Origin of the sequence: Kitasatospora sp. NPDC088861 (genome assembly GCF_044750105.1) — a bacterium.
In the GTDB taxonomy this organism is placed as follows: domain Bacteria; phylum Actinomycetota; class Actinomycetes; order Streptomycetales; family Streptomycetaceae; genus Kitasatospora.
This window is the reverse complement of sequence record NZ_JBIVJF010000011.1, coordinates 115343-229564: the sequence shown is the minus strand read 5'-3', so window position 1 is coordinate 229564 and position 114222 is coordinate 115343. Positions and strand designations below refer to the sequence as shown.

Sequence of the window (114222 nt, the reverse complement as noted above, 5' to 3'; positions counted from 1 at the left end):
CGGTCGGCAGGGCGGCGGAGCCCAGCGCACGGGCGGCCAGAGCCTGTTCGAGTGCGGTCGTCAGGCAGGCTGCGAGCCTGCTGCTGACGCCGGCGTGGGCGGCGGGGCCGCGCGGGGAGCGGCCGCCTCCGGCTTCACTCGTTCGGCTGGCCGGGCGGTCCAGGAGGTTTCCGCCAGCGGCCCGCCGGCGGGTTCCTGGGCATTCATAGCACGACCTTGTCATGTTCACATGTTGGCGCTGATCTCACCGCCGGTGCTGAGCACCATGTACACGCCGTTGGCGACGGCTCCGGCGTCCTGCTGGTTCGCCTCCAGCGTGCCGTTCACCGCGCCGTCGTTGCCGAGGATCTGCGCGCGGTAGTGGAGTTCGCCGATCTTCGTGACCTTGGCCGTCCAGCCGCCCGCGAGCTTGAACGTGCCCGGCCCCTGGTGTCCGCCGCCCATCCAGGAGTGGGCCGTGCCGTCCATCGAGAGCACGATGAACATGTCGTTGAAGTCGACCCCGGCGTCGGAGTCGTGCGTCTCCAGCGTGCCGTATTCCGTACCGTTGTTGACGATCTTGGCGACGTAGTTCTGGTTGCCGGTCGCGCGGATCTCGGCCGTGCTGCCGTCCACCAGCTTCTGGGTGCGGACCGGGGACGTCCCCTTGGGCGGGGCGGCCGGCGGCGTGGTGGTGTGGCGCGCGGTGGGCGTGGCAGCCGGTGGGGCGGTGCCGGGCGCGGGGGGCGCGGCCGGCGTGCTGGCCGGCGCGGTGGCGTCGGGAGGGGTGGGAGCGCTGGGCGCAGCGGCCGGCGGGGTGGTGCCCTGCGCGCTGGGCGTGGTGGGCGTGGCGGCCGGCGCGGCGGTCTGGTTCGCGGGGGACGGGCTGGAGCAAGCTGTCGCGGTGGACACCAGCAGGGCGGCCGCCAGGGCGGAACCTGCCAGCGTGCGGACGGCGGACGAGCGGCGGTTCGTTAAGGTCGACATGCGGTGCTCCTGAGCGAAGTACGGGTGAGGAACAGCGAGTTGCCTGTGGCCCCTCCTGCGGGGACAGGAGCAACGTGGCTGCGTACAGGAACGAAGTTAGTGTGAGCAGTCGACGAAACAGACCCTGCTATGTCACCAGACTGCTACGCCCTCCCCGCACCCTCATCTGCACCGCAGGCCCTCACCTGCACTGCAGGTCGGCGCGCCGCCGAACCGAAGCGGAAGGGTCCGGTTTCGGCCAGTTGTGCTGTTCATGTATACACGCATTCACATCTTCGGAATGCTGACCGCACATGCTGTCGGATCTACGGCAAGGAGAAGGTCATGCGTCGAATCGCAGCCATCGGCACCGGGGCGGCACTGCTCATGGGAGCGGGGCTGATCGCCGCGCCGTCAGCCTCGGCGATCTCCTACTGCGTCACCAACCAGGGCCAGAACTGGGGCTCCGTCAACTGCCAGACCAGCGCCCCGAAGAACCACTGGCAACTCGTCCTGATCTGTGAAAGCGACAGCGTCAAGGGCATCCGGCAGACGGTCAACGGCCGCTGGCACACCGGCGACGGCTCTGACATCCTGTACTGTCCCACGGGCTACAGTGCCGCCCTCGCCAACGTCAACAGCGACAACTGACTGGTGGGGGTGTGTACATGAGTGGCTTCCCGGGCGATCAGCGATCGCGGGCCGGGGCGTCACGCAATCCCTCCTCGAAGGCCGAGTGCGGGTACTGGTCGGTGCCGAATCCGGGCATTTCGAGCTTCTTGAGCTGCCCGCCGACGACGTGGGACACCAGCGGCACGGGCAGGGCGTCCGGCCAGAGGCCGGTCCGCTTGCCCTCGGAGAGGACGCGGCGGAACGCGCCGGTGGATCCCCGCAGGCTGCGGCCGTTCGCCTTGAGCTCCTCTGCGGCACACTCGCCTTCGCCTTCGACGACCTGAAGCAGGATCTGCTGCGCCCGGGGCGGCAGGCGGTCGTAGTACGAGCGGGCCCGCTCCGGTGTCCAGCGGTCATCGGGCAGCGCCGTCACGACGGCGTCCGGCATGGTGGCGAAGGCGAGCAGCTTCTCCAGCGCCTCGGGGGTCGGATTCTCCACGGTGATCGTGATCCTCATGGTTCGACACCCTTGCAGCCCCGGATCCTGAACACAAATAACCGCCGTAGATGTGTTGCAGACAAGAAGGCCCCTCCGAAGGCCCCTCCGAAGGCCCCTTCGAGTTGTCGAAGGGGCCTTCAGCGCGGTTGTGGGGCTGCTCCGCGACGTTTCACGCGCGTCGAGCAGGGCCGGTGACCTCCCAGGCCGCCTCGATCATCCGGAAGATCTCGTCCACCGCGGCCTCCGGATCGGCCGCCTCGCGGGCCAGCGTGTAGGCGTCGATCGCGAACCTCGCGATCGCCCGGCAGGCCGTCGTGGTCTGCGGCAGGCCGAGGTCGGTGGCGATGGCCGTGGCCAGCGAGTCCGCGTGGCGCAGCCTCATCGACTCCTCGTACTCCCGCAGGGCGGGTGATTCCTCGATCATGCGCCAGATCGGGGCGGCGGCGTCCGCCGTGCAATGGCGCACCAGGGCGTGGATCTCGTGGCGCAGCGCGGGGACGAGCGGCTCGTGCGGCGCCCGGGTGGTGGCCGCCCGGGTGAGGCGTTGCTCGAAGTCGTCGTCCCGCTCGAACACCAGGGCCTCTTTCGAGGCGAAGTGGGAGAAGAGCGTGGTGACGGCCACGTCGGCTTCGGCGGCCACGTCCCGGATTCCCACCGCGTCGTACCCGCGTTCCAGGAAGAGCCGCAGGGCGGCGTCGGCGATCTTCTCGCGGGTCGCGGCCTTCTTGCGTTCGCGGCGTCCGGGCGGCACGGTCATGCCCTCACGCTAGCAGATACGAAGGTGGAACAGTTACTAAACACTAACTGTTAGTGCTACGGTCGGCCGCATGAAGAACATGAAGAAGGTGAGCTTCGCCGAGTTCGGCGGGCCGGACGTTCTGCAGCTCGTCGACGCCGAGCGGCCCCACCCGGGCCCCGGTCAGATCCGCATCGCCGTACGGGCGGCGGGCGTCAACCCCGTCGACTGGAGGATCCGCGAAGGCCAGTTCCTCCAGGCCCATCCGATCGAGTTGCCCTCCGGCGTCGGGCAGGACGCCTCGGGGGTGGCGGACGAGGTCGGCGAGGGCGTCGAAGGGATCGAGGCCGGCGACCACGTGTTCGGCGAGGGCTTGAGCACCTACGCCGAGTTCGCCGTGCTGTCGGCCTGGGCCCGGATGCCCGAAGGGCTGACGTTCGAAGAGGCGGCCGGGTACCCCTCCGTGGTGGAGACCGCGCTGCGCATCATCCGTCAGGTCGGCGTGCGGCCCGGGCAGACGCTGCTGGCCAGTGGCGCTTCCGGCGGAGTCGGCTCGGCGGTGCTGCAGATCGCCCGCGACCGCGGCATCACGGTGATCGGCACGGCCGGGGCCGCGAACCAGGACTACCTGCGCAGCCTGGGTGCCGCCGCCACGACGTACGGCGAGGGCTGGGTCGAGCGGGTGCGGCAACTCGGCCAGGTCGACGCGGCGCTCGACCTGGCCGGTTCGGGCGTGATCCGCGAACTCGTCGAGCTGACGGGGGATCCGCAGAAGGTGATCTCCATCGCCGATCTCTCGGCGCCGCAGTTCGGCGTCCGGTTCTCCGGCGTGGCCGGGAGCATGCCGGAGGCGCTCGCCGAGGCCGTCGACCTCATCGCGCGGGGCAGGCTCCACATCCCGGTCGAGAAGTCGTACACGCTCGCCGAGGCCGCGGCGGCGCACATCGACAGCCACGCCGGCCACACGCGGGGGCGCCGGGTCGTGCTCGTCTGAGCCGATTTCCGCGCAGTCGTACGACCCGGTTCCCCCAGAGGCGTTCGTCAGCGGCCCGGGGCGTTCCCCGCCCACACGGAGGGCGTGCGGTGCGACCACGGGCTCGCTTGTTCGAGTTGTCCGGCGAGGCGGAAGAGGCGGCCTTCGCGGCCGTACCCGGCGGCGAACTGCATGCCGATCGGCAGTCCCGTCTCGGTGTCGGCCGTCAGCGGTACGGACATGGCGGGCGTGCCCGCCACGTTGAACGCCGCGGTGAACGGCGAGCGGTCGAGGAGGCGGTCGATCCAGCCGACCATGGCGGTGAGATTCGCCGCCATCAGACGGGCGTTGGCCAGGACGAACTCCTCCCAGCCGCCCCCGAGGTCGACCTCGGCCTCCTCCACCTGGTGTCCGAGGGATTCGAGCAGGCGCACGGTTCGGGAGAGGGCGTCGGCCACCGGTGCGGTGGTCCGGCGTCCTCCCCACGCCTGGGTGAGGACGCCGATCCGCAGCGAGCATCAAGTCCGTCGCCGAACTGCCCGACCGCTCCGACCCGGCACGGCAGGTGATCGAGGAGCACAAGGCCCGCCAGCTGCGCAGGCTGGTCGCCATGTGCGCCGAGGCCCGGCTGCCCGACCCGGCGCAGACCGCGGCCGAGATCACCTTCGTGCTCGAAGGGGCGCAGGTCTGCGCGCAGAACGGAAGCGTCGACCAGGCGGGGGAGCGCCTGATGAGGATCGTCGAGGGGATCGTGTCTAGAGGCTGAGCAGGCCGATGACGCGGCCGTCGTGGTCCACCACCGGCCACGCGTCCAGGCCGCGGGAGCGCATGGCGGCGGCCGCCGCGGTGGCGGGCATGTCGGTGGTGGCGAAGGGGGCGCGGTCGAGGACGATGTCGCGCACCGGGGTGCGCTCGGTGTACCAGGACCGGGCCTGGAACGGCGCGAGGTGCAGGCGGGTCAGCAGCCCGGCGCAGCGGCCGTCGTCGTCGCGGACGAGCAGGTGGTCGGTGCCGGAGCTCTGCAGGATGTCCATCGCGGTGTCGACCATGACATCGTCGCTGATCTGCAGTTCCGGGCCTTTCATGAGGTCGCCGACCGTGGTGGTGCTTGCGGGGTGGTCGAGGGCGATGGTCATGGGCGGACTCCTTCGTGTCGCTTCCGCCGGGGTCGGCGGTGATCGGGGCACTGGCGGAGGGGCGAGTGGGGGCTGGCGGCGTGCGTCGGAGCGGACCGTAGGGTCGGTTCCGGCTTCCGGGGTCGGCGGTCGCGGGAACCGGCGTGCCTCGGAGGGCCTGGGAGGGCCGCGCGGGCCCGGTGCGCACCGGGCGTCGGGCCCGCGTCGGGGTGCTACGCGGCGAGGGCGACGCGCCTGGGCGCCCGGCGGCGGCCGGAGGAGCCCTGGTTGTCGCGGCCGGAGGCCGCGCGGGTGTCGCCGCCGGTGGAGGCGGGGCGTCCGCGGCGGCCGCGGTTCGCGGCTGCGCTGCGGCGCGGACGCTCGACGACGGGGTCGGCGATGACGACGGGCACGCCGGTGGGGACGCGGGCGCCGGTGATGAGGGTCAGGTCCTCGTCGCCGGCGAGGACCCTGGTGGTGACGGGGGTGATGCCGGCGGTGGTCATCATGCGGGCCATCTGGCGGCGCTGGCTGGGCAGGACGAGGGTGACGACGGTGCCGGACTCGCCGGCCCGGGCGGTGCGGCCGCCCCGGTGGAGGTAGTCCTTGTGGTCGCTCGGCGGGTCCAGGTTGACGACCAGGTCGAGGCCGTCGACGTGGATGCCCCGGGCGGCGACGTTGGTGGCGATCAGCGCGGTGACCTGGCCGGTGCGGAACTGCTCCAGGGTGCGGTTGCGCTGGGGCTGGGACTTGCCGCCGTGCAGGGCCGCGGCCTTGACCCCGTTGGCGAGCAGGTCCTCGACCAGCGCGTCGGCACGGTCCCGGGTGTCGGTGAACATGATCACCCCGCCGTCGCGGGAGGCGATGTGGGCGATCGTGGTGTTCTTGTCGTGGTTCTGCACGTGCAGCACGTGGTGCTCCATGGTGCTGACCGCCGCCGCGGACGGGTCCACCGAGTGGGTGACCGGGTCGTTCAGGAACTGCCGCACGAGGCGGTCGACGTTGCGGTCCAGGGTGGCGGAGAACAGCATGGTCTGGCCGCCTTCGGCGACCTGTTCGAGGAGCTCGGTGACCTGGGGCAGGAAGCCCATGTCGGCCATCTGGTCGGCCTCGTCGAGGACGGTGACGCCGACCCCGTCCAGCTGGCAGTCGCCGCGCTGGATCAGGTCCTTGAGCCGGCCGGGGGTGGCCACCACGACCTCCGCCCCGCGGTTCAGCACCTGCGCCTGGCGGCCGATCGACATCCCGCCGACCACGGTCGCCATCCGCAGCCGCACCGAGTGCGCGTAGGGGGTGAGCGCCTCGGTGACCTGCTGCGCGAGCTCGCGGGTCGGGACCAGCACCAGGGCCAGCGGGCGGCGGGGTTCGGCCCGCTGCCCGGCGGTGCGGGCCAGGACGGCGAGACCGAAGGCGATGGTCTTGCCGGAGCCGGTGCGGCCCCGGCCGAGGACGTCGCGGCCGGCCAGCGAGTTCGGCAGCGTCGCGGCCTGGATGGGGAACGGCGAGGTGACGCCCTGGCGGGTCAGCGTCTTCAACAGGGCCGCGGGCATGTCCAGTTCGTCGAAGGACTCGACGGCCGGCAGCGCCGGGGTGGTGCTCACCGGCATCGCGAACTCGCCCTGCGGGGAGGAGTCCTGGCGGCGGCCCCGATCGGAGGGGCGCCGGCCGCCGGCCGGACGGGAGCCGTAGAAGGAGCTGCCGCCGGAGCGGGAGCCGGAACCGGAGCCGCCGCCGGAGCGGGAGCCGGAGGCGGAGCGGGAGTTGGCGTTCTGGTACGAGGAGCGACTGGAGCGGTTCACGTGGAAACCTTCCTCAGGGCGGCGCGTCACGAGGAAGGCCCCGTGGCGCGGGGCGCCGACGGAGACCGCAAGGGAACGGGCCGGAAGTGTGACGGGCGGGGCGTGGACGGTAGAACCGTGCGGCACGTCACCTACGGTCGGCGCTCACCGAGAGGGGTGGGAGCGAACGACCTCGAACCGTGAGCTGTCACGGCAGGGCGCCGATCCGGACGCGGCGCTGTGCGTCTCGCGTGGGGATGGCTGCCGGTGGCGGAGCCAGGGGGCCTGAACGGCCGGGAATGCGTCGTGACGCAAATGCCGAGGGGCCCGCACCGGGCAACATGTACGCGGTGCGGGCCCCTCGCTGCTAGGCGGGTGCCGTGGCAGAAAAACTACAGCGGACGAATGTTCTCGGCCTGCGGGCCCTTCTGACCCTGCGTGACGTCGAACTCGACCTTCTGGCCCTCGAGCAGCTCACGGAAGCCGTTGGCGTTGATGTTCGAGTAGTGGGCGAAGACGTCCGGGCCGCCACCCTCCTGCTCGATGAAGCCGAAGCCCTTTTCCGCGTTGAACCACTTCACAGTGCCATTAGCCATAAAAAAATCTCCTTCAAGGGGCTGTCCGAAGCCCGCACCATGCAGGCTCCGAGTCGCCGCGATGAGCACCCACCCGGGGAAGAGCCGGGAAACAAAAATGCGCCTGCGAAACATCAGCAGGCGCACACAAAGTTCATGGGAACCACTACTGCAACTAAAACGACTCTAGCAGGCTCCGGCCCGCCATGGGCGAATATTTCACCCCGGGTTTCGCGGGAGCCTCCCCCCGGGGGCCGCCGGCTTCGGAAAGACCGCCCTTGCGCTCTCGGGCGCATACGGCAGGAAGTGTCAATTCTGCCGTCTGAATGACGGGCTACGGGGAGTTCGCTCAAGCCGCACGGGGTGTTCCGAGACTTCGCACCTCCGGGTCCAGGTGATCAAGGCGCGGCCGGGTCTGCCGGCGGCGCCGGGAGCACGGGGGCGGTGGCGCGGCAGGTTGTCACGCGGCTGTGACACGGCGGGGCCCACGTCCCAAGGAGTTCCTCATGACGCGCCCGTAGGGTCGCGCACGACATGGCGGAGAAGCGGGAGGCGATGGAGATGCGGAAACTGGGGCACGGAACGCGGCTGATCGGGGTGAGCGTGATCGCCGGGATCGTGGCGGCGGGCATAGCCCTGCCCGCGGTGGCGGCCGTCGGGCTCGGCGCCCAGTCGGCGGCCGACGACTTCCAGAGCCTGCCCGACGACTTCAAGACCCCGGCGCTCTCACAGGCCTCGACGATCCTCGACGCGCAGGGCGGCACGATCGCCACCGTGTACGACCGCGACCGCACCGTCGTCCCGGCGGACCAGATGTCCCCGCTGGTGAAGACCGCACTCGTCGACATCGAGGACAACCGCTTCTACGAGCACGGCGCGATCGACCTCAAGGGCGTGCTGCGCGCCCTGGACAAGAACGCCACCTCCGGCGGCACCGCGCAGGGCGCGTCCACCCTGACCCAGCAGTACGTGAAGAACGTCTTCGTCGACGAGGCGGGCGACGACCCGCAGAAGGTGGCCGAGGCACAGCGCCAGACGATCGGCCGCAAGATCCAGGAACTGAAGTACGCGATCAAGGTCGAGGAGACCCTGAGCAAGGACCAGATCCTCACCAACTACCTGAACATCACCTTCTTCGGGGAGAAGGCCTACGGCATCGAGTCGGCAGCGCGGCGCTACTTCGGCGTGCACGCCAAGGACCTCACCTTGCCGCAGGCCGCGCTGCTCGCCGGCCTGGTGCAGTCGCCCACCGGCTACGACCCGACGGTCAACCCGACCGCGGCGAAGGACCGGCGCGACACCGTGCTGCGCAAGATGGCCGAGTACGGGCACATCACCAAGGAGCAGGCCCAGCAGGCCATCGCGACCCCGCTCGGGCTCAACGTCCAGGCGCCGCAGCAGGGCTGCATCCTGGCCAAGCAGGGCGAGGGCTTCTTCTGCGACTACGTGCGCCAGACGGTGCTCACCGATCCGGCCTTCGGCAAGTCGGCGGCCGAACGGCAGGCGGTGTGGAAGCGCGGCGGCCTCCAGATCCACACCACGCTCGACCCCAAGGCCCAGGCCTCGCTCTACGCCTCCGTCACCGCCCACGTGAACGCCGGCGACCAGGCCGCGACCGCGATGAGCATCGTCGAGCCGGGCACCGGCAAGATCCTCGCGATGGGCCAGAGCCGCCCGTACGGCGTCGACGGCAAGCAGCACCAGACCCAGATCAACTACAACGTCGGCAAGGCCATGGGCGGCGGGCTCGGCTTCCCGACCGGCTCGACGTTCAAACCGATCGTCGCCGCGGCGGCCCTGGAGAACGGCATCTCGCCGAGCCAGAGCTACACCACCGACTACAGCATCCCGTGGCCGGCGATGACGGACTGCTCCGGCGGCCGGTTCCCCTCGGCCGGGCAGGTGCACAACGACAGCCAGAGCCTCACCGGCCAGTTCGACATGAAGACGGCCATGGCACAGTCGGTCAACACCTACTTCGCCAAGCTGGAGGGCGACGCCGGGCTCTGCAACGTCGCCCGGATGACCAACGAGCTCGGCATCACCCAGCAGGCGGGCGGTGAGAAGCTCCAGGTCGTCCCGTCGATGACGCTCGGCAGCAACGACCTGACCCCGCTGGAGATGGCCGGCGTCTACGCGGCCTTCGCCGCCCACGGCACCTACTGCGCGCCGACCGCCATCGCCTCGGTGACCGGCCCCGACGGCAAGCAGCTCGCGGTGCCGCAGGCGAACTGCTCCGCCGTGATGTCGAACACGACCGCCGACACCGTCACCGCCATGCTCAAGGGCGTCGTCGAGGACGGCACCGGCCAGACCGCCGGCCTCAGCAGCCGCGACAGCGCCGGCAAGACCGGGACCACCGACGCGAGCCGCCAGGTCTGGTTCGTCGGCTACACCCCCGAGATGGCCGGCGCCACCGTCGTCAGCGACACCGACAACCCCAAGCCCCTGGACGGCCAGCGCATCGGCGGCACCGTCGTGGGCCAGGCCTTCGGCGGCACCCTGGCCAGCCCGATCTGGCGCGACGCCATGAACGGCGCCCTCGCCGACACCCCGGCCGGCACCTTCACCCCGGTGCAGCTGCCGTAGCGTGCTCGTTCTGAGCGGGGCCGCGCCGCCGGAATCCGGCGCGGCCCCGGCACCCGGCGGCGACCCCCACGGCCGCCTCCCGGCGGGTGGCCGCGCGCCCGCGTGGCGGCGTCGCCCGCCCGCAGGGGCCGAACGGGTCGTAGCGGCACCGGTCCAGCTTCCGGATGCCGTTCTGTCGCCCGTGCCCCGTCGATGGCGCCGGAATCCGTGAGCTCAGGCCCGGGGCTCGCCGGAATCCGTGAGCTCAGGCCCGGGGCTCGCCGGAATCCGTGAGCTCAGGCCCGGAGCGGCAGCCTCTGGGCGATCCGGGCCAGGTGGTCGAGGTGCTCGCCGCCGTGGTACCCGGCGTGCATGGGGTCGACGACCAGGTGTGTGGCGCCCGCCTCCGCCCACCTCCGGGCCCGCTCCTCGATCCCTTCGAGGCCGTACCGGAGTTCGACCGCGCCCTCCACTCCGATGTCGTCGGCCCGGCGACCGGCTCGCTCGGCGGCGGTGGCGATCGCCTCGATCTTCTGGGGGACGTCCGGCTTGAACTCGCCTCCGTGGTACCAGCCGTCGGCCATCCGTCCGATGCGGTCCAACACGATGTCGCTCCACCCGCCCATCCAGATCGGGATCGGTTGCTGGAGCGGCCGCGGTTCGAGGCCCACACCGACGACGCGGTCGAAGTCGCCTTCGAAGTCGACGATCTGACGGGTCCACAGGGCCCGGAGAAGCGACACCTGTTCCTCGATCCGCCGTCCGCGCGTCCGGAAGTCGGCGCCCATCGCCTCGTACTCGACCGGGTTCCAGCCCACGCCGATCCCGAGCCGCAGCCGGCCGCCGCTGAGGATGTCGGCCTGTGCGGCCTGCTTGGCGACGAGCGCCGTCTGCCGCTGTGGGCAGACCAGGACGCCGGTGGAGAAGCCGAGGTCCGGGCAGAGGGCCGAGAGATGGGCGATGGTGGTGAGCGGCTCGTGGAACGCGGTGTTGATCGAGTAGGCCGCCGCCGTCCGTTGCGCGCCGCCCGGGAACCGGGCGCCGTAGTCGGGCCGCGAGTCCGGGTCCACCCCCACCACGTGGTCGTTCACCACGAGGTAGGAGAAGCCGGTCCCGGCCGCTTGTAGGGCCCAATCGCGGATGACCGCACGATCCGAACCGATCTCCTGCGAGGGGAACCTGATGCCAGTCAGCATGGTCACTCCTGAGCGCTTCGTCTCGAAGACGTGCACGCTGCCGCGGAAGCGCGAACAGCGCCGTGACACGGTGAACAGGGCCGGTGGCCGTCGGGGGAGGGCCTCCGACACCCGCAGGCAGCCTGCGTAATCCAGGATACGACGATGTCAACGGCGCCTCTCCTCGGCGGTGCCGACTCAGAGGCCGCGCCCCTCCAGCGGCTCGCCGGACAGGCGCTGCGCCAGGTAGACCGGCACGACCGCCAGGACGATCAGCACCGAGGCCACGACGTCCACCACCGGGCCCTGGTTGGGCCGGGCCAGATTCTCGAAGATCCACAGCGGCAGCGTCCGGGTGCCGGGGCCCGCGGTGAAGGTGGTCACCACGATCTCGTCGAAGGAGAGCGCGAAGGCCAGCAGCGCCCCGGCGAGCAGCGCGCTGCGCACGGCCGGCAGCGTGACGTACCAGAAGGTCTGGAAGGTGTCCGCCCCGAGGTCCGCCGACGCCTCCTCGACCGACGGCGCGATGCGCCGCAGCCGCGCCGACACGTTGTTGAACACCACCACGATGCAGAAGGTGGCGTGCCCGACGACCACGGTGAACAGGCCGAAGCCCACCCCGAGCGGGGTCAGCACGGTGCGGAACGCGGCGTTGAGCGCGATGCCGGTGACGATGCCGGGCAGGGCGATCGGCAGGATCAGCAGGAAGGAGACCGACTGCCGGCCGAAGAACCGGTACCGGGTCGCGGCGAAGGCCGCCATGGTGCCCAGGACCAGCGCCACCGCGGTCGCGCCGAGCCCGGCCTTCAGCGACGTGGCCAGCGCCTCGCGCAGCCCGGTCTCCTGCCAGGCGGCCGTCCACCAGCGGGTGCTGAAGCCGGACGGCGGCCAGGCGAAGGAGCGCGAGGCGTTGAAGGAGTTCACCAGGACCAGCAGCAGCGGGGCGTAGATGACGGCGAACCCCAGGGCCGTCGCCGTCCGGAGCAGGATCCGGGCACCGCGGGAGAGTTGCATCAGGGCCTCGGCCTCACAGACTGTCCAGCGCGCCGGTGCGGCGCACGGCGAGCAGGTAGCCCACGATCAGCAGCACCGGGACGCAGGACACCGCGGCCGCCAGGGGCAGGTTCAGCGTCACGTTGGACGCGATGACGTTGCCGAGCATGGACGTGGTGCCGCCGACGATCTGCACCGTCAGGTAGTCGCCCAGGCTCAGCGAGAAGGTGAAGACCGACCCGGCGATGAGCGCCGGCCTGGCCAGCGGCAGTACCACCGTGCGCAGGGTCCGCCAGGGGCCGGCGCCGAGGTCCGCCGCCGCGGCGAGCAGGCTGTCGGGCAGCTGCCCGAACGCGGTGCACAGCGGCAGCACCATGTAGGGCAGCCACAGGTACGCGAGCACCATGACCACCGCCGGAACGCCGAAACCGGGGGAGTGCCCGCCGAAGGGGGCGGCGACCCAGTCCAGGGCACCGCCGTGGCTGAGCATCACCCACCAGGCGTAGGCCTTGACCAGGTAGCCGGCCCACAGCGGCGTCAGCACCGCCACCAGCAGCAGGCGCCGGCTCCCTGGCCGGGCCACCCGGGCGATGAAGAAGGCCATCGGGAGGGCGGCCACCGCGTCGATCACCGTCACCGACACCGCGATGCCCAGCGTGCGCACGGCGACCGTCCGGTACTGCGGATCGGTCAGCAGCGACCGGAAGTTGTCGACGGTCCAGCGCTGTTCGACGGCGGAGGTGAACGCGTTGGTGCTCCAGAACGCGGACAGCAGGAGGACCGCCAGCGAGCCGAGGTACGCCAGCACCAGCCAGGTCATCGGCGCCGCCAGCAGCGCCGCGAGCCGCAGACCGGGGCGCCGGTCCAGCAGCCCGGCCAACCGGCGCATCGGGGTGCGCGTCGGAGTGCGCGCGTCGGTGTGCGCCGGGGTGCGTGCCGCGGCGGGGGCGCTCACGAGCTCTTGATCCCGTTCCAGGCGGTGACCCACTGGGCGTACGCGGTGCAGTCGTCGCGGCCGCTGCCGTCGGCGCACTGCGCGGTGGGCGTCGTCCAGTAGTAGACGTCCTTCCACCAGTTCTCGTCGGTGGCGTGGTAGTCGGCGCAGAAGCCCGGGTTGTCGGTGATCTGCGCGCAGGCCTTCGAGTTGGCCGGGGCCTCGCCGAAGTACTCGGCGACCTGCGCGTTGGCCGACGGCGAGACGATGTAGTCCATCCACGCGTAGGCGCAGTTGGGGTGCTGGGCGTGCGACGAGACCATCCAGGTGTCGGACCAGCCGGTGGAACCCTCGACGGGCAGGATCGCCTGCGTCCTCACCCTGCCCTCGGCGGCGACCGCCCGCTGGATCACCTCCCAGGTGGTGCCGATCAGGGCGTCGCCGGAGTCGAACGCCGCCTGCTCCTTGGTGTAGTCGCTCCAGTAGGAACCGACCTGCTTCTTCTGGACCTTGAGCAGCGCCACCGCGGCGTCCAGTTGGGAGGAGGTGAGGGCGTAGGGGTTCCTGATGCCGAGCTCGGGCTTGGTCCTCATCAGGTACAGCGCGGCATCGGCGATGTAGATCGGGCTGTCGTACGCGGTGAGGTGCCCGGCGTAGGGCGAGTCCGGGGTGAAGACCGCACCCCAGGAGGTCGGCGCGGGGGTGACCTTGTCGGTGTTGTACATCAGCAGGTTGGCGCCGCGCCCGTGCGGGATTCCGTACGGCACGTCCTTGACCGAGTTCCACGGGCGGTTCTTCAACCCGGGATAGACATCGGCGTAGTTGGGGACGAGCGCGGTATTGACCGGCGCGACGTCGCCACCCGCGATCAGGCGCAGCGTCGCGTCGCCGGAAGCCGAGACGGTGTCGTACTGGCCGGTCTTCATCAGCGCGACCATCTCGTCCGAGGTGCCCGCCACCTTCAGGTTCACCTTGCAGCCGGTCTGCCGGGTGAACGGGGTGACCCAGTCGACGGCCTTGTTGTCCTGCCCGTACTCGACGTAGCCGGCCCAGGCGACGATGTTGACGGTGCCCTCGCCCGGGCCGAGGGACTTCTGCGCGGGGATGTCCGGTGCGGTGAACCCGCTGCCCGTGCCGCCGCCGCCGGAGTTCGACGCGCACGCCACGGGAAGCAGCAGGGCGGCCGCGGCCGCCAGGGCGCTCAGGGGGCGGCGGCGGACGGGGCGGCGGCGGACGGGGCGGCGAAGCAGGGTCCGGCGGCGTAGGGGGCGTGTGGTGCTCATGAACTCGATCGCTTTCGTCAAGGGTTGTTCGTCAAGGGTTGAGGGTCAGGAGTTGACGCGGGTCAAGGGTTGATACGGACGGTGTGCTGTCGCCGCCAGGCCAGGAGGACGCTCGCCCCCCGGCGGCGGGAGACATCGGCACCGGAGGCGTCGGTACCGGAGGCGTCGAGACCGGAGCCGTCGAGGTTCTGCCGGACGGCCACCAGCCGCCCGCCCGCCGCCAGGTCGACCAGGAAGCGGGTCTGCGCGCCGGCGTAGACGACCTCGCCGATCGTCCCGGTGACGCCGTACTCGTCGGGCCCCGTCAGGTCGTCCGGACGGGCGATGCGGATCTTCTCGGGGCGCACCGAGTACGTCCCGGGCCGGCCGAAGACCTGCTCGGCGCAGGCGCCCCGGAGCAGGTTCGAGGTGCCGACGAAGCCCGCCACGAACGCGGTGGCCGGTCGCTCGTACACCTCGGCGGGAGTGCCGACCTGCTCGATCCGGCCGGCGTTGAGGACCGCGATCCGGTCGCTCATCGTGAGCGCCTCGTCCTGGTCGTGGGTGACGAGGACGAAGGTGATCCCGGCCTCGCGTTGGATCTGCTGGAGTTCGAGCTGCATCTCCAGCCGGAGCTTCAGGTCGAGGGCGCCGAGCGGCTCGTCGAGCAGCAGTACGGACGGGCGGTTGACCAGCGCCCGGGCCAGCGCGACCCGCTGGCGCTGCCCGCCGGACAGTTCGGCGGGGCGCCGGTCACCGAAGGAGGGCAACTGCACGCTCGCCAGCGCCTCGGCCACCCGTGCGGCCCGCTCCGCCCGCGGCACCCGCTTGACCTTCAGCCCGTACTCGACGTTCTGCCACACCGACAGATGCGGAAAGAGGGCGTAATCCTGGAACACCGTGTTGACGTCGCGGTCGAACGCGGGCAATCCGGTGACGTCGACCCCGCCCACCAGCACCCGGCCGGCGCTCGGCGCCTCGAAGCCCGCGATCATGCGCAGTACCGTGGTCTTGCCCGACCCGGACGGCCCGAGCATCGAGAAGAACTCGCCCGGCCTGATCTCCAGATCGATCCCGTCCACAGCGCTGACCACGCCGAACGCCTTGCTGACCCCGGACAACGCGACCGCACCGGGCGCGGGCGGACGGCCGGCCGAACGGCCCGACGAACGGCCCGACGTACGCTCCGGCGGGCTCGGGAAGGAACCGGCGGACGGACTGGGAACTGGGCTGGACGTCATCCGCACCTCGGTCTCGCGGTCTCTGCTGTCGGATCCGCGACTGCTGAATCCTCTGAACCTTCGACTGAAGCAGAAAAGCCACCGGTCCGGGTGGCGGCGGCCCACCGGCCTCGGGGGCCGTCAGCGCGATGACGGTGGCGTGCCGGTGATTGTCAGCCCGATGACGGCGAGGTCCGACACCTTCGAGAGGTCCGGCCTTGCCCCTCCTCACCCGAATTCACGTTCACATCAGCCGAATTCACGTCCACGTCCACGTCCAAGGAGCGCACATGACGATCACCATCCGACCGGGAAGCACCGTGATGTTCACCGGCGACTCGATCACCGACTGCCAGCGGCTGCAGAGCGAAGACGGCCTCGGCTACGGCTACCCGCTGCGCGTCGCGGGAGAGTGGGGACTTCGGCACCCGGACCGCACCGTGACCTGGCTGAACACCGGGAACGCGGGAGACAAGGTGATGAACCTCGAAGCCCGCTGGCAGACCGACGTGCTCGACGCCCGACCGGACGTGGTGTCGATCCTCGTCGGAGTCAACGACATGGGCTGGCACACGCTGGACCCGGAGGGGCGCGTGATCCCCGCGGAGGAGTTCGAAGCGGGCTACGACCGCCTGCTCGCGCCCCTCGCCGAGGCGGGCGCACAGCTGATCCTCATCGAGCCGTTCCTCCTGCCGATCCACGACGTCATCGAGGCCGGCGCCGCCCTCATCGGAGCGGAAGAACGACGGCAATGGCGCACCGACCTGGACCCCAAGATCCAGGCCGTGCGCCAACTCGCCCGCACCTACGGCGCGCACCTGCTCGCCGCCGACGGCATGTTCGCCGAGCTCGCCGCCGCGGCCGGCCCGGAGCACTGGTCCGAGGACGGCGTCCACCCGACGCCCGCCGGCCACGCCGCACTCGCGGCAGCCTGGCTGCGCCTGGTCACCTGACCGCGCCCCGCGACCACCCGCGACAGCGGCGGTCGCGGGGAGATCCAAGGGCCCCAGGCCAGCCTCACCAGAGCCAGGGAGGAACGCCGTTGCTCGCCCAGACCTGAATGCCCGTGCGGGACAGCTTCGTCAGGGAAGCTCGCGGCGCACCAGCACACGGGCAGCAGGCTCCCCGGTGAGCCGGGCGTGTGCCATCCGTTCGCGCACCTCGCCGAGCGTGCGTGGCCGGTAGCCGGGGCCACCGCAGCAGCCCTTGTGGAATCGGACCCCCGCGTGCAGCAGCACGGAGAGCGTCCGCCAACCGGCGGCGTCCCGTCGACGCGGTGCCGCGAAGGCGGACCCGACGTGGATCAGAGCCTCGGTGCAACGCGGGCAGCGCCGTTCGTGCGTCCCGGGGTAGGGCTGCTTGTACGAGGCCCGGCAGGGCAGACAGACGTACGAGGTCCTTGCATGGGCCATGAGGCCAGACTATGCGTCGGCGGCCGTCGAGCCGACCGGATTTCCTCCCGTCCGGCCTCAGGGAAGCCATGTCTCGGGCGGTTCCTGGCGGCTCCCGGCGGTTCCCGGCGGTCCCCGCGGTCCCCGGCTGTCGCTGGCGGCGCTCAGCCGCCGAAGGCCTCCGCCACGGGTCGCCGCAGGTCGTAGGCGGCCCAACCCGGGTCCCCGGTGCCGGCGAACGCGACCCAGGCACCGTGGACCCGGGCTGCGAGCCCCGCCGGGGCGGGGTCGGGGCCGAGCAGCCCGGTGTCCCCGTGCAGCCACGGTTCGTCGGCGACGTCGAACACGAAGGGCAGTTCGACCGTGTGGGCGGCGCCGAGCCGCCCGCCCAGAGCCGTCGAGCGGTACCCGAACGAGTAGCGGTGCGTACGGCCGCCCGAGATCCGGGCGTGGGCCTGTGCCAGACGCGCCGTACCGGCCTCGAACAGGGCCCGCCCGAGCACGGCGGAGCGCAGCTCGCCCGGTGTCGCGCCCGGCCGGGCCGCGCGGTGCGCGGCGAGGGCGGCCTCCGGGTCCGCGTGCACCCAGGCGGCGACGGCTAGCACGTCGGCGTCCGTGGTGGACTCCAGACCGCCCTGCGGGACGACGTAGAGGTGCCCCTCCTCGGTGTTGGTGCCGATGAGCAGATCGACGTCGGCGGCCGGGCCGTCGGCGAGGGCGTCGGCGGGCTGCGCCGGCAGAACCAGGCTGAACGGGCTGAGCCCGGCCAGCGGGTCCGAAGCGGCGTCGGTCCGCAGATCCAGGCCGGCCAGCGCGGGCAGGACCGCCACGAAACGCTCGTCCGGGACCAGGGCGAACGCCTCCACGGTCGGCTCGACGCCCAGCGCGGCCGCCACCGCGGCGGTGACCCGCTGTGCCTGCTCCGGGGTGAACGCGCCGCAGCCGTTGCCGCTCTGGACGATCGCCCGCCGGAACAGACCGGCGGCCGCCGGAGTCGCGAGCAGCGCGCCGACGAGCGTGGCGCCCGCGGACTGGCCGAAGACCGTGACGTTCCCCGGGTCGCCACCGAAGGCCGCCACCGAGCCCCGCACCCACCTGAGCGCGGCGAGCACGTCGAGCAGCCCGCGGTTGGCCGGAGCGCCCGCCAGCTCCAGGAACCCCGGCACGCCGAGACGGTAGTTCACCGTCACCAGGACGACACCGTCGCGGGCGAACGCGCCGCCGCCGTAGAGCGCCGCGCGGTTCGAGCCGGTGACGAACCCGCCGCCGTGCACGAAGACCATGACGGGGCGCCCGCCCCCGTCGGCGGCCGGCGTGTGGACGTCGACGGTCAGGTACTCCTCGCCGGGCACCCAGCCCGGCCCGAAGTAGGGGCTCATGTCGAGCCGGCCGAAGTCCCGGGCCGGCTGGGGGGCGGTCGGCGAGGGCCTGCCGCCGTCACGGACACCCGGCCAGCCCGGGTGCGGTACGGGCGCGGCGAACCGGCCGGCACCGACCGGCGCCGCCGCGTACGGGAGGGCGCGGAAGCGCTCACCGGACTCGTCACGGACGCCGCGCACGGCGCCCGCCGGGGTTTCGACGACCGGATCTGCCTGTCGGGGCACGGGATGACTTCCTCTCTGGAAGGGAGCGAAGGGGACATCGATCGGGGGAGCTCCGGACGGGACGTCGGGACGTCGGGAGGTCGGGAGGTCGGGAGGTCGGGAGGTCGGGAGGTCGGGAGGTCGGGAGGTCGGGACGTCGGGAGATCAGGAGATCCGGGAGAAACCCGCCCACTCCTTGACCGCGAACTTCGACCCGCTGCGCGCGACCTCCATCGCCCCCCGGCCGCCGAAGTGCGCCGGGAGGACGAGCGCGTTGTTCTCGGCGGCGCGGCCGAGCAGCTTGCGCCGGGTCGCGCGGGACTCCGCCGGGTCCTCGCAGAAACAGGAATTGGTCTCCGGCTCCGCGATCTGCAACGCGGTGTGCACCAGATCCCCGACGAACAAGGCCTGGTCGCCGCCGGACTCCAGGGTGAGCACGGACGAGCCGGGAGTGTGCCCGGGAGCGAGATCGAGCCGCAGGTTCCCGTCGATCCGGTACGTCCCCTCCCACAGGTGCGTCAGCCCCGCCGCGTGGACCGGCGCGACGCTGTCCTCGAACACGTTCTGGTTCCCCCGGCCGAACACGCTCCTGTGCCCGTTGGCCGGGTCCCAGAACTCGAAGTCCCGCCGGGGCATCAGATACGTGGCGTTCGGGAAGGTCGGCACCCAGTCCCGGCCGTCGAGACGGGTGTTCCAGCCCACGTGATCGACGTGCAGATGGGTGTTGACCACGACGTCGACGTCCTCGGGCCGCACCCCGGCAGCGGCGAGGTTGTCGAGGTAGCCGGTGTCCAGGCGGCTCCACACCGGCGCGTAAGGGCGGTCCTTGTGGTTGCCCACGCCGGTGTCCACGAGGATCGTGCGCCCCTCGCTGCGCAGCAGCCAGGACTGGATCGCCGTACGGCACTCGTCCGTCTCCGGGTCCCAGAAGTCGGGCGCCAGCCAGTCGCGGTGCTCGTCCCACGAGCCGTCGGGGCTGTCCGGGAAGAACTGGCCCGGCGTCAGCCCGGCCGAGCCGTAGAACTCCTTGACGCGGGTGACGGTGACGTCGCCCAAGGTGATCTGTTCGGGGTCCTGGCCCATGTGCTGATCCATGTCGTGATCGATGTTCTGGTTCATGTCCTGATCCATGAGGTCCGTCCTCGGGTCCGGGATACGCGGCCGAATCGGCGGCCGACTGAGATCGATCCTGGACACCCGGACGGGCACCAGCCACTCCCGGCTTGTCCTACCCCTCGCAGGGTGTGGCAGGGACCGGGCCGCCCGTCGAATACTGGGGCGATGAACGGACCAGGCCCACTCGGCGCCTTCCTCCAAGCCCGGCGGGCGCAGCTGCGGCCCGAGGACGTCGGCCTGCGCGACCTCGGGCCCCGCAGACGGGTGGCCGGGCTCCGGCGCGAAGAACTGGCCCAACTCGCGGGCGTCAGCGTCTCCTACTACACCCGGCTGGAACAGGGCCTGTCCCGCGGGGCCTCCGCCGAGGTGCTCGACGCCATCGCCGGCGCCCTCCTGCTCGACACCCACGAACGCGCCCACCTCGACCGGCTCGCCGACACCGCCCGCCACACGCCCCGGCCACGCCGCCCACGGCCCGAGAAGCTCGCCGACGAAACCCGTGACCTCCTCCGCGCCGTCGACGGCGTCCCCGCGATCGTGCTCGGCCGCCGCACCGACGTCCTGGCCTGGAACACCCTCGGACACGCCCTGCTGGCCGGCCACCTCGACCTCCTCAGCCCGGACGACCCGGCCCGACGGCCGAACATGAGCCGGATGCTCTTCCTCGACCTGCACTGCCGGGAGCTGTACGCGGACTGGGAACGCAAGGCGCGCGCGGTGGTCGGCAACCTGCGCATCGCCGTCGGCAGACATCCGGAGGACGCGCTGCTCGCGGAGTTGATCGGCGAACTGACCATGAAAAGCCCGGAGTTCGTCGCCCTGTGGGCAGACCACCGCGTAGTGCCGTGCGACGCCTCGTCCTACGAGCTGCACCACCCCGTCGTCGGCACGGTCACGGTGACCCAGCAGACCCTGTCCATCGCCCGCTCGCCAGACCAGGCGCTCATCGTGTGCACCACCCCCGCCAACTCCCCCTCCGAGCAGGCCCTCACCCTCCTCCGCCACGCGGCCGTCAGCCGGGCACCGCACGCGTGCGGCGCGGGCGCGCGCCGGGCGTAGGCCGGGCAAGCGCCGCGGCCCCGGGCCCGCGGTAACGGCGCCGCCCCGGCCTCTGCTGTGCGGGGCACGGCAGGGCTCGCGGTCTTCCCCGAACCACCCGCGATCCCCCAAGCCGCCAGCACCGACACGGGCAGGCAGACGCAGGCCCACAAGCGCTCGCGCAAGGTCAAGGGCACCAAGCGGTCCTCGAAGGCGCGCAACGACCGGAAGCCCTCCCACGGCCGGTGGCAGGGGCTCACCGGCCGCCACCCTCGGGACAGCAAAGGGACATCACCGGGAGTCCGACGCCCCCACACGGACGCCGACCGTGAACAAAGTGGAACAACCCCCGCGAGCACGAGGCCGATTCCCATCCGGCCGGTGTCTGCAGGTCGACGCGGGAGCAACCCCCGCGAGCGCGGGGCCGATGGCGAGGGTGCCGGTGTGGAAGGCGGTGAGTGCGAGCAATCCCCGCGAGCGCGGGGCCGACACCAGCCGGGCCGCCCGGAGCGCCGCTAGGTCAGAGCAACCCCCGCGAGCGCGGGGCCGATGCGTGGTCGAGGGCGCGGTTCCAGGCGGCGGGGGAGCAACCCCCGCGAGCGCGGGGCCGATCGGGACGTGGGCGGGGTGGTTGCGGATGATCACGAGCAACCCCCACGAGCGCGGGGCCGATCTCGGGTACGGCCATGACGTGGTCGAGCAGGCGGAGCAACCCCCCGCGAGCGCAGGGCCGATGGGGTGAGCCGGACCCCGAGGCGGCCGGTGAGGGAGCAATCCCCGCGAGCGCGGGGCCGATGCGTCGGCGATGGACCGGCCGTGCTCGCGGCCGGAGCAATCCCCGCGAGCGCGGGGCCGATCCACTGCCCGAGGCTGACAACCATCGGTCCGTGGAGCAATCCCCGCGAGCGCGGGGCCGATTCGATCGGCACCCCCACCCACTCCGCCTTCGTGGAGCAATCCCCGCGAGCGCGGGGCCGATAACGCGGTGGTCATCGGGATGCCGAGGTAGGCCGAGCAATCCCCGCGAGCGCGGGGCCGATTTGCGGGGCGATTTGCCTCGCGACCAGCAGTGAGAGCAATCCCCGCGAGCGCGGGGCCGATGCCTGGCCGGTCCACTGCTTCACGGTCTCCCAGGAGCAATCCCCGCGAGCGCGGGGCCGATGCCGCCGCCGTGATGACGGTCAGCTCGTCGGTGGAGCAATCCCCGCGAGCGCGGGGCCGATAGAAGCAGGCCCTTGCCGAGGAAACGTCGACCGGAGCAATCCCCGCGAGCGCGGGGCCGATCGGGGCTGTGATCCCCGTGCCTGGCCCGCTGTGGAGCAATCCCCGCGAGCGCGGGGCCGATGAGACCCAGTCGGCCGGCGCCGCGGCCGTCGCGGAGCAATCCCCGCGAGCGCGGGGCCGATGTGCTCGGTCACTGCCGGTCTCCGGTGGGCTGGGAGCAATCCCCGCGAGCGCGGGGCCGATACTTCCTGACCTGCGGTGATTAGCGGGCGAGGGGCCTGATTGATTCAGTTCGATTGGTAGAGGGCTCGTCGAACAGCCGATGCGTTGTTGCCATCTCTCCTTGTCCCAGTGCTGGTTGTCGGTGTCGTGGCCTACGCTCTCGAAGCGTACTCGTACGTGGAGGTTGAGACGATGCTTGAGGACCGTTGGCAGGGGTACCCGCCCGAGGTCGGGAGCTGGCTGGCGCGCTGTGGGGTAAGTCCGCTGGGCAGATTGGGGGCGGCGGTTGATGCCGGGTACCGTCACGGTATGACGACCGGTGACTTCGTTGTGGTGACGACGACCCATGACGACGAGACGAAGGCCCGTGAGCTCGCCTCGGCGGTCATCCGTGACCGCCTGGCCGCGTGTGCGCAGGTCTACCGCGTCCAGTCCGTCTACTGGTGGGACGGCGGGGTGCAGGACTCCGCCGAGTGGCGGATCGACTTCAAGTCCCGGGCGAGCCTGGCTGATCGGCTGTCCGCGCGCATCGTTGAGCTGCACTCCTACGACACGCCGGAGGTCGTCGGGGTGCCGGTGATCACTGGATCCGCCGCCTACCTGGACTGGGTGGCCGCAGAGACGCGAAGCTGATCGGCAGTTGCTCCAAGGAGGCCCGGATCTCGTCTCGAAAGGCCTGGGCCGCCGGCGATGCCGGGAGTTGGTCGGCCAGTGCGGACAGCCGTACTCGACCCATGGTCGTCTGGGCTTCGAGCGTGGCGGCGAGGGCGCGGCGGCCGATCTCGACGGCCTGGTCGACGGCGCCCGCCGTGAGGTAGCCGGCCGCGACGTCTCCGAGCACTGCGACCCTGATCTTCCGGTCGTCTTCGCCCAGGTCGGCCAGGGTCTGGTCTGCGGCCGCGCCGAGGTCTCGGTGTCGCAGCTTGGCGTAGGTCGCCACCGTCATTGAGCTGAGGCGTGCTTCGCCGAAGAAGGAAAACCAGGCCGGAGCGGTGTCGGGCTCCGCGTAGTCGAAGGCAGTCCGGGCGCGGTCCAGTGCACGCAGTGCCGACTCCCTGTCGCCGTCCGCCGCGGCCTCCTCGGCTTCCCTTGCGGCGAGCCAGGCCCGGGCCGCTTCCAGGCCTCGGCCCCGGACATTCTCCTGTGCAGCGGCGAGCATCTGCCGAGCCGTCGCTGCATCCACCCCGTACGAGGCGTAGCCCAGGGCGAGGGCATGCAGCGGGCCGTGTCCGGCGCGGTCGGCCGCGAGTCGAGCCGTCCGGTAGTAGTGACCGGCGTGCGAGTAGTCGCCGAGGTCCCAGTGGGTCCATCCGGCCAGAGCCGCGGTCTCTCCAGCGGCGATGGTGAGCGCGCCCCGGTGGGTGCCTGCGTTCGGCAGGACCGCAGTGATGTGGTCGATATGCGTGGACAGGTGCGCGGCGAGCAGTCGAGCCGGGATGTGTTCCTCGTCCCCGAACTGTCGAACGCTGGGAGAAGGTCGGTAGCCCGGGACAGGACGCGTTCGGCCTCATGGTGAGCGGCGAGGACCAGCGGGTCTGGATCGGGGATCCGAGCGGCCCGAGCTGGCTCCTCCCCTGCTGACTGCCGGTACTCTGGGCTGCCCCGTCGCGGAGGAGGACCAGATGGACGAGGACGAACCCCTGGGGCAGTGGGCAGCGCGGCGGGACGCGCGGCGTCGGCCGGTCGGCGAACTCAAGGCCGCGACCATCGGCCACGAGACCGCACCGGCCCACCTGTACCAGGGCGCACCTCGACTCATCTCCTGCTGGGACGGCTACCAGTGGGTACCGGAGACGATCGCGCCGAACTACGCTGCCGCACAGCGCCTCCTGCACGGCATCGACGGCGACGAGGTGATTCCGATGTCTTCGGCTCAACCTCCGAAGAAGCCGGCGGGGAAGCATCGCAAGCCCTGACCGGCCGTACCACGGTGCGGCCGGTCAGCGTCATCCATCACGGAGCAGTCGCCGGAGCGGCACCCCGATTGCACGGGCGATCGCGCTGAACTTGTCGAGCGTGGGCGGCACGGGCCCGTTCTCGAACCGGCCGACGGTCCGCCTGTCCAGTCCGGCCTGCTGCGTCTCTATGGGCACACACGGGGGAGCCCCCGCGAGTGCGGGGCCGACAGCATGATCGCCACCCTGGTCCTCGGCGCGGTCGGGCAACCCCCGCGAGCGCGGGGCCGACGGCGAACCGACCCACTACCCGCACGGCCTGGAGGGGCAACCCCCGCGAGCGCGGGGCCGACCTCCTCGGCGGCAGGGCTTGCCCCTGGCGCGGGGGGCAACCCCCGCGAGCGCGGGGCCGACTGCTGAACCTCGTACCCGCACTCCAGGCGAAGGGGGCAACCCCCGCGAGCGCGGGGCCGACTCGACGGGGCGGCCGAGGACCCTCGACGCCAGGGGGCAACCCCCGCGAGCGCGGGGCCGACACCTCCAGGAGGACCGGGTGCGGGCCCGCCTCGGGGCAACCCCCGCGAGCGCGGGGCCGACACCTCCAGGAGGACCGGGTGCGGGCCCGCCTCGGGGCAACCCCCGCGAGCGCGGGGCCGACCGGCTCCGGCTCCGGCTCCGGCCAGTAGTCCTCGGGCAACCCCCGCGAGCGCGGGGCCGACAATCGTAGGGGCGACGGCCGACACCGGGCGGCGGGGCAACCCCCGCGAGCGCGGGGCCGACAGTCCGACCGGCCTCAGGGATCAGACCTCATCAGGGCAACCCCCGCGAGCGCGGGGCCGACCAGGTGCCGGCGGACGATGCCCGGGATGAGGTGGGGCAACCCCCGCGAGCGCGGGGCCGACTCGTCCCGGGCGATCCGCAGGACGTGACGCAGGGGGCAACCCCCGCGAGCGCGGGGCCGACCAGCTGATCGTTGCGCCGAGGTTGAACGCCCAGGGGCAACCCCCGCGAGCGCGGGGCCGACCGCCGCAGGACTGCCGACCGTGGACCGACGGGGGGCAACCCCCGCGAGCGCGGGGCCGACACACCGGAGATCCGCTCGGCGGCGATGATCGTGGGGCAACCCCCGCGAGCGCGGGGCCGACACTTTCTGACCTGCGGTGATTAGCGGCCGAGGGGCCTGATTGATTCAGTTCGATCGGATGGCGGCCCGAAGGGGAGCTGATGTATGACCGTCATATTTCTTTGCTCCGAGGTGAGTTGTCAGTGGGGTGTCCTAGGCTCTCGAAGCGTACCTGCGTGTGGAGGTTGAGGCGATGGTTGAGGACCGTTGGCAGTGGTACCCGCCCGAGGTCAGGGGCTGGCTGGGTGCGCTGTGGGGTAAGTCGGCCGGGCGGGCCGGGGGAACGGCCAATCTCCTGCTGTCGCACATGCTGGACACTGCGGCGGTGGCAGAGATCCTCTGGGACCGCTACCTGCCGCCGGTGACGCGGTGGCGTCTGGACGCTCTCGCGGGGGGCACGGGTAAGGGGCGGCGTCTGTTCGCCTGGTTGTGCGGGATTCATGACTGTGGCAAGGCCACCCCGGTGTTTCAGCATCTCGACGCCGCCGGCGAGGCAGCGGTCCGTCAAGCGGGGCTCACCTGGGACAAGTACGCGGTGAAGGGGGCGTCTTGGCGGCATGACAAAGCCGGTGCCCGGGTGCTGAGGGCGGTGCTTACTGACGCGAAGTGGCATGAGGAACAGGTCGGTTGGGTCTGGCCGTTGGTCGCCGGCCACCATGGTTTGATCCCGACGCTGGGGCAGCTGAGGCCACCGAAGAAGAACGAAAAGCTGCAAGGCAGCAGCCAGCCCTGGAAGCTCGCGCAGTCGGCGCTGGTGGAGGTGTTCTCGCGGGAGCTCGGCTATGAGGGGAAGTCGCCGCTGGCTGCGGTGGAGCCGGCGCTGGTGCCGAGCCGTGCGGCGCAGCTCCAGCTGTCCGGCTTCGTGGTGATGGCGGACTGGATCGCCAGCGACGAGCGGCACTTCACGGGTGTGTCCGACCTGGCGAAGGTGACGTTGCATCAAGCGCGGCAGCGGGCTGCGGCGGCGTGGTCGAGGCTCGAACTGCGCGGTGGATGGGGAGCGTTGGCGGCGCCCGGCCCGGAGACGTTTCGGGACCGGTTCGGCCACGGGACCAGGCCCTCGCAGGAGTTGGTCCTCGACGTGGTGCGTCGGATGGGCGGGCCCGGTCTGGTGATCGTCGAGGCGCCGATGGGGGAGGGGAAGACGAAGGCGGCTCTGGCGGCGGCCGAGCTGATGGCAGCGCGTCACGGTGCGGACGGGGTGTTCCTGGGCATGCCGACCCAGGCGACGGCGGACCCGATGTTCACCCAGGTCCGGTCGTGGCTGCGCGAGGTCGGCGATGGGCTGGAGGGCCAGGTCGCGCTGCTGCATGGCAAGCGGATGTTCAACAAGGAGTGGCGCGGCCTGCTGGAGGGCGCGGGGGAGTGGGGGCAGGACGCCGACGACCCCTTCTCGTCGGTGGGAGAAGACGAGTTCGGCATGCAGACCGACTGCTTCGACGGTTGTGTGGACGGGGAGCGCAGGGCCCCCGCCGAGTGGTTCCTCGGGCGTCGCCGTGGTCTGCTGAGCCCGTTCGCGGTCGGCACCATCGACCAGCTCCTCTACGCCGCCACCCGTACCAAGCACGTGATGCTGCGGATGGCCGGGCTGGTGGGCAAGGTCGTGATCCTCGACGAGGTCCACGCCGCCGACGTCTACATGTCGCAGTTCCTGCTGGAGGGCCTGTGGTGGCTCGGGCAGGCCGGCGTGCCGGTGGTGCTGTTGTCGGCGACGCTGCCGCCGGAGCAGAGGCGTCGCCTGGTCGCCGCCTACCTGGCCGGTACGCAGTCGGCGGAGGTCTCGGCGGCCCTGGAGCTTCCCGAGCCGGAGGGCTATCCGAGCGTCACGGCGGCCTGGGCGGGGCCGGATGGGCAGCCGGAAGTGCTGGTGGAGGGCACCGCGTCCTGGCGTGAGGACCTTCAGGTGCGGGTCGAGGTGCTCGACGAGCAGCCGACGCGGACCGACGCCCAAGTCGCGCAGGATGCCGCCGTGGTCGACTATCTGAGGGAGCGGCTGGTTGACGGCGGGTGCGTCCTGGTCATTCGGAACACCGTGGCCCGCGCCCAGTCCGCGTTCGAGGCCCTCCACAAGGAGTTCGGCGCTGATGTCCGGCTCCTGCACGGGCGCCTGCACGCCGGCCACCGGGCGGACCGCACGCAGGAGGTGCTGAAGCTCCTCGGACCGCCGACCGCGGGAGCCGGGCGTCTCGGCAGGATGATCGTCGTCGCGACCCAGCTCGCGGAGCAGTCCTTCGACGTCGACGCCGATCTGTTGATCACCGACCTCGCTCCGATGGACCTGCTCCTCCAGCGCATCGGACGCCTCCACCGCCACGACGGCGTGCAGCGCCCCCGCCGGCTGTCCCGGCCCACCGTCGCCGTCACCGGCGTGCACTTCGACGACGACGGCGCGCCGCAGATCCTGCGCGACTCGGAGGGGATCTACGGCCGCTACCTCCTGCTGCGCACGGCCGCAGAGGTCGAGCGGACGGCGAAGGCCGACGGAGGCGCGTGGAGCATCCCCGGCCAGGTGCCGGAGCTGGTCGCCCGGGTCTACGGCACCGATCCCGTCGTCCCGGCGGAGTGGGGCGAAGCCGAGGCGCAGGCGCGGCAGGACTGGGAGGAACGGCAGGCCAAGCGCCGCGAGGAAGCCGCCCAGTACGTCCTGACCCGCGCCGGGGAGCACGGTTCGCAGACTCTGGCCGGTCTGCACTACGGAGCCCACGGCACGCTGACAGAGGGACAGTTCGAGGCACTCGTCCGGGACGGGGACCGGAGTGTGGAGGTCGTGCTGGTGCGCCGCACCGGGGAAGACTTCCACGCGATGACGGGCCGTAAGATCGGCCCCAACGGGACGGTCGCGGCCGAGATGGTGGACGACGTGCTCTCCGGGACGGTGCGCCTGCCCACCAAACTGACAAAGACTGCCGAGCAGGCGCTCGGTCCGCTGTCGGGCTGGCGCGACCATCCATGGCTGCGATACAGCCTGGCCCTCGAACTCGACGAGCACGGCGAAGCAGCCCTCGGTGACTTCCAGCTGTGCTACGACGACCTGCTCGGCCTCGTGGTGATCGGAGGGCCCCAGCGCGCCCCAGTACCGATAAAGGCGAGGGGGTGAGTCGAACAGGCGTCGACCCACCCCCTCAACCCCGCGCCCCCTCAACCCCGCGACCGCGGGGCCGACTTGCGGCCGACCTGGGCCGGAAAACACGGCCATGGGCCATCCCCGCGCACCGAAGCCGCGGGGCCGGGGGCAATTCAAGCATTCACCCCACAACAGGCATCCGCCGGTGCCACGATGCATCAGCAACAAGCTAAACATGGCTAGTTGGGAGATCAGCGCATGCCTGGGTACAACCTTGTCGAGGAACCGTGGCTGACGGTACGACCCGTCGGTGGCGGGCCCCCCGTGCAGGTGGGGATCGCTGAGGCCCTGGCCCGGGCCCACGAGTTCGAGGGCCTCGTCGTGGAGTTCTCCACCCAGCTGCCGGCCGTCCTGCGCCAGGTCCTGCTGCCCGTCGTCGCCGACGCCACCGGCGCGCCCCGGAACCCCGGGGAGAAGGGTGAGCGGCTCACCCGGGGCGGATTCACGAAGGGCGAGCTGGGCAGCCTGGAGACCTACCTCTCCGATCACCACGCGAAGTTCGACCTCTTCGACCCCGCCGCCCCGTTCGGGCAGGTCGCCGGGCTGCGCACCGCCAAGGACGAGACGAAGGGCTCCGCCGCCCTGGTGGCGACCGCGGCGAGCGGCAACAACGTCCCGCTGTTCGGCACCCGTACCGACGCGGATCCGCTCGACCTGACGCCGGCGCAGGCCGCCCACTGGCTCGTGCACGCCCACTGCTGGGACACCGCGGCGATCAAGACCGGCGTCGTCGGTGATGACCAGGTCAAGGCGGGCAAGACGACCGGGAACCCCACCGGCCCGCTCGGCCAGCTCGGCGTCATCATCCCCACCGGGCGTACCCTGTACGAGACCCTCCTGCTGAACCTTCCGCTCACCCCGCCCGACAACCTCGGCCTCCCGCAGTGGAAACGCGCCCCGCACGGCCCCGCCTGGCAGCCCCGCGCGGCCGAAGGCCTCCTCGACCTGTGGACCTGGCAGGCCCGGCGGATCCGCCTCATCCCGCACCAGGACGAGGCCGGGCAGCTGAAGGTGGCCCGGGTCGTCATCAGCGCGGGGGACCGGCTGACGCCCATGCCCGAGCAGGAGCCCCACACCGCCTGGACCTTCACCGCCCCCGCCAAGAAGTCCGCCTCCGCCCTGCCCGAGCGCAGGCCGCGCCGCCACACCCAGGGCAAGGCCGCCTGGCGCGGTCTGGAGGCCCTTCTCACGCCCACTCGCCAGGGCCCCGACGGCGGCTTCGAGACCAGCATCCTGCTCGACCAGATCAGCGCCCTGCAAGAGGACGACCAACTCCCCGCCGACTACCCGCTGCAGGTCGAGACCTTCGGCATGGTCTACGGCACCCAGTCCGCGATCGTCGAGGACGTCATCCACGACGCCATCCCCCTGCCGCTGCTCGCCCTCCAGCAGGACAGCGAGGCCCAACTGCTCCTCCTGGACGTCGCCGAGCAGGCGGAACGACTCGCCCAGGCCGTCAGCAACCTCTCCGCCGACCTGCGCCGGGCCGCCGGAACGGACCCCATCCCCTGGGACAAGGGCCAGCGACCGGGCGAACTCCTCCTGCACACCCTCGACCCCCTGGTGCGCCGCCTGCTCGCCGGCGTCTGCACCGCCGGCGCAGACGACGAGGCTCTGGAGCGGGGCCGGCTCGCATGGGAACAACTCGCCCACCGCCAGGCGTGGGACGCGGCGAACACGCTCCTGCTGGCCGCACCCGCCACCACCTTCGGCGGCCGCACGATCAGCCAGGGCGGCAAGGCGGGCAAGACGCAGACCTACAGGCTCGGCACCGCGGGCGCCAACTTCCGGCGCCGGCTCGACGAGATCCTTCCCCGGTACGCCGATGCCCTACGGGAAGCGGCCGCCGCGCGGGCGACCGAGACCGGCCCCGCCCTCGACCACGACCCCGGAGCGGACTTTGACGACTGAGCACACCGCCGCGGCTGCCGCTGAGCACACCGCCGCCGCTGAGCACACCGCTGCGACTGGGAACGCCGCCGCCGCCCGACGGCGCCGGTACTGGGACGAGTTCACCGGCCCCGACCACAACTGGCGGTACGACCCCCGCACCAAGCAACCACGCCGGCCGCCCGGCGAGGACCTGGCGGCCCTGCGCTCCGGCCTCGGGCGTCCCGTCATGGACAGCCCCAAGATGTGGCCGCTCTACAGCTGCGAGGTCAACGACGTCCTCGCGCTGCGCGACGAGGTCTCCGACGAGCAGAAGGCCGAGCACGCCGCGCTGGCCCTCTACGGCCTGCACCAGCAGAGCCAGTCCAAGCCGATGCACCGCCGTGGCGTCAAGCTCGGGGAGGCGCTGCGAGTGCTGCGCCGGAGCGGCAAGGTCAGCGAGGAGGCGCTCGACACCCGGGTCGCGCAACTCGCGGGCGCCACCAGCGTGTCCGCGCTGCTGGTCCACCTACGTGGGCTGATCACCCAACTGCGTTCGATCACACAGCCGTTGGACTACAGCCACCTGATGGCCGACATCCAGGCCTGGCACAGCACCGACCGGCGCCCGCAGGTCCGCCTCAAGTGGGCGATCGGCTACCAGGCGTGGAAGGACAAGACGCCCGCCGACAGCTGATCACCCCCCGCCGCACCCGTCGCCGGCACCACCACCCCCGAGGAGAAGCGCATGACCGCCCGCCTCTACATCGACGTCCACATCCTGCAGACCGTCCCGCCGGCCAACCTCAACCGGGACGACAACGGCAACCCCAAGGAGGCGTACTTCGGCGGCAAGCGCCGCTCGCGCGTCTCCTCCCAGGCCTGGAAGCGTGCCACCCGCATCCACTTCGCCGAGAGCCGCGACCGGCAGGACCTCGCCACCCGCACCAAGCGGATCGCCGCCCAGCTCGCCAAGGGCATCACCGAGCGCACCGGCATCGAGGCCGAGGACGCGCAGCGGATCGCCGACGCCCTGATCAAGTCGACCGGGATCTCCGCCGGCAAGAAGGAGGGCGACACCGCCTACCTGCTCTTCTACGGGCGCCGCCAGCTGGACGGCATCGTCGACCTGGTCGCCGACACCGCCGCCGACCTCGCCGCCCTCGACGCCAAGGCCCTCGACGAGGCCGTCAAGGCCCTGCCGGTCAAGGAGCAGCTGCAGAGCGGCCACCCGGCCGACGTCGCGCTCTTCGGCCGGATGGTCGCCGACATCCCCGGCCTGAACGTCGACGCCGCCACCCAGGTGGCGCACGCGATCTCCACCCATGCCACCGAACTCGAGTTCGACTACTACACGGCCGTCGACGACGAGAACACCGCCGACGAGACCGGCGCCGGCATGATCGGCACCATCGGCTTCAACTCCGCCACCCTCTACCGCTACGCGACCGTGGGCCTGCACCAGCTGCGCGGCAACCTCGGCGACGACAAGGCCGCCGTCGACGCCGTCGACCTGTTCGTCGACTCCTTCGCCCGGTCCATGCCCACCGGCTACGGCAACTCCTTCGCGCACCGCACCCGCCCCAGCCTGGTGGCCGTCGTCGTGCGCGCCGACCAGCCCGTGAACCTCGTGTCCGCCTACGAGAACCCCGTCCCGGCGAGCCGGGGCATCGTCGCCGAGTCCGCGCGCCGTCTCGCCGTGGAGTTCGCCACCGCCACCGAGCAGTGGGGAGACAGCCCGCTGTACGTCGGCATCTGCCACACCCTCGGTGCGGACACCGGCGTCGACGAGCCCGCGCAGCAGCTGGCGGAGGCCTTCGGCGCGAACCGCACCTTCACCGAGCTGCGCGACGGCCTGCGCACCGCCCTCACCGAGCGGGTGAACGACAACTGATGCCCGCCGACCAGACCCCCACCACCACCCCCGCACCGGCCCCGGAGCAGGCGGAGGACCAGGCGGTCCTCGTCCTGCGCCTGGCCGGGCCGCTCCAGTCCTGGGGCGACCGCAGCGCCTTCAACCGCCGCGACACCCCGCCCCAGCCGACCAAGTCCGGCGTCGTCGGCCTGCTCGCCGCCGCCGCCGGACTTCCCCGCGAAGCGGACATCACCGGCCTGGTCGGCCTGCGCCTGGGCGTGCGCATCGACCAGACCGGCACGCTGCTGCGCGACTACCACACCGTCAGCGACTACCGGGGCCGCCCGCTGCCGCAGAGCGGCGTCAACGCCAAGGGCATCCAGAAGCCGACCTCCCCGGCCAAGGACACCCACGTCACCCACCGCTACTACCTCCAGGACGCGGTGTTCGTCGCCGCCGTCCAGGGTCCGGCCGGCCTCGTCGCGACGCTCGCCGAGGCGATCCGCCGCCCCGCCTTCCCGCTCGCCCTCGGCCGCCGCTCCTGCGTCCCCACCCAGCCGATCGCCCTCGGCGCCGTGCGCACCGGAGCCCTGGAGGACGTGCTGGCGGACGAGCCCTGGCAGGCGGGCACCGCCGTCAAGGCCGCCTACCGCCGCCGGGCCGAACGCGGTCCGGATCCGTTCTCGCCGCACCGGATCGACCTGGCCGCGACCTTCGACGACCCGGCCGGCGACGACACCTCGCAGGACGTCCCGCGCTCCTTCGCGCCCCGCGAACGCGGCTTCACCACCCGGCGGATCCGCCACGCCTGGCTCAACGTCCCCACCGGCCTCGCCCCGTCCGCCCTGTCTGCCGCGTCCACCCCGCCCACCACGACCGCCCAACCGGCCACTGCGGCCGGCGGCCACGACCCGTTCGCCCTGCTGGGCTGGTGACCAGATGACCTACCTCTCCCGCGTCCGCATCAACCCCCTGCGCGCCGCCAGCCGCACCCTGCTCGCCAACCCCCGCGCCCTGCACGGCGCCGTCACAGCCGGTGTCCCCGACGTCGCCCCCGGCGACCGGATCCTGTGGCGCCTCGACACCGACCACCCGCGCCGCCCCACGCTGCTGGTCCTCACCCCCTCCAAACCCGACTGGACCCACATCGTCGAACAGGCGGGTTGGCCCGACGCCGAAGGCGAGCACTACGCGGTCCGCGACTACAGCCCGCTGCTCGCCCAGCTCGCCGTCGGCCGCGAGTTCGCCTTCCGCCTCAAGGCCAGCCCCGTCCAGAACACCTCCAAGCCCACCAAGACGAGCCCCCACCGCACCAAGACCGCCGCCGAACTCCACCACCGCTCCTACCGCATGGCCCACCGCACCGCCGCCCAGCAGCTCACCTGGTTCCTCGAACGCACCCAGCGCTGGGGCTTCACCACCCCCGAAGCGCGCACCGATAGCGCGGCACCGGGCCTCGAACCGTCAGCCTCGGACACCCCCGCAGAGGCGCAGCAGCCCGCGCGGGAGGCCCGGATCACCGACCGCAGCCGCAGCACCTTCACCAAGCCCGGCACCCGCACCCCGGTCACCCTCACCACCGCCACCTTCGAAGGCCGGCTGCGCATCACCGACCCAGGCCTCCTCCAGACCGCCCTCCTCGGCGGCATCGGCCCCTCCAAGGCCTACGGCTGCGGCCTGCTCACCCTCGCCCCGCTGTCGACCGGACACCACTGACCGATGGCCGACATCTGGTGGAAAGCCCACCCCCACGACCTGCACCGCCTCGCCGACCGCGTCTCCAGCGTCTACGTCGAGCGCAGCCACATCGACCGCGACGAGAACGCCGTCGTCGTCATCAACAAGCGCGAGACCGTCCGGGTCCCGGCCGCCATGGTCGCCGTGATGCTCCTCGGCCCGGGCACCCGCATCACCCACGGCGCCGTCAACCTGCTCGCCGACTCCGGCACCACCGTGTGCTGGGTCGGCGAGCAGGGCGTGCGGATGTACGCCGCAGGACTCGGCCCCAGCCGTGGTGCGGCCCTCCTCAACCGGCAGGCCTGGCTGGTCAGTCGCACCAAGGAACGCCTCGCCGTCGCCCGGACCATGTACCGCATGCGCTTTCCCGGCGAGGACGTCAGCGCCGCCACCATGCAGCAACTGCGCGGCCGCGAGGGCGCCCGTATCCGCAAGCTCTACCAGGCCGAGTCCCGGCGCACCGGCGTCCCCTGGAACGGCCGGGTCTACAAGGCGGGCGACGCCTACGCCGCCGGCGACGACCTCAACCGCCTCCTGTCGGCCGGCAACGCGGCCCTCTACGGGATCTGCCACGCGGTCATCACCGGCCTGGGCGCCAGCCCCGGCCTCGGCTTCGTCCACACCGGCCTGGCGACCTCGTTCGTCCTCGACATCGCGGACCTCTACAAGGCCGAATACACCATCCCCCTCGCCTTCGACCTCGCCAAGCAGGGCCACGCCGAGGAACGCGACGCCCGGCTCGGCCTGCGCGACCGCATCGCCCAGGACAAGCTGCTCGGCCGCATCGTCCACGACGTCAAGGCCCTCCTCAGCCCGGACGGCACCGACATGCCGGACGTCGAGGTCAACGAACTCTGGGACGAACGCGTCGGCACGGTCCAGGGCGGAGTCAACTGGTCCGGGACGGAAGGCACACCGACGCCCCCGGTCTCCGACCCGGGCATGGGAGACGAACACCTGGCCATCATCGGCCCGGAGTTCACCCAGGACACGGACAGCCCATGACCGTCATCATCCTCATCGCCGCCCCCGAAGGCCTGCGCGGCCACCTCACCCGCTGGATGGTCGAAGTCAACGCCGGCGTCTTCGTCGGCACCCCCAGCCGCCGCATCCGCGACCGCCTCTGGGACCTCCTCGCCACCCGCATCGGCGACGGCCAAGCCGTCCTCGTCGAAGCCGCCACCAACGAACAGGGCTGGACCGTCCGCACCGCCGGCAAGGACCGCTGGAAGCCCGTCGACTTCGACGGACTGATCCTCTCAGCCCGCTCCCGCCGATAAACCCGCAGGTCACGAAGCATCGGCCCCGCACGCGCGGGGATTGCTCTGGCGCTGTCCTGGTCCTGCGCTGCCACCGCGAATCGGCCCCGCACGCGCGGGGATTGCTCCGCCCCCAGCACCTCGTCCAGGGTCAGCAGGCGATCGGCCCCGCACGCGCGGGGATTGCTCCCCCGAGGGGTACGTGCAGGAGCAGGCCGGAGAATCGGCCCCGTACGCGCGGGGATTGTTCGGTCCGCAAGGCCACCGACCCGGAGACCGGCGAATCGGCCCCGCACGCGCGGGGATTGCTCGTTCGATACCGACACCGGCTGACCAGCGACCTTATCGGCCCCGCACGCGTGGGGACGGGCTGCTTCAGGGGCGAAGTGCCCGGTGGAGGGCCTGTTTTCAGATGTGCGGTGCTCTGGGAGCATGGTGCGATGGATCATCGGCAGATAGTCAGTTCCGGCTCGCCTCTCGAACCTCAGATCGGCTTTTCCCGGGCAGTCCGCAAGGGGTCACACGTTGCAGTCGCGGGGACTGCTCCCATCGGGGACGGTGGGACGACGGTGGGGAAGGGCGATGTGTACGCCCAGACTGTCAGGTGTCTGGACATTGCGGAGGCCGCGCTGAAGGAGGCGGGGGCGTCGTTGGGGGACGTTGTGCGGACCCGTCTCATGCTCACCGATGTGACGCGCTGGAAGGAGGCCGCGCGAGCGCACGGGGAGCGGTTCGCGTCGGTCCGTCCGGTCTGCACCGTCGTTGAGGTTTCACGTTTCATCGATCCCGAATGGCTCGTTGAAGTGGAGATCGACGCCATCCTCGACTGATTCCGAAGAGCGCTGGTCGCGGCCACACGTGGGTGGCTGCGACCAGCGCTGTGGTGTTTCGTAGCGGGGGGGGTGTGCCGCGCGATGCTAGGGGTGGTGGCGGCGGGTGTCGGCCAGGCCCTGCCAGCGTTCCGCGATGTCGGCGGTGCCTGCGGGGAGGTCGAACTGGTCGAGGATGCGCATGACGATGTGGTCGACGAGGTCGCCGATGCCGTTCGGGATGTCGTAGAAGGCCGGCATCGGGGGGACGATGCGTACGCCCATCCGGGAGAGCGCGAGCATGTTCTCCAGGTGGATCTCGTTGAGGGGTGTCTCCCGGGGCACGAGGACCAGTGGGCGCCGTTCCTTGAGCGTGACGTCGGCTGCGCGGGCGATGAGGTTGTCGGCCATGCCGTGCCGGACGGCCGCGAGCGTCTTCATGCTGCACGGGACGATGGCCATGCCCGCGACCGGGTAGGAGCCGGAGGAGATGGTGGCGCCGAGGTCGCCGAACTTGTGTGTAACGTCGGCGAGTTCGGCGAAGCGCCGGGCGCTGTAGGGCGTCTCCACCTCGATGGTGGAGCGGGCCCAGGTGCTCAGGACGAGGTGGGTCTCCACCTGCGGTACCTCGCGCAGGACCTGTAGCAGGCGGACGGCGATCGGGGCGCCGGTGGCGCCGGTGACTCCGATGACGAGGCGGGTGGCGGGGGGTGTGGTGGGGGGTGTGGCGGACACAATGTGCTCCTGGCGTAGGGGGGAAGGGCCGGAGGGGAGGGTGAGGGAGGGGGCGCGCCGCTGCTCCCTCACCGCCCCCGGCGGGCTACAGCGCCAGGACGCCCGCCCAGCGTTCGCGCAGTCGCTCGCGGGTGGCCTGGTCGACGCGGTTGGCCGCCGGGTACCGGTCCTTCCACGCGAACGGCTTGCACGCGTCGATGAGCACGATGCCCATCGACAGGTCGCCGGTGGCGAGTCTGTCGGGTGCGAGCCGGGGGTCGATGGCGGTGGTGGGCGCACGCAGGACCTGGATGGACTCGGTCGGGTGGACGCGGGTGAACATCGCCCACAGGACGTGGTTGATGTCGGTGATGTCGATGTCCTCGTCGACCACGACGAAGTACCGTTCCATGCCGCCGGTGCGCTTGCGCCCGGCCGCCGCCAGCAGCGCGTGCATGGCGTCCCCCGCGCCGGTCTGCTCGATGGAGACGACCATCAGGAGCTGCCGGGCGTAGGCCCACACGCCCTTGACGTTCTGCACGCCGGACGCTTCCAGGTGGTCCCAGGTCAGCGACGCCGAGTAGAGCGGAACGGCCTGGTCGCCGGCCGGGATGGTCGGCAGCATGGGCGGGGCGCCCAGGATGATCGGGTCGTCGCGGTGCAGGATCCGGGTGACCCGGACGACGGTCTCCTGGCCCGAGTGCGTGTAGTAGCCGGTCCACTCCCCGAAGGGGCCCTCCAGGACGGACTCCTCCTCGACCGGCGGCAGTTCGCCCTCGATCACGATCTCGGCGTGCGCCGGGATCGGAAGCTCGCTGCCCGGCGCGTACAGGACCTCGACGCCCTCCCCGCGCAGCCCGCCCGCCAGGTCGTACTCCGACATCCCGGACGGTGCGGCGATCGCGGCGGCGGTCGACAGGATCGGGTCCTGGCCCACCACCACGGCGATCGGGCAGGTCTGGCCGCGCGCCCAGTACTTCTCGGCGATCGCCTTGGCGTGCCGGTTGCCGAGCATCCACAGCGACAGCCGGTCGCGGCCCTGGACGCAGGCCCGGTAGGTGCCGACGTTGACCCAGCCGCTGTCGGGGTCGCGGGTGATCACCATGCAGGCGGTGCCGATGTAGCGGCCGCCGTCCCTGTCGTGCCAGCGCGGGGTGGGGAAGATCCCGAGGTCCACGTCCTCGCCGACCAGGACGTTCTCCAGGACCGGGCCGGTGGCGACCTCCACCGGGGGAACGGGCTCGATCCGCTTGCTGAGGTCCTTCCAGGCCCGCACGATGTCGAGCTTGGGGGTGTCGTGCGGCAGCCCGAGCGCCACCGCGGTGCGGGCGGGCGTCCCCATGAAGTTGGTGAACACCCGGTACCCCGTGGGGAATCCCGGAATGTTGTCGAACATCAGGGCGGGGCCTTCCCGCTCCGCCAGCAGTTCGGTGATGCCTCCGATGTCCAGGTCCCGGTCGGCGCCGTCGATCTGGAGGACTTCGTCCTTCCCGAGGGCCTCGGTCAGGTGGTCGATGTAATGCCGAAGATCACGGAATGTGCTCATCTGTCGTCGGGGAGCCGGGTGGTGTGCCCGGATCTCCCCTCCTCCTCTTCCTCGCGGGTGGCGGCCGAGCCTCGGCGCGGCCGTCACGGGGATCGCAGTTCCGCGCGGACAGGCGCCGCGTCGGCCTGCGCACCGATGATCCGGATCGGCCGCGAGCGGACGCAACGAGTCCGGACGTAGGTGCCGGATACCGCCCCGGGTAGGGTCTGGATCCGTGGAATCCCTCAATCTCCGGCTGATCCACGCCCTGCAGATCGACGGGCGCGCCCCCCTGCGCCGGATCGCCTCGGTGCTGGGCGTCTCCGAGCAGGTCGTCGCCCGCCGCTACGCCGCGCTGCGCGAGAGCGCCGGGCTGCGCGTCATCGGCCGGCTCAACCCCCGGCCCGTCGGGCAGACCGTGTGGGCGCTGCGACTGCAGTCCGCCCCCGGCGCGTCGCTCGGCCTGGCCCGGGCCCTGGCCGCGCGGGAGGACACGCGGTGGGTCCAGCTCGCCTCCGGCGCCACCGAGATCATCTGCCATCTCGTGGCGCACCGCGACCGCGCCCAGGACGCGCCGGTGCAACTGCTCGACCGGCTCCCGGGGGTCACCTCGATCACCGCGCAGCGCGTGCTGCGGCTGTTCAAGGGCGGCCCGACCACCTGGGGCGCCCTGACCTGCGCGCTGGACCAGGACCAGCGGGACGCGCTCGCCCCCGCGTTCCCGCCGCCTGCCTTCCCACCCCCGAGGCTCCCGCCTTCCGACGCCCGGCCGTCGTCGCCGTCCTGGGCGCCGTCGCTGGAGCCCACCGGGCTCACCGAGCTCAACGACCTCGACCACACGCTGCTCGCCGCGCTGGCCCGCGACGGCCGTACGACGTACGCGGCGCTGGCCGCCGAGGCCCGCTGCCACGAGTCGACGGTGCGCCGCCGGATCGCCCACCTGCGCGCGGCCGGAGCGCTCTTCTTCGTCGTGGACGTCGACGAGCGGCTACTGGGCAGCCCGACCACCACCGCCATCTGGATGTCGGTGCGGCCCTCGCACCTCGCCGCCGTCGGCGCAGCCCTGGCGGAACACCCCGAAGTCGCCTACGCCGCCGCCACCACGGGGCGGACCAACCTCCTCGCCGCCGTCCTCTGCCCCGACGACGAGTACCTGTACGACTACCTGACCGACCGTCTCGGCGCCCTCCCGGGCATCGACACGGTCGAGACCGCCCCGATCGTCCGGACCCTCAAACGCGTCGGCACCGTCGGCCGCCACCGCAACCGGCCGGCCGGCACCCGGCGCGGCTGAGGACCGTCGAGACGTCGGGCGGCTGACCGCCCGGCGAGCCGGCCAGCCGTTCAGAACGGCTTGGGCGGCCCCGATCGAACGGAGGCCGCCCAGGGCGTGATCTCCCGCATCTCCCGCATCTCCCGTTCGGACCGGGGCCCGGGGGAGGAAGGGGAGGAACTGCTACTACCCCACCACCTGGACCTCGTCGGCCTGGAGCCCCTTCTGGCCCTGGACCGCCACGAAGGTCACCTTCTGGCCCTCAACCAGGGACTTGAAGCCGCTTCCCTGGATCGCCCGGAAGTGAACGAACAGGTCCGCTCCGGACTCCGGGGTGATGAAGCCGTAGCCCTTCTCGTCGTTGAACCACTTCACCGTGCCGTTCTGCCGCTCTGCCACAGCCACTCCTGTTTTCCGAGGATCGAGGATCTACGAGACGCAACATGCCGATCATGACAGGGCTCGGGGTCTCGGCGGGGCTGTAACGCGAAGTTGGTCGGCCGCTGCGGCGAGTAGCCACCCGGACCGGTGACGGCACCACGGGTGCTGCACGCGCCGGAGTCCCGGCAACCGTCCACCGTCCATCTGCGCAGACGTGATCGGGTAGCCCGGCGGGCCGGCCTGAGTACCCGTACTCAGGTCGGCCCGGTCGTGCCGCCGGAGCATGGGGGCATGCACACAGCAGCAACACCGAGGATCGGCATCACCGCCGTCGGCTCCCACCTGCCGGCCCGCCGGCTCACCTCCCAGCAGCTCCAGGACGAGGTCACCGCCGGCGGCCGACTCGCCCTGCCGGAGCGGATGTTCGAGAAGGCGACCGGCATCCGCACCCGGCACTTCGCCGCCGACGGCGAGTACGCCTCCACCCTGGCGGTCGGCGCCGCCCGACGCGCCCTCGCCGCCCGTGCACTGCGCCCGCAGGACGTGGACCTGCTGCTGTTCGCCTCCGCCACCCGGGACGTGTGCGAGCCCGCCACCGCCCACATCGTGCAGGCCGAACTCGGCACCCGTGCACACGCGTTGGACGTCAGCAACGCCTGCAACAGCTTCCTCAACGGGATCGACCTGGCCCGCGCGATGATCCTGGCCGGCCGGGCCCGGCGTGCCCTGGTCGTCACCGGCGAGACACCCAGCCGGGCCATGCTCCGCACGCCGTCCTCCCCGGCGGAGTTCCGGGACGGCTTCGCCGGCTACACCTTCGGCGACGCCGGGGCGGCCGTCGTCGTCGAGGCCGTGGAGCGGGGCGGCATCCTCGACGTCGGGACGGAGACGGCCTCCGAGCACTGGCCGGCCGGCGGCATCCCCGGCGGCGGCTCCCGCCACCCGCGCGGCGACGAGTACAGCTACTTCCGGGGCGGCGGCAAGGAACTGCGCGGCATCTTCGAGGAGATCGGTCCCGCTGCCCTGGCCCGGCTCGCCGCCCGCACCGGTCTCGGTTGGGACGACTACGCCCGGGTGCTGGTGCACCAGGTGACGATCCCCTACCTGGAACGCTTCGTCGAGCTGACCGGGGTGCCGGCCGGGAAGCTGGTCCTGACCGTGCCGGAACTCGGCAACGTGGCCAGTGCCACGCTGGGCGTGCAACTCGACCGAATACGCGGCACGTTGGCGCCTGGCGAGAAGGTGCTGCTGATCGGTCTCGGCGGTGGCGTCAGCCTCATGACCATGGTCTGGGAGGCTTCGTGAGGACCGACCTGTGGGTGGTGGTCCCCGCCTACCAGGAGGAGGCCCGGATCGAGGGCGTGCTGCGCGCCCTCACCGGCCAGCGCGACCGTAACTTCACCCTGCTCGTCGCCGACAACGGCTCCACCGACGGCACCGTCGCCCTGGTGCGGGCCTTCGCCGCCCACGCGCCGTTCCCGGTCGAGGTGGTGGTCGAGCGGGAGAAGGGCGTCGGCTCCGCGGTGGACACCGCCTTCCGGTACGCCATCGCCCACGGCGCCACCCTGCTCGCCCGCACCGACGCCGACTGCCTGCCCGAACCGGGCTGGACGGCCGCGGCCCGCGCAGGGCTGGTCGCCTCCGGCGGGCTGGTCTGCGGCCGGGTCGCCGCCCGCCACGACGAGCACGGCCCGGCCGGGCGCGCGGTGTTCCTGGCACTGGTCGCGCTCGGCGCCTTCTTCGGCCGGATCCGGCCCGCGCACCGCCGCCGACACGGCTACCTGACCCCGTACCGGATGCACGCGGGCAACAACATGGCGATCACCGCCGAGCTCTACCTCGCCGTCGGCGGCATGCCCCGGCGGCCCTCACCCACCGACCGGGCGTTCCTCAACAGGGTCCGCCGGCACACCACGGCGGTGGTGCGCCGCCGCGACATGGTGGTGCAGAACTCCACCCGGCGCATCCGCGCGTACGGCGTGGTGGGCACCGCGCGCTGGTACCTGGAGCGCGGCGCGGGGCCGCGCGCCGTCGACGTGCGCTGACAGCCCGCGCACCTCGCTCCTCACCGGCCCTTTCCCGACCGGACCCGCTCCGCTCCGCAGCCCGCAGCCCGCCACTCCGCAGCCCGCCGAAGGACCCCGCCATGCTCGACCGGCTCACCCACGCCCTGCGCACCGACCACCCCGACCGGCCCGCCGTCCTGCGCCACACCCGCCTGGGCACCGTCCGCCCGGTGATCCGCCGCGGCGAACTCGCCGACCTGGCCGACGGCTACGCCGCCGCGCTGCACGCCCACGGCCTCGGCCCCGGCGACACCGTCGGCGTCGCCGTCCGGCCCGGGCCGCGCGCACTGGCCGTCATGCTCGCCGCGCACCGGCTGGGCCTGCGCATCGCCGTCCTCGACCCGACCGCCGGGCCCGACGTGCTCGCCGCCCGGCTCACCCTGGCCAGCCCCGATCTCGTCCTCGCCGACGCCGCCGCCCAGGCCGTGGCCGGCTGGGCCGGGCCGCTCGCCCGCCGCGCCGACCTCGCCCTGCCCCGTCTCACCGCACTCGGGCCGGTCGCCACCCTGGGCCGCCGCCTGCCCGGCTGCGCGCCGCACCTGCGCCCTGCCGGCGCGACCCCGCCCGCCCGACCTGACGGCGGCCCGGAAACGGACGCGGTGATCGTCTTCACCTCCGGCACCACCGCGCGCCCGCGCGCCGTCGTCCACACCCGGGACGGGCTGGCCGCCGGGCTGCGCACCGTCGCCGACCTGGTCGACCCGCGCCCCGGGACGGTCGTCCTCGGCGGGACGTTCTTCGTCCTCGTCCCGGCCCTCGCCGCGGGCGCCGCCGTGGTGCTGCCCGCCCGCCGCCCCGCCGCGCTCGGCCGTCAACTCGCCCGCCTCGACCCCGCCCACACCTACCTCACCCCACCGCAACTGCGCGCCGCCCTCGCCGCCGGGGCCCGCTTCACCGGCCGGGTCTGGACGGGCTCGGCCCCGGCCGACGCCGCCCTGTTGCGCCGGGTCAAGCAGTCCGGCGCCCACCAGGCCTGGAGCGTCTACGCGCTCACCGAACTGTTCCCGGCCGCCGCCGTCGAGGAGGCGGACAAGAGCGCCCACGACGGGGACGGCGACCTGGTCGGAGCCCCCCTGCCCGGCGTCCGCGCCCGGATCGCCACCGGCGGTGAACTGCTGCTCACCGGCCCGGGCGCCCGCCACCGCTACCTCGGCGAGGACCCCGACCCCTGGGTGCGCACCGGCGACCGCGCCGCGCTCACCCCCGACGGACGGATCGTCCTCGCCGGCCGCCTCAAGGACATGGTGCTGCGCCGCGCCGAGAACATCTACCCCGGCCTGTACGAACCGGCGCTGCACCTGCCGGGCGTCGAACTCGCCGTCCTGGTCGGCGTTCCGGCCGGGGACGGCGACGAGCGGCTGGTCGCCCTCGTCCAGCCGTCGCCGGGTACCGACCCGCGGCGCCTGCGCGAGGCCCTGCGCCGACCGCTCGACCGGATGGCAGCGGCCCGGCCGGACGCCGTCCTGTTCGGCGAGGTCCCGCTCGCGGGCCGCTCCCGCAAGCCCGACCGGGCGGCGGCCGCCGCGCACTGCGCACGGGAGCTGGACCGGTGACCGACCCCGTGACCGCACCGATGACCGCACCGACGCCCGCATCGGTGCCCCCGCCGCCGCCCCCACCCGCCGCCGCCCGCCGGGCCCGCCGCCGGGACCGCCGGGTCTACCTGCGCAGCCACCCCCTGCTCTTCGCCCTGCTCGCCGCCACCCGCCGCCGCCCGGTGGTCCGGCTCGGCCGCACCGTGCTGGTGCACGGCACCGAGGCCTACCGCGAAGCGCTCACCCAGGTCCCGCTGGACCGCACCGCACCCGGCACCACCGGCGGCGCAGCGGCCGAACTCACCGTCGGCGGACTGCTGTTCGACCAGGACGGCGCCGAACACCGAAGCGCCCGCCGCGCCCTGGCCGGCGGCCTCGACACCGCCGCACAGCAACGGATCCGCCCGCACTGGCAGGCCGTGCTCGCGACGCGGATCCCGGACCTTGCCGCCGGCGAGCTCGAAATCGTCTCACTGGCGCGCGAGTTGGCCGGTGTCACGGCCGCCGCCCTGACCGGCGCGCAGTCCTGCCCGCACCGCCTCGCCCACGCCGCGGCCGACGCCGCCGCCCACGCCGCCCGCGACCACCTCCCGGGCCTCCGCCGCCGCGGCCCGGACGCGGTCGCCGCCACGGTCGCCGCCGCGGCCCGGCTCGCCGCCCTGCTGCCCGACGCGCCCGACGCGCCCGACGCACGTGACGCCATGGTGGCCGTCGCCGCCGTGAACACCACCGTCGCCGCACTGCCCCGGGCCGTCGCCTGGTGCTCCGACGCCGGGCTCTGGCCGACTGTGAGCGAGACGACCGCACCCCGCCTCGCCGCCGAACTCCTGCGCCTGACCGCCCCGTCCCCGCTGCTGCCCCGGGTCGCCGCCGCCGACACCACCCTCGCCGGGCACCCCGTACGGGCCGGCGACCGGCTGGTCCTGGTCGCCCGGCACGCCGCCCGGGCCCACCGCCGCGGCCCGGCCGACGATCCCGCCGCCACCCAGGCCGTCTTCGGCGCCGGCCCGCACGCCTGCCCCGGAGCCGGACTGGCCCGCGCCCTGCTCGCCGACCTCCTCCTGGCGCTCGCCCCCCACCACCCGGTCGTCACCCGCGCGCGGGTCGACCGCCGCAGCGCCCTGCCCGGCTACGCCGAACTCACCGTCCGACGGGGAAGATCCTGATGCACCTCGCCATCACCGGCGCCACCGGCTTCTGCGGCGCCCACCTCGCCCGCACCGCCGCCGCCCTGGGCCTCGAAGTCTCCTGCCACGGCCGCCGCCCCGGCCCGGTCGGCCGCCACCGCCCCTGGGACGCAGACGAGGGCGAGCCCGACTTCACCGGCGCCGACCTCGTCGTCCACTGCGCCGCCGCCGTCGCCGACCTGCCCCCGGGCGATCCCGCCGAAGCCCACCAGCACGCCGTCAACGTCACCGGCACCGAACGCGTCCTGCGCGCGGCCGGCGACCGCACCCTCGTCCACGTGAGCAGCGCCAGCGTCTACGACCCGCGCACCACCGCCCGCACCGCCCCCGCCGCCCCCGCCGCCGCCGTCACCGAGGACCACCCCACCGCCGCCGGCCACCTCAACGCCTACGGCCGCACCAAGGCCGCCGCCGAACGCCTCGCCCTCGCGGTCGGCGCCGTCGTCCTGCGCCCCCGCGCCGTCTACGGCCCCGGCGACCCCCACCTCGTCCCCCAACTGCTCGCCCGCGCCCGGCACGGCCTGCTCCCGCTGCCCGGCCGCGACATCCCGCTCAGCCTCACCGCCGTCGCCAACCTCACCGACGCCTGCCTGTCCGCCCTCGGCCTCACCGGCACCCCGCCCTGGCCGCCTGGCGCCTACAACATCGCCGACGCCACCCCCTACCGCCGCGACGACGCCCTGCGCCACGTCCTCGCCGCCCACCGCGTCCCCGCCCGCATCGCCCACCTCCCCGAACCCCTCGCCCGCCTCGCCGCCCGCACCACCCGCATCCCCGGACTCACCCCCTACACCGTCGACCTCCTCACCCGCAGCGTCGTCCTTGACCTCACCCGCGCCCGCGCCCAGGGCTGGACCCCCACCCACACCCTCACCGACTACCACCCCTGACACCCGGCCGGGCCCGGTTGCCGCGACCGTGTCCATCCGACCCGCCGAGCCGTACCTCGCAGACCCTCTCCGCGCCAACGACCGGTCAGGCCAGCTCGACGAATCGGTGGACGCGGAAGCACGTGAGGTGACATCGCCGCCTCGTGCCCGTCGTGGTCGGAGGTGCGCGGTGACCAGCGTCGAGGAACTGAGCATGCGGGCGACACTCGGTTCGACCCGGGTGGTGCCGGTGGTCGGTCACGCAGCGGACCGCCCACGGAACTCGCCGCCACGTCCGGTCGCCCCGGTCGCGGATGGAGTCGGGTGGTGGTTTCTCGGTAGGCCGTCAGTTCCAGCAAGGGCGCCTCGACATCGGTGCTGTCGAAGCCGTGAGCACAACGGCTGTTCCGACAGACCGATGTCCGGACCTACCGACCTTGTTGCAGCACCTCGGCGCGTCGGCCTTCGCCGAGCTCCGGCCGGCCGGACTCACCGGGGGAGAGGGCCAGGGCGTCCTGGCGCGGAGCCGGTCAGGGGCGGGAGACACGGCCCCGTCGGGGGAGACGGTCGATGAGGAGGATCGCGCTTCGGGCCGTCAGGTAGCCGAAGGCGGACGGGATGAGGAGCTGAGGCAGCATCGCCGCGACCGACGCGTGGCCGCCGAGGAGTACGGGGGTGAGTACGGGCGGCGCCGCCAGGACGGTCGCGGCCAGGGCCGCGTTCCCGGCCGTCCGGGCGGTGAAGGCCAGGGCGGCACCGGTGGCGAGCGGGGCCCAGGTGCCGAAGCCGGAGGTGAGGATCCGCTCGGCGGACTCGCCGGTGATCGTGGCGCCGATGCCCAGGGCCGTGACCGTGGCGGCGACCAGCCAGAGCCCGGCACCGGTCCTGCGGGTCCGGTCCGGCGGGGCGACCAGCAGGACGAGGGTGTTGAGCACGATCAGCCCGAACCCCCGGGGGCCGAGGCCGAGTTCGGCCGCGGTGCGGAAGTCGAGGTCGAGCAGCCCGAAGCGGCACATGGCGTAGAACAGCGGTGCCAGTACCAGCGACACCAGGGCCAGGGCCCGTGCGGCCGACCAGCGGCCGGCCACGACCGCGCAGGCCGTCAGCACAGCGGGGACGAGCAGCGACATCGCCGCCAGGAGCGCGCCTCCCACCGGGACTCCGGCGGGGAAGCCGGGGGACTCGGGGCTGATGGCGAGCCGCAGGTTCCGCCACAGGTAGGTCGCCGCGTACGTTCCGGCCAGCATCGCGGCGAGCGGCGCCGCGGTGGCGAACGCCCGGCCCGGCGGCCGGTGGGAGACCATCCCCAGCCGGAGCCGGGCCCCGTGCCCGGCTACGTCGGCCACCTCGCGCAGCCCCGCCGCGGAGCCGGAGCGGGCGATCCGGTGCTGGGCGAGGTCGGCGACCTCCGCGAGTGCACCGGCGCCGTAGGAAGCCGGGTACAGCCGGAGGGCCCGTTGCAGCAGGCGCGTGTTCAAGGGGTGCTTCGAGGTCATGCCGTGCCTCCTGCGGGACGGGTCCAGGTCTGCGTCAGGCGCCGGTCGGCCTCGCGCAGTGCGGAGCGGAGGCGTTCGGCCTCGTTCCTGAGCGACTGTTCACCGTCCGGGGTGAGGGCGAACACGCGCCGGGGGCGCCCGTCCACCGTCTCCTCGCGCTCGACGCGGATCAGCCCCTCGGCCAGGAGCCGGTCGAGGGTGCCGTACAGGCTGCCGGCGCCGAGCCGTACCCGGCCTTCGGAGATCGCGGCGACCTCGTCGCCGAGCGCGTAGCCGTGCCGGGGCCGGTCGGCCAGCGCGGTGAGGAGCAGGAAGGTCGGCTCCTGCATGGAGCGTTTGTTCTTCACGTTCCCCACCATAGTACGGTGACCGTAGTGTCTGGCAAGGCCCCTGTGAAACGGATCCGGGCTCACCAGGAGCTGCTGGAGCCGGTGGTGACGGCGTCGTCGACGGCGGGTGGCGGTGACGTTCGCCGAGCAAGGGGGTCGGCACTCCACGCGACGGAAATCCCGTGGCTGCTGTGGTCCACGAGGAGGAGGATCGCCCGCAGGCATGCCCACCCTCACCCCGGAGATCCCGTGTACGAGACCGAACGCCTGACCCTGCGCCAGTGGCGGCCCGCCGACCGCGACCGTGCGCTGGACATCTACTCCCGCTGGGAGGTCGCCCGGTGGCTGGGCGCGGAGCCGAAGGTGCTGGCGGACGAGGGGGCCGCGGAGGCGCTGATCGGGCGCTTCCGGGAACGGTCGGTGAACCCGCCGTTCGGGTGCTGGGCCGTGGAGCGGCGGGACACGGCAGTGCTGGTAGGCACGGTGCTGCTGGCGCCGATTCCGGACGGGGACGGCGCGGTGGAGGTGGGGTGGCACTTCCATCCCGACAGCTGGGGGAGCGGTTTCGCCACTGAGGCGGCCCAGGCTCTGGTGGCGGCCGGGTTCGCGAGCGGGCTGGCGGAGGTCCACGCGGTCGTTCGGCCGGGCAACGATCCTTCGATGGCGGTCTGCCGCCGGTTGGGGATGGCCGGGCGCGGACTGACTGACCGCTACTACGGGACCGAGATGGAGCAGTTCACCCTTTCGCGGCCTTCAGGATGACGAACGTCGGATCCACAAGGACCACCTGATCAGCGACGGCGGCGGTATCCCGTTCCGTGTGATCATCACCGCGGTCGACGTCAACGTCGTCATCCGGAGCCTCGCCCCGGCCGACGGCGCCCCACCCGTCGCCGACCGGATCGGCCACCCCGCAAGCGGCCCCGACGTCCCGGTCCCTGCAAGGCTCCGGGCGTCACCGAAGGCGCTGAGGCGGCTATGCCGCGCGGTGCAGTGCGTCCTTGTGCGCCGCCGCAAGCGCCTGCCCCGAGGTGGTGGCGAGGTCCGGCACGACACCCACGACTCGCTGGGGGAAGACGTACCCGGCCGTGATCCGGTCCAGGGCCAGGCCGATGATCTCCGTGTTGGTAGGTATGGTCACGGCCTCCACTCTTCGGCGAGGAGCCCGAGGACGGCCTCGTCCGCGAACTCGCCGCACACCCAGGCGGAGCGGCGGAGCGTTCCCTCCAGGGTGAAGCCGGCCCTGCGGGCGGCCGCGATCATCGGAGTGTTGTCGGCGAGGGTCTCCAGTTGCAGCCGGTGCAAGCCGCGTACCGCGAAGCCGTACTGGCAGAGCACCCTGACCACATCCGTGCCCAGGCCCCGGCCGCGCAGGCCCGGGCGCAGGGCGATCCCGAGGTGGGCGGTGCGGTTGTGGGTGTCGATGCCCCAGAGCACGGCCTCCCCGGCCAACTCCCCCGAGGCCAGCTCCAGTACGGAGAAGCAGGCCGCTTCCTCCGAGGGCGGGGTCAGCGCGTAGGGGGACTCTGCCGCGCCCGGCGAGATGGGCCGCCAGGGGCGGGAGTCGGCCCGGGATCGGACGGCGACGTCGTCGTACAGTTCGGTCTGCAGAACGGCTACGTCGCTCTCGTGGCGTGCGCGGAGGGCGATCTTGAGTCCTTGTATCATGTCACATTGTTATCAGGGCCGTGTCGGCCGCTCAACCGAATTGGACCCTCTCCGGCGCGTTGCACCGTCGCCGTCATCGGGAGTGCCGGAGAGGGGAGTTCGACCGGAGTCAGAGTGGCGGCAGGCGGCGGGCCAGGAGCTCCGCGCCGGTTCCGTTCAGGGTGCTGAACAGGACCGTCGTGCCGAGGGCGTCCACGCTGGGGGCGGTGGAGGCGCCGGGGCGCTGGCTGCCGTCGGCCGCCGTGCTGACGCGTTCGGTCCGGCCGGTCCACAGGTCGCGGCGGAAGACGTCCGCGACGCCGTTGGTGTCGCCGGGGACGAGGGCGGCGGAGTCGGAGGCGAAGTAGACCCAGCGGTCGTCGGCGGTCATGACGGCGGGCTGGGAGTCGACGGCGGAGACCGTGGTCACCGTGCCCGTGCGCAGGTCGCGGGCGTAGAGGCGGACCTGGACGACGTCCTGCTCGCGCTCGAAGACGCGGAAGAGGGCGTAGCGGCCGTCGGGGCTGAGGCGTCCGGCCTTGGCGGCGTCGCGCAGGGTGCCGGCGGCGTCGATGCTGGCGCCCTGGATCCGGCCGGTGCGCGCGTCGTAGGTGTAGAGCGGGAAGAGCTGCCGTGCGGGCGGGGGCTTGGTGGCGGCCGTGGCCGTTGTGGCCGTCGTGGGCGCGGTCGGCAGCAGGTTGGTCGCCTTGGAGCGGAAGGCGACGGTCTGGCCGTCGGCGCTGAGTGAGGGCTCGACCGAGCCGCCGTCGGCGGGGGCGCCGTCGCGGCCGGTGCTGACCAGACGGGTGGTGCCGGTCCGGCGGTCCGTCAGGTGGATGTTCTGGACGCCGGGCTGGACGCCGGGCTGGGTGCCGGGGGCGAGGTCGGAGCGGTCCGAGGTGTACGCGACGTACCGGCCGTCGGCGCTGATCGCCGGGTCGAGCGAGTTGCCGGCGCCGGTGCCCGCGCTGAGCGGTTCGGTGCGGCCGGTCCAGCGGTCGCGGACGTAGACGTCGAACCGGCCGCCGCCGTGCTGCCCCGGGACGACGTCGGCGGCGTTCGTGCTGAAGGCCACGTACCGGCCGTCGGCGCTGATCGCCGCCTGGTTGGTGGAGCCGTCGAGCTGGCCGCCGTCGTCGGCCACGCTCACCCGCTCGGTGTGCCCGGTCCACAGGTCGCGGACGAACACGTCGTACAGGCGGTTGGTGTCGCCGGGCACCAGGTTGGCGGCCAGCGAGGTGAAGAGGGCGTAGCGGCCGTCGGCGCTCAGGCCGAGCGGCTCCGACCAGTCGTCGGCCGGGGTGCCGTCGGGGGCGACGTTCACCGTGACGGTGCCCTCCGGGAGCGGCGCGGCCTGGGCCTGGGCCTGGACCTGGGCCGTGGTGGCGGCCAGGAGTGCGGCTGCCAGCACGCTGCCGGCCCGTACCGCCCACCGGCCGCGGGTCCTCGCGTTCGTCCGTTCCACCTGAACCGTCCTCCCCTTGCCTCGGGCCGTACCGCCTCCCGCCCCCGCCGGCCGGCTCGGGCCGAGCCAACCGCCCGGCCGTACCGGCGGTCAACGGGGCCGGACCGGTCATGGACACGATTTCGCCAACTCCCCTCCACCTCCCGACCACGGCGAATGCCGGTCCGGCCGGACCCGGTGGGCATGCCACCTGCGGGATCCGGGAGTTCGGGAATGACCGTTGACGAACCCTTTGCCGGAACGCGCTGGACGTGGCGGCCACGGTCCCGCACATCCGCGACCTCCAGCGGGACGTCCCCGCCGGCGGCCTGGATTCGTTCACGTGAAGTGGCAGCGTCCGGGCGGCTGTTGGGCGGATCAGGCTCCCCTGGAACCGATGATCCGGGGAACCGCAGAACCGCAGAACCGGAGAACCGGGGAACCGGGGAACCGGGAGGCGCCCTACCGGCGGACCGCCGAGACCAGTCCGCCGGGCTGCTCCTCGCGCTGCGCCGGGGTGCTGACCGGGCGGCCGTAGGCGGCGGCGCGCTCGCGCAGGGTGTGGCTGTCGGCCTCCCAGCCGTGCCCGGCCAGCCAGCGCACCGGGTCGTCGGGCATCTCCGAGACCCACATGGACGCCGCCGAGCCCGGCACGGCGTCCGCGCCGAAGCGCTCGATCACGCCGCGCGAGCCCAACGTCAGCCCCATCCGACTGCCTGCCGCCGACTGCGCGCTGATCCGGGCCAGCAGCAGCTCCACCGCGTCCTCGGGCAGATAGATCAGCAGTCCTTCGGCGATCCACACGGTCGGCGCGGCCGGGTCGTGCCCTGCGGCGGCCAGCGCGGCCGGCCAGTCCTCCCGCAGATCCGCCGCGACGGTGATCCGCTCGCAGCGTGCGACGGCCCGCTCCTGGCGCAGCACCGAGGCCTTGAAGTCCAGTGGCGCGGAGGTGTCGACCTCGAACAGCCGGGTGCCCTCGGGCCAGTCCATCCGGAAGGCGCGGCTGTCCATGCCGGCGCCGAGCAGTACGACCTGCCGGACCCCGGACGCGGAGGCCTGCCGCAACAGGTCGTCGAGGAACTTCGTCCTGATGACGATGGAGAACGACACGGTCAGTCGGCGGCGGCGCGCGGACTCGTCAGCGGGTGGCGGCGAGGAGGGCCACAGGCCGCCGGCGGTGGCGAAGGCCTGTGCCAGCGGGTCGCGGAACAACGCGTCCACCCGCTCGGTCTCCAGCGCCCGCACCCTGGCCACCCCCACCGCCGTGGCCCACACTCCCGACGGCTGCACCCGCTCCTGCTCATCAGTCACCGCGCCAGCCTAGATGATCGATCCCGAGGGGCCTGATGAGGGGAGCCGGGTTCACGCGCGGCCGGTCGCGCATGCGCGCACTGACCGCCGACCTTGAGTCGCTTCGGTCGCTTCGGTCGCTGACGAGTCGCTGCACTGGCCTCCGCACCGGCCTCCGCACCGGCCTCCGCACCGGCCTCCGGAACGGCGACCCGTCGCCGGGTCTCGATGACGACGCCCGGCAGGAGTGCTACTCAGGGGCAGGGACGGGCCCGCCGGGACGGAAGCGCTCCACCCCGACGATGTGCCGCACCTTGAGCGGGCGCACGATCACCGCGACCCGCTGCTCACCGGGCATGGTCCACTCGAAGCGTTCGACGCCCAGGTACTTGCGGGCCAGCCGGTCCATCCGGTCACGCGCCTCCTCGCCCTCGACGAAGCGGGCCACCACGCCACTGATCTGCACGCGGTCGAAGGGGTCGGTGGCGTCCGCGTGCGAGAGGTAGACGCGCGGGTCGCGACGGAGGTTCTCCTCCTTCACCCGCCCCACCGAGGTGTTGAACGTCAGTTCCCCCTCGCCCTCCAGATCCACCCACATCGGGCTGACCTGCGGTGCTCCGTCGGCGAACACGGTGCCGACGTACCAGATGTTGGGTGCCCGCAGCCGGGCGCGGACGGCTTCGTCGAATGTCGCGGTCATCCCGGGAGGCTAGCAACCACGAAGGGGGCGGTTCGCTTCGAGTAAAGCCACGTTCGAGTGAGGCCCGAGGGCGCGTCCTCCCGCCGGGTCACCGCTCGGCCGGCACCTCCCGCCGGGTCACCGCTCGGCCGGCACCTCCGGTTCGGAGGCGCCGGCCGGGGCTCCGCGCGAACCGAGGAGCTGCGCGACCGGATCGGCGCTGCCCGAGGCGCTCAGCTCCTGCACCAGCTCGCAGTTCCTGGCGATCCTGCTGGAGACCCATTCGCGCAGCCACTCGGACAGCTGCGGGAGCGGCAGGTCGGACGGGGCCAGCCCGGCGAGCACGCACCCGGTTGCCGCCGCTCCGCCGACGTTGACGACCACGTCCGGCAGGACGGTGTGGCCGGCCTCGCGCAGCAACCGGCGGGCGGGCGGGGTGCAGCTCAGGTTTCCGCCCTCGACCACCAGGCCGGCCCGGACCGCCGGCACCGCCTCCTCGTCGACCGCGGAGGCGGATGCCGCCAGCACCAGCACGTCGGCGTCGACGTGCAGCCACGCCTGGCCGGGCCCGTGGACGGTGACCCGGGCGGGCAGGCGGCTCCGGTCGATCGTGCCGTCGCTGCTGGTGAGCGCGGCGAGTTCGGCGACGGGCAGTCCGCGCTGGTCCTCGATGGTGCCCCGGACGTCGGCCACGGCCACCACCGAGTGGCCGTGGGCGGCCAGGTGGCCGGCCACCGCGCGCCCGACGGTGCCGAAGCCCTGGATCGCGATGCGCTGCGGGGTCCGCGCACCGGAGGCCCGTAGGGCCCCGAGCACCGCGACGGCCACGCCGAACCCGGTGATGTCGGCCATGTGGTCCCACAGTTCGGCCCAGTCGACGGTGAGACGGGTGGTGCCGGGGCGGCGGGTGACGTCGTACCCGGCGGCCTCGAAGGCGACCTGCCGGTCGGCGTAGGTGGTGCCCTGGTCGCACCCCAGGTACACCCCGCCGTGCAGCAGCGGGGCCGCGGCGCGGCCGAACCCCCGCATCACCGCCCGCCGTTCGACGGTGGCGCCCGGATCGGGTGCGATGCCGGCCTTGGCGCCACCGATGGGCAGGCCGACCAGTGCCAGCTTGTGGGTCATCGCCCTGGCGAGCCCGGTCAGCTCCTGTTCGGTCACCGTCCGGGTCATCCTGGTGCCGCCCAGGGCCAGGCCGTCGACCATGGAGTCGACGACGACCCAGCCCCGGGCCTGGCACCCCGGGAGGTTCAGGGTGGTGGAGAGCAGGGGCTCGGCCACCGGGCGTGCGCCGTGCGGTGCGAGCGTCCGGTTCACTGCGCACCGCCCTCCGGGACGGACCGCAGACGCAGGCTGCGGGGGCGCATGTCGGTCCACACGTGTTCGATGTGCGCGAGGCATTCGTCCTTCGCGCCCCGGACGCCGACCTCGCGCCAGCCCGCCGGCGACTCGCGGTCGGCGGACCAGATCGAGTACTGCTCCTCGTCGTTGACGACGACCTTCCACTGCTCGGATGCTTCGCTGGTCATGCCGTTACCTCCAGATGTCGGTGGTCGGGGGGTCCGCCGGGCGGCGGACGGGTGGAGCCGGTTCGCGGCCGGCGTCGAGACGGGTGCCAAGACGGGAGTCGAGGTGGGTGCCAAGACGGGAGTCGAGGTGGGTGCCAAGACGGGAGTCGAGGTGGGTGTCGAGGCCGTCCAGCCATTGCGGAAGGCTGGCGGCGCGCAGGAGGCCCGTTCCGATGAGTACACCGGCGAAGCCCTCACCGAGCAGGCGGGCGGCGTCATCGGGGCCGCGGATGGCCCCGGCACTCACCGGGCACCGGGTACCGCTGCCCAGCACCGCGGGCAGGAGTGACGAGCTTCGCCCGAGGTCGCCCGCGCCGCGTTCGCGGGTGGCGATGTCCTTGTTGTTCACCGCGACCACGCACTCCTCGGCGCGCGGCACGCGGCTGATCTCCTCCTCGGTGGTGACCTCGACGAACGGCGTCAGGCCCAGGCTCAGGCCGAGCTCGACCAGATGGCCCAGGGTGGTGCGCGGCAGCAGCGCGGCGGTGAGCAGGACCGCGGACGCGCCGCTCTCGCGGGCCTGGTGCAGTTGGCTCCGGCGGGTGATGAAGTCCTTCTGCAGCACGGGCAGGTCCGTCGCCGCCACGACCTCGTGCAGCAGGTCCGGGGTGCCGCCGAACCACTGGCCGGTCACCACGGACAGGCAGGGTGCGCCGACGTCCTGGTAGTCGGCGACCAGCCGGGCGGCCGACCTGTCACCGAACAGGTCGTGCCCGGCGGCGTCCTGCCGTTTGAGCTCCATGATCACCGGTCGGCGGGCGTCCAGCAGCGCCTCGATGAACGCGGCCGTCATCTAGGCCCTCGCTTTCGGATCACGCCAGCCGCGCCGTACGGCCGTGACCCGGTCGGCGCTCAGTCGTCCGTCGCCGTCCCTGGCCGCCGTGTCCACGTCGATGCCCAGGAACAGGGGGTGGTCCAGCACCGCCCGGTAGTCCTCCCGGTTGTCGGCCGAGATGCCGCCGGCCAGCAGGAAGGGCCGCGAGAGGCGGTCCGCGATCTCGATGACGGCCCCGCAGTCCGCCGGTTGCCCGGTGCTGCCGATCCGGCCGTCTCCGGCGACCGCGTCCAGCAGGAAGAGGTCCGTTCCGGCCCGCTCGTACGCCGCGATCAGGGACCGCTCCGCGCGGGTGTCCGTGCCGAGGTGCAGCACCTTGACCACGGTGAGGTCCGTGGTGCCCTTCAGGGCGCGGACCAGGCCCGGCGGCTGGTAGCCGTGCAGTTGGACCCACCGGACCCGGGCCGCGGCCGTCGCCGCGCGCAGCGTCTCGGCGTCGTTGAGGAAGGTCACGAGGACCGGATGCATGCGCGCCGTTCGGTGTACGGCGTCGGCGAGGGAGGTGAGTTGACTGAGCGTCAGGTCGGCACGGCCGCCTGGGACGCCGTGCCACAGGCCGACGAAGTCGGCTCCGGCGCTGTCGAGCGATGCCACGTCCTCGGCCGAGGCGGCTCCGCAGATCTTGACCAGCATCAGGTGTCACAACCCCAACATGGCGGCGATGCGGTTGCGTTGGATCTCCGACGTGCCCGAGTAGATCGGGCCGGCGACCGCGTCGCGCACGTCCTTCTCCAGTCCGTACTCGGCCAGGTACCCGCTGCCGCCGAAGATCTGCACGGCGGCCAGCGCGGAGGAGAGGTTGCTCTCGCTGGCGAGGACCTTGCTGACGGCGATGTCCCTCGTGACGTTCTCGCCCTCCGTCAGCCGGACGGCCGTGTCGTAGAGCCACTTCCGCGCGGTGTCCAAGCCGATGCTCATGTCCACGAGCTTGTGGGAGATCGACTGGTACGAGCCGATCGGACTGCCGAACTGGACGCGCTCCTTGGCGTACTCGACGCAGCGGTCGAGCCGGTAGCGCATCTGCCCGGTGTTGATGACGAAGGAGCAGAGGATCTCCCACTTCATCACGTGGTCCAGGACCAGGAACCCTGATCCGACCCGGCCGATCACGGCGGATGCGGGGATCCGGCAGTCGTCGAAGTGCAGTTCGCCCAGCGGCGCCGTCCGCAGCCCCATGGTGGCGACGGGCGGCCCGACGACGAGCCCCGGGGTGTCCCGCTCCACGACGAAGGCGGTGATGCTGAGCGGGCCGGCCTTCGGGTGGGTGCGCGCGTAGACCACGAACACGTCGGCCACCGGGCCGTTGGTGATGAAGGCCTTGCCGCCCCGCAGCACGAAGCCGTCGCCCTCGCGGGTGGCGGTGGTCCTCATCGCCAGCGCGTCGGAGCCGCTCTCGGTCTCGCTGATCGCGTGCGCCCCGATCGTCTCTCCCGAGCAGATCCCCGGCAGGTGGCGCGCCTTGAGCTCCGGCGAGCCGAACCGCTGCAGCGGGACTCCGACGCTGACCAGGTGGGTGGCGACCGAGAAGTTCAGTCCGCCGTCACGGCACCCGGTGCCGAGTTGTTCGAGCACGTGCATGGTGGTGAGCAGGTCCTGGCCCAGCCCGCCCCACTGCTCGTCGAACGGCAGGCCGAGGACTCCGGACCGCTGGATCAGCTTCCACTTGTCCCACGGGAAGGCGCCTTCCGCGTCCCCTTCGAGATGGCCCGAGCTGAGTTCCTCGCACCACTGGGCGATGCCCTCGCCCAGAGCGATCTGGTCGGCGTTCCAGCTGATCATCTGTCAGTCCTGTTAGTACTCGGAGAAATCGGTCGAGTCCAGGTTGTGGCGTTCGTCGCCGCGCAACGCGGGCGAGAACACGCACACCAGGCGGAGGTCCGCGTCCTGGTCCGCGATCAGGAAGTGGGCGTCGTGCAGGTCGAGCGCGTACAGCGTGCCCGGCTCGATCGGGTGGGACGTGCCGTCGGCGTTCACGACCTGCCCCGTTCCCTCGATGCAGTAGCAGGCCTCCAGATGACGGCGGTACTCCAGCCTCGACTTGGTGCCGGCGCGGACGGTGGTGTCCGTCATCGTGTAGCCCAGGCCGTCGGATTCGAGAAGGAACCTGCGGCTGAGCCCGTTGCCCCAGTCCACGGTGGTCACCTCGTCAAGGCGTCGGACGATCATCGGGTGTGCCTCCTAGCGGTTTGCCGAATCAGCGGTTTGCTGAATGAGTGGCTTGTTGAGTGAGCGGTTTGCTGAATGAGCAGTTTGTTGAGTGAGCGGCTTGCCGAATCAGCGGTTTGCTGAGTACGGCGAAACGGTCTGTACGAAGGTGTGGAACTCCTCGACCACGTCGGCCCCTTCGGCGAGGGCGTGCTCGATCCGGGCGACCCCGGCGCTGCCCACGACCGCGGCGTCGGCGCCGAGGCCGTGCAGCAGGTCGATGTCCGCCCGGGAGCGGACGCCGAATCCGACGGCGATCGGTACGGCGGTCGTCCTGCGCAGTGCGGCCAGCGCGTCGGCCAGCTCCTGGCGGTCGGCCGTGAGCTCGCCGCCGCTGCGGCCGTAGTGCGCCACCAGGTACAGGTACGCGGTGGCGGACTCGGCGGCTGCGGCCTTCACCTCGGCCGTCGACGCGGCGTAGCAGGTGGCGACCACGGGCAGCCCCGCCTCCTGCACCGCTTCGAGGTAGCCGGCCCGTAGCCGCGGCGGCAGGCCGTGGACCAGCAGGCCGTCGACGCCCGAGTCGGCGACCCGCCGGACGAAGCCGGGCACGGTCAGGCCTCTGACCGTGTGGCTCCAGTCGGCCAGCAGCGCCACCCGCAGGTGGCGCAGTCGGGGCAGGATCCCGCTGAGGAGTCCGAGCACCTCGTCGAGTCCGACGTCGTCGGCCAGGGCCCGCTGCGCCGATCGGCGGATGACCGGCCCGTCGGTGACCGAGTGGGGGAAGGGCACCGCCAGCTCCAGGCAGTCCACGCGGCAGTCGTCGAGCATCCGCATGACGTCGGCCAGGACGGGCAGCGGGGGATCTCCGGCGTTGAGGAACATCGCCAGGCCGGGCTGGTCCGGTGGCCGGCGTGCGAAGAACCCGCTCACCGCGCACGCGCCGTGGTTGTCACGCGGCGCGCCGGGTGCGCGCGCAAGCGGTCGACGAGGTCGCGGGCGGCGCCGCTGCGGAGGGCGTCGTCGGCCGCCCTGATCGCCTCCGGCCAGCCGTCGATCAGCCCGCTCGCGACGGCCAGGGCGGCGGCGTTCAGGCAGACGGTCCGCGTTGCGAGAGCCGTCCCGGCTCCGGAGAGCACGCCGAGGAAGTGGTCGACCACGTCCTCGCCCTCGCTGGTCGGCCGTAGTCCGGCGATCGCGCCGGTGCCCTCGCCGGTGCCGTCGCCGGGAGCCCCGGGAGCCTCGGCCCGCAGTCGGATCGCGTCGGTGCCGTCATTGGTGAGGACGACGTTGTCGACGGAGCTGACGAGCTCGTCGACTCCCAGCTCGTTGGAGCACAGCCAGATCCTCCGGTCGGCAACGGTGACGGCGACCTGGCCCAGAGTCGGCAGCAGCGAATGGTCCGAGACACCGACGAGCTGGGCGGAGACCGGCACCGCGGCCAGGAAGGGGCCGACGGAGTTGATGAATCCGCCGATCATCCGCAGGTCCATCGGCACGATGCTCCGGGCCAGCAGTGCCACCTCCCGCGGGTAGACGAAGTTCCCCGGGAAGGCGATGCCGAAGCGTTCCAGCAGGGCGTCGGTCTGCTCGTAGGAGGTGGTCGTTCCGATGCCGAGGCGGTCGAGCAGGTCGTGGGAGCCGCAGGTGCTCGTGTAGGCGCGGGATCCCGTCTTGACGATGCGCACGCCCAGGGCGGCGGCGACGAACGCCGCCGCGGTGGAGATGTTGAACGTGGCCGGCCCGCCTCCGGTGCCGACGATGTTGGCCGTGCGGTCCAGCCGCGCGGTGACGGCCGGCCGGCGCTCGTCCAGCGAGCGGAGCATGGCGACCAGCGTGTCCCGATCGGGCATCCGGGTGGACAGCGAGGACAGCAGCGCCACCGTCTCGCCGGAGCGGAGGGCGCCGTCACGCAGCTGGTCCCAGAAGGACCCCCACATCTCCTGGTCGACGACGGCGCGGTCCCGGTCGATCAGCGCTCGCAGCACCTCGTGCATGGCTAGTGGGCGTCCGTCCGGTGCTGCTGGGCCTGCTCGATGAACCTGCTGATCGAGCCGACCGAGCGGAAGCTGTCCGGGTCGAGGTCGAGGTCGATCTCCTCGACGCGCAGGTCGAAGCAGTCCTCGAGCCAGGCGATCGTCTTGAGCAGGCCGAGGCTGTCGATGACCCCGCCGTCCACGAGGTCGTAGTCGGAGTCCAGTTCGTTCGCGCCGACGTCCGGCAGGAACTCCTCGATGATGAACTGCGTGACTACCGCGGCGTGTTTCACGTGGCCGTTCCTTCGTTTGGCTGGGACGGGGAGCAGGCGGGCTGGAGGGGCGTGCGGTCGATCTTTCCGGTGGACGTCCTGGGCAGCGGGTCGTCCACGATCAGCAGGGTCGAGGGGACGGCGGTGAGCGGAAGCCGTTGTGCGCAGTGCCGGCGCAGCGCCAGCGAGTTCAGCCGGCTGTCCGGGGCGCGGCGGACCACGCTGCGCAGCAGGCGGCCGGCCACCGGGTCGGGCACGGTCACCACGGCCGCCTCGACGACGTCGGGATGGTCGAGCAGCACCTGCTCGACCTCGTGGGTGTTGACCCGCACGCCGCGGACCTTGACCTGGTGGTCGTTGCGGCCTTCCAGGGTGATGCGGCCGTCCCGGTCACGTCGCACGAGGTCGCCGCTGCGGAAGTAGCGCCGCGCCTCCCCGTCGTGGTGGTGGGTCGCGAACCTGTCCGCGTCCTGCTCCCGGTCCAGGTAGCCGTCGGTCTGGAACGGCGTCGCGACGTGGAGCTCGCCGGTCCCCGGCCCGGTCACGATCCCGCCGTCGGCACCGACGACCACCGCGTGGACTCCGGGCAGCGGGCGTCCGATCGGCACCGGGCCGTCCGCCGGCTCGGTGCCGTCGACCTCGTGCAGGAAGCTGTCGTTGGTCTCGGTACAGCCGTAGATGTTGTAGAACCGCGCGCCGCTGAACAGCTGCGGGAGTTCGGCCAGGCAGCGGGCGGGCATGCTGTCGCCGGTGAAGACGACGTGCTCGACCGTGTCGAGCCGCCGGCCGCTCCCGGCGGCCGCGTCGACCAGCAGCCGGTAGAACATCGGTACCGCCTGGACGAGTTGGACCGCGTGGCGGGACACGAGGTCCAGCAGGTAGCCCGGCTGGGTGGCCCGGGCCGGATCGACCAGGACGACGCGGCCGCCGTACTTGAGCGTGGTCCAGATGTCCAGCAGGCACAGGTCGAAGGTGAGCGGGGCGTAGTTGAGGACCGTCGTTCCCCGGCGGACGCCGAACCGCTCGCCGGCCCAGGTGGTGAAGCGGTCCACCGCCCCCGTGCTCAGTGGCACGATCTTCGGCCGCCCGGTGGAACCGGAGGTGGTGAACATGAAGGAGACGTCGGCGGGCTCCGTACGGCGCGGCGCCTCCGGTTCCGCCGGCCGGTCCGGGGCGCCCGGCCCGGGTCCGGGCGCCCGGGGGCTCTCCGGCGACAGGACGTGCCGGATCCCGGCCTGCTCGACCAACGTGTGGGGCGCCCTCCCCTCCGGCGTGGGCGCCGGCAGCAGCAGGAAGCGCCGCCCTTCCAGCAGGCAGGCGAGCATCAGGGCGATCGTCGAGGGCGACTTGGCGGCCGGGATGCCGACCGGCTCGTCCCCGCCCGGGGCGAGCCGGGCGATCCGGACGCGCTCCCGCTCCGCCAGCTGGTGGAGTTCACGGTAGGTCGTCTCTTCTCCGCGCCATATCAGCGCCGGATCACCGGGGTGGCCGGTGGCGTGCGAGACGAATGAACCCACCAGACTCTGCTGCTGCATCACGACTTCTCCGAGTTCATGCAACGGGGTGGGTTCATATACAACGGATGAGTTCATGCAGCGGGTTCACCGATCTTATTCGGAACAATGAAGGCCCGGCATGAAAGGGGCCCACCCGGCCGTCCCCTGGAGACAGAAGAATTATCACGTGGTGCCCGTCCACGGAAGTGGGGTGCACGATCCGAGCCATGACGGCACGTCAGAGAGGGTGTCACGGCCGGCCGCGCCGATGCTAGCCGTCGAGCGTGTTCGATCTACATAAGGATTCCGGTGGACTGGCGTAAATATTGTCTTGATGCCTGCAACCTCGTTCTCGATCTTGCGGAGTGAGACGGGAGCCACCTAGTATCCGCCGTACTGTTCGCCAAGTAGCGAATCGGCGAGGGGATTTCCGGGGCGTTGAAGCGTTCCCGATCGCCGTGAAAGGTGGATCCGTCATGCCTGGTCCCGATCGGCGCGCGCACGCTCCGACCCTGTTGTCCTTCGCCCAGCAACGGCTGTGGTTCCTCGACCGGCTGCGGCCGGGCCGGCCGGACCACAACGTCCCGACCGCGGTACGCCTGCGCGGACGACTGGACCAGGGGGCGCTCACCCGGGCGCTGACCGAAGTCGTGCGGCGCCACGAGGTGTTGCGCGGCAGGATCGTCGACACCGAGGACGGCCCGCGCCACGCCGCGGAGCCGGTCGAGACCTTCGTGCCGACGATCACCGATCTGACGCACGCCCCCGCGGAGCAGGCCTGGCAGCGGGCCCGGGAGCTGGTGGCCGCCGATCTGGCGACCCCGTTCGACCTCGGGACCGCTCCGATGCTGCGGGCCCGACTGATCCGCATCGCCCCCGACGACAATCTGCTGCTCCTGGTGATCCACCACATCGCCTGCGACGGCTGGTCGCTGTCGGTGCTGTGGCAGGAGTTCTCCGCCGGATACGCCGCTGCCGTCGACGGCCGGCCGATCGCCCTGGCGGACCTGCCCGTCCAGTACGCCGATTTCGCCGACTGGCAACGGAGCCATCAGGCCGGAACGGCGATGCTGGACCAACTCGCCTACTGGCGCGAGCACTTGGCCGACCTGAGCCCGTCGGTGCTCCCGACGGACCGAACCCGCCCCGCGGTGTGGTCAGGCCGGGGCGACCAGGTCGAGATCGAGATCCCGGCGGAACTCGCCGAGCGAATACGCACACTGGGGCGCGCCCACGAGGTGACGCCGTTCATGACGCTGCTGGCCGCCTTCCAGGTCCTGCTCGCGCGTTGCACGGGACAGGCCGACGTGACGGTGGGGACGCCGATCTCCGGGCGGACCCGGATCGAGGTGGAGCCGCTGGTCGGGTTCTTCGTCAACACGCTCGTCCTGCGCGCCGACCTGTCGGGCGACCCCGGCTTCACCGACGTGCTCGCCCGGGTGCGGCGGTGCGCGGTGGAGGCCTACGCCCACCAGGACGTCCCCTTCGAGCGGCTGGTACAGGAGCTGCGGCCCGAACGCGACCTCGGCCAACACCCGCTGTTCACGGTCATGTTCCAGCTGGAGGAGCCGCCCGCGCTCCCGTCCGGCCTTCCGGGGGTCGAGGTGAGTGACCACCAGATGCCGAACGACGTGGCGAAGTTCGACATCGAGGTCTCCATGACGGACGGCGGCGATCGCTTCACCGGCGTCATCCGCTACGCCGCCGACCTCTTCGACCGCGACACGGTGCGGCAACTCTCCGAGGGTTTCCGGGTGTTGCTCGACCAGCTCGTCGACAGCCCCGAACGGCCGATCTCGGCGTGGGAGACCCCTCCCGGCTTCCGCGTGAGCCGCCCCGCTCCCGCCACCAGGAGCGAGACGGCCAGCGAGCCCGCCACCGAGACCGAACCCGAGCCCGCCACCGAGACCGAACCCGAGCCCGCCACCGAACCCGAGTCCGCCACCGAGACCGGGCCCGCCACCGAGACCGAGCTCCTCGTGCTGGAGACCTGGGCCGAGGTGCTCGGTGTCACCCCGGACGGCGTGGACAGCGACTTCTTCGAGCTGGGCGGCCATTCGCTCCTCGCGTCGAAGGCCATGTCCCGACTCGGCCGGGCACTCGACCTCGAACTGCCCGTCGCCCTGCTCTTCTACCACCCGACCGTCGCCGAACTCGCCGACGGCATCGACGCGGCGTTGCTGGCGGACCTCGGTGCCGCCGCCGAAGCGGAACCGCTTCCCGCCGGAAAGGCCCGTCACCCGTGAAGGCACAGCACAGTCGCCCCGAGCCCGGCCGGCCGACCGGTTCCGCGCCCGGAGCCGCCCCGTCGGCCGGTTCCACGCCGGCCGCCACCCGGGCCCTGCTCGACCAACGCGTCCGCGCGGCCCGGAGCAGGGCCGCCGAGGGCGAGCCGGAGGCCGCGATCCCGCCCCGTCCGGCGGGTGCGCAGGTGACGTCGTTCACCCAGGAACGCATGTGGCTGGTCGAGCGGCTGTCCGACGGCCCCGCGATGTACAACGTCCACGAGGTCTTCCGGCTGCACGGCCCGCTGGACGTGGCCGCCCTCGGCCACAGCCTCACCGAGCTGGTGCGGCGCCACGAAGTCCTGCGCACCGCCTTCCCCGAGCGGGACGGGCTCCCCAGCCCCTCGGTCGAGCCGGCCCGGCCGCTCGACCTGCCCGTCACGGACCTCCGGACCGAGCCCGCGGAACGCCGGACGCGGCTGGCCCTCGATCTCGTTCAGTCCGAGATCCTGCGCCCGTTCGACCTGGCCGCCGCCCCGCTGCTGCGCGCATCACTGCTGCGGGTCGGCGAGGACGAACACGTCCTGGTGGTGGTCGTCCACCACATCGCCGTCGACGGCTGGTCGATGCCGCTGCTGTGGGACGACCTGTCGGCGATGTACCGGAGCCGGCTGGAAGGCCGCGAGCACGAGCTGCCCCCCTTGCGGATCCAGTACGCGGACTTCGCCCACTGGCAGCGGGCCCGGCTGTCCGGCGACCGCCTGCGGCGCCAACTGGACTACTGGAGCGCACAGCTGTCCGGGCTGTCGCCGCTGGACCTGCCCACCGACCGCCCGCGCGGACCGGTCCGCGCGGGCCGGGGCGAGCGGATCACCTTCACGGTGCCCGAGGAACTGGCCGACCGGTTGCGGCTGCTGGGTCGGCGGCACGGCGCGACGATGTTCATGACGCTGCTCGCCGCGTTCCAGGCCCTGCTCGCCCGCTACAGCGGGCAGTCCGACGTGGCGGTCGGCACACCGGTCGCGGGCCGGACCCGTCCGGAACTCGATCCGCTGGTGGGCTCGTTCATCAACACCGTGGTCATCCGCACCGACCTCGCGGACGACCCGAGCTTCGCCGAACTGCTCGACCGGGTCCGCAGCACCGCCGTGGACGCCTACGCGCACCAGGACCTGCCGTTCGAACGGCTGGTGCAGGAATTGCGGCCGGCCCGCGGTCTCGACCGCAACCCGCTGTTCCAGGTGATGTTCGCCGGCCTGTCCGACCCGGCCGCCGCCCTCCGGCTGGTGGGGACGGAGGTCGAACAGATCGAGGTCGACAACGGCACGGCCAAGGTCGACCTCAGCCTGGTGATAGCCGACCGGCCGACGGGCGCGACCGGGGCAGCCGGCACCACCGGGACCGTGGCCTTCGACACCGATCTGTTCGACCGCGCGAGCGTGGAACGGCTGGTCGGCCACTACCTGCGGCTGCTGGACGCCGCGGCCGGCGATCCCGACCGTCCCGTCTCGCGCCTGGACCTGCTCACCGAGGCCGAGCGCGAAGCGCTGCTGGTGGCCGCCAACGCCACCGACCAACCCTTCCCCGCGGACCTCTGCGTCCACGAGCTGGTCGAGGAGCAGGCCCGGCTGACCCCCGACGCGGTGGCGGTCCGCTGCGGCGCCCAGCGGCTGACCTACCGGGAACTCGACCACCGGGCCAACCAGTTGGCCCGGCACCTGCGAGCCCGGGGAGCGCGGCCGGAACACCTGGTCGGCGTGTGCCTGCCGCGCTCGGCGGACCTGGTCGTGGCCCTGCTGGCCGTCCTCAAGTCGGGCGCCGCCTACCTGCCGCTGGACCCGGACCTCCCGGCGCAGCGCATGTCGTTCATGCTCGCCGACGCCGAAGTGCCGCTGCTGCTCACCCAGCGCTCCCTGGCCGACCGGCTGCCGCGGCACGGCGCCGCGACGGTGTGGACGGACGACGAGGCCGGGCTCATCGCGGCCCTGCCCGGGGACCGGCTGCCGCCGCTCGCGACGCCCGCCAACCTGGCGTACTCGATCTACACCTCCGGTTCGACCGGCCGCCCCAAGGCCGTGCTGGTCCCGCACGAGGGCGTGGTCAACTACCTGGTGGTCCGCGGCCGACAGCTGGACCTCGGCGGGGACGATGTCGTCGCCTCGGTGGCCTCGATCTCCTTCGACGTCATCGTCCCCCAGGTGCTCATGCCCCTGGCCTGGGGCGCGAGCGTGGTGATCGCCCCGTCGGAGGTCGCGGTCGACGGCCCGCGCCTGACGGAGATGATGCGCGAGTTCGGCGTCACCACGCTCATGGCCACACCGGCCACCTGGCTCCTGCTGCTGGACGGCGGATGGCAGGGCGGCCGGTTCCAGGCGATCTGCGTGGGCGAACCGCTCCAGCCCGCCCTGGCCCGGCGGCTCCTCGACCGGGTCTCCACGCTGTGGAACGGCTACGGTCCCACCGAGGCGTCCGTCGGCTGCGTCACCCGGCGCGTGGACGCCGACCGGGACCTGGCCCGGCCGGGAGGGTCCGTGCCGATCGGCCGGCCGCTCGGCAACCTCCGGATCTACCTGCTGGACCCGGCCGGCGCCCCGGTGCCCGTCGGCGTACCGGGCGAGATCCACATCGGCGGGGTCGGCGTCACCCGCGGGTACGCCAACCGGCCGGGGCTGACCGCCGAGCGCTTCGTGCCCGATCCGTTCGGTGTCGACGGCGGCCGGCTGTACCGGACCGGCGACCTGGCGCGGTACCTGCCGGACGGCAGCCTGGTCTTCCTGGGCCGCACCGACGAGCAGGTGAAGATCCGGGGCTACCGCATCGAGCTGGGCGAGATCGAGGCCGCGCTGTGCGCGCAGCCCGGTGTCGCCAGGGCCACGGTGACGGTGCGGGGCACCGGGACGGACGCCGAACTGGCCGGCTACCTGGTGTGGCAGGACCGGCCCGGTGACCTGGCGGTCCTGCGGCGCTCCCTGCGCGAGACCCTGCCCGAGTTCATGGTGCCCACGACGCTGACCGCACTCGACCGGATCCCGTTGACCACGAACGGCAAGGTGGACCGCGGGGCCCTGCCCGAGCCCGCCCGCCACGGCCACGAGGCGGGTGCGCTACCGCCGCGGGACCTGCTGGAACTCCTGATGACCAGGATCTGGGAGCGTGTGCTGGGCACCCCGCGGGTCGGCGTCCGGGACGACTTCTTCGCGCTGGGCGGGCATTCGCTCAGGGCGGTCGAACTCGTGGAGGCGATCCGGCGGGAGTGGGGGGTCACCGTGCCGCTGAACACGGTGTTCCGCCATCCCACCGTCGAGGGTCTGTGCGCGGAACTGCCCAACGCCTCGCAGGCCCTGCGCCGGCTCGTGGTTCCGCTGGCCGAAGGAGATCACCGCAGGGCGCCGCTGATCCTGGTGCACCCGCAGAGCGGCGACGTGTGCTCCTTCCTCCACCTGGCCGAGCACCTCACCGAACACCTGGCCGAGCACCCCGCCGAACAGCCAGCCGAGCACCCCGTCGAACCGCTCGCCGGCGGCCGGCCCGTCTACGGCCTGGAGGCCGTCGGCTACAACACCGACGAGCCGCCACTGGCCACCGTCGAGGAGCAGGCGCAGCGCTACCTGCGGGAGCTGCGGTCCGTCCTGCCCGACGGCCCGTACCTGCTGGCCGGCTGGTCCTTCGGCGGGCTGGTCGCCTTCGAGATGGCCCGCCTGCTGGAGGAGGAGGGGAACCCCCCGGGATTCCTCGGGATCATCGACGTCGGAGCGCCCGCGTTCACCGACGGATCCACCGAGTCCGACCACGGGCCCACCGACGGGCCCGGCGGCCACGACGCGCACGGGACGGCCCGGTTCGCGCTCGCCTCCGGGCTGCCCTCCGGAGCCGTCGGAGAACTCCACGAGCTCGACGAGCAGGACGCCCTGTCCCTGCTGCTCCACGACGCGCACGCCGGCGAGCGCCTTCCCCTGCGGGTGCGCACCGAACAACTGCGGCGCATGGTAAGGGTCTTCACCACCAACGGCGACGCCGCCCGACGCTACCGGTCGACCGCGCGGCTGCGGACACCGATCCACCTGTTCACGAGTGCCGAGGCGCACCCCGTGCTCGCCGCCCCGGTCGTGGTCCCCGCCCGGTGGCGCGACCGCACTCAGGGGGCGTTGAGCGTGGTCGAGGTGCCCGGCAACCACCACGACATGCTGTCGCCGCCCCACGCCGCACCCTTCGCCGACGCGCTGTCGGCCGTCCTGGAGGAGCTCGGATGAGCGACGGACACGAGCTGCCGTTGTCGTCGGCGCAGTCCGGCATCTGGTTCGCCCACCACCTGCGCCCCGGCAGCCCCGTCTACAACACCGGTGAGTACGTGGACATCCCCGGGCCGATCGACCCGGAGCTGTTCGAGACGGCCGTGCGGCGCGTGGTGGACGAGACCGAGTCCCTGCGCGTTTGCCTCACCGACGGTGCCGAGGGCCCCCGGCAGGTCGTCACCCCGTCGCCCGACTGGTCGATGGACCACGTCGACCTCACCTCGACACCGGATCCGCTGCGGGCGGCCGAGCGCTGGATGCGCGCCGACCTGTCCACACCGGTCGGGCTCACCCGGGACCCGCTGTTCCGCCAGGCCCTGTTCGCCGTCGCGCCGGACCGCTTCCTCTGGTACCAGCGCGTCCACCACATCGTGGTCGACGGCTTCAGCATGTCGCTCATCGCGCGCCGCGTCGCCAAGACCTACACCGGACTGGTCGAGGGCAGGGGAGGGGCAGGACCGGCCTTCGGGCCGCTGAGCCTCCTGCTGGCGCACGACGCCGCCTACCACGCGTCGGAACAGCCCGGACAGGACCGGGCGTTCTGGGCGGCCCGGCTGGCCGGCCGGCCGGATCCCGTCAGCCTCGCCAGCCGCTCGGCGGCCGCCTCGGACGGCTTCCTGCGCCGTACCAGCACCCTCGACGCGCCGACCGTCGCCGCGCTGCGGCGGGCCGCGCGGCCCGCCGGGGCGAGCTGGCCCACCGCCTTCACCGCAACGGTCGCCGCGTACCTCCACCGCCTCAGCGGCGAACGGGACATCGTGCTCAGCATGCCGGTGACCGGGCGCACCGGCTCCTCCGTGCAGGCCTTCCCCGGCATGGTGGCGAACGTGGTGCCGCTGCGGCTGCGCGTGCACCCGGAACAGGGTCTGTCCGCACTCGCGCGACAGGCGGCCGAGGAGGTCGCCGCCCTGCGCGGGCACCAGCGCCACCGCAGCGAGGACCTGCGCAGGGAACTGGATCCGGCCCGGTCGGAGCGGGTCCTGTTCGGACCCCTCGTCAACATCATGTCCTTCTACTACCACCTGGACTTCGCGGGCGTCCGCGCCACCGTGCACAACCTGTCCAACGGGCCGGTCGAGGACCTCTCGTTCTCCGTCTACGACCGCTCCGACGGCACCGCGCCCCGGCTCGACGTCGACGCGAACCCCGCGCTCTACTCCGAGGCCGAACTCACCGCCCACCAGCAGCGGTTCCTCCGGTTCCTGGACGCGGTGGCCGCCGACCCGGACCGGCCGATCGGCCGGCCCGACCTCCTCACCCCCGAGGAACGGCAGCGGACCGTCGTGGCCGTCAACCGCACCACGCAGCCGCTCCCGCACCCGACGGTGCCGCTGGCCTTCGCGGCCGAGGCCGCGCGCACGCCCGATGCGCCCGCCGTCGTGTGCGGCGAAACCACCCTGTCCTACGCGGAGTTGAACGACCGGGCCAACCGGCTGGCCCACCGGCTCATCGCCCTGGGCGTCCGCTGCGACAGCACGGTGGCCGTGCTCATGGAACGCTCCGCCGACGTGGTGGTGTCGGTCCTGGCGATCAGCAAGGCCGGCGGCGCCTACGTGCCGCTGGACACCCGGGCCCCGACGGCCCGCCTGCGCCGCGTCCTGGACGACACCGGGGCGGCGGTGCTGCTCACCCACCGGGCCACCCTGGACGACGCACTGTCCCACGGCACCCCGGTCGTCGTCGTCGACACCGACCCCGGACTCGCCGACGAGCCGGCCACCGACCCCGTCGTGCCGCTGCGCCCGGACCACCTGGCGTGCGTCCTGTACACCTCCGGGTCCACGGGCACGCCGAAGGGGGTGGCCCTGACCCACCGCAACGTCATCAGCCTGACCGCGCAAAGCTGTTGGCGCGAAGAGGACGGCCCGCGGGTCCTCGCACACTCCCCGCACGCCTTCGACGCCTCGACCTACGAGTGGTGGGTGCCGCTGCTCAACGGGGGCCGGGTCGTCGTGGCCCCGCCCGGCGAGCTGGCGCTCGCGGACCTCCACCGGCTCATCGTCGACCACCGGGTCGGTGCGCTGTGGCTGACGGCCGGGCTGTTCCGGGTGTTCGCCGAGGAGTCACCCGGCACGCTGGCCGGGGTCGGCCAGGTGTGGACCGGCGGTGACATCGTGCCGGCCGATGCCGTCCGGCGCGTCCTGGCACGGTGTCCGGACTCCGTGGTGGTCGCCGGGTACGGCCCGACCGAGGCCACCACGTTCACCACGCGCAGGGTGCTGCGCCCCGGCCGGCCCGTGCCCGACGTCGTCCCCCTCGGCCGACCGGTGGACAACAGGCGGGTGTACGTCCTGGACGAGGCGCTGTCGCCGGTGCCGCCGGGGGTGACCGGCGTGCTGTACGTCGCCGGTGCGGGCGTGGCGCGCGGGTACCTGAACGACCCCCGCCGCACGGCCGGCCAGTTCCTGCCGTGCCCCTTCGGCGACCCGGGCGAGCGGATGTACCGCACGGGCGACGTCGTCCGCTGGAACGCCGAGGGGGAACTCGAGTTCCTCGGCCGCGCGGACGAGCAGGTCAAGCTCCACGGCTTCCGCATCGAGCTGGGCGAGATCGAGGCGGTGCTGGCCGGGCACCCGGCCGTCGCCCAGGCGACCGTGGTCGCCGGCCCGGGCGCCTCGCCCGGCAGGCGTCTGATCGGCTACGTCGTCCCGGCCGGGGACTCGGGGCTCGACCCGGCGGCGGTGCGGGAGCACGCCTGCGCGGTGCTGCCGGACTACATGGTGCCCTCGGCGATCGTCACGCTCGACGCCTTCCCCCTGACCCCCAGGGGCAAGATCGACCGGGCCGCGCTGCCCGTCCCGGACCTCGCGCCGGCACCGTCCGGGCCCGGACCGCGAACCCCGGCGGAGCAGACGATGTGCGCGCTGTTCGCCGAGGTGCTCGGCCGGCCCGCGGTGGGCGTCGACGACGGTTTCTTCGCGCTGGGCGGCAACTCCCTGCTCGCGACCCGGCTGGTCAACCGGGTGCGGGTGAGGTTCGGCCGTGAACTCACCCTCGGCGCCCTGTTCCAGGCACCCACGCCGGCGCGCCTGGTCGAAGCGCTCGAGGACGCCCCGGACGCCGCGGCCGTACCGGCTCTCTCACCACGTACACGACTCTGACAGATCAAGCGATCACAGGAAGCACCTCGGCATGGTCCACACCCTCTCCCATCCCGACGAAACGCCGGCACCACCGGCAACACCCGCAACACCGGAGACCCCGATGGCCCCGGAAACCCTGACGGCCCCGGCGCTGGGGGTGTCCCAGGTCCGCCGGTACTACCAGCTCGTCGACGCCGGGGACGTGCCCGCGCTGGTCGCCCTGTTCACCCCGGACGCCCGCTACCACCGCCCCGGCTACCGACCCATGGTCGGGCACGCCGAACTGGAACGCTTCTACCGCGACCAGCGGGTGATCCGCACCGGTGTGCACACCCTGGCCACCGTGGTCACGACCGACGACGAGGTGGCGGTGCACGGCCTGTTCCGTGGCGTGCTGCACGACGGCGGTGAGGTCGAGCTGCGGTTCGCGGACTTCTTCCGGATGACGCCGCAGGGCCGCATCGCCGCGCGGGACACCTTCTTCCACGTGCCGGCGGTCTGAGGCGGTGGACGCACCCGGTGACACCGCGCACCACGTGCTGCGCAGCGGCCACCGCGACGGCCACCGCGACGGCGACGGCCACGGCGACGGCCCACGCGGTCGCGCGTTCAACCCCGACGGGGACACTTCAGCACAGGAAAGCGGGAAGCAGTTGACCAAGACGGTCCTCACCTCCGACATCCCGGCGTTCGTCGGCAGCGGACGGCCACCGTTCGACGCGCGGGCCATCCACGAGCTGGTCGCCGAACAGGCGGAGCGGGCCCCGCACGCGCCCGCCGTCACCTGCGACGGACGGACCCTGACCTACCGGCAGCTCAACGACCGCGCCAACCGGCTCGCCGGGCGGCTGCGAGCGGCCGGACTGGCGCAGGAGGACGTCGTGGGCGTGCTGGTGCCGCGGTCGCCGGAGCTGATCGTGGCCCTGCTCGCCGTCCTCATCGCGGGCGGGGCGTACCTCGGACTCGAACCGGACGACCCGGCCGGCCGCCACGCGATGCTGCTCGAGGACGCCGGCGCGGGCATGGTGATCGTCGGAGAGGCCCTGGGGGAGCAGCTGCCCGACACCGTCGTCACGGTGACGGAAGGCGGACCGGCGCAGGAGCCGGCCGCCGGGCCGGCGGCTGCGGCCCGCCCCGGCGACCCGGACCGGCTCGCCTACGTCAGCTACACCTCGGGCTCCACCGGCGAGCCCAAGGGCGTCGGCGTGCCCCACCGGGCGATCGACCGGCTCGTCCGGGGTGCGGACTGGGTGGACGTCCGCGCCGAGGACGTCTTCTTCCACCTCGCGCCGGTCGCGTTCGACGCGTCCACGTTCGAGATCTGGGCCCCCCTCGTCAACGGCTGCCGACTGGTCCTCTTCCCCCCGGTCGCCATCACGCTGGAGCACGTGGCGCGCGTCGTCCGCGCCGAGCGCGTGACGGTCCTGCTGCTGACCACCGGGCTCTTCCACCAGATGGTGAGCTCCCACCTGGAGGCGTTCGCCGACGTGCGGCACGTCCTCACCGGGGGTGACGTGGCCTCGCCGGGCCACGTCCAGCACCTGCTGGCCCGCTACCCGGAGCTGCTCTTCACCAACGGCTACGGGCCGACCGAGAACACCACGTACACGACCTGCTGGACCAGCAGCACCCTCCCGGAGCTGCGCAGCGTGCCGATCGGCCGCCCGATCAGCGGCACCAGGGTCGCCGTGCTCGACGGCGACCTCAGGCCGGTGCCCGTCGGCGAGTGCGGCGAACTGTACGTGGCCGGGGCGGGCCTGGCCCGCGGCTACCTGGGGCGCCCGGCCGCAACGGCCGAACGGTTCCTGCCCGACCCGTTCGGGACCGAGCCCGGGGCCCGGATGTACCGGACCGGCGACCTCGTGCGATGGCTGCCCGACGGCACGCTGGAGTTCGTCGGACGCGCGGACGACCAGGTCAAGGTCCAGGGCTACCGCGCCGAACCGCGCGCCGTCGAGGTCGAGCTGGAACGGCTCGCCGAGGTGCGGCACGCGGTCGTGCTGCCGCAGGCCGATCCGGCGGGCGGCACCCGGCTCCTGGCCTACGTCGTGCCCGCGCAGTCCGACCCGGCGGGTAACGCCGACCTCGGTCGGCGGCTGCGCCACGAGCTGCGGGACAGGCTGCCGGGCTACCTGATCCCCTGGGCGATCCTCGTCCGTCCCGAGCTGCCGGTGAACCGCAACGGCAAGATCGACCGCCGGGCCCTGCCCACCGCCACCCGGGTGCCGCGCAACGTGGCCAACGAGTACGTCCCGCCCGTCACCGAGGTGCAGACGCGGCTGACCGAGTTGTGGGGCGACATCCTCGGCATCGAACCGGTCGGCGTCGACGACGACTTCTTCGACCTCGGCGGGCACTCCCTGCTGGCCACCGACCTCCTGGTCGCCACCCAGCGCGAGTTCGACGTGGACCTCCCCGCGCAGATCCTGTACCTGTCGCCGACCGTCGCCGAGCTGGCGACGGCCCTCACCGCCCGGATGCGGACGGCGGGCCAGGACGGCCCGGCGGCTCGCCCGGACAGTCCGACGGCGGGCCAGGCCGACGGAGCACGGCAGGAGCAGCCCCGATGACGGCGGTTCCCCCCACCCCGCGATGCCCGGTCCTCGCCCCGCAACCGGTCGACCTGATCGACCCCGACCTGTACCACTCGGGCGGGGCGCACGAGGTGTGGCGACGGCTGCGCCGCCACGCCCCGGTGAGCTGGCAGCCGGTCGGCGACATCGGCTACTGGTCGGTCGTCGGCTACGCCGAGGCCAACCGGGTGCTCCGCGACCACGACACGTTCACCTCCGAACAGGGCACCCTGCTCAACCTCCTCGGCCAGGGCGACCCCGCCGGCGGCCGGCAGATGGCCGTGACCGACCCGCCCCGGCACGCGCACCTGCGCGGCCCGCTGCAACAGGCGCTGTCGATCAAGACGGTGGAGAACGACCGGGAGGCCATCCGCCGGGTCATCGTCGAACTGCTCCGGCCGTTGGCCGACGGCGGCCCGTTCGACTTCGCCGCCGCCATGGCCACCCTGCCGATGGCGGTGATCGGCACCATGATGGCGCTGCCGGAACAGGACTGGCCGCGGCTGGTCCGACTCGCCCACGCCTGCATCGCCGCGGACGACCCCGAGTTCCAGCTCGCCGCCGGACCGCAGGCCACCCTCGTGACCGCGCACCGCGAACTGTTCGCCTACTTCCAGGACATCGTCACCGCGCGTCGGCGCGCACCGGGTGACGACCTGATCAGCGTGCTGCTCACGATGGAACTGGACGGACGCCGGCTGTCGCCGGGCGAGATCGTGTCCAACTGCTACAGCCTGCTGCTCGGTGCGACCGTCACCACCGCCCAGCCGCCGATCGCGGCGATGGTCGAACTGGCCGGGACGGCGGTCCTGGACGACTGGGCGGCCCACCCGGAGCTGCTCGGCAGCGGCGTGGAGGAGGCCCTGCGATGGGCCTCGCCCACCCAGCACTTCATGCGCCATGCCACCCGCGACGTCGAGGTCCGGGGCGTGCCGATCCCCGCGGGGGACGCGGTCGTCGTGTGGCTGGGGTCGGCCAACCGCGACGAGACCGTGTTCGCCGACCCGGACACCTTCGACATCCGACGGCGGCCCAACAAGCACATCGCGTTCGGCGTCGGCGCGCACTACTGCATCGGACACACCGTCGCACGGGTGGCCCTGCGGATCCTGTTCGCCGAACTGCTCGGCCGGTTCACCGGCTTCGAACTCGCCGGGACGCCGCGGCGCATGCGCTCGAACATCATCGCGGGCTTCACCCACCTGCCGATCACCGCGCGGACCCGCTAGGGCGTGCACCACCGCAGCCGCACCCGAGAAGAAACCCCACCCGGAAGGTCATCAGTGAACGCTCCGACGGCCCGTACCCGCAACAAGTGGTTCCTGCGCGAGCCGTCGCCGGTGGCACCGGCACGGCTGTTCTGCCTGCCCTACTCCGGCTGCGGAGCGAGCATGTACCGCCAGTGGCCGTCCTCGGTCAACGGCGTCGAGGTCTGCCCCGTGCAGCTGCCCGGCCGGGAGAACCGGATGCGCGAGCCCGCCCACACCACCTACGAGGCGCTGGCCGACGACCTCTGCGAGGCGCTGCGCCCCTACCTGGACCGTCCCTACGCGCTGTTCGGGCACTGCGGCTCCGCGCTGGCGGCGTACGAGACCGCCGTACGGCTGGTCGAAAGGGGCTGCCCCGCCCCGACCCGGGTGTTCGTCTCCGCCGAGGTCGCGCCGCAGGACGGCCCCTACGGCCGCTTCCTCGGCATGGACGACGACGAGCTGGCCGGCGAACTGCGCCAGCTCGTCGCGGAACTGGGCGGCACCCTGGAACCGAGCCTGCTCGCGCTCTACCTCGGCGTCCTGCGGAACGACGTCGACATGAACAAGCGGTACCACGTGGCCGAGCCGGTCCGGCTGCCGTGCCCGATCACCGCCATCGGCTGGACGGAGGACACGGGCATCGAGCCGTCGCTGATGACCGGCTGGTCAGCGTGCGGCGAAGCGACCTTCGAACTCCTGGAGGGAGGCCACTACCGCTTCATCGAGGCGCCGACGGACCTGCTGGCGCTCCTGGTCGCGGACCTGACGCCCACCCGGTCCGGCACCCCCTGACACCTGTACCCTCTGGCACCTGCACCCTCTGACACCTGCACCCTCTGACACCTGCACCCGGACGAGCCGGCCGCCCTGACGTCGATGTGCAGCGGGCCCCGGCAGAGCGGCGATGCTCTGCCGGGGCCCGCTGCGGTCAACTCCCCTCAGGGTGCGGGTCGGTCACGGTGTGGGGCCGAGCTTCTGCCAGGCGTCGCTCTTGCCGGGCTCGTCGGTCGCCTTGTTCCACCACTTGGCGCGCCAGTAGAAGCCGTTCCACGACACCGTCGAGGCCCAGGCGCCGTCGGTGTCCCCGGCGATGATCTTCGTACTGGAGGCGGTGGCGCTGTTCGCGGGGGCGGCGAGGTAGGCCGGTGCCTTCCACCAGTCGTCGTTCCCGCCGGCGAAGCTGCCCAGCGCGTAGGAGCTGCCGTGCTTGGCGCCACCGGTGACCCACCGGTCCAGCATCGGCTTGCCCGCGGTGGCCTGGTCCGTGCTGAGCGGCACCAGCCGCCACCACTGGTCGACCTTCCCGTCGCAGTCCCGGACCGTGAGGGTGCCCCTGGCCGTGGTGGCGCCGAGGCACTGGTCGTGGCCGCTGGTAGCGGACTTGATGTGGTACCAGCCCTGGTCGTCCTCGCTCACCGTCCACAGCTGGTTGGCGTTGCCGGTCTGCTTCATCGACAGGTGGGCGTCGGTCCAGCTGCCGGGGTGGTCGAGGACGTTGCCGCTGTTGCGGTCCTCGATGATCCACTTGTCGCCGGTCTGCCAGAACGCGAACGAGGGGTTGGGGTTGTAGGCGTGCGCCTGCCACGGCGCGGCCTGGCACTGGGCCCCGGAGGCCGGTGCCGGGGGATCGACGGTCGTCACCGCGCGGCGCTTGTCGCCGGTGGATCCGTAGTCCTTGCCGCCGATCCTGAAGGTGACGTTCGCCGGGCCGGTGACGGGCAGGTAGTACTTGACCTCGATGTCCTTCGACCTGCCGGCGGGGATGTCCTCGCAGTAGCCGAGTTTGACGGTCACCTGGTGGAAGTCGCCCTTCAGCCCGCCCGCGTTGGGCCCCGTGTGGCCGGGGACGATGCCGCTCATCTCCTTCCAGGCCCCGTCCTTCACCACCGGCGGGGCGGAGGTGGGGAGGTCGAAGGAGATCTCCGTGCCCTGGGCGAGGGCGACCTTGGAGTTGTTGGTGATCCGCAGCTTCGGCTGCATCGGCCACATGTCCCCGACGTCGGTCGGGAAGTCCACCAGCTCGGCCTTGACGTCGATCACCTCGGCGGGCAGCGTCTTGCCGCCGCCGGTGGTGTTGCCGGACGCCCCCGCGCCCTTGAGCGCGTTGTCGAGGCGGGTGGTCAGGTCGTAGCCCATCCCCCACTCGCCGTTGGAACGCTTGGTGTAGTCACCCGCGAGCTCCCAGATCATGGCTCCGCCGACGCCCTTGTCCGCGATGTACTTCGCCTTGGCGTCGATCGACCTGTCGTTCTCCGTGGAGAGGAACACCTTCTTGGCGTCGTTCCACAGCCACGACGACTGGAGCGGGTCGGAGTACTTCTCGGCGTAGCCGCCGGTCAGCTTCCCGGCGTCGGTGGCCGGGTCGACGCCGTAGGACTTCAGGTAGCCGGGGGTGCGGCCGTCCTGGAGGTTCTTGGTGTGCCACAGCGGGTTCGACCCGGCGCCGACCTCGCGGCCGTCCTCGGTGTCGTGCCACACGTTGTCGATGCCGGTCGCGCCGAGGCCGCAGTCCTGGCCCTTGGCCGGGCCCCGGCCGCCGACGCCCTTCGGGCACTGGGACTGGTCCGCCATGGCGGAGGTGCCCCACAGGCCGTCCGTGCCGCCCTGCACGTTCTGCCAACCGCGGGAGTAGTAGGGGATGCCGAGGTTGATCCGGCCGGGCGGGAGGGCGCCGCGGTAGTAGTGGTAGGCCCAGTCGGTGTTGAAGTAGCCGTTCTTCTGGTAGTCCTTGGTGTCGGGCGCCTGGTCGTTGTAGATCCCGGCGGCGGCCAGCTCGTTGTCCTGCCCGGTGTCGTAGAGCGGGGCCTGCGGGCCGACGAACTTGTTCCAGGAACCGTGCAGGTCGTAGCTCATGACGTTGACGTAGTCCTGGTACTGGAGCGCCTGGCCGGCGTCCAGTCCGCGCACCAGGTAGCCGGAGGCGGACCCGGCCGAGGTCAGCAGGTAGTAGCGGCCCTTGGCCGTGCCGGACTGGTCCAGCTTGGTCCGCAGCGTCTTCATCAGCGCGGTGTAGCCCTGCTGGAGGCCCTTGCGGCGCGGGTTGGACACGTCCCAGTCGTTGGGGTTGCCCGTGTTGGGCAGGGCGCCGGGGTACTCGTAGTCGATGTCGACGCCGTTGAACCCGTACCGGTTGAGGAAGTCCGTCACGGAGTCGGCGAACGCGTCGATGCCCGCCTGGTTCACCGAGCCGTCGGCGTTGGTGGCCATCGCGTAGAAGTTCCGGGTGTCCGCCCAGCCGCCGACGGAGATCAGCGTCTTCACGGCCGGGTGCTTCTTCTTGTACGTGTTCAGCAGGTTGAAGTGACCCTTGTACGGGAGGGACGGATCCATGGCGTTCCGGTCGCCGTCCCAGGTCATGCCGGTGGCCGGGTTGGCCGGGTCGTTCACGTCACCGACGCTGATCCGGTTGTTCTCCACCTTCGCGAACGCATAGTTCACGTGCGTGACCTTCGACCAGGGGATGTTGGACGCCAGGTACGCGGGGTCTCCCTTGGCCCCGGAGCGCCACCCCGTGAAGTACCCCACCGTGCGCCGGGTGCGGTTGTTACCGACCCACTCCCGGCCGCTGTTGTCGTAGACGTCGCAGTACCGGGCGTTCACCCCCGGGGTGGCGGCCATCCCCTCGGGCCGGCAGTCGCCCGAGGAGGCGGGCTTCGTCCCCCGGTCGTCGGGCGAGTCGTCGAACGGGGCTCCCGCGGAGTCCGGCCCCCCGGGGTCGCCGGTGCTGGTGCCGCCCTCCAGGTGCCACCGCTGTTCGGCGGCCCCGGCGCACCTCCAGAAGGCCAGGGCCTTGTCCTCGCCCTGGTCGGTCAGGCAGCCGCCGTCCGAGGAGACGATCTGGTACGTCCGCCCGTCCAGCGCGTCGAGCTGCCAGCGCTGGTTCGCGCCCCCGCCGTCCCGCCAGAGCGCGCTGTAGTAGCTGGTGCCGTCCACGGTCTGCGACCGGTTGCTGTTGGCGTCCAGCACCTGTCCGGGGTCGAGGGCCGTCCGGATCGCGAACCGGCCGTCGTCCTGGCGGTCCAGGTTCCACTTCTGCGCCGGGTTCCCGTTCCCGCCGAGGGCCTTGACCTTGGTGCCGTTGGCGGGGTTCGCCTGGTCGACGTCGGCCACCCGGCCGGTGCCGTCGTTGACCAGCGAGACGCCGGCCGCCGAGGGCGGGGGCGGTGGGGTGTCCGTCGGGCGGCCGTTGTCGTCCATCCGCGGGATCTTCGGCATGCCGGTGGTGTCGCCGGCGGCGAAGATCGTGCCCTGCAGGACGTTCCAGCGCAGAGCCGTGGGGCCCACGACGACGGTGCCGTCCGTGCCGCCGGCCGCAACGAATCCGCTGGTCAACTGGTTCCCGCGGAAGAAGGAGGCATAGGCCCTGTTGGAGAACTGCGAGCCTGGCCACCGGATGGCCGCGTTGAACCCGTCGGTCCAGCCGGCTCGGGTCAGGGCGGTGAAGTTGTCGCCGATGGGCTTGGGCCCGTTGAGCACGCGGTCGGTGGAACGGCCGATGTTGGCTTCCAGCGACACGTACGTGTCGCCCTTGAAGAGGAAGACCTGGTTCTCCGTCACCGAGAGGGCCGCGTCGACCCCCTGGGTGAAGGGTGCGGTGCTGTCACTGCCGGCCAGGCTGTGCCACCCGTCCGCGATCGTGGTCGGCGGCTTGGTCATCGTTGCGGTCCCCGTGTCGGGGTCCACCCTCATCCGCATGTACTGGTCCCCCCGGAACATCATCACTTCATCCGGGTTCTCCGGCAGCGTGAAGGCCGCGTCGAAGCCGTTCGCGAACGGTGTGTTCCCCAGGACCGGCCACAGGTGGGAGATGGTGTCCTCCTTGCCTCCGGCCAGGCTGGCGTTGCCCGGGAAGTCCGCGATGCGGGCGACGAACGGCCCCCGGAGGAGGTAGACGTCACGGCTGGTGCTGAAACTCGCTTCCACCAGTGGCTGGGAGCACGCGAACGGGCCGTCGCTCGACCGCGGTATCCGGCAGATCCGATTCTGCGCCTGGACCTGGAGGACGGCCAGCCCGACGGCGGCTGCGGTGGCGGCGAACCAGGAGTTGCTCGGGTCCTGGTTGGCGTCCCACAGGTCCCTGCTTCGCCTGGCCCAGGTCAGGATCTGGGTCTCGTACTCACGGATGCGTGCCGGGATCCGGCTGCGCATCGCCGCCGCGATGCCGTTCCTGACGTTCTGGAACCGAGTGCCCTCGGCCACGGCTTCGACGAGGACCATCAGTGCGCTGCGCAACCATGGTGTCCGTTGCGCCTGCGCCGCCGGGTCCGGGCCGCCGTCGAGGACGTTCTCCAGGACTCTGACGGCGTTCCTCAGCGCGTCGGCATCGACATTCGCCCAGCCGTTCTCGAATGTGAAGAGGTTGCCTGGCGTGGCGGACTCGTTTCTGAGGTCGCCGTACTCGACGCCGATGGCGCTGAGCTCGCGATACCGGACCGTGATGGTTTGCCCTGGTTGCGGCCGCTGCCGCTGCTGCTGCGTGAACCAGTTGTCGCGGGCAGTCCGCGATGTGCCGACGCCCCTGTCGGCCAAGCGGTAGAGCGTCTTCACGCCCGCCCGGACGGTGTAGAAGCCGCAGATGTACATGTCGCGCGGCGCGATGATCAGTCCGGTTTCCATCCCCGGCACGGGGTCCTGATCCGGGTGTCCCAGATCGAAGAGGTCGACCATCACGGGGTTCGGGTCATCGAGCGTGACGTTGAAGTCCGCGCGGTACGGGCGGGTGAAGTTCCCCCGCAGCAGCTCGATGAGCTGGAGGTAGGGACGAGCCGGGTCCGGCGGGTCGGCGGCGTGCGCCGGCCCGGTCGCCCCGATGGGCAGGAGGAGAACCGCCAGCAGGACCACCAGCATCCGCCGGAGCCCTCCGACAAGCCGTCTTGGCGGTGGGCCCCCCGGTGCCCGGCCGGGCCGGACGGTCGTTCGCAACCGCAACATGTCCTCTCCAAAGGAATTCGGTGACATTGATGCGGCAGAACGTACGAGGCACCGGTAGACACGTGATGGACAGCGCCAGCCCGTTCGGCGCTCAGCGCCCTCCGGCGATGATCTCCAGGGCAGGGCGCGGTGATCGCCCCGAGGAACTCGGCGTACAGACCGTTGCGCAGCACCGTTCGTCTAGGGTCGGCGTGTTGACAGCGGATAGACGACGCGTCAACGACGGCCGGGCCGACGCCGTCCGCGCCCCCGCCTGCGCCCCTCGGTGACGGTTCGCGCCTTTGGTGCCTCCGACGCGCCCTTGCGCGCTACCTGCCGGTAAGTGTTAATGCGCCGTAAATTTGACTGGCCGTCACATTTCCCGGCCTCCCGGCTCGGCCCGCCTTCGTCGAAAGGTGCTGCCATGCGGCGTATCACCTCGTGGACGCGAATACTCCGTTTCGGGCTCAGCGGCTGCCTCCTGGCGGCCGCCTCCGGCTCCGGCATGTGCCCAGCGGTCGCCGGACCGGCCGGTCCGCAGCCGCACGGCGGGCGGTCTCAGGACGGGGGGTCGCACGGTGGGTGGTCGCACGGCGGGCCGTCGCCGGAGCAGAGGATCGAAGCGCTCCTCGGCCAGCTGACCACCGACGAGAAGACGACGCTGCTACAGGGGATCGCCGCACCGAACGGGGTGTACGCGGTCGGCTACGTCCGGGGCGTGCCGCGGCTGGGCATCCCGCCGCTGCTGCTGTCCGACGGCCCGGCCGGCGTGCGGGACGGGCAACCGGCGACGGCGCTGCCGGCGCCGGTGTCGCTGGCCGCCGCCTTCGACCCGGGGCTCGCCACCACCTACGGCGCGGTGCTGGGCCGTGAGGCCCGGGCGCGCGGCTACCAGGTGCTGTACGCGCCGATGGTGAACCTCGTGCGGGTGCCGCAGGGCGGGCGGAACTTCGAGACGCTGGGGGAGGACCCGTTCCTCGCCGGGCGGGTCGCGGCGGCGGAGGTCCGCGGCATCCAGGCGCAGGGGGTCGCGGCGCAGGTGAAGCACTTCGCGGCGAACAACCAGGAGAACAACCGGCAGTCGTACAGCTCGGAGGTGGACGAGCGGACGCTGGCCGAGATCGAGCTGCCCGCCTTCCGGGCGGCCGTCCGGGACGGCCGGGCCTGGTCGGCGATGTGCGGCTACAACCCGGTCAACAGCATCTGGGCGTGCGAGAACTTCCCGCTGCTGCGGGACGTGCTGAAGGGCCGTTGGGGGTTCGACGGGGTGATCGGTTCCGACTACCCGGCCACCCACTCCTCGGTGAACGCCGCGGCGGGCGGGCTGGACCAGGAGTTCGGCGGTACGACGTACTTCGCCGACCTGAACGCGGCCGTGGCCGACGGGCGGCTCGCCCCGGCCGTCCTGGACGACCAGGTGCGGCGGGTGCTGCGGCTGATGGTCCGGACCGGGGCGCTGGACGGCGGCCGGCCGCCCGGCTCCGGCCCCGGCTCCGGCTCGGGCCAGGCCGTCTCCGATCCGCCCGTCTCCGATCCGCCCGCCTCCGACCCCGCCGCCGGCGCGCGCGACGCCCGGGCGGCGGCCGCCGCCGGGACGGTGCTGCTGCGCAACCAGGGGCCGGTGCTGCCGCTGGACGCCGCCCACCTGTCGTCCGTCGCGGTGATCGGCCCGTGGGCCGACCACGCCTACACCGGCGGCTACGGCTCCTCGCACGTCGCCCCCTACCCCGACCAGGTCGTGACGCCTCGCCAGGGCATTGCCGCCCGGGCCGGTGCGGGCGTCTCGGTGCGCTACCACCCGGGCGACGATGCGGCCGCGGCCGCCTCGGTGGCCGCCGGGGCGGACGTCGCGGTGGTGGTGGTCGGCGACGAGGAGACCGAGGGCGCGGACCGCGGCTCGCTGGACCTCGCCCCGGCGGACGACGCCCTGATCCGCGCCGTCGCCCGCGCCAACCCGCGGACGGTGGTGGTGCTCAACACCGGCGGGCCGGTCACCATGCCGTGGCTGGACGCGGTGCCGGCGGTGGTCGAGGCCTGGTACCCGGGCGAACAGAGCGGCACCGCGCTCGCCGACGTGCTGTTCGGCGACGCCGATCCGGCGGGGCGGCTGCCCGTCACCTTCCCGACCTCGGTGGCGGCCACGCCGATCCGGGACGCCTCCCAGTACCCCGGCACGGACGGCGCCTACCACTACACCGAGCAGCTCGCGGTCGGGTACCGCTGGTACGACGCGACCGCCACCGCCCCGCTGTTCCCCTTCGGCCACGGCCTCTCGTACACCACCTTCGGCTACAGCAACCTCACCGTGACCGGCCCGGACGCCGCCGGCCGGGTGCGGGTCGGCTTCGACCTCGCCAACCAGGGCGCCCGGACCGGCACCGAGGTGCCGCAGCTGTACGTCTCCTTCCCGTCCGCGGCCGGCGAGCCGCCGCAGCAGCTCAAGGCCTTCGACAAGGTCACGCTGGCGCCCGGCCGGTCGACGCACGTGGAACTGCCGCTGGACCGCTCCTCCTTCGCGGTCTGGGATCCCGGCGTGCACGGCTGGCAGGTCCCCGGCGGGCGGTACGGCCTCATGGTCGGCTCCTCCTCGCGCGCGCCGAAGCTGCAGGGCGCGGTGGACGTCCCGGGCTCTCCGGCCGTCTCCACCTGGTCCGGGCGGATCACCGGTGCCGACGGGTCCTGTCTGGACGCGGGCGTCGCCGCCGCGGACGGCAACGAGGCGGTACGGCTGGCCGGCTGCGCGGGCACGGCGGCCCAGGACGCCACGGTCGGCTCGGACGGCAGCGTCCGCGCCCTCGACGGCTGCCTGACCCCGGCGGGCCCGGACGACGGCGCCGCCGTCCGGCTGCGGGACTGCACCGCGGGCGCCGACCAGGTGTGGCGCCCGGGCCCGGGCTCCTCGATCCTCCACCCGGCGTCCGGCCGCTGCCTCGCGGCCGCCGACGGCCGGCTGCTGCTGCGGACCTGCTCGGGGGGCGCCGAACAGAGCTGGGCCACCCCCCGCCCGAGCGGCCGGGTGACCGGCATCGCCGGGCAGTGCGTGGACCTCAACCGCGCCGACACGGCCAACGGCACCGCCGTCCAGCTCTACCGCTGCAACTCCACCGGCGCCCAGGACTGGACCGTCGGGCAGGACGGCTCCCTGCGGGCCCTCGGCAAGTGCCTGGACGTCACCAACGGCTGGACCGCCGCCGGGACGCCCGCCCAGCTCTACGACTGCAACGGCACCGGCGCCCAGCGCTGGCAGCCACGCCCGGACGGCACGCTCCTCAACCCGGCCTCCGGCCGTTGCCTCGACGCCCGCGACGGCAGCGGCGCCGACTGGACCAGGCTGCAGATCTGGGACTGCCACGGCGGCCCCAACCAGCGCTGGACCCTGCCCTCCTGATGCCCGCCGCTGGCCGGGCGCCGTCCGCCGTCCGCCGCCGCCGTCCGATGGCGGCGGGCGGCGGGGCTGCGTCAGTCGTTTGCTTCCAGAGCCGGGAGGTAGGCGCCGGCCTGGCCGGCGGCGGTCGGGTGGAAGGACTGTCCGATCGGCCAGTTCAGGGCGTGCAGCCAGGGAGCGGGGTCGCAGAGCTGGTGGCCGGCGAACCGGCTGGTCACATCCGCGTAGGCGAAGTTCGGGTACTTGGCGGCCTCGCTCTGGATGACGCTGTTCAGGACGTCGGCGCCGTCGTTGAGGGCAGCACGCCGGGCCGGGCTGATCCCCGGGCAGAGGGGGACGCCGGGGTCGTAGAAGCGGGGGTAGCCGAGGATCACCACGTGGGCGTTGGCGGCGCGGGAGCGGATGGCGCCGTAGACGGTGTCGAGTTCGCCGGGGAGCTGGGTGCGGGCGGTGTTCTCTGCGGAGGAGACGGCGCTGAGGCAGGCGGCGTCGCTGCCGAGCAGGCAGGAGGCCAGTACGTCGCGCAGGCCGACGTCGTTGCCGCCGATGGTCATGCTGACCAAGGTGGTGCCGGAAGTGAGCGGGGCGAGTTGGTTGTTCACGACGTCGGTGGTGGTGGCGCCGCCGCAGGCCTGGAAGTCGAAGGTGGTCGGTGAGGTGGACTGGGCGTAGAGGTACGGGTACGCGTTGGTGCTCTGGTTGCAGCTGTTGAGGTACGTGCTGGATGATCCGCCGCCCGCGGAGTAGGAGTCGCCGAGGGCCACGTAGTTGACGGTGGCGGCGTGGGCGGCGTGGGCGGTGCCGGTGGTGGCGGCGAGTGCGGTGGTCGTCAGGGTGAGGAGCGCGGCCGCGAGGGCTGCGGGGCGGGTTCGGCTCATCGGTTGCCTCCTTGGTGGGACGGCTGGTGTGTCAGTGGGGCTGTTCGGCGTTGCGGCGCGGTGCCCGGGACGCGGTCAGGAGTGCTGACCGAGGAAGTCGGCGAGCTCTTTGTCGTACCGGGCGGGGTCGGCGTTCCAGGAGCCGGTGTGGCCGGCCCCGGGGACGGTGACGAGTCGGACCTTGTCCGGCCAGTCGCGGGCGAACCGGGCGCTGCCGGCGTACGGGACGAGTGTGTCGGCGGTGCCGTGGAAGAGCAGCACGGGCTGTTCGGGGCCGCCGTCGCGCCGGTTCGCCGCCAGGGTGTCGACCTGGTCGAGGTCCACTCCGGCTCGGAAGCGGATGAAGGGGGCCGTGAGGTCGGCGATGGGGAACGGGAGTCCGAGGCCGGTGGCGATCGTGTCGATGGCCGCCCGGTAGTCGAGTGCGGGTGAGTCGAGGACGACTGAGCGGACCGCGCTGGTGTCCTGGGCGCGCTGAAGGTAGTTCTCGACGATGGCGCCGCCCATGGAGAACCCGTAGAGCACCACGCCGGAGGCTCCGTGGGCGCGGGCGTAGCGGACGGCGGCGTCGAGGTCGCGCCATTCCGTGTTGCCGAGTTGTCGGTTGCCGTTGGAGTCGCGGGGTGCGCCGGGGTCGTTGCGGTAGGTGATGTCGAGGATAGGGTAGCCGAGGTCGTGCAGTCCGGGCATCGTCCGCAGGCCCGCGCTGCGGCCGGCGCCGAGCCCGTGGACCTGGATGACCCAGGTGCTGCGCGAGCCCGGGAGGTACCAGGCGGGCATCGGGCCCAGGTCGCCGGGGTAGCTGACGTCCTGGTGGTCCAGCCCCACCGCTCGGCGCGGGTCCGAGTTCCACACGGTGACGATGATCTTCGCCTTGGCGCCGACGGCGGGTGGGGTGGTGGCCTGGAGTTCGCGGGTGACGGTCTTGCCGTCCGAGGCGAGGACGCGGCCGAGTTCTCCCGAGCGCCGCTGTGCGGATCCGCTGTCCTGCCAGACCAGGCCGTAGGTGCCGGTGTAGCGGCTCTCGTCGGTGGCGGGAAGGGTCACCGTCGCGGCCCCCACGGCGATGACGCGGGTGTTCAGCGGGGTGTCGTCGGTGGGGTGCAGCAACTTGCCGGTCAGTAGCCACAGCGCGCCGGACGCCGCGGTGAGAGCGAGGACGAGCAGGCCCGTGACGGCGACGACGATGCGTCGGCGCAGGCGGGTGCGGCGGCTGGACGGCGGTGTCGTGGGGTGGCTGGACGGTGGTGTCGTGGGGTCGGTCATCGCCGGGGTCGGCTCCTGGTTCATGGCTGCTTCAGCGTGGTGGGGCCGGAGGCCAGGGTGAGGGCGAGTCCGGTCGGTGTGACGGTGAGTGAGACGGGCTTGAGGGACAGGGGGTAGTCGGCTTGTCGGTTCCGCGCGGTGAGCTTGGTGTTGATCTGGTCGAGCTGGGGACCGGTGATCGTTCGGCCGAGGAACTGCAGGCTGGTGGCGGTGATGGTGACCCGGCCGTCGGCCAGGGCGGGCTTCAGCGTCAACTGGCCCATGCCACCCGGGCCCAGGGCGAGCAGGAGGGTGCCGGTGGCGGGGTCGGTCCGGGTGCTGCTGACGGGAACGCCCTGGCCCGAGTCGTGGATCGCTCCCGCCAGGGAGTCGGCGGGGATCGTGACGGTGGCCCGGACGTCGGACGCCGTCGCGGGCTCGGCCAGGTGGAGGTCGTCGAGCGTGATGCGGACCGAGGCGCCCGTGAGTGAGCCGAGGTGGGCGTCGTCCGCGCCGAGCGTGACGTGATCCAGGTGCCGGTCGAGGATCGCGAGCAGCGCCGGGCCGGCGCCGGTGTCGACCGTCACCCGGGTGTCGAGCGCCTTCCCCATGCGGTCGGCGATCCGGCTCTTCAGGACGTGCCGGGTGACGGCCTCGCCGCCCCCGGCGAGGGCCAGCACGACGGCCACGGGCAGGACGACGGCGCGAGTGATCCGGCCTCGCCGGGTGGTCGGGCGGCGGAGGCGGCCCAGCCGCGCGGTGGCGGTTCGGGCCGGTTCTGGACGGATGGTCATCATTGTCCTGCTGTCGTTGTCGGGGCGTCGGAGGGGGGCGGGCGGCCCGGTGCGGTCCCGGCGGCGTCCTGTGGTCGGCCGTTGTCCTGGGGACGGGGCGCGACCGGTGCGCGTGAGCAGCACGACGACCGCGACGATCAGGAGGGCCGCAACACAGACACCGAGCAGCACGAGGGATCCGGAGCCCGTGAGCACGACTGCTCTCCCTTGTCCCGACCCCGCCGGTCGGCGAGGTCGGAAGCATCCTGTCGCCGTTGTGCAAGGCGAAGGTTCGGCCTGTGTTCGGGCCTTGTAAGGATCGCCGTCGGTCCGCCGGACGGTGACGGCCCGCGGGTTAGCATCGGTGCAGTTCGAAGCCGTGGCACGCGCGACTGGCCAAGCAGCCGCGGGATGGGTGCCGCGGCGCGGGGAGACTGCGGTGACACCGGACAGATGACACAGAGCAAGGGCCTTGTGCTGGTGGTGGAGGACGAGCGCCACATCGCCGACCTCCAGCGCCTGTACCTCACCCGCGAGGGCTTCGGCGTCCACACCGAGGCCGACGGCACCGCCGGGTTGGCCGCCGTGGCACGGCTGCGGCCGGTGGCGATCGTTCTCGACATCGGGCTGCCCGGGCTGGACGGCACGGACTTCTGCCGCCGGCTGCGCGCCGCCGACGACTGGACGCCCGTCATCCTGGTCACCGCCCGGGACGAGGAGGCCGACCGGATCCTCGGCCTGGAGATCGGTGCCGACGACTACCTCACCAAACCGTTCTCGCCCCGCGAGCTGGTCGCCCGGGTCAAGGCGGTGCTGCGCCGCACCGCCGGCCCACCGGTCTCGGCCGTCCTGGGCGGCAGCCGGCTGCGCCTGGACCCCGGTCGCCGCACGGTGCTCTGCGACGGCGAACCGCTGGAGCTGACCACCACCGAGTTCAACCTGCTCGCCCACCTGCTGGCCCGGCCCGGTCAGGTCTTCAGCCGCGAGCAGCTCCGCGCCCAGGTCTGGGGGCAGGCCGACTACGGCGACAGCCGGGTCGTCGACGTCTACGTCTCGCAGCTGCGCGCCAAGCTCGGCGACGCCAGCCCGATCCGCACCGTGCGGGGGATCGGCTACAGCGCCCAGGAGCCGGAGCGGTGAGGCGCCTGCGCGCGGGCTCCCTCACCGGCAGCCTGGTCCTGCTCGCCACCGTGGTGGCAGCCACGGCCGTGCTACTGGCGGGGGTCGCGGCCTGGCAGACCGCCTTCTCCAACGCCGAGTCCCAGTACCGGGAGCGCCTGTCCCGGCAGGCCACCGTGCTCAGCCTCGCTCCCAACCTGTCCGTGCTGCTCCTCGACCAGACCCAACGGCTGACCGGGGCCACCGGCGTCCTGGTCGCCGTCGTCGATCCCGACGGACACGTGGACGGCCCTGCGGCGCAGGCCGTCGCCCCGGCCGACCGGGACGCGCTGCTCGCCGGACGGACGCTCTCCGCCACGGCCTCGCTCGGCGACCAGCGCGTACTCGTCCAGGGACACCCGGCAAGCAACGGCGGCGCTGTCGTGCTGACCCAGCCGTTCACCGAGGTCGATGCGGCTGCCGGCCGGATGCGCGGCAGCCTGACGCTCCCCCTGGTCGCGGGCCTGGTCGGAGCCGCCCTCGCCGGAGCCCTGCTGGCCCGCCGCATCGCCCGCCCCCTGGTCGCGGCGGCCGGTGTCGCCCACCGACTCGCCGCAGGTGAACGCGGCCTGCGCTGCGAGGCCGACGGCCCCACCGAGGCCCGTGACGTCGCCCAGGCCCTGAACGCACTGGGCGCCGCCCTCGAACGCAGCGAACAACGCCAGCGCGACTTCCTGACCTCGATCTCCCACGAGATCCGTACCCCCCTCACCGCACTCCAGGGCTACGCCGAGGCCCTCACCGACGGGGTCGTCGAACCCGGGCAGCAGGCCCAGGTCGGCCAGATCCTCCTGACCGAGACCAGACGCCTGGACCGCTTCGTCTCCGACCTGCTCGAACTCGCACGCCTGGACGCCGACGACTTCCCCATCACCCGCGAACCCACCGACCTCACCGCCCTCGTCCGTGAGACCGCGCGAGCCTGGGACCAGAGGCTCCGACAGAGCGAACTCCACCTGCGGGTGGAAACGGCCGGGGAACCCGTGATCACGGTCACCGACGGATTCCGGGTCCGCCAGTTGCTCGACGGTCTGATCGGCAACGCCGTGCGGATCTCGCCGCCCGGCGCCCCCGTGGTGCTGGCCCTGCGCCGAACGGACAGCGGCGACACCGAGCTACAGGTCCGCGACGGCGGCCCCGGCCTGACCGACGAGGACGTCCGGGTCGCCTTCGAACCCGGCGCCCTGCACTCCCGCTATGCGGGCACCCGCCCCGGCGGCACCGGCCTCGGCCTGGCCATCACCCGTCGCCTCACCGACCGGCTCGGCGCCACCATCACCGTCCACGGCCACGGCCCCGAGGGCGGCGCCTGCTTCACCGTCGCCCTCGGCACCATCCCGCTCGACGCGTAGCCGCCCGCGCAGCACCCCGGACCAGGGCCGCCGTCCGAACCGCCTGCCCCGCGCAGCGCCCGGAGCTCGCTCCGCAGGAATAATTCGCACACTACTCATTTGGCGCTATCCAGCCCGCCTCCGGCTGTGATGACCTTGGCGACTGTGGCGCGCGTCACATCGTGTGACAGCGCAGTGAGATCGCACTGCCGTGCGTGCCCGACCCAAGGCGATCGAGGAGGTACTCGTGAGTGGCAGGGAGAACAGTGGCAGGGCGGCCGGCGGTGACGGCTTCCCGGATCTGAGCCCCGGGGAACTGGCGGAGATCGAGCGCGTGATCCTCGGCGGCGACGACGGGATCGCGCTGCGGCACGCCGCGCACGAGGCCGGCGGGCCGCGCGTGTCCGCGGCCGAGCTGCAGAAGGCCCTTGAGCTCCATGTGTGCATGGGCTTGAACGCCTGCCGCAACCACGACATCGACGAGAAGGCGCCGATGGCGGGCATGGGAGCCTGTGCCACCGTCCTGCACGTGTGCCACGGCGCCAACGAGTGCCGCGGGCAGGGCGGGTGCGGCTACACCGGCCCCGACGCGGAACTCGCCAAGCCGGGCGAGCAGGCCTGTCGGCAGAACGGCAGCTGTGCGAGCCCGATCAATGTCAGCCGGGTGTTCGCGGGCGGCCCGCTGAAGGGCAAGAGCGTCTGGAAGCTCGCCCGCCAGCTGTTCGAGGCCCGGATGTACGCTGCCGGCCTCCCGTTCGGCCCGTCCCCGGGCGAGGGCTACCCGGACGACCTGGTCCCGCCGTACGAGGTGAACGAGGCCGAGCGGAGGAAGAAGAGGCTCGACCGGAGCAAGCCGCAGGTGCTGCCGCTGCCGTCGGACGAGGCGACCGCGTGACGGAGCCCCACCAGGGCGAGCGGATCGACCGGGTGTCCCGCTTCGACCTGCCGAACCTGGGGTTCGGTGTCGGCCTGCGCGGCCCGCACCACCGGTACGTACTGGACCACCTCGGTGATGGGCTGGGCGCCGAGTGGCTGGAGATCATCTCCGAGAACTACCTCGACTCCCACGGCCACCCGCGTCACGTACTGGACCGGGTCGCCGAGCGGCACTCCCTGGTCATGCACGGGGTGTCGCTGTCGATCGGCAGCGTGGAGCCCCTGGACTTCGACTACCTGGGGCGGCTCCGGCGGCTGGCCGACACGGTGGGCGCCGCCTGGGTGTCGGACCACGTGTGCTTCACCGGGGTCGCCGGGCTCAACACCCACGACCTGCTGCCGGTCCCCTTCACCGAGGCCGCGCTGACGCATCTGGTGCGACGGGTCAGGACCGTGCAGGACTTCCTGGAGCGCCCGCTGGTGCTGGAGAACCCCAGCACGTACGTGGGCTTCGCCGCATCGACCATGCCGGAGGAGGAGTTCGTCGCGCGGCTGGCGGTCGAGGCCGACTGTGGGCTCCTGCTGGACGTCAACAACGTCTACGTGTCGGCCGTCAACCACGACACCGATCCGCGCGCATACCTCGGAGCGCTCCCGCACGACCGGGTCGTACAGATCCATCTGGCCGGTCACACCGACGCGGGCACACATCTGATCGACACCCATGACGGACCGGTCGCACCGGCCGTGTGGGAGCTGTACGACGCGGCGATCGCGCTGACCGGGCCCGTGTCCACCCTGCTGGAGTGGGACGACCGCCTGCCGCCCTTCCCCGAGCTGGTGGCGGAACTCGGAAAGGCGCGCCAGCGGGCCCTCGATCCGGCGAACATCCCCGTCGCGACGGGAGTCTGACATGTCGACGGTCGAAGGGGCGCCGGCGCACCTGGCCGAACTCCAGCACTGGCTGCAGGCCGCCGTCCTCCACGCCACCGGCCCGGACCAGGAGGGCGGCGAGGCCACCGCCCAGGTGCTCACGCCGTCCAGCCGGCTCACCGCCGGCGAGCGGCTGGACATCTACCGCCGCGGTTACCGGCTGCGCCTACTGGCCTGCCTGCGCTCCTGCTTCCCCGCGCTGCGCCGACTCCTGGGGCCGGAGGCCTTCGACGCGCTCGCCACCGAGTACCTGAACACCTGCCCGTCCCGCAGCTGGACCCTGGAGCACTTCGCCGACGGCTTCGCGTCGCACCTCGCGACCACCCGACCCGACCGCGACCCACCGGGCCACGACGCCGATCCCTGGGTCCAGTTGATCGTCGAACTCGCGGGATATGAAAGGGCTTTCGCCGAGGTGTACGACGCCGAGCCGGACCGCGCGTGCCGCGTGCTGGCCTGTCGGCACCCCGTGCACCGCTACGCGGCCGCGGTGGCCCGCGGCGAGGACCCGCAGCCGCCGGCCGCACGCCCCGTACTCCTGCTGCTGCGCCGCCGGGACCACGGCGTCCACGTGACGGAGCTGACCGAGGACGTCCGGCGCACGCTCCTCGCCTCCCGGGCTGGGTTCCCCGGCCGCCCCGACCGAGCCGGCCGCCCCGACCGAGCCGACCGAGCCGACCGCCCCGGCCACCCCGACCGAGCCGACCGGGCCGGTCCGCCACCCGCACCGCCCTCACCGCGCCACGAGCGCCCGGAACCGAACGGAGCCGAGGTATGACGACCGATGCCACCAAGTCCGCCACCCGTCGCCTGGCCGACATCCCCTTCGCCGTCACCCCGATCGACACGATCAAGGCCGACCGGCCGATCGAGGACATCGACGCCTTGCTCGACCACCTGCATCAGGCGGCCCAGGTCGAGCTGTCCACGATCCCGATGTACCTGTACGCGGCCTACTCCATCGGGACCAAGGGCCACAGCCAGTGGGACCCGGGAATCTCCGCCCAGCGCACGATCATCAGCATCGCGATCGAGGAGATGCTGCACCTGTGCCTGGTGCGCAACCTGGCGGTCGCGCTCGGCGGAGCGGACCGGATCGTCTTCTACGACCCGGACTTCATCACCAAGTACCCGAGCAAGATGCTCCATCGGACTCCGCCGTTGACCCTTCACCTGGAGCGGTGCAGCAAGGACCTGATGACCCGGGTGTTCCTGCCGCTGGAACTGCCCGCCGAGAAGGGCGCCGAGCCGCAACCGGACGAGTACAACACGCTCGGCCAGTTCTACCGGGCGATCGAAGAGGGCCTCAAGCACCTGACCCAGGTCGACCCGGACGGCGTGTGGAAGTACGCGAAGGCAAACGCCCCCTGGCAGTACGAGAGCGCGTACTGGAACCATGACGGCGGCGGCGAACCCGTGGTCATCACCGACCTTGACACGGCCCAGACCGCCTTGAAGATCGTGATCGAGCAGGGCGAGGGCGTGGACCCGAAGAAGGCCACCGTCCCGATCGACCCCGTCAACCCGCGACCCGGCCTCGACGAGCTCTCGCACTACGCGAAGTTCAAGAGGATCGAACAGGGCATCGAGGTCATCGGGCAGGTCCGCAACGTCCCCGGCGATCCCCGGGTGAAGGACTTCTCCGGACCGGCCGGAGGCCTGGCCCTCCTCTTCAATGCCGCCTACTGCTACACCCTGGCCATGCTCGACAAGCTCTACGCCGTCCGGTCGAACCTCAACCCGAACCGGACGAGCACCCGTTACCACCTGGAACGCACCTTCATCGCCTCGATGAGCGGTGTGCTCTACCCCATCGCGGAACTCCTCATGACGACCCCGGGCAGCGACGACCCCGCCTGGGACGGAGCCTGTGCCGCTCCCACCTTCGAGTACTACGACTTCGCCGCGGAGCAGAAGGCCAAGGGGCACCGGACCATGAAGGAGCACCTGATCTGGCTCTGCGAGACCGCCGTCGTCGACTTCCCCGAACTCGGCGGTGACAACAGCGTCCACTGGCTCCTGAAGAACCTGCCCAGCGTGGACGACATCCCCTCGGATCCCCCCGCCAGCCGCCCGCGCCCGATGCCCAACTGACGGACCGCGACCGGCGCCCCGGCCCGTCCGCCCGCTCCGACGATCCGCGCAACGGGGGGTTGGCGGTGTCTTCGTGGCACATCCGGCGTTCGGGCGGGTGCGGGCGGGTGCGGGCGGGTGCGGGCGGGTGCGGGCGGGTGCGGGCGGGTGCGGGCGGCGAAGCAGGAGAGCTGTGGGTGGGCGGGTGCGCTGTGGGCGCGGGCTACGTCAACGACTCGGAGCTCACCGGCAGGTGTCGCCCGTGGCGGAACCGGAGAGGGATTCGGGCCAGTGGTTGCTCCGGCTCAGGTCGCAGATGCGGTCGGCGGTCCGGTCCGCGTCCGTGGGCCACAGCCGTGCTCCGTCGCTGGCGGCGGTGAGGAGCGTGCTCTGGTCGGGGCTGAAGGCGGCCGTGTGCACGGCTCTGGTGTGACCGACGAGCAGTGCCGTGACCTGCTGTGATGCCACGTCCCACAGGCACACCGTGCCGCTGGCGTCCGTGCTGGCCAGCGTGCGGCCGTCGGCGCTGAAGGTGACGGAGAAGACGGTGTTGATGTGGCCGGTGAGGGTGGCGACCGTCCGGCGCTGCGCCACGTCCCACAGGCGCACGGTGGCGTCGGAGCTGCCGGTGGCCAGGGTGCGGCCGTCGGGGGAGAAGGCCAGGGAAGCGATGGCGTTGGTGTTCTCGGACAGGACGGCGACGGTGCGGTGCGTGGCCAGGTCCCACAGGCGCACCGTCCCGTCGTACCCGGCGGTGGCCAGGGTGCGTCCGTCGGGGGCGAAGACGGCCTTGGAGACCAGGCTGGTGTGCCCCTGGAGGACCGCTGTCGTCTGGTGGGTCGCCACGTCCCACAGGCGTACGGTCGTGTCGAGGCTGCTGGTGGCCAGGGTGCGGCCGTCGGGGGAGAAGGCGACGCTCGACACCTGGTCGGTGTGGCCTTCGAGGGTGGCCACCGGGCGGCCTGACGCGGCGTCCCACAGGCGTGCCGTGCGGTCGGAGCTCGCGGCGGCCAGCAGGAGGCCGTCCGGGGAGAACGCCAGGTGCATGATGCCCTGGCTGTGCGCCGCGAAGGTCACGGCGGGGCGCAGCGGAGCGGTGGTCCACGAGGTGACGGAGCCGTCGGTGTGGCCGATGGCGAGGGTCCGGCCGTCGGGGGCGTAGGTGGCGACGGTCGCGAGGGTGTCCAGGTCGTTCGTCGCGCTGAAGGTGGCGGCGATCTGGCGGCTCTTGAGGTCCCACGTGTGGACGATGTTGTCGGTGGCGGTGGTGGCCAGCTCGTTGCCGTCGGGGGAGAGCGCCAGCGCGGGGGCGGATGTGTTGGTCTCGTGGAGGGTGGCGGTCAGTCGGCGCTCGGCCACGTCCCACAGGGCGACCGTGTTGTCCTGGCCGATCGTGGTCAGGGTGCGGCCGTCGGCGGTGAACGCGGCCTGGCTCACCTCCTGCGTGTGCCCGTTGAGGACGGCCGTGGTGTCGTGCGACGCCACGTCCCACAGCCGCACGGCGCGGTCGGCGCCGGCGCTGGCCAGGGTGCGGCCGTCGGGGCTGAAGGCGACGGTGCCGACGGCGCCGGTGTGGCCGGTCAGGGTGGCGAGCATGCGGTGGGTGGTGGTGTCCCACAGCTTCACGGTGTGGTCGGCGCCGCTGGTGGCCAGGGTGCGGCCGTCGGGCGCGTACGCCACCGCTCGTACGGAACCGGCGTGACCGGTGAGCGTCGTGAGGGCGCGCTGGGACGCCACGTCCCACAGCCGGGCGGTCTGGTCGTACCCGGCGGTGGCCAGGGTGTGTCCGTCGGGCGAGAACACCGCCGAGGAGACGGCGCCGGTGTGGCCGGTGAGGATGCCCGTCGTGCGGTCGGAGGCGACGTCCCACAGCCGTACGGTGCGGTCGGCGCCGGCGCTGGCCAGGGTGCGGCCGTCGGGGCTGAAGGCGACCGTGTTGACGATGCCGGTGTGGCCGGTCAGGGTGGCGAGCATGCGGTGGGTGGTGGTGTCCCACAGCTTCACGGTGTGGTCGGCGCTGCCGGTGGCCAGGGTGCGGCCGTCGGGCGCGTACGCCACCGCCGTCACGGTGCCGGTGTGACCGGTGAACTGGTTGGAGGAGTAGGCGGCGTAGGCGCTCAGCAGGCTGCCGCGGGCCTCGGTGGTGCGGGCCGTCCGGTAGCCCTCCAGCGCGACCAGCGCCGCGGCCTCGGGCTGCGTTTCGAGGAGTTGCCTGGACTGGGCGGCCCGTTCGCGGGAGACCGCGACGCGGCGCTGCGCGTCGGACTGCTCCCCCTGGACGAACGCGGTCACCGCCAGCACCAGGGAGAGCACGGTCAGGACGGCCAGCGCCACGACCGTCCGGCGCCGGCGACGGCCACGCTGGCCGTCCGCCGCGGTGCTGGCGTCCAGGAAGGCGGACTCAAGCCGGTTGAGCGCCGCGCCGCGGGTACGGGACCAGCTCCAGGCGGTGGCGAGCTGTGCTCCCCGGTACAACGCTCCCGGGTCGCGCTGGAGTTCGTTCCAGGTCAGGGCGGCCTGGGTGAGCCGGCGGTGTGTCCGCAGGGCCTCGCGGTCGACGTCGAGCCAGTGGCGCAGCCGAGGCCAGGCGCGGATGACCGCTTCGTGGGCGACGTCGACGGTGCCGTCGGCCAGGACGATCAGGCGGGCGGCGGCGAGCCGGTGCAGGAGGTCGTCGACGGTCGCGGCGTCGGCGAGGCCGTCGAGTTCCTTCCGGGCCAGGCGGCGGCGGGTGTCCTCGGTGCCCTCGCCCGGGGCGGTGAGCCGGAGGAACAGCAGCCGCATGGCCTCCTGGTGGCCCGGCGGGAGAGCGGCGTACATGGCCTCGGCGGTCTGGGTGATGGCTCCCCGCATGCCGCCGGTGGCCCGGTAGTCGGCCAGCCGCAGGACGGTCCCGCGGTGCCTGGTCCAGGTCTCGCGCATCGCGTGGGCCACCAGCGGCAGCGCGCCGGGCTGGCCGGTGGCCTCCGCGAGGACGGCCTCCAGCAGGTCGGGGTCCACCACGACGCCCGCTCGGGCCGCGGGTTCGACGACGATGTCCCGCAGCTCGGCCCGGGTGGGTGCGCCGACCGGCAGTTGGGCGCCGGAGCGGAGGGCGGCGGCCAGGGCGGGGTGGGCGAGGCAGCGGTCGTAGAAGTCGGCGCGCACGCTGATGACGACCCGTACCCGGGCCTCGGCCGCGCCGGCCCCGGCCGCTCCGTCGCCGGCTGTGTGGCCGTCGGCCGTCCCGTCGACGGCCGTGCGGTCGCCGGCCGTCCAGGCCAGGCAGGCCAGGGCCGCTTCCCGCTCCCCGACGTCCGCGCAGGTGGTGAAGAGCTCCTCGAACTGGTCGACGACGAGGACGACGCGCCGGTCGGCGGGCTGCGTGACCAGCCAGGTGTCCAGCGCGATCCCCAGGGCCGCGGGCTCGTCGGCCAGCGCGCGGGACAGTGCCTCCGCGTCACCGCCCGTCAGGGCGCAGACCGCCAGGGCCAGCGCCCGTAGCGGGTGGTCGCCGGGGACCAGCGGCGCGGTGTGCCAGGACTCGTCGAGCCGGGGGAGCAGCCCGGCCCGCAGCAGCGAGGACTTGCCGCTGCCGGAGGCGCCGACGACTGCCGTCAGCCGGTGGTCACCCACGTGCCGGACCAGGTGGCTCACCAGTTCCGACCGGCCGAAGAAGATGTCGGCGTCCCCCGTGCCGAACGCGGCCAGTCCCAGGTACGGGCAGTGAGCGGGGTCGCCCCCGTCCGCGCGGTCCTTGTCGCCGTCCTGCGCCGTGGCGGACGGCCCTTGGACGGCCCGGGAAGCCGCCAGCCAGCGGGCCTCCCACTCCGCCTTCTCCCCGCCGCACACCCGCGCGTAGGCGAGCACCACGGCCAGCGACGGCAGGCGCTCGCCCTTCGCTGCCTCCGCCAGCGTGCTGGCGGAGTAGTGCGACTCCTTCGCCAGCGCGCGGTAGCTCGGTGCGCCCGACCGGTCCCGTAGCTGGCGCAGCTCCCAGGCGAGCCGCTCCACCGGACCGGCCTGCGGATCGACGAACCGCTCCGGTCTGCCCAGTCGGGCCTTGCGCCGTGTCCCGTTCGGCCGCGTGTCCACGTTCACCACCCCTGGCAGGCCTCTCCCGCCCCCTCACATCGTTGTCCGACTTGAATGTCCTGCCCAGAGGGCTCTTTCGGACAATGCGCCGCCGCTGCAGAGTTTCTGGCATCGGGGGGTTCGCCGGAACACCTCGTGGCGTTCGGGGGACGGCCCGGTGGCAGCCGCTCGCCACCGGGCCGAGCGCCTCAGGTGCCGCCGCGCAGGTGCCGCCGCTCAAGTCGGCACCTGCGCGGAGGACCCGTCGTCCGCGCGAAAGGCATCCGCCGGTTGCCGGCACACCTGTGACGCAGCTCACTGGAACTGCTTCGTGGTGGCCGGACAACCAGAGGTGTGGACTATTCGCTGCACGAACGGATCAGAGCCGGGGACCCGGGCGCCTTCCGGCAGTTGTTCCAGGAGCACTCGCAGGCGGTTCTGTCGCACGCGGTCCGGGTGAGCGGGGACCGCGCCGGTGCCGAGGACGTCATGGCGGTGGTCTTCCTGGAGGCCTGGCGGCTGCGGGACAAGCTCCGCGACGAGGGGACCACTCCTCGCCCGTGGTTGATGGGCATCACTGTCAACGTGCTGCGCAACCGGGCCAGGGCCGCCCGCCGGCATGCGGCCGCCCTCGCCCGCATGCCGCTCGCCGAACCCGCCCCGGACTTCGCCGACGAGTTGGTCGGCCGGCTCGCCGACCGCGATCAACTGCTCGCTGCCAAGGCGGCGCTGGAGAAACTGCGCCGCGGGGAGCGCGAGGTGTTCTCGCTGTGCGTGTGGGCGGGCCTCAGCTACCCCGAGGCCGCCGAGGCCCTCGGCATCCCGGTCGGCACCGTGCGCTCCAGGCTCTCCAGGGCCCGGACCCGGCTGCGTGCTCTGGCCGACAAGGAACTGCGGCAGGCTTCGAAAACTCGCCGGGAACCCCTGCCGGCAGCCGGACAAGTACAGGGTGGCCGGATGGTTCCGGCCCGGTCGAACAAGGAGTGGAACAGATGACCAGCACCCCGGAGTGGCAGCAGCCGCTTGAGGACGCGGAGCTGAGGCACCTGCTGCCGGCGGCCGGAGCACCGGCCGCCCCGCTCGGCCGACAGCGCCAGATCGAGGAGTTCCTGATGAACGAGATCACCCGTACCCCCGAAGCCGCAGTGCCGGTCCGCCCCGAGGCCAGGAGGCGTCGGCGGCTGCTGATCGCCGTGCCCACCACGGTGGCGGCCTTCGCCCTCGCCGCCACCGTGGCGGCCACCACGCTCGGCAGCCCGGGAACGACCCCCGCGCGCAGTGAGCGCGTCGCCGCACCCGTCATCCAGGTCTCGGCGGGCGACACCGCGGGCCTGGCCGGCGCGGTGGAGCGGATCTCGCTGGCCGCCGCGGCCGCGCCCGACCTCGTCCTGCGCCCGGGGCAGTACGTCTACATCGAGAGCACCGTCTCCCACCTCACGGGCACCATCGACGCCGCCAGCGGCACCTCGAACGTGTGGGTCGAGAAGCCCCACCAGCGCCAGATCTGGCACTCGGCCGACGGCCGCACGGGCTGGCTCACCGAAGAGGGCAAGTCCCCGGAAGGCGGCAAGGCACTCGAATCGGGCACTGGTGCCTACCTGAACGCGCCCTCCTACGACTACGTGCGCACCCTGCCCACCGACCCGCAGGAACTGCTGCAGAAGATCTACACCGAGACCAAGGGAAGCGGCAACGGGCCGGACCAGGAGGCGTTCGTCACCATCGCCGACCTGATCCGCGAGCAGGCCGTCCCCGGCAAGCTCGCCGCCGCGCTCTACCAGGCCGCGGCCCGCATCCCCGGTGTCGTCCTCCTCGACAGCGCCACCGACGCCGCCGGGCGCACCGGCATCGCGATCGCCCGGACCAACACCACCACCGGCTCCCGCGACGAGATCATCTTCGACCGCAGCTCCTACGCCTTCCTGGGCGAGCGCAGCGTCCAGGTCACCGAAGCCTACGGAGTCAAGCCCGGCACCGTCACCGCGAACACCGCCGTCCTCAAGCGCGCCGCCGCCGACGCCCCCGGCCGCCAGCCGGGCAACGCACAGGCCTGACCACACCCGCGCGTCGCTCCGCCCGTCGCTCCGGCCCCCGTTCTCGGGCCGGGGCGACGGGCGGAGCTGTGTGAGCAGACGGGCGGAGCTGCGTGAACAGCAGTTGACAGTGGACCCGGCCGGCTTCGGAACGTCACGCCCTAGCGGCGGGCGAGGCCGTCGATCATCAGGGAGACGGTGAAGTCGAAGCGGTCGTGGCCCGTGCCGGCGGTGAGTTCGGCGGCGTGGCGGGTGGTGTGGGGGAAGGTCTCGGCGGGCAGGGCGGTGAGGCGGCGCAGCAGTTCGTCGCGGTCGAGGACCCACGCGTCGTCGTCGTGTGCTGCTCGCTGGCGCACGATCGAGGCTTCGAGGCAGTAGGCGGCCACGTACAGCAGGAGCGCGTCGACGGCCCAGGCGGCGGCCTGTGGGGCGACGCCGCCGGCGAGCAGGATCGCCAGCATCCCTTCGCTGACGCGCATGGTTTCGAGGTCGGTGGGGGCGATGGCGAGCGCGGCGCGGGAGATCCCGGGGTAGTCCAGGTACTGGTCGCGGATCCGGGTGCAGACGCCGCGGATCTGGTCCCGCCAGGCCGCGGGGTCGGGCTCGGGCAGGGCGAGCGCGGCGCACAGCCGTCCGATGAGCAGCTCGTCGAGGTCGGCCTTGTTGACGACGTGGGCGTAGAGGGAGGCGGGCCCGGTGTCGAGGGCGCCGGCGAGGCGGCGCATGGTCAGTGCCTCGTAGCCCTCGGTGGCGATGACGCCCAGCGCGGTGTCGATGACCTGGTCCACGGTGATGGGGGCCTTGCGGCGGCGCGGCCTGGGGTCGGTTTCGGCGTCGGGGTTCGGCGGCTGGTGGCGTGCCGCGCGTCGCTCTCTCGGGTTCACCGGACCATCATAGCTTGACACGAACGCTGTTCGTTTATAGAACATTGTTCGTGACTAGGAATGTGAACGTGAACCGGGATCCGCATCAGGATTCGAACCAGACCATGAACCAGGACGTGGACGTGGACGTGGACGTGACCGTCGTCGGCGCCGGGCCGGTGGGCCTCGTGCTCGCCGCCGAGCTGGCGCTCTCCGGGGCGACGGTGCAGGTGCTCGAACGGCTCGCCGAGCCGGACCGGTCGATGAAGGCGGGGGCGGTCAACGTCCCGACGGCCGAGGCGCTCGACCGCCGCGGCCTGCTGCCAGCCGCCGAACAGGTGCAGCGGGAGCAGCTCGAACGGGTCGGGTCGTTCGCCCGCGCGGTCGACCAGCCGCCCGGCGGTGGCCGGCCGGCGCGCGCACCCCGCTTCACCGGGCACTTCGCCGGGATGGTCCTCGACGCCGACCTCGTGGACTGGTCCGATACCGACCTCGCCGCGCACACCGCCGTCGACGGAGCGCGGATGGTGCCGCAGCGCGAGCTGGAGGCGCTGCTGGCCGGCCAGGTCGCGCGTCTGGGCGTGGCGGTGCGTCGCGGGGTGGAGGTCACCGCGCTCGAAGACACCGGCGACGGCGTGCTCGTCACCACCACCGCCGGCACGGTGCGCACCGGATGGCTGGTCGGGTGCGACGGCGGGCGCAGCACCGTGCGCCGCCTCGCGGGCATCGGCTTCCCCGGCACCGACCCCGAACTCACCGGACACCTGGCGGTCGTCGACATCGCCGACCCCACGGTGCTCGCGGACGGATGGGTGTGGTCGTCCAAGGGCGCCTACCGTTGCGGGCCGCAGCCCGGGCGGGTGGTCACCGTGGAGTTCGGCGGCGCCCCCGCCGACCGCTCCGCGCCGGTCACCCTTGAAGAGGTGCAGAGCAGCCTGCGCCGGGTCTCGGGCACCGACGTCACGCTCACCGCGCTGCGTGGCCCCGCGACCCGCTGGAGCGACAACGCCCGCCAGGCCGCGGCCTACCGCTCGGGGCGGGTGCTCCTGGCCGGCGACGCCGCGCACGTGCACTCGCCGTTCGGCGGCCAGGGGCTCAACCTCGGGGTCGGCGACGCGATGAACCTCGGCTGGAAGCTCGGCGCCGTGGTCGCCGGGTGGGCGCCCGAAGGGCTGCTCGACACCTACGACGCCGAGCGCCGCCCCCTCGGCGCCTGGGTACTGGACTGGACGAGGGCCCAGATCGGGGTGATGCGCGGGGACGCCAAGTCGGCCGCGCTCCGGGAGGTCGTCGCCGACCTGCTGGGCACCGGGGCGGGCGCGACCTACGCGGTCAAGAAGATCTCCGGGGTGACGCAGCGCGTCGACCTGCCCGGCGACCACCCGCTGGTCGGGCGGTACGCCCCCGACCTGTGGCTGGGGGACGGCTCCCGGCTGGTCGACCACGGCCACGGCGGCGGGTTCCTGCTGCTCGACCGTACGGCGGACGGCGCGTTCACCCGTCTCGCCGCGGGCTGGACCGGGCGGGTGACCAGCGTGACCAGCGTGACCGACGACTACGCGACGCCGACCGGAGTCCTCGTCCGCCCGGACGGAGTGGTCGCCTGGGCCTGCGACACCACCGCCGCCGACGCCGCCGCCGGCCTCGAAGCCGCCCTGCACCGCTGGGCGGGCACGCCGTCCCCCTCGCCGGAGCCCGAGCCGGTGCGCTGAACCCCGGTGCGCGTCGACCTCGGCGGGTGTCCTGCCGCACGGCGTTGCCCCCCGCTCCTCGGGGGCGGCCGTTCAGCCGTGGTGCCGACTCCCCGCCCGCTCCCGCGGCGTCACCCCGGGGAGGGACCGTGGGTGGTGGGCAGACCTTTGGCGAGGGCGGCGGCCAGTTCGGCCAGCATCTCGCCGGGGCCGGGCCGGTCCTGGTGCCAGGCCGCGACGGTGGTGAGGGTGAGATCGCCGCCTTCGATGGCGAGGGTCACGACGGGCTCGCCGGTGAAGGCCTTGCCTGTGGTGCCACCGCCCAGGGCGATGAGGGTGAAAGCCTGGCCGGCGGCGACCAGGTGGGCCAGGCCGCCGAAGTTGTCCCCTTCGAGCCTGATGCGCTTGCGGACCGCGACCCGGTTCAGGGCGTCGTCCAGTCTGCGGTAGATCTCCGGTGCGGCGTCGTAGCCGATCGAGGCGAACGGCAGGTGCGCGAGCTCTTCCAGCCGGACGGTCGTGCGGGCGTCGAAACCGGTCCCGCGTCCGACCACCACGGCCACCGGGGCCGTCTCCAGGTCGAGGGTGCGGATGCCGGGGCCGGTGACGGGACCGTGGAGGAAGCCCATGTCGATCTCGCCGGTGAGCAGGGAGCGCACCAGGGGCTCGGTGCTGGCGGGGCGCAGCCGCAGGAGGAGATCGGGGTGCCGGGCCGCGACGGTGTTCAGGAAGCCGGTCCGCAGTTCGGTGGACACATCGGGTGCGATGCCGATGACGACGGTGCGCGCAGTGGTGCCGGCTGCCGTGCGGACGAGGCCGGGGAGGGCGTCGAACCGTCGGATCGTGTCGCGGGCCGCCGGTAGCAGCGTCTCGCCGGCGGGGGTGAGTTCGACCTTGTGGTGGGTGCGGACGAACAGGGGGGTGGCGAGTTCGCGTTCCAGGTCCCTGATGCGCTGGCTCAGCGGGGAGGTCGCCATGTGCAGGCGTGCGGCGGCGCGGGTGAAGTTCAACTCCTCGGCGACGGCCACGAAGTACCGCAGATGCAGCATGTCCACCGCCACAACATACGCCCGTCTTCCACGTGACCGGTGCGGTCACGTGCGCGTGCGGGGATTGGTCGTGGCCGCCGGGGACGGTCGCCTCCTAACGTCGGACGGGAAGGGCTCACCCCATCGAGGGAAGGTGTTGACCATGAGCGGCCGACCCATTCGCATCGCCAACTTCTCCGGCTACCTGGGAGACCGGTACACCGCCATCGACGAGGCCGTGGCCGGTGACCCGGTCGACGTGCTGGTCGGTGACTACCTGGCGGAGATCACCCTCGCCGGCCTGTCGGCGCAGTACCAGGAGGATCCGGCGCGGGGCTACGTCGAGTACTTCCTCGACCAGCTGCGGCCGCACCTGGCCACGCTGGCCCGGCGGCGGGTCAAGGTGGTGACCAACGCGGGCGGTTTCCGGCCCGCCGCCCTGGCCGAGGCCGTGCGCGCGGCGGCCGCCCGGGCGGGCGTCGAGGTTTCGGTGGCCCACATCGAGGGCGACGACCTGCTGCCCCGGCTGCCCGAACTGGCGCGGTCAGGGCACCGGCTGGAGCACCTCGACACCGGCCGGCCGCTGGCGTCGTGGGGCGCGGAGCCCGTGTCTGCCAACGCCTACCTCGGCGGTTGGGGCATCGCGCGGGCGCTGGCCGAGGGCGCGGACATCGTCGTGTGCGGCCGGGTCACGGACGCGTCCCTGGCCCTGGGCCCGGCGGCGTGGTGGCACGGCTGGGACGGCACGGAGTGGGACCGGCTGGCCGGTGCGGTCGTCGCCGGGCACATCATCGAATGCGGCCCGCAGGCCGTCGGCGGCAACTTCTCCGGCTTCACCCGCATCCCGGGCATGCTCACCCCCGGCTTCCCGATCGCCGAGATCGCCGAGGACGGCACCAGCGTGATCACCAAGCACCGGCGGGACGGCGGGGCCGTCACGGTCGACACCGTCACCGCCCAGCTCGTGTACGAGATCCAGGGGCCGCGCTACCTCAACCCCGACGTCACCGTCCACCTGGACGGCGTCCGGCTCCATCCGGCCGGTCCCGACCGGGTCCGGGTGTCCGGGGCGGCGGGTTCGCCTCCGTCGCCGACGACCAAGGTCGCGCTCTTCGCGCCCATCGGCCACACGGTCGTGAACACCGTCTACGTGACCGCGCCCGAGGTCGAGGAGAAGGTGGACCTGCTGCGCGCCCAGATCGGCAGGGACCTGCCCGCGGGCGTGGACGAGCTGGACATCACCAGGATCGGGACCGCGGCCACCGACCCCGAGACGCAGTGGGACGCGACGGTCGCGCTGCGGGTCATGGCCGCCGCCCGCGAGCGCGAGCCGCTGGAGCGCCTCGACCTCGCGGGCCGGCTGGGCAGCCTGTACCTGCAGAGCATCCCGGGTTTCTTCCTGGACGGCCAGGCCGTCCCGCAGACCAGCCCGAAACCCAGGATCGACTACTGGCCCGCCCTGCTGGACATCACCGCCGTGGCCCACCGGGTGGTCCTCGCCGAAGGCCGCACCCTCGACATCGCACCCCCCTCCCGGACGGCGACGGCCCGTCAGCCCGTCCACCCCGAGCCCGAGGAAGCCGTAGAGGAAGCCGTGGAGGCAACCCGGGTGCGCCGCGTGCCGCTGGGCACGGTCACCTACGCCCGCAGCGGCGACAAGGGCGGCAACAGCAACGTGGGGATCTGGGCCCACGACCCCGCCGTGTGGCCGTGGCTGCGCCGGACGCTGACCACGGCGCAGCTGCGGCTGCTGCTGCCGGAGGCGAAGGACCTCGACGTGGTCCGCCACGAGTTCGAGCACCTGCGCGCCGTGCACTTCGTCCTGCGCGGACTGCTGGGAACCGGGGGGTCGTCCAATCTGCGGGTCGACCAGGTCGGCAAGGCGGTCGGCGAATACCTGCGCGCCAAGCACGTCCTGGTCCCCGAAGCACTGCTGACCGGCGCGGAGGGCCCCGATGACGCTCACTGACCAACTCGCCGAAGCGGTCGCCGACCCGCTGACCCACGACGCCTTCGACCCGCACGCCCACCTCGCCCAGGTCCTGGCCGGGATCGGGATGAGCCCCGCCGACACCGGGGGTGCCATCGCCTTCCACGGCGCGGACCCGGTGGTGCCCAGCACCCTGCGCCTCGGGGCCGCCTCCGCCATCGCGCTGGCCGCCAAGTCCGCCGCCATCGCCAAGCTCTGGCGGCTGCGCGGCGGTCCCGGACAGGACATCGCGGTGGACCTGCGGGTCACCCCGCACCGGCTCTGCCCCTTCTACGACCGCAGGTGGGAACTGCTGAACGGCCACCCGCCCACCGCCTCGTCGAACCCCTCCCAGGCCCTGGGATTCCGCTTCTACCGTACGGCGGACGACCGCTGGGTCATGCCCCTCAACCCCTACCCCAAGATCAAGATCGCCGCCCAGCGGCTGCTCGACGTCCCGGACGACCCCGACCGCGTGGCCGCCGCCATCGCCCGCCGCGACGCGCGCGAGCTGGAGGAAGCCGCCGGGGCGGCCGGAGTGGTCCTGCCGATGCTGCGCACCACCGGTGAACTGCTCGCCGAGCGGCACTACCGCGACGTCCTCGCCGACCTTCCCCTGATCGAGATCACCAAGATCGCCGACAGCGAGCCCGAGCCGTTCCCCCACGGCGCCGACCAGCCCCTGTCCGGGATGCGCGCGCTCGGCATGGGCCACGTGATCGCCGGCGCCGGCCTCGGCCGGGCCCTCGCCCTGCACGGCGCCGACGTCCTCAACCTCTGGCGCCCGGACGAGTTCGAACACGACCTCACCTACGCCAGCGCCAACGTCGGCGTACGGTCGGCCACCGTGGACCCCTACCAGGGCGAAGGCGCCCGGCGGATCAGAGAACTGCTCGCCTCGGCCGACGTCTTCTACGCCAACCGCAGGCCGGGATACCTGGAACGGATCGGCCTCACCGCGCAGGAGGCCGCGCACCTGCGCCCCGGCATCGTCCACGCCACCGCCTCGCTCAACGGTGAACGAGGCCCCTGGGCGGAGCGCGTGGGCTTCGACCAGAGCGCCGGAAGCCTGACCGGCATGATGCTGCTGGAAGGCGGCGGCCAACGCCCCGCACTGCCGCCGATCCTCGTGGTCAACGACTACATCGTCTCCTGGCTGATGGCCGCCGGCGTCGTCGAGGCCCTGACCCGCCGGGCCACCCACGGCGGCAGCTACCGGGTCCACGTCTCGCTGACCCGCGCCGCCCTGTGGATCCTCGCCATGGGGGTGTTCGACCACGCCTATGCCCACGAGACCGCCGGACACGGCGAGCAGCACGCCTACCTGCCCCCACGGACCTTCACCGCCGACACCCCGCTGGGCCGCTACCAGGGCGTCACCGACCAGGTGGCCATGTCCCGCACCCCCGGCCGGTACCGCACCGTCCTCGTGCCCCGGGGCTCCTGCCGCCCGCAATGGGAGCGGTGACGCCGCGACCCCGGGCCGGTCAGGGGGAGTCCGGCCCGGGGATGCGGACGCCGGCGGAGCGGAGCTCGGTCTCGACCAGTGCGACCAGCCGGGCCCCGCCCGATCCCTGTTCTTCGCCGTGGTGGGCGATCAGCTGGTACCGGCGCGCGGCTTCGGCGCGGGCTTGGAGGCCGGTCACGATCTTCAGCTGGGCGGGGTTGGCGAGGAAGTGGTCGGCCGCGGCGGTCGCGAGTTCGGCGATGCGCGGGTCGTCCGGCTCCCAGGCCGCGGCTTCGGCGCCGCGCTTGAGCAAGGCGACGAACCGGCTGTCCAGCAGGGCGTGTTCGACATGGGTGAGGTAGTCGTCGAAGCCTTCCGGGACCAGGGCCCTGGCCAGCACCCAGCCCTCCCTGGTGGCCGCCGCCTCGTCCGGGGTGAAGCCGAGGTCGGCCATCCGCTCCAGCAGTGCCACGGCGCGGTCGGGCAGCAGCGCCCGGTCGCCGTCGGCGAGCCGGTGCAGCATGTCGCGCCGAGCGGTCAACTCCTCGATCCGTTCGGTGAGTTGACGTTCGACGTCGGCGAGCTTGGCGGTGAACAGTGCGGCGTCGGCGTCGAGCAGGGGCCCGGTCTCGGCCAGCGGCACCCCGGCGGCGGCCAGCGTCCGGACCTGCACCAGCCGCAACAGGTCGGCCGATCCGTACCGCCGGTATCCGGAGCTGTCGCGTTCCGGCTCCTCGGCCAGGCCGAGCTTGTGGTAGTGCCGCACCGTCTTCACCGTGACGCCGACGAACGCCGCCGCCTGCCCGATCGTGACTCCGTTCATCCACCAATCCTGCCTCGGGTTCGAACTCGGTGGCTACGCGCAGCACATCAGTCCGTCGGCCGGGCCGGATCGGCCTGCCCGCCGCGGAACACCTCGCCGACGAGCCTGTGCATCGCCTGCTGGAACGCCCCGCCGACGGACAGGCCGGCGTCGTCCACGCAGTTCAGCGCGGCGGTCAGGGTCCTGCTGCCGTCGGGCGTGCCGTACATCAGCGCCGCGTGGCCCACGGCGGCGCCGTTGTGGGAGATGACGGTGGCGCCGTCGTCCGTCGTCACCACGAACACGCCCAGGCCGTAGTCCATGTTCGGGATGCCCGTCGGGTGCGGGGTACACATCTCGGCCAGCAGCGGGGGCGGCAGGAGCCTGCCGCCCAGGAGCGCGGAGATGAACGTGTGGAGGTCCCGGGTGGTGGAGATCATGTCGCCGCCGCTGGAGATCCAGGAGGGGTTCTGGCGGGTGATGTCGACCGTCCTCTGCTCGCCGGCGTCCTCGTAGCGGTAGTAGGCGTGGGCGTGCGGCTCGGGGACCTCCGGCGAGGCGCCCGGCACCACGGTGCCCGACAGTCCGAGCGGCCCCAGGACCAGCCGCCGCATCTCCTCGGCGACCGGGCGGCCGGTGACCTTCTCGATCAGCAGCCGGGCCAGCACGTAGTTGGTGTTGGAGTAGCTCCAGCCCGCCCCCGGCTCGAACCGGGCCGGCCTGGACAGCGCCAGCCGCACCAGCTCCTGCGGCCGGTAGGTCTTGAACCGGTTGTCCATCCACTCCCTGCCCGTGGTGCCGTAGGGGATGGGGATGCCCGGCGCGACCGTCCCGTCGGCGTAGACCTCGCCGGTGTGGTTGAACACCCCGCTGGTGTGCTGCAACAGCATCCGCACCGTGATCCGCCCGTCCAGCCCGAACTCGGGCAGGTAGTGCGCCGCGGGGGTGTCCAGCCCGACCTTGCCCTCGGCCACCAGTTGCAGCACCAGGGTCGCGGTGAAGGTCTTGGTGCTGCTGCCGATCCGGACCCGCCCGTCCGTCGGCGGCTTCGCGGCCCCGCCCAGTTCGGCCGCCCCGGCGCTGCCGACCCACGCGCCCCGCTCGTCGTGCACGCGCAGCGACACCCCGGTGAAACCGGAGTCGACGATCTCCTCGATCGCCTTCCGCAGTTCCGGGCGGTCCTGCCCGGCGGCGTCGGGGGCGACGGTCCGCAGGGTGCTCTCGTCCTGGCCGGAAGGGCCGGAAGGGCCGGAAGGGCCGGAAAGGGGGAGTGGCATGGTGGTGTGCTCCTTCACATCGGTGACGCCCGGGTCGGCGTCGTGCCGTTGCGAGGAGCTTGAGCCCTGACCCAAGGTCAACCTCAACGGTGATCTGGCTCACAGGCGAGCGGGGGCAAGCCCCGGCGGGCAGGCACCCTCGCCGCTCGGCAGCCTCCACGCCACCCGCCACCGGGAGGCCGCCACGGACCAGTGGCAGCCCGGCAGTCCTCGATGAGAGAAGTGGCGAGAACCGCGGGTTTCCGCGCGGTGCCCGCCGCCACCGGGGCGGACCGCCGCGCGTCGCCCGTGACGGCGGCCTCCGCTTCGGGTATGACGGGTCCACGGCCGTGAAACGCGCACGCCACCGGTGCGACGTTCCCGGCCGCACACATGCCGGTGTCGAACGAGGCGGGCAGTCATGGAACTCGGAGTGTTCGGAATCAGCGCCAAGGCCACGCACGGGCGGCAGGCGACGGCGCGCCTGGCCGCCCTGGCCGAGGAACTCGGTTACCGGTCGTGGTGGGTGGGCGACCACGTGGCGCTGCCCGACCCGCGCACCCCCGACTCGCCCATGGATGCGGACGAGCCGATCCTCGACCCGCTCGTCCACCTCGCCTATGTCGCTGCCCTCACGCAACGGATCGAACTCGGCACCGGGATCATCATCCTGCCCCAACGCCACCCCGTGGTCCTCGCCAAACAACTCGCCAGCCTCGACGTGCTCAGCGGCGGCCGGCTGCGGGTCGGCGTCGGAGCCGGCTACCTGGAACCGGAACTCGCCGCAGTGGGCGTGCCGTTGGCCGAGCGCGGCGCGCGCACCGACGAGTACCTCGACGCCATGACGGCCCTGTGGACCCAGCCCGCACCCTCCTTCCAGGGCAGGTACGTCGCCTTCGACCACCTCGACGCCCACCCCCGCCCCGTACAGACCGGCGGCCCGCGCATCCTCATCGGCGGACACAGCCCCGCCGCCTACCGCAGGGCCGTCGCCCGAGGCCACGGCTGGTTCGGCGCCGGCGACAGCCCCGACCAGCTCGCCGCCAACCTCGCCGGGCTGCGCAAGGCGGCCGACGAGGTCGAACGCCCCGCCCGGCTGGGCCCCCTCGAACTCAACTACACCGCCATGACGCCCGTCGACACCGAGGCCTACCACCGCTACGCAGCACTCGGCCTCACCCGCCTCGTCGTCTACCCCCTGCCCCTCGGCGACGTCCAGGACGTCGCCGACTTCCTCCGCCGACACGCCCGCCTCCCCCACTGAACGAGCCGAGGGCCGGCCGGCATCAGTCAAGTTCCAGCCCCCATCCGTGAAGCGCCCCGACTGCATTGCGTTCATGGCCACCTGCACGAGCGCAATCCAGCGCAAGCGGATCTGGCCCGATCGTGTCGTATGGGCGAGCGGTGGTCTCACGTGGACGTGGGCCGCGCACCGGGCAACCACCCGGGCCCGGGCCGGGGGTCCGGTCAACGACGGGCCCGCCCTCCGGACGCGGACCATCGAGTCATCGCCGCGGCCCGGGGAGAACGCGGGGTTCGGGCCCGGTCCGGCGGGAACGGCCGGACCGGGCCCGAAGTGCCGTGGTGGCGGGCAGTGTTACAGGCCGTCGGTGAAGAGGAGGAGGTTGGGGGTGTCCTGGTGGACGTTGCTCAGGACGTTCCGGGTGGCGGCGCGTTGGAGGAAGGCGGCGGTCTCGGCGGGGTCGGCGTCGGGGTGTTCGGCGGTGTAGAGGGCGGCGGCGCCGGTGACGTGGGGCGCGGCCATGGAGGTGCCGCTGAGGGTGGTGCTGCCGCCGCCGAGTTTGGCGGATTCGATGGCCTGGCCGGGGGCGTGGAGGGTGACGCAGGGGCCCCAGTTGGAGAAGGTGCTCTCCTGGTCCTGCCGGTTGGTGGCGGCGACGGTGACGACCCGGTCCGCGGAGGCGGGGGAGGCGGTGCAGGCGTCGGCGGCGTCGTTGCCGGCGGAGACGACGGGCAGGACGCCCTTGTCGGAGAGTGCGGTGGTGGCGTCGTTGAGGGCCTGGGAGCGTTCCTCGCCGGCGGAGGCGTTGAGGACGGCGGGGTACTGGGCGTGGTGGGCGACCCAGTCGAGGCCGGCGATCATCTGGGCTTTGTCGCCGTTGCCGGTGCAGTCGACGATGCGTACGGAGACGAGGCGGGCCTGCGGGGCGACGCCGTAGGTGCGGCCGGCGACGGTGCCGGCGACGTGGGTGCCGTGGCCGTGGCAGTCGCGGCCGTTCTGGCCGTCGCCGACGGCGTCGAAGCCGGGTACGGCGCGGCCGTCGAATTCCGGGTGGGTGTAGTCGATGCCGGTGTCGAGGATGTAGGCGGTCGTTCCGGCGCCGTGGCCGTGGGTGGTGAACTGGCCGTCCAGGGGCAGGTTCCGCTGGTCGATGCGGTCCAGGCCCCAGGTGGCGGCCGGTGCCCGGGTGGCGCTCGCACCGTCGTGGGGGGCCGGGACGCGGAGGGTGGTGTTCTCCTCGACGGCTTCGACGGCGGGGCTGGTTCGTACGGCGCGCAGCAGGAGGGGGTCGAGGGTGGCGGCGAAGCCGTTCAGCGTGTCGGTGTAGGTGAACCTGGGGGTGATGCCGAGTGTGCGCAGGACCTGGCCGGGGTCGCGGCCGTGTTTGAGGGTGACGATGTACTGCCCGGGCACGGCACTGGCGGAGTGCGCCACGGCCACGGCGGCGGTGGTGGCGGTGGTGATGGGTGGCTGGGCGGCATACGCGGCGGGCGCAAGGGCCGTGACGGGTGTGAGGGTGAGCAGCAGGGCCGCCGATGCCCGGCGGAGGGACAGGGGCACGGATCGGGCTCCGATCAGTCGGGTCAGTCGGGTTGCCTGCGGGCCCGGCGGACGCAGGGCACCCGGATCATCCCCGGTGTGGCGGTCGCATCCGCGCCGCCCTGCCGGGCGCGGGGAGCGGACAACCCGTACGGGGGTGGGTGCCGGGAGGCCGAGGCGGGGGAACCAGCCCTGCCGGTCGTCCGGTGGCCGGAGCGCGGTGCGACCCATACCGACCTCGCCCAGGCCCTGTCGCCTCGCCGGTCCGCCGCGCTGGCGACTTGACGAGGAGTAACCGGTTCTCGTTGCCCGCTCCGCATTGAAGCCGCAGGTCACAGGCCCGTGCCGACTGCTGCGGCAGCCCCGCCGAGCGCGTAGCAGGGCGTGGCGGGCCGGTTGCCGGTTGCCGGTTGCCGGGCGTGCGCAGCCAGGTCCGGCCGGGTGGGGGTCAGGCGTCGTTCTGGCTCGACAGGCAGAAGGTCTTGTCGGCGGCGTGTTCGGTCAGGTACCCGGCGGTGATGAGGGCGGCGACGTCGTACGTGCCCGGGATGTCGCCCGGCTTCAGGGCCGGGTCGAGCCACTGCTGGAGTCCGTTGCCCGGCTGGGAGAACGCGCCCGCGATGTGCCCCTGCTGGACGTTGAACGGCCTCTGCACCTCGAAGCAGTGGTAGTTGTCCTCGCCCCCGTTGAGGGAGTCCGGCGGAAGGGCGCGCTGGGAGAACAGTGTGCCGCCGGGGGCGAGGAACGAGCCGTAGGCGCTGTTCCCGAAGCGGTCCAGCTTCTGGTGCTCCGTCATGCTCTGTACAGCCATGTCGAGGGTGCCGTCGTTGTCGGTGAAGCCGTTGTGGTCCGGGTACTTCCACCCCCTCCAGTCCCGGTACCAGTCCAGGAAGCGCACCGGCGTCACTCCGCCCAGCCGGTCGTAGCCCGCCAGCAGCTTGGTCAGCACGGAGTCCGTCGGCAGGGTGACCGGGCCGAGTTCCTTCCGGGTGCAGAGGTAGTTCTCGGCGCCGGTATCGCGGACCTTGGGGACGCCCTCGCACTCCGTGATCGGCACCGCCCGGGAGGCGGGGGACTGCGCGGCGGCGGTGCCGGTGGCGGCCAGCCCCGTCAGGGGTAGGGCGATCGCCAGCGAGAGGGCGGCGAGAGTGGGGGTGCGCATGGGCGGGCGGCTCCGTTCGGGGTGCGGGGCGTGGAGGGGTGGGACTGGGCGGGTTGCGGCCGTCGGCTCGTACGGCGGACCGTGTGGCCGCCGGACCCGCGCACAGTTACGCACGGCGATTTGCCTTCGTGCGCGCACAAGATGTCCGACGCCGCTGGTGCCCACCCGTTCGGCCGATGCCGCTGACGGATGCTCGGCTCGCGGGAGCCGGACCCGTCCCGTCCGCTCCCTCGCCCTCATCCAGCCCTCCGCCTTCACCGGGGTAGCGCTTGTCAGACGACCGCACGCGCCTTGGTGTCGGCTGTCACGCTTCGGCACATGCGGAGCCTTTCCGGTGGTGCCGTAGCATCCGGATGGCAAAAACGCACACCTGTCAGCGGGGGAGAGTACTGCACTTGTTCAAGAGATCGACGGCCGTGCCGGCCGGGGCGGGCGCACGGGCGGCCTGCGCGGCCGTGCTGATGGTGTCGGGTGCCCTGGTGCTCGGCTCATGCTCGTCCGTGGGGTCGCCGGGCGGAGGGCGGGAAACGCCGGGCGGAGGACGGGAAACGCCGAGCGAGCCCACACGTGCCGAGTCCCGGGAGGAGGCGCTGGCCCGGACGGATCGGGTCCAGGGCCACGTGCGCGAGCTGACGGGCCTTGAGCGGGATGCGTGGAGCAAGCTCATCGGCTACTACAGGTGCCCGGGGCGGGGATTGGGTGTGGCCGACGAGGGCGAGGCCTACCAGCTCAGCTCGGGGATCCTGCTCAAGGCCACGGACGACCAGCGCCCCGAGGTGCTGCGGGCGCTGCGGGAGAAGCTGGCGGGCGAGGGCTTCAAGATCACCTCGTCGGCGTCCGGTGCGGACGCTCAGTCCACCCCGCCCACCTGGGAGTTCGATGCCGTCCACGAGTCCGACGGCTACACCGTTTCGGCGGGCGCGTCGAAGCCCGGCCAGGGTGTGAGTGTGATGGTCGTCCTGCCCTGCCAGGCCCCGCCGTCCGCCGGTGCGGCTTCGCCCGCTCCGACGGCCACCACCTGAGGTCGGCGCGTCGGTCACGTCAACTACGCTACTGGAAAAGGTAGTTGGCGTCAGTCCCGGCACGTCGACTCGTGGCGGCGGGACGCCCCGGCGTGGGTGCGCCGGGGCGTCCGGTCAGGCGTCGGTGCGGCTCGTCGCGGTCAGCGGGGCGTACAGCTCGGGGCGGCGGGTGCGCAGGAGGCCGAACTCCCGCCAGTCCCGGCACTGGTCGAGGTCGAGGTCGGCGACGAGGACGGCGGGCCGGTCGCGCGGGGCGCGGAGCAGGATCCGGCCGTACGGGTCGGAGATGAACGACGAGCCGTAGAAGGTGGACCGGCCCTCCGTCCCGATCCGGTTGGGCACGATCATGAACAGCGCGTTGGCGAGGCCGTTGGCGCTGATGGCGTGCTCCCACATGGGCCGGGTGTCGAAGTCCGGGAGGTCCACCTCGGAGCCGATGGCCGTGGGGTGGACGAGGACTTCGGCGCCGCCGAGCGCGTAGGCCCGGGCGAGTTCGGGGAACCACTCGTCCCAGCAGGTGGGGAAGCCGAAGGCGGCGCCCTGGTGGGCCAGGACGGGGAACCCGCTGTCGCCGGGGCGGAAGCACAGGTCCTCGCGGTAGCCGGGGAAGGCCGGGATGTGGTTCTTCCGGGTTCTGGCGACGAGGGTGCCGTCGCGGTCCACGCAGACGGCCGTGTTGTAGCCGAGGCCGCCGTCCTCGGCGCGCTCGTACAGGGAGGCGTGGACGCTGATGCCGAGTTCGGCGGCGAGTTCGGCGGCGAGGCGGGTGGTGGGCCCCGTCTCGACGTCCTCCAGGTGGCGGGCGGCGCCCTCCCCCATCGGGTCGTCGGTGTTGCAGAAGTAGGGACTGCGGGTCAGCTCGGGCAGGCACACCATCGTCGCGCCCTGCGCGGCGGCGAGTGCCACGCCCTCGCGCAGCCGGGCGTCGTGCTCGGCCGGGTCGGTGTGCCAGCGCATCTGCACGAGCCCGACGCGCAGCGGTGCGCGTTCGGCGGGCCTGGTGCGGCCGGGGGAGCCGAGCGGGGAGCCGAAGGAGGTGAGGACGGCGTACGAGGTCACGGGCGGACCGTCCTCGTCTGCCGGCGGGACGTCCGGCAGGTGCGGGAGGCGGGGCCTCCGGCGGCCGTGCGGCCGGTGGTGGTGGACGTGGTCATGGGTGTTCCTTCTGTTCTCTGGTGCCGACGCGGCCCTGCGGTATAACTGAAAGTTCAGTCAGCTTTGCTGGCGTGGTGAAGAATCTAGCCATGCCGGAACGTTCCGGCAAGGGGGTGGCCTGCGAATGGTGGGCGGTTACGCGGTTACGCGGTTACGCGGCTGCGCGGTGACCGGCGTCGGGCAGGGCTCGGCGCGGCGGAAACCCGATGGCGCAACGCGCGTGCGGGCCTCTGGACTTACTAGGACGTCCAACTATATGGTCGACGACAGGTCCGCGGTGTCAGGGAAGCCGGTGTGAGTCCGGCACGGTCCCGCCACTGTGACCGGGGAGTTCGTCCTCGCAGATGAAGGCCACTGGCAGCCAGCCGGGAAGGCCTGGGGGCGTGCGGTGATCCGGGAGTCAGGATACCGGCCGCGGGTGTTCCGTGTTTTCCACGAGGATGGAGACGACACGCATGACTCCGGGCTGCTCCCGCTCCACTGCCGCTCCTGGTCGTCCCGTGCCCACGGCCGCCGGGGCGTCCACGCCCTGACGTTCCGTTCCGCCGCCGCACGCCCGTGCCGCGGGGCGCACCACCGTGTGCCCGCCGACCCGCGGCGGCCTCCGATCCTCCTCC

Annotated in this window: 93 protein-coding genes, 2 pseudogenes, 2 CRISPR repeat arrays and 1 riboswitch; of the genes and pseudogenes, 45 read left to right on the top strand and 50 right to left on the bottom strand. The window is 72.6% G+C overall.

The window, feature by feature from the left end; translation table 11 throughout:
• Positions 1-225 precede the first annotated feature (225 nt).
• Positions 226-966 carry a hypothetical protein gene (locus tag ACIP37_RS20735; RefSeq protein ID WP_363583301.1) on the bottom strand — a complete coding sequence of 247 codons (741 nt, stop codon included), beginning with the start codon at positions 964-966 and terminating at the stop codon, positions 226-228.
• A 324-nt stretch (positions 967-1290) separates the two neighbouring features.
• Between ACIP37_RS20735 and ACIP37_RS20730 the strand changes: the two genes are divergently transcribed.
• A complete protein-coding gene (locus ACIP37_RS20730; RefSeq protein ID WP_363583303.1) occupies positions 1291-1596 on the top strand; it encodes a hypothetical protein in 306 nt (101 codons plus the stop codon).
• 37 nt (positions 1597-1633) lie between these two features.
• On the opposite strand, the gene ACIP37_RS20725 is transcribed toward ACIP37_RS20730, so the two are convergent.
• Positions 1634-2074, bottom strand: coding sequence for a hypothetical protein (locus tag ACIP37_RS20725; protein WP_363629924.1), 441 nt, complete (start codon positions 2072-2074; stop codon positions 1634-1636).
• Between the two features lie 151 nt (positions 2075-2225).
• A complete protein-coding gene (locus ACIP37_RS20720) occupies positions 2226-2813 on the bottom strand; it encodes a TetR/AcrR family transcriptional regulator (protein WP_400844211.1) in 588 nt (195 codons plus the stop codon).
• 79 nt (positions 2814-2892) lie between these two features.
• Between ACIP37_RS20720 and ACIP37_RS20715 the strand changes: the two genes are divergently transcribed.
• The gene (locus tag ACIP37_RS20715) at positions 2893-3786 is read left to right on the top strand and encodes an NADP-dependent oxidoreductase (protein ID WP_400844221.1); all 894 of its coding nucleotides are present in this window, start codon (positions 2893-2895) and stop codon (positions 3784-3786) included.
• A 47-nt stretch (positions 3787-3833) separates the two neighbouring features.
• On the opposite strand, the pseudogene ACIP37_RS20710 reads toward ACIP37_RS20715, so the two are convergent.
• Positions 3834-4277, bottom strand: a pseudogene (locus ACIP37_RS20710) (amidase family protein); the annotation flags it as partial.
• A 5-nt stretch (positions 4278-4282) separates the two neighbouring features.
• Between ACIP37_RS20710 and ACIP37_RS20705 the strand changes: the two are divergent.
• Positions 4283-4531: pseudogene (locus tag ACIP37_RS20705) on the top strand (TetR family transcriptional regulator); the annotation flags it as partial.
• On the opposite strand, the gene ACIP37_RS20700 reads toward ACIP37_RS20705, so the two are convergent.
• The 3 genes from ACIP37_RS20700 to ACIP37_RS20690 all read right to left on the bottom strand — a co-directional run bounded on the left by ACIP37_RS20700 (position 4521) and on the right by ACIP37_RS20690 (position 7254).
• Positions 4521-4901: a CBS domain-containing protein gene (locus tag ACIP37_RS20700; RefSeq protein ID WP_363583313.1), complete on the bottom strand. Its 381-nt coding sequence runs from the start codon at positions 4899-4901 to the stop codon at positions 4521-4523. The pseudogene ACIP37_RS20705 and the gene ACIP37_RS20700 overlap by 11 nt on opposite strands.
• Positions 4902-5113: 212 nt before the next feature.
• Positions 5114-6679: a DEAD/DEAH box helicase gene (locus ACIP37_RS20695; RefSeq protein WP_400844208.1), complete on the bottom strand. Its 1566-nt coding sequence runs from the start codon at positions 6677-6679 to the stop codon at positions 5114-5116.
• A 371-nt stretch (positions 6680-7050) separates the two neighbouring features.
• Positions 7051-7254 carry a cold-shock protein gene (locus ACIP37_RS20690; RefSeq protein WP_030918248.1) on the bottom strand — a complete coding sequence of 68 codons (204 nt, stop codon included), beginning with the start codon at positions 7252-7254 and terminating at the stop codon, positions 7051-7053.
• Positions 7255-7767: 513 nt separating this feature from the next.
• Here ACIP37_RS20690 and ACIP37_RS20685 point away from each other — a divergent pair.
• Positions 7768-9822: a transglycosylase domain-containing protein gene (locus ACIP37_RS20685; RefSeq protein WP_400844205.1), complete on the top strand. Its 2055-nt coding sequence runs from the start codon at positions 7768-7770 to the stop codon at positions 9820-9822.
• A 275-nt stretch (positions 9823-10097) separates the two neighbouring features.
• On the opposite strand, the gene ACIP37_RS20680 is transcribed toward ACIP37_RS20685, so the two are convergent.
• From ACIP37_RS20680 to ACIP37_RS20660, 5 genes are all read right to left on the bottom strand, one after another.
• On the bottom strand, positions 10098-10997 hold the full coding sequence (locus ACIP37_RS20680) for an LLM class F420-dependent oxidoreductase (protein WP_363629932.1): 900 nt from the start codon (positions 10995-10997) through the stop codon (positions 10098-10100).
• 177 nt (positions 10998-11174) lie between these two features.
• A complete protein-coding gene (locus ACIP37_RS20675; protein WP_363583321.1) occupies positions 11175-11990 on the bottom strand; it encodes an ABC transporter permease in 816 nt (271 codons plus the stop codon).
• A gap of 13 nt (positions 11991-12003) precedes the next feature.
• A complete protein-coding gene (locus ACIP37_RS20670; protein ID WP_363630080.1) occupies positions 12004-12858 on the bottom strand; it encodes an ABC transporter permease in 855 nt (284 codons plus the stop codon).
• A 62-nt stretch (positions 12859-12920) separates the two neighbouring features.
• Positions 12921-14186, bottom strand: a complete 1266-nt coding sequence (locus ACIP37_RS20665; RefSeq protein WP_400808451.1) for an ABC transporter substrate-binding protein — start codon at positions 14184-14186, stop codon at positions 12921-12923.
• Positions 14187-14248: 62 nt separating this feature from the next.
• Entirely contained in the window at positions 14249-15259 is a 1011-nt protein-coding gene (locus tag ACIP37_RS20660) for an ABC transporter ATP-binding protein (RefSeq protein WP_400808448.1), read from the bottom strand.
• Between the two features lie 416 nt (positions 15260-15675).
• Here ACIP37_RS20660 and ACIP37_RS20655 point away from each other — a divergent pair, with 416 nt between their 5' ends.
• Positions 15676-16338, top strand: a complete 663-nt coding sequence (locus ACIP37_RS20655) for a GDSL-type esterase/lipase family protein (RefSeq protein WP_400808445.1) — start codon at positions 15676-15678, stop codon at positions 16336-16338.
• A 129-nt stretch (positions 16339-16467) separates the two neighbouring features.
• Here the strand turns inward: ACIP37_RS20655 and ACIP37_RS20650 are convergent, their stop codons facing one another.
• From ACIP37_RS20650 to ACIP37_RS20640, 3 genes are all read right to left on the bottom strand, one after another.
• Complete coding sequence (locus ACIP37_RS20650; RefSeq protein ID WP_363629942.1) at positions 16468-16797, bottom strand: deoxyxylulose-5-phosphate synthase; 330 nt, start codon at positions 16795-16797, stop codon at positions 16468-16470.
• Between the two features lie 143 nt (positions 16798-16940).
• A complete protein-coding gene (locus tag ACIP37_RS20645) occupies positions 16941-18380 on the bottom strand; it encodes a carboxylesterase/lipase family protein (protein WP_400808441.1) in 1440 nt (479 codons plus the stop codon).
• A 144-nt stretch (positions 18381-18524) separates the two neighbouring features.
• Entirely contained in the window at positions 18525-19442 is a 918-nt protein-coding gene (locus tag ACIP37_RS20640; protein WP_400808486.1) for an MBL fold metallo-hydrolase, read from the bottom strand.
• A 198-nt stretch (positions 19443-19640) separates the two neighbouring features.
• Here ACIP37_RS20640 and ACIP37_RS20635 point away from each other — a divergent pair, with 198 nt between their 5' ends.
• Both ACIP37_RS20635 and cutA read left to right on the top strand, forming a co-directional pair.
• Entirely contained in the window at positions 19641-20534 is an 894-nt protein-coding gene (locus ACIP37_RS20635; protein WP_400808439.1) for a helix-turn-helix domain-containing protein, read from the top strand.
• A 319-nt stretch (positions 20535-20853) separates the two neighbouring features.
• Positions 20854-21980: a CRISPR direct-repeat array (repeat unit 28 nt; unit sequence GAGCAATCCCCGCGAGCGCGGGGCCGAT).
• Between the two features lie 288 nt (positions 21981-22268).
• The gene (gene cutA, locus ACIP37_RS20630) at positions 22269-22592 is read left to right on the top strand and encodes a divalent-cation tolerance protein CutA (protein ID WP_363583343.1); all 324 of its coding nucleotides are present in this window, start codon (positions 22269-22271) and stop codon (positions 22590-22592) included.
• Here cutA and ACIP37_RS20625 read toward each other — a convergent pair.
• Positions 22540-23118 carry a hypothetical protein gene (locus tag ACIP37_RS20625; RefSeq protein ID WP_400808434.1) on the bottom strand — a complete coding sequence of 193 codons (579 nt, stop codon included), beginning with the start codon at positions 23116-23118 and terminating at the stop codon, positions 22540-22542. The genes cutA and ACIP37_RS20625 overlap by 53 nt on opposite strands.
• Positions 23119-23581: 463 nt before the next feature.
• Here ACIP37_RS20625 and ACIP37_RS20620 point away from each other — a divergent pair, with 463 nt between their 5' ends.
• Entirely contained in the window at positions 23582-23875 is a 294-nt protein-coding gene (locus ACIP37_RS20620) for a DUF6087 family protein (protein ID WP_363629952.1), read from the top strand.
• 30 nt (positions 23876-23905) lie between these two features.
• On the opposite strand, the gene ACIP37_RS20615 is transcribed toward ACIP37_RS20620, so the two are convergent.
• On the bottom strand, positions 23906-24052 hold the full coding sequence (locus tag ACIP37_RS20615; protein WP_363629954.1) for a helix-turn-helix transcriptional regulator: 147 nt from the start codon (positions 24050-24052) through the stop codon (positions 23906-23908).
• 1118 nt (positions 24053-25170) lie between these two features.
• Here ACIP37_RS20615 and cas3 point away from each other — a divergent pair.
• From cas3 to ACIP37_RS20570, 9 genes are all read left to right on the top strand, one after another.
• Positions 25171-28074 (top strand): CRISPR-associated helicase Cas3', encoded by a 2904-nt coding sequence (cas3, locus tag ACIP37_RS20610; protein ID WP_400808429.1) that lies wholly within the window; start codon positions 25171-25173, stop codon positions 28072-28074.
• A 225-nt stretch (positions 28075-28299) separates the two neighbouring features.
• Positions 28300-30012 carry a type I-E CRISPR-associated protein Cse1/CasA gene (gene casA / locus ACIP37_RS20605; RefSeq protein WP_400808426.1) on the top strand — a complete coding sequence of 571 codons (1713 nt, stop codon included), beginning with the start codon at positions 28300-28302 and terminating at the stop codon, positions 30010-30012.
• Positions 30002-30667, top strand: coding sequence for a type I-E CRISPR-associated protein Cse2/CasB (gene casB / locus ACIP37_RS20600; RefSeq protein ID WP_363629960.1), 666 nt, complete (start codon positions 30002-30004; stop codon positions 30665-30667). The genes casA and casB overlap by 11 nt, the downstream gene beginning before the upstream one ends.
• A 51-nt stretch (positions 30668-30718) precedes the next feature.
• Positions 30719-31864 carry a type I-E CRISPR-associated protein Cas7/Cse4/CasC gene (cas7e, locus tag ACIP37_RS20595; RefSeq protein WP_400335241.1) on the top strand — a complete coding sequence of 382 codons (1146 nt, stop codon included), beginning with the start codon at positions 30719-30721 and terminating at the stop codon, positions 31862-31864.
• Positions 31864-32760 (top strand): type I-E CRISPR-associated protein Cas5/CasD, encoded by an 897-nt coding sequence (gene cas5e / locus ACIP37_RS20590; protein WP_400808421.1) that lies wholly within the window; start codon positions 31864-31866, stop codon positions 32758-32760. Before cas7e ends, cas5e begins: the two co-directional genes overlap by 1 nt.
• Before the next feature lie 4 nt (positions 32761-32764).
• Positions 32765-33541 carry a type I-E CRISPR-associated protein Cas6/Cse3/CasE gene (gene cas6e, locus ACIP37_RS20585; RefSeq protein WP_400844201.1) on the top strand — a complete coding sequence of 259 codons (777 nt, stop codon included), beginning with the start codon at positions 32765-32767 and terminating at the stop codon, positions 33539-33541.
• A gap of 3 nt (positions 33542-33544) precedes the next feature.
• Positions 33545-34567, top strand: coding sequence for a type I-E CRISPR-associated endonuclease Cas1e (gene cas1e / locus ACIP37_RS20580; RefSeq protein WP_400808416.1), 1023 nt, complete (start codon positions 33545-33547; stop codon positions 34565-34567).
• Positions 34564-34842 carry a type I-E CRISPR-associated endoribonuclease Cas2e gene (gene cas2e, locus ACIP37_RS20575; RefSeq protein WP_400808413.1) on the top strand — a complete coding sequence of 93 codons (279 nt, stop codon included), beginning with the start codon at positions 34564-34566 and terminating at the stop codon, positions 34840-34842. Before cas1e ends, cas2e begins: the two co-directional genes overlap by 4 nt.
• 18 nt (positions 34843-34860) lie before the next feature.
• Positions 34861-35193: direct repeats of the CRISPR family, unit length 28 nt; unit sequence ATCGGCCCCGCACGCGCGGGGATTGCTC.
• Positions 35194-35261: 68 nt separating this feature from the next.
• The gene (locus ACIP37_RS20570; RefSeq protein ID WP_363378571.1) at positions 35262-35651 is read left to right on the top strand and encodes a RidA family protein; all 390 of its coding nucleotides are present in this window, start codon (positions 35262-35264) and stop codon (positions 35649-35651) included.
• Between the two features lie 87 nt (positions 35652-35738).
• Here ACIP37_RS20570 and ACIP37_RS20565 read toward each other — a convergent pair whose 3' ends face one another.
• Both ACIP37_RS20565 and ACIP37_RS20560 read right to left on the bottom strand, forming a co-directional pair.
• Positions 35739-36365 carry a UbiX family flavin prenyltransferase gene (locus ACIP37_RS20565; protein WP_400808409.1) on the bottom strand — a complete coding sequence of 209 codons (627 nt, stop codon included), beginning with the start codon at positions 36363-36365 and terminating at the stop codon, positions 35739-35741.
• A gap of 85 nt (positions 36366-36450) precedes the next feature.
• Positions 36451-37890, bottom strand: a complete 1440-nt coding sequence (locus ACIP37_RS20560; RefSeq protein WP_363583365.1) for a UbiD family decarboxylase — start codon at positions 37888-37890, stop codon at positions 36451-36453.
• Between the two features lie 214 nt (positions 37891-38104).
• Between ACIP37_RS20560 and ACIP37_RS20555 the strand changes: the two genes are divergently transcribed.
• Complete coding sequence (locus tag ACIP37_RS20555) at positions 38105-39163, top strand: Lrp/AsnC family transcriptional regulator (protein ID WP_400808406.1); 1059 nt, start codon at positions 38105-38107, stop codon at positions 39161-39163.
• 165 nt (positions 39164-39328) lie between these two features.
• Here the strand turns inward: ACIP37_RS20555 and ACIP37_RS20550 are convergent, their stop codons facing one another.
• Complete coding sequence (locus ACIP37_RS20550; RefSeq protein ID WP_363583369.1) at positions 39329-39541, bottom strand: cold-shock protein; 213 nt, start codon at positions 39539-39541, stop codon at positions 39329-39331.
• A gap of 273 nt (positions 39542-39814) precedes the next feature.
• Between ACIP37_RS20550 and ACIP37_RS20545 the strand changes: the two genes are divergently transcribed.
• The 5 genes from ACIP37_RS20545 to ACIP37_RS20525 all read left to right on the top strand — a co-directional run bounded on the left by ACIP37_RS20545 (position 39815) and on the right by ACIP37_RS20525 (position 45201).
• Positions 39815-40828 carry a 3-oxoacyl-[acyl-carrier-protein] synthase III C-terminal domain-containing protein gene (locus ACIP37_RS20545; RefSeq protein ID WP_363629976.1) on the top strand — a complete coding sequence of 338 codons (1014 nt, stop codon included), beginning with the start codon at positions 39815-39817 and terminating at the stop codon, positions 40826-40828.
• On the top strand, positions 40825-41568 hold the full coding sequence (locus tag ACIP37_RS20540; RefSeq protein ID WP_363583373.1) for a glycosyltransferase: 744 nt from the start codon (positions 40825-40827) through the stop codon (positions 41566-41568). Before ACIP37_RS20545 ends, ACIP37_RS20540 begins: the two co-directional genes overlap by 4 nt.
• A 101-nt stretch (positions 41569-41669) precedes the next feature.
• Positions 41670-43142 (top strand): class I adenylate-forming enzyme family protein, encoded by a 1473-nt coding sequence (locus tag ACIP37_RS20535; RefSeq protein WP_400808401.1) that lies wholly within the window; start codon positions 41670-41672, stop codon positions 43140-43142.
• Positions 43139-44290, top strand: coding sequence for a cytochrome P450 (locus ACIP37_RS20530; protein WP_400808398.1), 1152 nt, complete (start codon positions 43139-43141; stop codon positions 44288-44290). Before ACIP37_RS20535 ends, ACIP37_RS20530 begins: the two co-directional genes overlap by 4 nt.
• On the top strand, positions 44290-45201 hold the full coding sequence (locus ACIP37_RS20525; protein ID WP_400844198.1) for an NAD-dependent epimerase/dehydratase family protein: 912 nt from the start codon (positions 44290-44292) through the stop codon (positions 45199-45201). The genes ACIP37_RS20530 and ACIP37_RS20525 overlap by 1 nt, the downstream gene beginning before the upstream one ends.
• Positions 45202-45710: 509 nt before the next feature.
• Here the strand turns inward: ACIP37_RS20525 and ACIP37_RS20520 are convergent.
• Both ACIP37_RS20520 and ACIP37_RS20515 read right to left on the bottom strand, forming a co-directional pair.
• Positions 45711-46676, bottom strand: a complete 966-nt coding sequence (locus ACIP37_RS20520; protein ID WP_400808392.1) for a hypothetical protein — start codon at positions 46674-46676, stop codon at positions 45711-45713.
• Complete coding sequence (locus ACIP37_RS20515; RefSeq protein WP_079136622.1) at positions 46673-47005, bottom strand: PadR family transcriptional regulator; 333 nt, start codon at positions 47003-47005, stop codon at positions 46673-46675. The genes ACIP37_RS20520 and ACIP37_RS20515 overlap by 4 nt, the downstream gene beginning before the upstream one ends.
• 249 nt (positions 47006-47254) lie before the next feature.
• Here ACIP37_RS20515 and ACIP37_RS20510 point away from each other — a divergent pair, with 249 nt between their 5' ends.
• The gene (locus ACIP37_RS20510) at positions 47255-47767 is read left to right on the top strand and encodes a GNAT family N-acetyltransferase (protein ID WP_363629986.1); all 513 of its coding nucleotides are present in this window, start codon (positions 47255-47257) and stop codon (positions 47765-47767) included.
• Here ACIP37_RS20510 and ACIP37_RS20505 read toward each other — a convergent pair.
• From ACIP37_RS20505 to ACIP37_RS20430, 16 genes are all read right to left on the bottom strand, one after another.
• Positions 47742-47915 carry a hypothetical protein gene (locus ACIP37_RS20505; RefSeq protein ID WP_400808389.1) on the bottom strand — a complete coding sequence of 58 codons (174 nt, stop codon included), beginning with the start codon at positions 47913-47915 and terminating at the stop codon, positions 47742-47744. The two genes, ACIP37_RS20510 and ACIP37_RS20505, sit on opposite strands and share 26 nt — an antisense overlap.
• A 66-nt stretch (positions 47916-47981) precedes the next feature.
• Entirely contained in the window at positions 47982-48146 is a 165-nt protein-coding gene (locus tag ACIP37_RS20500; RefSeq protein WP_400335213.1) for a hypothetical protein, read from the bottom strand.
• A complete protein-coding gene (locus ACIP37_RS20495; RefSeq protein WP_400808386.1) occupies positions 48143-48673 on the bottom strand; it encodes a GNAT family N-acetyltransferase in 531 nt (176 codons plus the stop codon). Before ACIP37_RS20495 ends, ACIP37_RS20500 begins: the two co-directional genes overlap by 4 nt.
• Positions 48674-48782: 109 nt before the next feature.
• A complete protein-coding gene (locus tag ACIP37_RS20490) occupies positions 48783-50117 on the bottom strand; it encodes a hypothetical protein (RefSeq protein WP_400808383.1) in 1335 nt (444 codons plus the stop codon).
• 441 nt (positions 50118-50558) lie between these two features.
• A complete protein-coding gene (locus ACIP37_RS20485; RefSeq protein ID WP_400808380.1) occupies positions 50559-51407 on the bottom strand; it encodes a class I SAM-dependent methyltransferase in 849 nt (282 codons plus the stop codon).
• Positions 51408-51636: 229 nt separating this feature from the next.
• Complete coding sequence (locus ACIP37_RS20480) at positions 51637-52086, bottom strand: TIGR03618 family F420-dependent PPOX class oxidoreductase (RefSeq protein ID WP_363629994.1); 450 nt, start codon at positions 52084-52086, stop codon at positions 51637-51639.
• 117 nt (positions 52087-52203) lie between these two features.
• Entirely contained in the window at positions 52204-53346 is a 1143-nt protein-coding gene (locus tag ACIP37_RS20475) for a Glu/Leu/Phe/Val dehydrogenase dimerization domain-containing protein (protein WP_363583395.1), read from the bottom strand.
• Positions 53347-53378: 32 nt separating this feature from the next.
• Positions 53379-53594, bottom strand: coding sequence for an MbtH family NRPS accessory protein (locus ACIP37_RS20470; protein WP_363629998.1), 216 nt, complete (start codon positions 53592-53594; stop codon positions 53379-53381).
• A gap of 4 nt (positions 53595-53598) precedes the next feature.
• On the bottom strand, positions 53599-54426 hold the full coding sequence (locus ACIP37_RS20465) for an indole-3-glycerol-phosphate synthase (protein ID WP_400808375.1): 828 nt from the start codon (positions 54424-54426) through the stop codon (positions 53599-53601).
• On the bottom strand, positions 54427-55101 hold the full coding sequence (locus tag ACIP37_RS20460; RefSeq protein WP_400808372.1) for an N-(5'-phosphoribosyl)anthranilate isomerase: 675 nt from the start codon (positions 55099-55101) through the stop codon (positions 54427-54429). It lies immediately after the preceding gene.
• Between the two features lie 6 nt (positions 55102-55107).
• The gene (locus ACIP37_RS20455) at positions 55108-56247 is read right to left on the bottom strand and encodes an acyl-CoA dehydrogenase family protein (protein WP_400808369.1); all 1140 of its coding nucleotides are present in this window, start codon (positions 56245-56247) and stop codon (positions 55108-55110) included.
• Positions 56248-56259: 12 nt separating this feature from the next.
• Positions 56260-56634 carry an ectoine synthase gene (locus ACIP37_RS20450; protein ID WP_331744348.1) on the bottom strand — a complete coding sequence of 125 codons (375 nt, stop codon included), beginning with the start codon at positions 56632-56634 and terminating at the stop codon, positions 56260-56262.
• Positions 56635-56742: 108 nt separating this feature from the next.
• Complete coding sequence (gene trpA, locus ACIP37_RS20445) at positions 56743-57546, bottom strand: tryptophan synthase subunit alpha (RefSeq protein ID WP_400808365.1); 804 nt, start codon at positions 57544-57546, stop codon at positions 56743-56745.
• Positions 57543-58610: an anthranilate phosphoribosyltransferase gene (locus ACIP37_RS20440; protein ID WP_400808362.1), complete on the bottom strand. Its 1068-nt coding sequence runs from the start codon at positions 58608-58610 to the stop codon at positions 57543-57545. Before ACIP37_RS20440 ends, trpA begins: the two co-directional genes overlap by 4 nt.
• A gap of 2 nt (positions 58611-58612) precedes the next feature.
• Positions 58613-58882 carry an acyl carrier protein gene (locus ACIP37_RS20435; protein ID WP_363583409.1) on the bottom strand — a complete coding sequence of 90 codons (270 nt, stop codon included), beginning with the start codon at positions 58880-58882 and terminating at the stop codon, positions 58613-58615.
• Positions 58879-60396 carry an AMP-binding protein gene (locus ACIP37_RS20430; RefSeq protein ID WP_400808359.1) on the bottom strand — a complete coding sequence of 506 codons (1518 nt, stop codon included), beginning with the start codon at positions 60394-60396 and terminating at the stop codon, positions 58879-58881. The genes ACIP37_RS20435 and ACIP37_RS20430 overlap by 4 nt, the downstream gene beginning before the upstream one ends.
• Before the next feature lie 437 nt (positions 60397-60833).
• Between ACIP37_RS20430 and ACIP37_RS20425 the strand changes: the two genes are divergently transcribed.
• The 7 genes from ACIP37_RS20425 (at position 60834) to ACIP37_RS20395 (ending at position 74572) form a co-directional block, all read left to right on the top strand.
• Positions 60834-62603 carry a condensation domain-containing protein gene (locus tag ACIP37_RS20425; RefSeq protein ID WP_400808356.1) on the top strand — a complete coding sequence of 590 codons (1770 nt, stop codon included), beginning with the start codon at positions 60834-60836 and terminating at the stop codon, positions 62601-62603.
• Positions 62600-66832, top strand: coding sequence for an amino acid adenylation domain-containing protein (locus tag ACIP37_RS20420; RefSeq protein WP_400808354.1), 4233 nt, complete (start codon positions 62600-62602; stop codon positions 66830-66832). The genes ACIP37_RS20425 and ACIP37_RS20420 overlap by 4 nt, the downstream gene beginning before the upstream one ends.
• Positions 66829-69975, top strand: coding sequence for an amino acid adenylation domain-containing protein (locus ACIP37_RS20415; protein WP_400808351.1), 3147 nt, complete (start codon positions 66829-66831; stop codon positions 69973-69975). The genes ACIP37_RS20420 and ACIP37_RS20415 overlap by 4 nt, the downstream gene beginning before the upstream one ends.
• 103 nt (positions 69976-70078) lie before the next feature.
• The gene (locus ACIP37_RS20410; protein WP_363583418.1) at positions 70079-70459 is read left to right on the top strand and encodes a nuclear transport factor 2 family protein; all 381 of its coding nucleotides are present in this window, start codon (positions 70079-70081) and stop codon (positions 70457-70459) included.
• A gap of 4 nt (positions 70460-70463) precedes the next feature.
• Complete coding sequence (locus ACIP37_RS20405) at positions 70464-72527, top strand: non-ribosomal peptide synthetase (RefSeq protein WP_363583420.1); 2064 nt, start codon at positions 70464-70466, stop codon at positions 72525-72527.
• Positions 72524-73759 (top strand): cytochrome P450, encoded by a 1236-nt coding sequence (locus tag ACIP37_RS20400; RefSeq protein ID WP_363583422.1) that lies wholly within the window; start codon positions 72524-72526, stop codon positions 73757-73759. The genes ACIP37_RS20405 and ACIP37_RS20400 overlap by 4 nt, the downstream gene beginning before the upstream one ends.
• Positions 73760-73813: 54 nt before the next feature.
• Entirely contained in the window at positions 73814-74572 is a 759-nt protein-coding gene (locus ACIP37_RS20395) for a thioesterase domain-containing protein (RefSeq protein ID WP_363583424.1), read from the top strand.
• 162 nt (positions 74573-74734) lie between these two features.
• Here the strand turns inward: ACIP37_RS20395 and ACIP37_RS20390 are convergent, their stop codons facing one another.
• Positions 74735-79627, bottom strand: a complete 4893-nt coding sequence (locus tag ACIP37_RS20390; RefSeq protein WP_400808346.1) for a glycosyl hydrolase family 18 protein — start codon at positions 79625-79627, stop codon at positions 74735-74737.
• A gap of 487 nt (positions 79628-80114) precedes the next feature.
• On the opposite strand from ACIP37_RS20390, the gene ACIP37_RS20385 reads away from it, so the two are divergent.
• Positions 80115-83078 (top strand): glycoside hydrolase family 3 C-terminal domain-containing protein, encoded by a 2964-nt coding sequence (locus ACIP37_RS20385; protein WP_400808344.1) that lies wholly within the window; start codon positions 80115-80117, stop codon positions 83076-83078.
• Between the two features lie 71 nt (positions 83079-83149).
• Here ACIP37_RS20385 and ACIP37_RS20380 read toward each other — a convergent pair whose 3' ends face one another.
• From ACIP37_RS20380 to ACIP37_RS20370, 3 genes are all read right to left on the bottom strand, one after another.
• Positions 83150-83953, bottom strand: coding sequence for an SGNH/GDSL hydrolase family protein (locus ACIP37_RS20380; RefSeq protein WP_400808341.1), 804 nt, complete (start codon positions 83951-83953; stop codon positions 83150-83152).
• Between the two features lie 75 nt (positions 83954-84028).
• Positions 84029-85243 carry an alpha/beta hydrolase gene (locus ACIP37_RS20375; protein ID WP_400844194.1) on the bottom strand — a complete coding sequence of 405 codons (1215 nt, stop codon included), beginning with the start codon at positions 85241-85243 and terminating at the stop codon, positions 84029-84031.
• A complete protein-coding gene (locus tag ACIP37_RS20370) occupies positions 85240-85992 on the bottom strand; it encodes a DUF2993 domain-containing protein (protein ID WP_363583434.1) in 753 nt (250 codons plus the stop codon). Before ACIP37_RS20370 ends, ACIP37_RS20375 begins: the two co-directional genes overlap by 4 nt.
• 432 nt (positions 85993-86424) lie before the next feature.
• Here ACIP37_RS20370 and ACIP37_RS20365 point away from each other — a divergent pair, with 432 nt between their 5' ends.
• The 6 genes from ACIP37_RS20365 to ACIP37_RS20340 all read left to right on the top strand — a co-directional run bounded on the left by ACIP37_RS20365 (position 86425) and on the right by ACIP37_RS20340 (position 92363).
• Entirely contained in the window at positions 86425-87111 is a 687-nt protein-coding gene (locus ACIP37_RS20365) for a response regulator transcription factor (RefSeq protein WP_363583436.1), read from the top strand.
• On the top strand, positions 87108-88481 hold the full coding sequence (locus ACIP37_RS20360; protein WP_400808337.1) for a histidine kinase dimerization/phospho-acceptor domain-containing protein: 1374 nt from the start codon (positions 87108-87110) through the stop codon (positions 88479-88481). The genes ACIP37_RS20365 and ACIP37_RS20360 overlap by 4 nt, the downstream gene beginning before the upstream one ends.
• Before the next feature lie 226 nt (positions 88482-88707).
• Entirely contained in the window at positions 88708-89355 is a 648-nt protein-coding gene (locus ACIP37_RS20355) for a hypothetical protein (RefSeq protein WP_363583440.1), read from the top strand.
• Positions 89352-90248: a DUF692 domain-containing protein gene (locus ACIP37_RS20350; RefSeq protein ID WP_363583442.1), complete on the top strand. Its 897-nt coding sequence runs from the start codon at positions 89352-89354 to the stop codon at positions 90246-90248. Before ACIP37_RS20355 ends, ACIP37_RS20350 begins: the two co-directional genes overlap by 4 nt.
• 1 nt (position 90249) lies before the next feature.
• Positions 90250-91047, top strand: a complete 798-nt coding sequence (locus tag ACIP37_RS20345; protein WP_400808332.1) for a putative DNA-binding domain-containing protein — start codon at positions 90250-90252, stop codon at positions 91045-91047.
• Positions 91044-92363 (top strand): ferritin-like protein, encoded by a 1320-nt coding sequence (locus tag ACIP37_RS20340; RefSeq protein WP_363583446.1) that lies wholly within the window; start codon positions 91044-91046, stop codon positions 92361-92363. The genes ACIP37_RS20345 and ACIP37_RS20340 overlap by 4 nt, the downstream gene beginning before the upstream one ends.
• A 222-nt stretch (positions 92364-92585) precedes the next feature.
• Here ACIP37_RS20340 and ACIP37_RS20335 read toward each other — a convergent pair whose 3' ends face one another.
• A complete protein-coding gene (locus ACIP37_RS20335; RefSeq protein WP_363583448.1) occupies positions 92586-96416 on the bottom strand; it encodes a cytochrome D1 domain-containing protein in 3831 nt (1276 codons plus the stop codon).
• A 333-nt stretch (positions 96417-96749) separates the two neighbouring features.
• Here ACIP37_RS20335 and ACIP37_RS20330 point away from each other — a divergent pair, with 333 nt between their 5' ends.
• Entirely contained in the window at positions 96750-97391 is a 642-nt protein-coding gene (locus tag ACIP37_RS20330) for an RNA polymerase sigma factor (protein WP_363583450.1), read from the top strand.
• Entirely contained in the window at positions 97388-98449 is a 1062-nt protein-coding gene (locus ACIP37_RS20325) for a CU044_5270 family protein (RefSeq protein ID WP_363583452.1), read from the top strand. Before ACIP37_RS20330 ends, ACIP37_RS20325 begins: the two co-directional genes overlap by 4 nt.
• A gap of 140 nt (positions 98450-98589) precedes the next feature.
• Here the strand turns inward: ACIP37_RS20325 and ACIP37_RS20320 are convergent, their stop codons facing one another.
• Positions 98590-99312: a TetR/AcrR family transcriptional regulator gene (locus ACIP37_RS20320; protein WP_363583454.1), complete on the bottom strand. Its 723-nt coding sequence runs from the start codon at positions 99310-99312 to the stop codon at positions 98590-98592.
• A 104-nt stretch (positions 99313-99416) separates the two neighbouring features.
• On the opposite strand from ACIP37_RS20320, the gene ACIP37_RS20315 reads away from it, so the two are divergent.
• The gene (locus ACIP37_RS20315; protein ID WP_400808324.1) at positions 99417-101003 is read left to right on the top strand and encodes an FAD-dependent monooxygenase; all 1587 of its coding nucleotides are present in this window, start codon (positions 99417-99419) and stop codon (positions 101001-101003) included.
• 110 nt (positions 101004-101113) lie between these two features.
• On the opposite strand, the gene ACIP37_RS20310 is transcribed toward ACIP37_RS20315, so the two are convergent.
• Positions 101114-102031 carry a LysR family transcriptional regulator gene (locus ACIP37_RS20310; RefSeq protein ID WP_363583528.1) on the bottom strand — a complete coding sequence of 306 codons (918 nt, stop codon included), beginning with the start codon at positions 102029-102031 and terminating at the stop codon, positions 101114-101116.
• A 142-nt stretch (positions 102032-102173) separates the two neighbouring features.
• Here ACIP37_RS20310 and ACIP37_RS20305 point away from each other — a divergent pair, with 142 nt between their 5' ends.
• Together ACIP37_RS20305 and ACIP37_RS20300 are read left to right on the top strand one after the other, a co-directional pair.
• A complete protein-coding gene (locus ACIP37_RS20305) occupies positions 102174-103979 on the top strand; it encodes an acyclic terpene utilization AtuA family protein (protein ID WP_400808321.1) in 1806 nt (601 codons plus the stop codon).
• Positions 103966-105447, top strand: a complete 1482-nt coding sequence (locus ACIP37_RS20300) for a CoA transferase (RefSeq protein ID WP_363583460.1) — start codon at positions 103966-103968, stop codon at positions 105445-105447. Before ACIP37_RS20305 ends, ACIP37_RS20300 begins: the two co-directional genes overlap by 14 nt.
• Positions 105448-105466: 19 nt before the next feature.
• Here the strand turns inward: ACIP37_RS20300 and ACIP37_RS20295 are convergent, their stop codons facing one another.
• Together ACIP37_RS20295 and ACIP37_RS20290 are read right to left on the bottom strand one after the other, a co-directional pair.
• Positions 105467-106249 carry a MerR family transcriptional regulator gene (locus tag ACIP37_RS20295; RefSeq protein WP_363583462.1) on the bottom strand — a complete coding sequence of 261 codons (783 nt, stop codon included), beginning with the start codon at positions 106247-106249 and terminating at the stop codon, positions 105467-105469.
• Between the two features lie 47 nt (positions 106250-106296).
• Positions 106297-107505, bottom strand: a complete 1209-nt coding sequence (locus ACIP37_RS20290; protein ID WP_400808318.1) for a serine hydrolase domain-containing protein — start codon at positions 107503-107505, stop codon at positions 106297-106299.
• A 400-nt stretch (positions 107506-107905) separates the two neighbouring features.
• On the opposite strand from ACIP37_RS20290, the gene ACIP37_RS20285 reads away from it, so the two are divergent.
• Positions 107906-108748 carry an LLM class F420-dependent oxidoreductase gene (locus tag ACIP37_RS20285; protein WP_400808315.1) on the top strand — a complete coding sequence of 281 codons (843 nt, stop codon included), beginning with the start codon at positions 107906-107908 and terminating at the stop codon, positions 108746-108748.
• Positions 108749-109081: 333 nt separating this feature from the next.
• Here ACIP37_RS20285 and ACIP37_RS20280 read toward each other — a convergent pair whose 3' ends face one another.
• Complete coding sequence (locus ACIP37_RS20280; RefSeq protein WP_400808313.1) at positions 109082-110287, bottom strand: S8 family peptidase; 1206 nt, start codon at positions 110285-110287, stop codon at positions 109082-109084.
• A 427-nt stretch (positions 110288-110714) separates the two neighbouring features.
• Positions 110715-111428, bottom strand: coding sequence for a TNT domain-containing protein (locus ACIP37_RS20275; protein ID WP_363583470.1), 714 nt, complete (start codon positions 111426-111428; stop codon positions 110715-110717).
• A gap of 701 nt (positions 111429-112129) precedes the next feature.
• On the opposite strand from ACIP37_RS20275, the gene ACIP37_RS20270 reads away from it, so the two are divergent.
• Positions 112130-112450, top strand: coding sequence for a hypothetical protein (locus ACIP37_RS20270; RefSeq protein WP_363630054.1), 321 nt, complete (start codon positions 112130-112132; stop codon positions 112448-112450).
• A 114-nt stretch (positions 112451-112564) separates the two neighbouring features.
• Here ACIP37_RS20270 and ACIP37_RS20265 read toward each other — a convergent pair whose 3' ends face one another.
• Positions 112565-113509 (bottom strand): nitrilase-related carbon-nitrogen hydrolase, encoded by a 945-nt coding sequence (locus ACIP37_RS20265; protein WP_363583474.1) that lies wholly within the window; start codon positions 113507-113509, stop codon positions 112565-112567.
• Positions 113510-113845: 336 nt separating this feature from the next.
• Positions 113846-114037: riboswitch (cobalamin riboswitch) on the top strand.
• Positions 114038-114222: the final 185 nt, after the last annotated feature.

Excerpts from the sequence above, each read along its gene's own strand:
- ACIP37_RS20620 (WP_363629952.1), top strand. The coding sequence starts at position 23,582 with ATGGACGAGGACGAACCCCTGGGGCAGTGGGCAGCGCGGCGGGACGCG.
- ACIP37_RS20480 (WP_363629994.1), bottom strand. The coding sequence starts at position 52,086 with ATGACCGCGACATTCGACGAAGCCGTCCGCGCCCGGCTGCGGGCACCC.
- ACIP37_RS20275 (WP_363583470.1), bottom strand. The coding sequence starts at position 111,428 with ATGCGCACCCCCACTCTCGCCGCCCTCTCGCTGGCGATCGCCCTACCC.
- ACIP37_RS20285 (WP_400808315.1), top strand. The coding sequence starts at position 107,906 with ATGGAACTCGGAGTGTTCGGAATCAGCGCCAAGGCCACGCACGGGCGG.
- cas1e (WP_400808416.1), top strand. The coding sequence starts at position 33,545 with ATGGCCGACATCTGGTGGAAAGCCCACCCCCACGACCTGCACCGCCTC.
- ACIP37_RS20665 (WP_400808451.1), bottom strand. The coding sequence starts at position 14,186 with ATGAGCACCACACGCCCCCTACGCCGCCGGACCCTGCTTCGCCGCCCC.
- ACIP37_RS20305 (WP_400808321.1), top strand. The coding sequence starts at position 102,174 with ATGAGCGGCCGACCCATTCGCATCGCCAACTTCTCCGGCTACCTGGGA.
- ACIP37_RS20385 (WP_400808344.1), top strand. The coding sequence starts at position 80,115 with ATGCGGCGTATCACCTCGTGGACGCGAATACTCCGTTTCGGGCTCAGC.
- ACIP37_RS20465 (WP_400808375.1), bottom strand. The coding sequence starts at position 54,426 with ATGACGGCCGCGTTCATCGAGGCGCTGCTGGACGCCCGCCGACCGGTG.
- cas2e (WP_400808413.1), top strand. The coding sequence starts at position 34,564 with ATGACCGTCATCATCCTCATCGCCGCCCCCGAAGGCCTGCGCGGCCAC.
- ACIP37_RS20545 (WP_363629976.1), top strand. The coding sequence starts at position 39,815 with ATGCACACAGCAGCAACACCGAGGATCGGCATCACCGCCGTCGGCTCC.
- ACIP37_RS20525 (WP_400844198.1), top strand. The coding sequence starts at position 44,290 with ATGCACCTCGCCATCACCGGCGCCACCGGCTTCTGCGGCGCCCACCTC.
- ACIP37_RS20730 (WP_363583303.1), top strand. The coding sequence starts at position 1,291 with ATGCGTCGAATCGCAGCCATCGGCACCGGGGCGGCACTGCTCATGGGA.
- cas5e (WP_400808421.1), top strand. The coding sequence starts at position 31,864 with ATGCCCGCCGACCAGACCCCCACCACCACCCCCGCACCGGCCCCGGAG.
- ACIP37_RS20675 (WP_363583321.1), bottom strand. The coding sequence starts at position 11,990 with ATGCAACTCTCCCGCGGTGCCCGGATCCTGCTCCGGACGGCGACGGCC.
- ACIP37_RS20715 (WP_400844221.1), top strand. The coding sequence starts at position 2,893 with ATGAAGAAGGTGAGCTTCGCCGAGTTCGGCGGGCCGGACGTTCTGCAG.
- ACIP37_RS20295 (WP_363583462.1), bottom strand. The coding sequence starts at position 106,249 with ATGAACGGAGTCACGATCGGGCAGGCGGCGGCGTTCGTCGGCGTCACG.
- ACIP37_RS20375 (WP_400844194.1), bottom strand. The coding sequence starts at position 85,243 with ATGAACCAGGAGCCGACCCCGGCGATGACCGACCCCACGACACCACCG.
- ACIP37_RS20650 (WP_363629942.1), bottom strand. The coding sequence starts at position 16,797 with ATGGCCCATGCAAGGACCTCGTACGTCTGTCTGCCCTGCCGGGCCTCG.
- cas6e (WP_400844201.1), top strand. The coding sequence starts at position 32,765 with ATGACCTACCTCTCCCGCGTCCGCATCAACCCCCTGCGCGCCGCCAGC.
- ACIP37_RS20720 (WP_400844211.1), bottom strand. The coding sequence starts at position 2,813 with ATGACCGTGCCGCCCGGACGCCGCGAACGCAAGAAGGCCGCGACCCGC.
- ACIP37_RS20455 (WP_400808369.1), bottom strand. The coding sequence starts at position 56,247 with ATGATCAGCTGGAACGCCGACCAGATCGCTCTGGGCGAGGGCATCGCC.
- ACIP37_RS20625 (WP_400808434.1), bottom strand. The coding sequence starts at position 23,118 with ATGCTCGCCGCTGCACAGGAGAATGTCCGGGGCCGAGGCCTGGAAGCG.
- ACIP37_RS20685 (WP_400844205.1), top strand. The coding sequence starts at position 7,768 with ATGGCGGAGAAGCGGGAGGCGATGGAGATGCGGAAACTGGGGCACGGA.
- ACIP37_RS20345 (WP_400808332.1), top strand. The coding sequence starts at position 90,250 with ATGTCGACGGTCGAAGGGGCGCCGGCGCACCTGGCCGAACTCCAGCAC.
- ACIP37_RS20315 (WP_400808324.1), top strand. The coding sequence starts at position 99,417 with ATGAACCAGGACGTGGACGTGGACGTGGACGTGACCGTCGTCGGCGCC.
- ACIP37_RS20560 (WP_363583365.1), bottom strand. The coding sequence starts at position 37,890 with ATGAGCACATTCCGTGATCTTCGGCATTACATCGACCACCTGACCGAG.
- ACIP37_RS20470 (WP_363629998.1), bottom strand. The coding sequence starts at position 53,594 with ATGACCAGCGAAGCATCCGAGCAGTGGAAGGTCGTCGTCAACGACGAG.
- ACIP37_RS20680 (WP_363629932.1), bottom strand. The coding sequence starts at position 10,997 with ATGCTGACTGGCATCAGGTTCCCCTCGCAGGAGATCGGTTCGGATCGT.
- ACIP37_RS20655 (WP_400808445.1), top strand. The coding sequence starts at position 15,676 with ATGACGATCACCATCCGACCGGGAAGCACCGTGATGTTCACCGGCGAC.
- ACIP37_RS20570 (WP_363378571.1), top strand. The coding sequence starts at position 35,262 with ATGGATCATCGGCAGATAGTCAGTTCCGGCTCGCCTCTCGAACCTCAG.
- ACIP37_RS20380 (WP_400808341.1), bottom strand. The coding sequence starts at position 83,953 with ATGAGCCGAACCCGCCCCGCAGCCCTCGCGGCCGCGCTCCTCACCCTG.
- ACIP37_RS20690 (WP_030918248.1), bottom strand. The coding sequence starts at position 7,254 with ATGGCTAATGGCACTGTGAAGTGGTTCAACGCGGAAAAGGGCTTCGGC.
- ACIP37_RS20390 (WP_400808346.1), bottom strand. The coding sequence starts at position 79,627 with ATGCTGGTGGTCCTGCTGGCGGTTCTCCTCCTGCCCATCGGGGCGACC.
- ACIP37_RS20450 (WP_331744348.1), bottom strand. The coding sequence starts at position 56,634 with ATGATCGTCCGACGCCTTGACGAGGTGACCACCGTGGACTGGGGCAAC.
- cas3 (WP_400808429.1), top strand. The coding sequence starts at position 25,171 with ATGGTTGAGGACCGTTGGCAGTGGTACCCGCCCGAGGTCAGGGGCTGG.
- ACIP37_RS20640 (WP_400808486.1), bottom strand. The coding sequence starts at position 19,442 with ATGGGCCAGGACCCCGAACAGATCACCTTGGGCGACGTCACCGTCACC.
- ACIP37_RS20495 (WP_400808386.1), bottom strand. The coding sequence starts at position 48,673 with ATGATACAAGGACTCAAGATCGCCCTCCGCGCACGCCACGAGAGCGAC.
- ACIP37_RS20670 (WP_363630080.1), bottom strand. The coding sequence starts at position 12,858 with ATGCGCCGGTTGGCCGGGCTGCTGGACCGGCGCCCCGGTCTGCGGCTC.
- ACIP37_RS20430 (WP_400808359.1), bottom strand. The coding sequence starts at position 60,396 with ATGCAGCAGCAGAGTCTGGTGGGTTCATTCGTCTCGCACGCCACCGGC.
- ACIP37_RS20370 (WP_363583434.1), bottom strand. The coding sequence starts at position 85,992 with ATGACCATCCGTCCAGAACCGGCCCGAACCGCCACCGCGCGGCTGGGC.
- ACIP37_RS20290 (WP_400808318.1), bottom strand. The coding sequence starts at position 107,505 with ATGCCACTCCCCCTTTCCGGCCCTTCCGGCCCTTCCGGCCCTTCCGGC.
- ACIP37_RS20515 (WP_079136622.1), bottom strand. The coding sequence starts at position 47,005 with ATGCAGGAGCCGACCTTCCTGCTCCTCACCGCGCTGGCCGACCGGCCC.
- ACIP37_RS20460 (WP_400808372.1), bottom strand. The coding sequence starts at position 55,101 with ATGCTGGTCAAGATCTGCGGAGCCGCCTCGGCCGAGGACGTGGCATCG.
- ACIP37_RS20300 (WP_363583460.1), top strand. The coding sequence starts at position 103,966 with ATGACGCTCACTGACCAACTCGCCGAAGCGGTCGCCGACCCGCTGACC.
- ACIP37_RS20535 (WP_400808401.1), top strand. The coding sequence starts at position 41,670 with ATGCTCGACCGGCTCACCCACGCCCTGCGCACCGACCACCCCGACCGG.
- ACIP37_RS20520 (WP_400808392.1), bottom strand. The coding sequence starts at position 46,676 with ATGACCTCGAAGCACCCCTTGAACACGCGCCTGCTGCAACGGGCCCTC.
- cutA (WP_363583343.1), top strand. The coding sequence starts at position 22,269 with ATGACGACCGGTGACTTCGTTGTGGTGACGACGACCCATGACGACGAG.
- ACIP37_RS20635 (WP_400808439.1), top strand. The coding sequence starts at position 19,641 with ATGAACGGACCAGGCCCACTCGGCGCCTTCCTCCAAGCCCGGCGGGCG.
- ACIP37_RS20440 (WP_400808362.1), bottom strand. The coding sequence starts at position 58,610 with ATGCACGAGGTGCTGCGAGCGCTGATCGACCGGGACCGCGCCGTCGTC.
- ACIP37_RS20425 (WP_400808356.1), top strand. The coding sequence starts at position 60,834 with ATGCCTGGTCCCGATCGGCGCGCGCACGCTCCGACCCTGTTGTCCTTC.
- casA (WP_400808426.1), top strand. The coding sequence starts at position 28,300 with ATGCCTGGGTACAACCTTGTCGAGGAACCGTGGCTGACGGTACGACCC.
- ACIP37_RS20340 (WP_363583446.1), top strand. The coding sequence starts at position 91,044 with ATGACGACCGATGCCACCAAGTCCGCCACCCGTCGCCTGGCCGACATC.
- ACIP37_RS20700 (WP_363583313.1), bottom strand. The coding sequence starts at position 4,901 with ATGACCATCGCCCTCGACCACCCCGCAAGCACCACCACGGTCGGCGAC.
- cas7e (WP_400335241.1), top strand. The coding sequence starts at position 30,719 with ATGACCGCCCGCCTCTACATCGACGTCCACATCCTGCAGACCGTCCCG.
- ACIP37_RS20310 (WP_363583528.1), bottom strand. The coding sequence starts at position 102,031 with ATGCTGCATCTGCGGTACTTCGTGGCCGTCGCCGAGGAGTTGAACTTC.
- ACIP37_RS20415 (WP_400808351.1), top strand. The coding sequence starts at position 66,829 with ATGAGCGACGGACACGAGCTGCCGTTGTCGTCGGCGCAGTCCGGCATC.
- ACIP37_RS20735 (WP_363583301.1), bottom strand. The coding sequence starts at position 966 with ATGTCGACCTTAACGAACCGCCGCTCGTCCGCCGTCCGCACGCTGGCA.
- ACIP37_RS20725 (WP_363629924.1), bottom strand. The coding sequence starts at position 2,074 with ATGAGGATCACGATCACCGTGGAGAATCCGACCCCCGAGGCGCTGGAG.
- ACIP37_RS20400 (WP_363583422.1), top strand. The coding sequence starts at position 72,524 with ATGACGGCGGTTCCCCCCACCCCGCGATGCCCGGTCCTCGCCCCGCAA.
- ACIP37_RS20410 (WP_363583418.1), top strand. The coding sequence starts at position 70,079 with ATGGCCCCGGAAACCCTGACGGCCCCGGCGCTGGGGGTGTCCCAGGTC.
- ACIP37_RS20365 (WP_363583436.1), top strand. The coding sequence starts at position 86,425 with ATGACACAGAGCAAGGGCCTTGTGCTGGTGGTGGAGGACGAGCGCCAC.
- ACIP37_RS20325 (WP_363583452.1), top strand. The coding sequence starts at position 97,388 with ATGACCAGCACCCCGGAGTGGCAGCAGCCGCTTGAGGACGCGGAGCTG.